The organism is Staphylococcus coagulans, assembly GCF_022557135.1.
In the GTDB taxonomy this organism is placed as follows: domain Bacteria; phylum Bacillota; class Bacilli; order Staphylococcales; family Staphylococcaceae; genus Staphylococcus; species Staphylococcus coagulans.
The window spans coordinates 1178176-1259491 of record NZ_CP092966.1 but is presented as its reverse complement, the minus strand read 5'-3'; the positions used below and the strand labels follow the sequence as shown (position 1 = coordinate 1259491).

The following is an 81316-nucleotide window of genomic DNA, read 5'->3' as shown; positions in this document are numbered from 1 at the left end:
TGAACATAAATATATAAAAAAACAGGGTGACATTTGTCATCCTGTTAACACTTGTTTGCAAAGATTGTATTAAAATCATCGTATCCTAATTTTGAAACATTTTCTTATAACCTCAGATTTTAAATCCAATCTTATTGATTCCATAAAGCTGCTAAACCTTGTAAAGAGAAAAACCCTGTAAAAATGGTAACGACAACTGCTACAATCCCAAATATAAGCATCCAAGTTGGGTGTTTATAGTCACCTACGATTCGTTTATTTTTTGAAGCAATCAAAATTGTTCCCAATACAATTGGAAGAATTAATCCATTAAGTGCACCTGCAATAATCAGTAATTTTACAGGTTTACCAATAAATAAGAATATCAAAGTAGAAATAACTATGAAGGCTACAACAACATAGTTATCATAAGTTTTAATTTTATGATGTAATGTTTTTATGAAAGTTGTACTTGTATATGCAGATCCAATAACAGATGACATCGCAGCAGCAAAGAGAACAACACCGAAAATATTTTTTCCAATCGGTCCTACTGCATGTTCGAAAACTGAAGCTGGTGGATTATCTTGATTCAATGTCACACCAGTAACCACGACACCTAAAACAGCTAAAAACAAGAGCGCTCTCATCACACCTGTTGTGAGGATACCTGTTATTGCCGAACGGTTCACAAAAGGTAAATAATTTTCTCCTTTAATACCAGCATCTAATATTCGATGCGCACCAGCAAATGTAATATATCCCCCAACGGTACCCCCGACCAATGTAATGATAGGTAATACGAGTGACGAAGGATTTTCAGGTAAAATCATATGTTTTGCTGCATCAAGATAAGGCGGATGAGACTGCACCATGACATATGCAACAGTCGCAATCATCACGACACCTAATATCATTGTCACAACGTCCATAATCTTTTGACCATTTTTTGAGATAAACACTAATATCGCGATGGCAGCTGTAACCGCTGAACCTACTCTAACATCGAGTCCAAAAATAGCATTAAGTCCTAATCCAGCACCAGCAATGTTTCCAATATTAAATGCTAATCCCCCTATAGCAATTAATATTGAGATGAAAGTTCCTAATCCTTTAATAACTTCATTCGCAATTTCTTGGCCACGATAACCAGTCACAACAAGGATACGCCAAATATTAATTTGTGCACCGATATCTATAATGATAGAGAGCAATATTGCAAAAGCGAAACTCGCCATAAATTGTTGTGTAAATACAGCAGTTTGCGTTAAAAAGGCAGGCCCAATTGCAGAAGTAGCCATTAAAAATACAGAGCCTAACAACAGTCTCTTATGTGTTTTTGTGAATTGAAAACTTTCATTATTCTCAATTTGATTTGGATCTTTATTCATTTATTAACCCCCTAATGTACTGATATCAACATTTTCATCTGAGAGATGCGATCGAATTTGTTTAACGAAATCCAGTGCATGAGCACCATCCCCGTGGACACAAATAGTATCTGCTTTGATATCTATTATTTCACCTGAAATCGTTTTAACAGTACCTTCTTTAACCATTTGTAAAACTTGTTCAATAGCCTCATGTGAATCTTCGATAACGGCGCCTTCCTTTTTACGACTGACTAATTGGCCGTCATTCTCATATCTACGATCGGCAAAAACTTCAGAAGCCACATTTAATCCTTGCTTTCTTCCCTCCTCAATCAAAATAGAATTTGAGAGCCCCATTAAATATAATTTTGGGTCTATTTGATGGATTGCAGAAGCAATCGCCTTTGCGATGTCTGCATTTCTAGAAGCCATTTGATATAAAGCCCCATGTGGTTTCACATGATTAAGTTTGACACCTTGAATGTCGCAAAAAGTTTTTAAGGCACCAACTTGATAGACCACCATATTAAAAATTTCGTTTAATGACATGTCTAAGTTTCGACGACCAAAACCCTGCAAGTCAGGAAAACCTGGATGTGCACCGATACCTACATGATTTTGTTTGGCAAGTTTAACTGTTTCAGCCATAACATTTTCATCACCCGCATGAAAGCCACATGCAATATTTGCAGATGTAATTAAAGGTATGACAGATTGATCGTTACCAATTTTGTAATTACCAAAGCTTTCACCTAAATCACAGTTTAAATCAATTTTCATTTTCAGTGGCCTCCTTAAATATGTTATGTCGGTCTAAAAATTTAATATCTACTTCTTTTGCATCTCCTTCAAAATATGGCGGATACGAAAGTAATGCATATAAAAAGTCTGCAGTCGTACTAAAACCATCTATAACGAGTTCATCTAAAGTTACTTTTAATTTTTCAATCGCATGTTGTCTAGATTCACCTTTGACTATGACTTTAGCTACAAGTGAATCGTAATATGAAGATACAGTATAACCGCTGTATAAAAGCGAGTCAACTCGTATATTGAAGCCATGAGGGAAATGAAGGCGTTGAACTGTACCCGGTGTCGGACGGAACCCTTTTTCAGGATCTTCAGCGTTAATTCTTGCTTCTATGACATGGCCTTTAAACGAAATATCTTCCTGATTTAAATCGAGTTGACCGTTCTTCATTATTAATAATTGTTGGCGAACTAGATCAATATCCGTACGCATTTCAGTCACTGTATGCTCGACTTGAATACGTGCATTCATTTCAATAAAGTAATAAGCATCCTCCGTAACGAGAAACTCAATCGTTCCTGCACTTCTATATTGAGCAGCTTGAGCTACTTTGACAGCATCATTACAAATCTTTTCTCTTTTTTCATCACTTAAAGCGCTACATGGCGATTCTTCAATCAGTTTTTGGTTTTTTCTTTGTACAGAGCAATCTCTCTCGCCTAAATGGATATATTGTCCTTGTCCATCACCTAAAACTTGAACTTCAACATGTTTTGCTACAGGGATAAATGCCTCAACATAAACACGATCATCGTTAAAATATTTATTACCTTCGCTTTTGGCTTCTTTAAATGCGCGTTCTAATTGAGATTCGTCTTTAACAATGCGAATACCTTTACCGCCTCCACCACTTGCCGCTTTAATAACAAGTGGATAACCAATTTCTTCTGCAAGTTTTTCAATTTCTTCAATATCTTCTACAGACGATTTTGAACCAGGAATGACTGGCACGCCTGCTTGGTCAACGGTTTGTCTCGCAGTAATTTTATCTCCCATTAATTTCATTGTTTCTTTAGTAGGGCCAATAAAATAGAGGCCTTCGCTTTCTACTTTTTCAGCAAAAACTGGGCTTTCAGATAAGAAGCCATAGCCCGGATGAATTGCATTTGCATTTGTAACTTCTGCGGCTGACAAGATTTTACGAATATGCAAATAACTATCAAGTGGATTAGGCTGCCCGATGCAGACGGCGTCATCAGCGAGTTTCACATGCAAACTATCTTCATCACCAACGGCATAAATCGCGACAGACTCCATCCCCATTTCTCTAAGCGCTCTTATAATACGTACCGCTATTTCTCCTCTATTTGCAACTAATACACGATACATGCTTTCACCCCCATTATTTTAAAGTTACAATTGCTTGATTAAATTCGACATTCTCACCGTGGCCAATTAAAATTTCTTGGATTTCTCCATCCTCATCAGCAGTAACTTCATTCATAACTTTCATCGCTTCAATGTAGCCGATAATATCTCCTTTATTGACTTTGTCGCCAACTTTAATAATGGGTTTAGTTAATTCTTTTTCATCTTGCAAATAGAATGTTCCTATCATTTGTGAGCGAATCGCTTTTGATTCATTTTCTTCTTGCTTTTGTACATTCTCATTTGTGTTTTGAGCTACTTGTAATGGAGAAGCGTCAAATTGTTCAATTGATTGACCGTTAGTATTAGTAAACAAGTCCAATTCAAGTTCAATATCATCATCTTTATATTTAAAGTGTTTCGCACCGTAATGATTTAACAAGTTTAATGTTTGTTCGATTTGTTTTAAATCCATGGTAATTGATCTCCTTTAAGAAAAGTTTTAATTTTTTGCTGTGTAGGTCGAATGTTTTTTAAGAAACGTTGCGGTTGTTTACGAATTTTAGCTTTTGCGTCATCAAGCTTACGTCGCTTTCTTGCTAAAATTTCGTTAGCTTCATTAAATGTGATCCATTCAAATTTTATTGTTTCTCCAGGTTGTTTTTGTGCAATATCAACGATGTCACAATCAATGACAGTACCAATTTTTGTGTACCCGCCAACCGTCTGTCTGTCATTTAATAAAATAATTGGATTGCCATCTTTAGGCACTTGAACACTACCTAATGCAACAGGTTCAGAAATAATATCGGCGCTTTGGAAGGGTTGAATCGATTGCCCTTTTAAACGATAGCCCATTCGGTCTGAACTTTCTGAAATTTTGAATTCAAATTGCTCAATCTCCTTAATTGTTCGTCTTGTAAAAGATTCAAGTTGTGGTCCATCCATGATGCCAATCGGTAAGTGTCTTGCTTTATTAAAACTAGAGTAATCACTTGAACGCCCGATTAAACTGAGATCTATACGACCTGGCATGGTTTTCAAAATATCATTTTCCTTTAATTGACGCCCTTTATAGCCACCAATTCGTGTCCGAGTATGTGTAGAATAGCTCCCTTCGACTTTTGGGATATCTAATATTTCAGCAAATCCGATATAGCCTCGCATTCCTTTTTCTACTTTTCCTACATCGAGTACGTCGCCCTTTTCTACCTTAATTACTGTTTGGTGAGGAATAGGTTCGTTATTTAAAGTAGCTGAAAATTGTGCTCCTGTTAATGCCATTAAATTTCTTCTTAAAAACTTGATTTTAGGTCCAATCATTGTCACTTCAAGTGCGGGTTGGTTTTCCGTTTCTAATAAAGTATTTAATATTTCATAACTCGGCCGATCTAATACACCAGCAGGTGAATACCCTTCAAACTGATGACTATAACGTCCCATATCTTGAACTGTGGTAAATAATCCGGGCTTTAATATTTTAATCGACATCTTCAATCATCACCCATTCATCATAATCTAGCTGATTTTTTTGTACATATTTTTGTACATGCAGGAATTTTTCCTCATTAATGGAATAAAATTTTATTTTATCTCCAGGTTTATACAATATTTTAGGATCCCTATGGGGATTAAAAACATCAATAGGTGTTCTTCCTATAATTTGCCACCCACCGGGAGAATCTGAAGGATACAGACCTGTTTGATTATTTGCAATACCGACTGATCCCGCTTTTATTTTAATTCTTGGCTCTTCTTTTCTCGGAGTATGGAGCTTCTTGTTCAATCCTCCTAAAAACGGAAAGCCTGGCATAAAGCCAATCATATAAACGAGATAAAATGCTTCAGTATGATATTGAATTACTTGCTCTATTGACAATTGGTTATGGGCAGCAACGACGTCTATGTCAGGTCCCCATTTCCCTCCATATAGCACAGGTAAATTAATAATTCTACGCTGCCCTTGTGCGTTATGTTCATGATTATAATTCAGTTGATTGAGTTCAAGTTCTTCAATTAATGTTTCAAAAGTAATACGGATACCATCAAAATAAACTAAAATTGCTCGATAAGACGGCACAACTTCTTGTATATATGGATGGTTTTTTGAACGAAGATAATCAACCACAAAATTAACATTTTCAAAGACATCTTCACTTATTTCGGATTTAAAATAAATCATGAACGATTGCTCACTGATTTGACGAAAATTCAATTGTAGCCCCCCTTTATAAAAACCCTTACATATTCCCATTTTATCATTTTGTAAAAGTCCATCGCAATGAAGCGTTGTATTAACAAATAGCTACGAAACGTTGTTATTCAAATTTAATTAAATAAAGTTATTTTTAAAGTTTTTAATTCAAAAAAAGAAACGGTGATTAAACCATACACCGAATCAAAAAAACAAATTTATGTAAATAAATCACTAAGGTGAGATTGAGGACATTGGTTCACTTCAAAATTCTAAAAGAGCAACTTAGATGCCAATGTCCTACTTATTACATTCATCTAAGTTTATTTAATATCTATAATTTTAACGTTCATTTCTCCACCATTTGGAAGAGGAACGCGTACTTCTTCATTTAATTGCTTACCAATTAAAGCTTGCGCCATTGGAGATTCGTTAGAAATTTTACCATTAAATGCATCTGATTCCGCAGATCCTACAATTTGGTAGCTTTCTTCTTCATCCCCAGGAAGTTCAACAAAAGTTACAGTTTTACCAATTTGTACAGCATGGTTATCGCCTGTATCTTCAATAATCAAAGCATGACGAAGCATTGTCTCAATACGTTGAATATCTTGTTCGATAAAACCTTGTTCGTCTTTAGCTGCATCGTACTCAGAGTTCTCAGATAAATCACCAAAACTACGCGCAACTTTGATTTTTTCAACGACTTCAGGACGTTTTACCGTTTTTAATTCTTCGAGTTCTTGTTCTAACTTTTCAAATCCTTCTTGCGTCATTGGATATTGTTTTTGGTTTTCCATTTTACATCTTCCTTTTACATGTATTTAATCTTGTTTACGAACGAGCGCTTGAATTTTCGTTGTCATGATATCAATCGCAACTTTATTAGAACCACCTTCAGGTATAATGATATCAGCAAACTTTTTCGTCGGCTCAATAAACTGATTATGCATTGGTCTCACGACATTGAGATATTGCTCGATTACAGAATTCATCGTACGTCCTCGTTCTTCAGTATCTCTAATTAAGCGACGTAAAATTCTCAAATCCGCATCCGTGTCGACAAAAATTTTCACATCCATCATATCACGTAGTTCTTTGTTTTCAAGCGCAAATATACCTTCTACGATAATAACATCTTTAGGTTGAAATGCAATTGTTTTATCACTACGTGTATGCTTCGTATAGTCATAAGTCGGTACTTCGACACTGTGTCCCGACTGTAAAGCTTTTAAATTTTGAATTAATAAATCATTATCAAATGCAAATGGATGATCATAATTTGTTTGTAATCGCTGGTCAAAAGTGAGATGTGACTGATCTTTATAATAGTAATCTTGTTCCATCAGTGCAACACTGTGGCCCTCTAAATTGTTCATTATTTCGTTTGTCACAGAAGTTTTTCCTGAACCTGATCCTCCAGCAATACCGATTATCGTTGTTGCCATGCTTTAAACTTCCTTTCTCATCATGTTGTTAGGATAAATTGGCTGGTCTACTTTAATTTGTATAATTTGTAATGGATGACGTGCAGCATCAAGTTCATTACCTTCTTCATCATAGATTTTATCTATAATTTGTGAAAAAGTTTGAATTTCCGGACCGAAAAATTCAATTTCTTGACCTGGCTTAAAGTGATTTCTTTGTTGGATTGTAGCAATTTGACTTTTTTCATCATAATCAAGAACTAGCCCAACGAAATCAAAAGGTGCTTTTTTAGAAGATTCATTACCGAACATTTGCTCTTCATAACCCGGTGTTCCTTTAAAGAATGCTGGTGCAGTATCACGGTTAGCACACTTATCTAGTTCAAAAAGCCATTCCGGTTTTATTTTGAAATTCTCTGGATCTTCCGCGTAAGCATCAATAACTTTTCTATATACAGAAACAACAGTCGCTATATAATGAATCGACTTCATTCTACCTTCAATTTTTAATGAATCAATACCTAAGTCCATCATATTGGGGATCGATTCAATCAATTTTAAATCTCTTGGACTCATTGCAAAAGGTGTTGCTTGTCCTTTTTCATCATAATAAACATCTAATTCACCGTCTTGATCGACAGTCAACAAATCGTAATCCCAACGACAACTTTGACAACATCCACCGCGATTGGAATCACGTGCAGTCATGTGATTGCTTAATGTACATCGACCTGAATAAGCGATACACATAGCACCATGAATAAAGGCTTCGATTTCAATATCAACTTTATCCTTAATCTCTTTCATTTCCATTGCACCTGTCTCACGGGCTAATACGACACGATCTAAGCCCTCTTCTTTCCAGTATTCAACAGCTTTATAATTACTTAATGATTGTTGTGTTGAAAGATGGATTTCTAGTTTTGGTGCCACACTTTTACATGTTTCTATAATGAGTGGATCGGCTACAATGATACCTGTTGCACCTGTTGATTCAAGTTGTTGTAAATATTCTTCAAGACCTTCTATATTTTCGTCATGAGCAATAATATTAGTTGTAATATAAACTTTTGCCCCGTATTGATTTGCAAATTCAACACCTTCACGAATTTCATCGATCGTAAAATTATCAGCATTTGAACGCAAACCATATTCTTGGCCACCTATAAAAACAGCATCTGCACCATAGTGAATTGCAATTTTTAATTTTTCTAGATTACCAGCTGGAGCAAGTAATTCAGGTTTTTTTAATTTAGGTTTTGAACCTGATTTAACTTCTTCAAGTACCTTCATCTTTAATCTCTCCCATAAATTAGTAGACTGTTTGCTTGTAATAAAAACCTTCATCAAATGGTCGGTGCTCAGGCTGAATTTCCTCAATTGGCTCTACAAGCATAAATTTTTCATCATCATACGCTTCTGGATCTTCGTTGTATAAATCTATAGCTTCTCGATATTGTTGCGTCACAGTATTGATATAGGCTTCATCATGCAACACACCATCAATTTTAAAACTATCAATGCCTGCTTCAAAAAGTGGTTCTAATTCTTCGATTAAACAAATATCGTTCGGTGACATAATATGTGTACCATTGTAATCCTCAAAAACAGGATACTTATTCTCACGCTCTTCATCGTAAAGTAGAAGTTGCACATCATCTGCGATATTTTGGCGCTCTATTTTCATTTGTCTCTCTTGGAATGTGTAATAATTACCTAAAAGCATACGCTTAGATTGGAACATACATGTCATCCCGTGAACCTGCACTTCTATTTCAACATCACTATTTTCTTTAATATTGATGATTTCTTCAAGACTCAATTCTCTTGCTAATACGGCTCTTTTAGCGCCTCTTTTCCCCCAATAGTTACATTGAAAATGGTTCGTGACCAATGTTTCTGCATTCCAGTTCAAAGGGATTGGTTCGGCTTGCTGTTTGACAATCATCACGACAGCAGGATCACCGAAAATAATACGATCAACTCTAATTTCATGCAAAAATTCAATATAATCTTCAAGTGCAGGAATATGATAATTATGGAAAATGCCATTCACAGCTGCATATGCTTTTTTCCCTGCCGCATGAATGATATTGACTGCTTCACGCATCGCATCACGATTAAATTCACCGGCAAGACGCAAGCCAAATTTTTCTTCTCCAATTACGAATGCGTCTGCCCCTTTTTCAATAAGTGTCTTTATATGTTCGATTGATTTCGGCGTCACTAATAATTCAGTCATTTTTACTCTCCTTTATTGAAATGGCTAAACCATCATCCATGTGAACAAAGTTGGTTGAGTAGTCTTCTCTTTGACTCAACCATGCATTATATTTTTGTACTTTTTTAACCATTTGTTTAACATTTCGACTCTTTACTACATCAATATTGGCAACAAAACCATGATATAAAACATTATCTGTTATAATAACACCTTTTTCACGAAGCAGTGGACTATAAAGCTCAAAAAATCGTTGCGATTGCGCTTTCGCTGCATCTATAAAAATCATGTCATAGATTCGATCATTTACAAGTTCCAATGCGTCTGCGGCATCTGCTTCAATCAATTGAATTTGAGACTGGTACCCTAAATTTTCAATGTTTGCTTTTGCTTCTTGTATCATGGCTTCGTTACGCTCAATTGTTGTAACTTGAATATCTGAATTAACAGAAGCAAATTGCATAGCACTATAGCCAATAGCACTCCCTATTTCTAATATTTGTTTAGAATTGTGAATTCGAATCAATTGCTTAATCAAATCTAATGATAATTGATCGATAATAGGTACTTTGTTCTTTTCAGCAATGCTACGTAATGCGTCTATTGGACTGTCATAATACTGCAAACTTAAAAGATAGTTTTGGTTGTTATCTTCCATTTATGTTAACTTCCTTTTAACATTAATCTAAAATTTATCAAAAAATAAACCAGTCTAACTGGACTGATTTTTTGAACACAGGTGTCATATATAAATGTATAGTAACTACATTTAATGCTTTAGTATAATTGAGCTATTGGTGTGTTTCTTTCACATATTAATCTAGCTTTGATTAACAAATAATATGAAAAACGCATACAAATAATAAAGCCAGACAGCTCAATACATCAAAATCACTTCTACATATTTTATCACAGAATTGAATTGTAGGTAAACAGCAAAATCCTTGCCTGTGGCTCTTATTTCATATTTAATTCATGTACGTTCTGTGCTTGATTCGACTCCAATAACAAAAAAGGGCAAAACCCTTAATTTGATTAATTAAAGGGTTTTGCATTTACTTTTCATATATCAAAATTGAGCTCGTCTTCACTTATATTGGAGACTAAACTTCAGGATCTTCCATATTTGTGTTGACAATTTCTTCAATCATGTCCCACTCTTCATCTGTTTCTACAGGTAAGAAACGTCCACCTTCACCAGAATCATCAGGCTCATTAATCATCGGTACAAGCTCGATTAAGTCATCATCATCCGCTTGTGCGCCTTCTTCAGCTAGAATCACGTATTCTTTTTCAAATCCAGGGTGGTAAAATTCTAACATTTTACGATATAGAACTTCATTACCTTCTTCATCATAGAGTGTTAATAATGTTTCATCATTTTTAATTTCTATTTCTTGATTATGGTTTTCGTTTGTCATATTTTAGCTCTCCTTAATTAATTCTGTCTAAATAGCCTTGTAAAATGAATACAGCCGCCATTTTATCAATAACTTTTTTGCGTTTTTGTCTTGATACATCAGCTTCAAGGAGTGAGCGTTCAGCTGCCATCGTGCTTAATCGCTCATCCCACATCACAATTTCTAACTCTGGCATTTGTTTAGCTAAAGCTTCTTTATATTTTAATGATGCTTCTCCTCGAAATCCGATTGTATTGTTCATATTTTTTGGTAAACCAATGACTACAGTACCCACATTTTCTTTTTTAATAATGTCAATTAAGGTTTCAATTCCGAGCTGATTTTCTTCTTCGTTAATTTGGAGTGTATCTAAACCTTGTGCTGTCCATCCCATTAGATCACTAATTGCGATGCCGACAGTACGACTGCCTACATCTAACCCAATAATTTTATGTTTAAGCATGGTCTTTCTTATTATGGTTTTGTAAATAATAAGAGACGAGCTCTTCCATAATATCATCACGATCGATGTGTCTAATTTGATTTCTCGCTTCATTATGACGTGGTATATATGCAGGATCTCCAGATAATAAGTATCCTACGATTTGATTGACAGCGTTGTAACCACGTTCTTCTAGAGTATGATAGACATTGTTTAAAACCGTTTCGACGTTTTCTTTTGGAATATCTTCATAGTTGAATTTCATTGTTTTATCAAAATTTGCCATAGTTTTAACACTCCTTAAACCATAATAGATTACACTTCCATTTTACATGAAACCTAATTGCATTATAAGGATTTAATATAGTTTTTAATAAATTGTAATGCTTCTGTTATCTTTTCAGGTTGTGTACCGCCGCCTTGAGCCATGTCCGGACGACCGCCACCTTTACCACCTACTTCAGGTGCAAGATGTTTAATCAAGTCGCCAGCTTTAACGCGATTTGTATATTGTTTTGGCACAGTTGCAATCAATGATACTTTACCTCCAACATCACTTGCTAAAATGATAATCGTATCTTGGAGTTTGGATTTAAAATCATCCATTGTTGTTCGAATTGCTTTTGCATTATCAACTTCAACTTCTGTAATCAGTACAGGGAATTCATTGATTTGCTCAACTTGGCTCTTAATATCGCCCATTTTGAGTTGGTTGAGTGCTTTATTTTTTTCTTCAATCGTACGTTGTAAATCTTTTTCATTATGTTGCAATTGCTCAATTTTTTCTGAAACTTGTTCATCTGATTTTGCTTTGACCAAAGTTTTAATTTCATTAAAGCGCGCGAGGTATTGTTCTAAATACAAGAATGCTTTTTGTCCTGTAACGGCTTCAATACGTCTGACACCCGCACCTGTTCCGGACTCACTTGTAATTTTAAAGAGACCAATTTCAGAAGTGTTATTCACATGTGTTCCACCGCAAAGTTCGATTGAGAATGGACTCATATCAACAACACGAACAACATCACCGTATTTTTCTCCAAATAGTGCCATAGCGCCTTTAGCTTTTGCATCTTCAATATTCATTTCTTGAATATCTACATTAATGCTATTCCAAATTTCCTCATTAACGAGTTGTTCCACACGTTCGATTTCTTCTTGTGTCATAGGTGAAATATGTGAAAAATCGAAGCGAAGTCGCTCACTGTCCACGAGCGAACCTGCTTGATTGACATGTTCGCCTAACACAGTTTTTAATGCAGCATGTAGTAAATGCGTTGCACTATGGTTTTTCATAATCGCCTTTCTCGCTTGGCTGTTCACTTTAGCTGTAACATTTGCTGCTTCTTGTACTTCGCCAAATTGAACAATACCTGTGTGTAAGTGTTGACCATTAGGTGCTTTAATCACGTCTGTAACAGCGATTTCGAAATGATCATTTGTAATTACACCTTTATCAGCAACTTGTCCACCACTAACAGCATAAAACGGCGTTTGATTTAGAATAAAATGTATCGTTTCACCGGTATCTGCAGAACTTACACGTGCACCATCTAAAATGATATCGGTAATCACCGCGTCTGTTTCAAATGTTTCATATCCTAAAAATTGACTTGGCGTTTTAATTGCTTTTAAGACTTCACTTTGAACTTGCATTGATTGATTATTTTGTCTCGCTTTTCTTGCACGTTCACGTTGTGCATCCATATGAGATTCAAATGCATCCATATCAATTTGCAAGCCTTCGTTTACGGCAATTTCCTCTGTTAATTCGATTGGGAAACCGTACGTATCATATAATTTGAAAGCATCTTCACCATTGATGATACGATCTGATGCTTTCGCAGTCTCAATGAACTGATTAAGTATAGAAAGACCTTCTTCGAGTGTTTCATGAAAACGCTCTTCTTCAGATTTAATGACACGCGCAATAAAATCTGCCTTTTCTTTAACATTTGGATAATAAGGTTCCATAATTTCTGCCACAATGTCGACAAGTTGATACATAAAAGGTTTATTGATGTCTAATGACTGACTAAAGCGAACAGCACGACGTAATAAACGGCGCAATACATAACCGCGTCCTTCATTCGCTGGAAGTGCACCATCAGAAATAGCGAAAGCAATCGTACGTATATGGTCTGCAATCACTTTGAATGCAACATCGTGTTGCGCATTGACGAGATATTTTTTTCCTGAAACGGCTTCAACTTCTGCAATGATTGGAATAAATAAGTCTGTTTCATAGTTTGTACGTACATTTTGGGAAATCGATGCCATACGCTCTAATCCCATGCCGGTATCAATATTTTTACTTGGTAGTGGTGTATAAGTATGGTCTTTATTGTGATTATACTCACTGAATACTAAATTCCATACTTCTAAATAACGTTCGTTTTCTCCACCAGGGTACATTTCTTCAGCTGGATCATCTTGTCCATATGCCTCTCCACGGTCATAAAATATTTCAGTATTAGGTCCAGATGGCCCTTCCCCAATATCCCAGAAATTCCCTTCAATTCGGATAATGCGATCTTCCGATAAACCTATAAGATTAGACCAAAAATCATATGCTTCCGTATCTTCAGGATGAATTGTCACATAAAGTTTTTCAGGTTCCATTGCCATCCATTTCGGACTCGTTAAAAACTCCCAAGCAAACGCAATCGCTTCTTTTTTAAAATAATCCCCAATTGAAAAGTTTCCAAGCATTTCAAAAAATGTATGGTGACGGGCTGTAAAACCTACATTTTCGATATCGTTTGTACGAATAGATTTTTGTGCATTAACGATACGTGGCTTTTTGGGTATTTCACGGCCATCAAAATATTTTTTCAAAGTGGCTACCCCTGAATTAATCCATAACAGAGAATCATCATCAATGGGTACAAGGGGAGCTGATGGTTCAACCATATGCCCTTTTTCCACAAAGAAATCAATATACATTTGTCTAATATCACTAGCTTTTAAGTTTTTCATCTTTACAACTCCTCATTTCATAAATACAAAAAAACATTCGTCGCAGAAAGGGACGAATGTTCGCGGTACCACCCTAGTTACAGTATGAATCCATACTATCACTCTTTGTTTTTATTATTAATGATACATAGTAGCGTTCGATGTAACGACTCGTACTTTTCCAGCAACAGTACGTCTCTTTAAAAATCAATTAACACCTACTCGGCTATGCATGTGAACTTAATATGATTATATAAAAAAGAATTAAGCTTTGTCAATTTCAAGAAAATCGTATGGTGTGACTTCGCCCATATTAATCATAGGATTGATTTTAAACATGGTTGCTTCGGTTAATTCTATTGGTAAGTCATCTTGATCGCCTTGATTATTTTCATCGGTTTCATTGTTAAAATATTGTGTTAAAAACGAATATAATTGTGTTAAACGTGCCTTACCCTCTGTAGCTAGCCCCATATTGAAGGCTTCTGAATCGCCTAAAAACACAAGAGATTGTTTAGCGCGTGTCAGCCCCGTATAAAGAATCGGCTTTTGAAGCATTCGATAATACTGCTTGACAATCGGCATAAGCACAATTGGAAATTCTGAACCTTGTGCTTTATGAATAGAGGTACAATAAGCATGTGTGAGTTCCGTTAAATCAGATTTCATATATGTGATTTCATTACCATCATAATCTACTACAACGACATCTTTGTTAAGGGCATTTTCTTTCGCCCAAAATATGCCGACAATAATACCAATATCACCATTAAAAATATTGTCATTCGGTCTATTGATAAGTTGTAATACTTTATCGCCTTTACGATAAATCACATCACCAAATTCAATTTCTCTTTTAGACTTATCTTGAACTGGATTAAGAATAGATTGTAATATTTGATTTAATCTTTTAATACCAGCATTCCCTCTATACATAGGTGCTAAAACTTGAATATCAGCCATCGTATATCCTTTTTGGACTGCATTATTTACAACCTTTTCAACGACATCAGGTATCTGTTCGGTGCTACAGGGTATAAAAGAACGGTCATGGAAACGCTGTGTAATATCAACAGGCTCACCTAGTTTCATTTTGTGGGCAAGTTCTATAATACTCGATCCCTCTTGTTGTCGGTATACTTCAGTTAAGTTAATTCTAGGTAGCACATTTGAATCGATGAGGTCTTTAAAAATTTGCCCCGGACCAACGGATGGTAACTGGTCTTCATCACCAACAAAAATGATTTGTGCGTCTAACGGCACGGCAGCCATAAATTGATGGAATAACCAAGTATCCACCATAGACATCTCATCTATAATAATCAGTTTGGCATTAATTTCATTATCCAAAATATCATCAGGCTTCGTTTCTTGATTCCATCCTATTAAACGATGTATCGTCATGGCTTCTAAGCCCGTTGATTCATGTAATCGTTTCGACGCACGACCTGTTGGCGCTGCTAAAACAATAGGATAGTCGTTATTATGGTAATCATCATAATCAAGGGACACACCATGAATCTCTGAATAAAGTTGAACAATACCTTTAATAACCGTTGTTTTTCCTGTTCCTGGACCGCCTGTTAATAACATAACTTTATGATTGATTGCGCATTCTAACGCTTCTTTTTGAGAGGCAGCGTAATGGACTTCATTCATCTCTTCTATTTCACCAATATGCAGTTGAATATCCGAACGTTCAAATTGCGTCAGTGCTTCATTATGACTATAAACTCTGAATAAATTTTGTGTACTTTTAATTTCAGAATAATACAGACTTGGTATGGCAATCATGTGATCAACTTCTATTAACTTTTTTTCTTCGGTCAATTGCGCCATGATGTCTTCAATGGCTTCATAACGAACGTCTTCACCCTCATTTTTAGAAAGAAGTTGTATGGTCTCATTGATAAGTGCCTCTTGTGGTAAGTACGTATGGCCTTGTTTAATACAAGTTTCTTCAACCAAGAATAATAGTCCTGCTTTTAGACGATCAGGATGATTCGGATGAATACCTAATTGTTGTGCAAGTTGGTCCGCTTTTTGAAAACCAACCCCCTTAATATCGTAAACCAATTGATAGGGATTTTGATCTAGTACATTGAGCGTTTCATGTTGATAAAATTTATAAATATCCATCGCTAATTTTGAACCAAATCCTAATTCATTGAGGCGTATCATCACTTGTTCACTTTCTTGATTGGAGATAATTTGCTGCACAATTTGTTCTTGCTTCTTTTTAGAAAGTTTTGGCACCTTTTCAATGACTTGATTATCTTTCAATATTTCATTAATCGCATTTTCTCCAATTGTTTCGACAATCAGTTCTGCTGTTTTTTTACCAATACCTTTGAATAAGTCGCTTGATAAATATGCAATTACTGCATCTTTAGTTTGGGGAATTTCTTTCTGGAAAGTTTCGGCTTTTAACTGTTTACCATACTTTGGATGTTGGACAACGCTTCCTTTAAACAGATACGTTTCATCTTCGACCATATTAGGAAAATATCCAACGACTGTGACCATGTCATCGAAGTCGCCATTTGATTCTTGTACATCGACTTTCAGCACTGTATAGTAGTTTTCGTTATTTTGGAACAATATCATTTCAACTGTTCCTTTTACATAGGTTTGATCAAACAGTGTTGGATTATCCATCATTAGTCCTCCTTATCTTGTATAGAACGAAACGTTTTAATTGCATGATGACTTAACAAATGATTTTCATCCATTGTAATTGCACGTTCAAAACCTTGAATTGCCGCTTCAACATTACCATTTAGCATAAATAATGCTAACGTAAGATTATATTGCGCATCTGCATGACGATTGTCTTTTTCTAAAATTTGATTCAGAACTGGCACAGCTTGCTCAAACATTTCTAACTCACACATTAATAATGCAAATTGAAATTGTACCTCTATATCTTCAAATTCAGTATCTAATTCAGCAGCACGCATTAAATATGGTAATGCTTGTTTTTTCGCATCTAATCCAATAAAAGAACGACCAAGCATATAATTGGTGTCTTTATTATTTAATTCATTCGACATGGCTTGTTGATATAATTTAATGGCTTCTTGATATCGCGCTTCATTAAAATATACATTAGCTAGATTATAATAAATCACACCATGATTCGGATTAATCGTAATGGCCTTCTGGAAAAACCGTTCTGCTTTTTCGACTTCACCCGCTTCAGCAAGTAGTATCCCTGAATTGATATAGTTTTCTACTTCTTCTGGATGCGCTTCAATATTATCAAAGCTCGCTTGTAACGCGTCTTCATATTTGCCTTCTTTTATTAATTGATGAATTTTTTCTTGATCCATAATTTCACCTTTTCTTATACAACGTAATCAAGCTGTCTTTCATTTTTGTATACATCGTCAATCGTTGCACCACCTAAGCAAACTTCCCCATCATAGAGAACAACGGCTTGGCCAGGTGTGATGGCACGAACAGGAGTGTCAAATGTGACTTTGATAGCATCTTCTGAGTGCGCTGTAACGGTCACGCCAATGTCTTGTTGTCGGTATCTAAATTTTGCTGTACACTTAAGTGGAACTGACAGATCAACTTGATTTACAAAGGATACATCTGAAGCAATTAAATAATCGCTATATAAAGCATCATGGTGGAATCCTTGTTCAACATATAAAATATTTTGTTCTAAGTTTTTACCTACTACAAACCAAGGCTCACCGTCTCCGCCAATACCAAGTCCGTGTCTTTGACCAATTGTATAGTACATTAAACCCGTGTGTTGCCCTTTTTTCTCGCCTGTTAAAGTTTGCATTTCACCAGGTTGTGCCGGTAAATATTGAGATAAGAACGTTTTAAAATTACGTTCACCAATGAAGCAAATGCCTGTAGAGTCTTTTTTCTTAGCAGTTGCCAAATCTTGTTCTAAAGCAATTTCTCTCACTTTTTTCTTATCGATATCACCAATTGGGAACATGACTTTTTCTAATTGGTGATTTGTCAATTGATTTAAGAAATAAGTTTGGTCTTTATTATTATCTACACCTCTAAGCATTTCTACTGAACCGTCATCATTTCTTCTAACGCGCGCATAGTGTCCTGTTGCCACATAATCAGCACCTAGCTTTAATGCATGCTCTAAAAATGCTTTGAATTTGATTTCTTTATTACACATGACATCAGGATTAGGTGTGCGACCTTTTTTATATTCATCTAAGAAATAAGTGAACACCTTGTCCCAATATTCTTTTTCAAAATTGACAGCATAATAAGGAATACCAATTTGATTACATACAGCAATCACATCATTATAATCTTCAGTGGCAGTACATACGCCATTCTCATCAGTATCATCCCAGTTTTTCATAAAAATACCGATTACATCGTAACCTTGCTCTTTGAGTAAATGGGCTGTCACAGAACTATCTACGCCGCCTGACATCCCCACTACTACACGTGTATTTTGATTTGTCACGTATTTTCCTCCTTAAATTTTAAATAGATTTTTTGAATTTCAGTTGCAATCAATTGCATATCTTTAGCAGTCAATTGTTCGTTGATACTAATGCGAACGGATTGATTCACTCTTGGACTATTTTCCCCAAACATTGCTAACAGCACATGTGAGGGTATAGTAGATCCTGCGGTACATGCCGAACCAGATGATACATAAACGCCAGCAAGATCTAGCAAAGTAAGCAACGTTTCTACATCTATAAACGGAAAGTATAAGTTAATAATATGATTTGTACTGTCAATCATAGAGCCATTGTATTCAAAAGGGATAGCACGATCTTGAAGCGCAACAAGTAAATGCTCACGTAATTGTGCTAGATGTACATTGTTATCATCACGTGATGATTCCGCAATTTTGAGCGCTTCTGCTAACCCAACGATTTGTGCTAAGTTTTCAGTTCCAGCTCTCCTTTTTGTTTCTTGCTCTCCGCCTAATTGAGAAAAAGTAACACGTGTCCCATTTTTAATATAAAGTACACCGACGCCTTTGGGTCCCCCAAATTTATGTGCAGTCATACTGAGCGCGTCTACCTTTAAATCTTCTACATCAATCGGCAAATGCCCTACAGCTTGTACAGCATCCATATGAAAATACGCTTGATAAGGCGCCAGCACTTGCTGAATATCATATACGTGTTGAACTGTGCCAACTTCATTATTAACAAACATAATCGACACAAGCGTCGTGTCCTCTCGCAAACTTTTATGCAATTGCTCGATATCAACTAGGCCCTCAGGCGTTACATCTAAATAAGTAACTTCAAATCCTTGTTGTTCTAAGTACTCAAAAACGTTCAACACAGAATGATGCTCGATTTTTGTTGTAATCAGATGTTTACCCTTATATTGATTTGCGTATGCGATTCCTTTGATGATTGTGTTATTGGATTCAGTTGCACCACTCGTAAATACAACTTCATTGGGTTGTGCATTCAAATAGTTTGCTACTGTACGTCGAGATACATCAAGCAAGCTTCTCGCATCACGTCCTTTTGAATGAATAGATGAAGGGTTACCAAAATGCGTTTGGTAGACGGTCATCATTTTATCAACAACTTCTGGTTTAACAGGTGTTGTTGCAGCATAATCTGCATATACGCCCATAATCACGTCAATCCTTTCTCATAATCAATGTTCCTATTTTAGCATTTGCGATATAAAAATTCTAGTACGTCGTTTTACTGATTTCACGTTGTTTTATCTTCATTGTAATCTTTAAAACAAGAGAGTTCAACGATAGCATTAAGCAGTTTTCATGAGTTCACTATTTAGAAAATGTTATACTCTATTCTGAAAAGGAGTGTTTTGGATATGACAAAACAAATGAAATACTCTGCCTTAAATCTTGTTCCTATACGTGAAGGCAGATCTGATATAGATGCAATTGAGCAAATGGTCGATCTTGCTAAGCATCTTGAGCAACAAGAATATGAACGTTTGTGGATTGCAGAACATCACAATGCTCCAAATTTAGTCAGTTCAGCAACCGCGATACTTATTCAGCATGCATTAAGCCAAACAACGCACATGAGAATCGGTTCAGGTGGTATTATGTTGCCTAATCATGCACCATTAATTGTTGCCGAACAATTTGGAACACTAAAAACGATATATGGAGACCGTGTCGATCTTGGTTTAGGACGAGCACCAGGAACGGATATGGCAACAGCTAGTGCCTTAAGAAGAGATCAACATGATGGTGTGTATAAATTTCCTGAAGAAGTTCAACAATTATTGAAATATTTTGGACCCGATTCCAATCAAGGATACGTTAAAGCGATTCCCGCTGTTAATAAAAATGTGCCGCTGTATATTTTAGGATCATCTACCGATTCAGCACATGTAGCTGCTCGAGAAGGGTTACCTTATGTTTTCGCTGGGCATTTTGCACCACAACAAATGAAAGAAGCTCTTGCAATATACAAAGAACTCTTCCAACCTTCAGCCTATTTAAAAGAACCTTACATTATTGTTGCTTTAAATGTCATAGTTGCCGATACTTTTGAAGAATCACAATATTTAGCTACAACACAAGCACAAGTTTTTGCAAGCATTTTAAATGGACGTATGCGTAAAATGCAACCACCAATAGATGATTTGGGTGATGTTTTATCACCTCGTGAAGTCGCTCTTGCAAAAGCACGTTTACAAGATTCCATTATTGGAGATAAAGCTTCAGTTAATCAGCAATTAGATGCCTTTATTGAACAGTATGGAGAAATTGATGAGATTATGGCAGTTAGTTATATTTATGATACAAAACTACAACACCGTTCATATCAGTATTTTAAAGAAGTAATGGATGAAAGAAATCAACAATAAGATTCAACTGCAATTTGTATCATTTTTCTAGATATTGAATAGAAACGTCTATCTAATATTTCACAAAAAATAAGCTTCCGAGGTTTCCCTTGGAAGCTTATTTATATGAAAATGTTTAATTAGATTCTTATTTATCGTCGCCAGTAAACTTGTTTAAAGCGTCTTTAGCTTTTTCTTTAACGTTATCTATGGCTTCTTTAGCTTTACCTGAAGCTTTGTCACCTTTACCTTCATTTTCAAGCGACTTATTATCTGTTACATTTCCTACTGTTTCTTTAACGTTACCTTTTGCTTGTTCAAATTTATTTTCACTATTTGACATTTAAAGGCCTCCTTTATTAATAACTACTCTATTTATTCCACAAATCATGGAATTTAAACATCGTCATTAAAATTCTTCGTAAACAGCTGGATGTTGTCCTTTTCGTCTTCCATCTTTTTTAGTTAATTGATTAATTAATTGGATGTCTTCATCTGTAATATAGAAATTAAACACATTTAAGTTTTCTTTCTGACGTTGAGATGATGTCGCTTTTGGTATTGGCATTACACCATTTTGAATATGCCATTTTAAAATAATTTGCGCTGGTGTTTTATCATATTTTTCGGCTAGTTGTCGTAAAATCGTTTCTTCCATAACGCCGTTATCCCGGCCTAAAGGACTCCAAGCTTGAGTCAAAATCCCTTTTTGCTGATGAAATTGAATCATCTCTTTTTGGTTAAAGTAAGGATGTAACTCAATTTGGTTGACGACAGGCATTACACCTGTTTCTTTTTCAAGCTGTTCTATATGCTCCGGCAAGAAATTACACACACCAATTTGACGTATTAAACCTGCTTTTTGTGCTGCAATCATTGCATTCCAAGCCTCAACGAATAAGCCTTGCTTTGGGTTTGGCCAATGAATTAAATACAAATCAATGTAATCTAAATGAAGACGATAAAGTGACTCTTGAATGGTTTCATAAACATCTGCCTCTTTTTGATAACGGCCTGGTAATTTCGAAGTCACATAAATTTGATCTCTACCTACTTGACTATTTTGTATTGCTTTACCAACGGCACCCTCATTTTCATAGTTATATGCTGTGTCTAATACACGATATCCTAACTTGAGTGCTTCAGTTATCGCATGTGCACCTTGAGTGCCATTCAATTTATATGTCCCAAAGCCCAATTGATCAATATAATTACCGTCTCTTAATTGAAACTGTTCCATAATTTGTAGCCTCCTTAGAATAACGTCGATTAAATCGTATTTTAAATATAGAACATATAGCCTTCGAGTTCGTCTCTATCTTTATCATCTGCTAATGATTGTAACGTTGTTTGATCAAGGACCTCTTTAACAGCATTTCTCATTCGTAACCACAGTTGTTGCTGGGCAGGTGGTTCTGATTCCATTCGTTCAACAATAGTCAGTGGCCCTTCTAATAAACGAATGATATCCCCCGCTGTAATTTCATTTGCGGGCATTTTTAACTCATAGCCCCCTTTTGCACCTCTAACGCTTCTAATTAAGCCTGCATTACGCAAAGGGCCTACAAGTTGTTCTAAATATAAATCACTCAAATGATTTTCTTCAGCAATTGTTTTAAGCGACACACACCCAGTCCCTTGTCGTTTTGCTAAGGCAATCATTAATGTTAAACCATATCTTCCTTTAGTCGATATTTTCATATTTTTACCTCACCTTATATAATCCGATTTAGTTTGATTTTATCATTATTTATATTATTATAATACCAATGCAATCAGAGTACAAAACAAATCTTAACGGAGGGATAAAGATGTTAACCGAACCGTTAGCTTCGAGAATGAGACCTAGAAATATAGATGAAGTGATAGGACAAAAGCATCTCGTTGGCGATAAAGGGATTATTCGACGCATGGTGAATGCAAAAAGACTGTCTTCTATGATTTTTTATGGTCCTCCTGGCATAGGAAAAACGAGTATTGCTCAAGCTATTGCGGGAAGTACCGCATTTAAATTTAGACAACTGAATGCTGTGACTAATACTAAAAAAGATATGCAAATGATCGTTGAAGAAGCAAAAATGTCCGGACAAGTCATTTTGTTATTGGATGAAATCCATAGATTGGATAAAGCGAAGCAAGATTTTTTATTACCGCACTTAGAAAATGGAAAAATTGTATTAATAGGCGCAACAACTTCTAATCCCTACCACGCAATTAATCCTGCGATTCGCTCACGTGCACAAATTTTTGAATTATATCCTCTTGATAAAGACGATATCAAAGTAGCGTTGACACATGCGCTAGAAGATGAGGAGAGAGGATTACTTAGCTATAAGCCTGAGGTGGATGACGATGCTTTTGAATATTTTGCTACTCAGAGCCAAGGTGATGTACGTAGCGCTTTAAATGCTTTAGAGCTTGCCGTACTAAGTTCTAGTGAGAAACCTCCACATATCACAATTCAAGATGCTGAAGATTGTCTCCAACGTGGGGCTTTTCTGAGTGATAAGGATGGTGATATGCATTATGACGTGATGAGTGCCTTTCAAAAGTCGATACGTGGAAGTGATGTCAATGCGGCATTACATTATTTAGCACGTTTAATTCAAGCTGGAGATTTACCAACGATTGCTAGACGTTTACTAGTGATTAGTTATGAAGATATAGGTTTAGCATCTCCTGGTGCAGGACAACGCACACTCGCAGCCATCGAAGCAGCTGAACGACTTGGCTTTCCCGAAGCAAGAATTCCATTGAGTCAAGCGGTTATCGAACTTTGCCTATCACCAAAATCTAATTCTGCTATTAAATCTATTGATGCTGCACTTAGTGATATCCGTAAAGGTCATGTTGGACAAATTCCTGATTATTTAAGAGACGGTCACTATGAAGGCGCGAAATCTCTTGGGCGCGCGATAGGTTATCAATATCCTCATGATTTCTCTAATGGTTTTGTCGCCCAACAATACTTGCCTGATTCATTAGCAAAACGGGAATACTACGAGCCAAAAGACACTTCTAAAACAGAACACCATTTCAAACAAATTTATGACAATATTAAAAAGCAACAGAATCAACTTCATCAAAAGTAAAATGCTCACGTGTTATTAGTCACTATTAATTCATAAACTATATTTGTAAAGCACCTAGGATATTAATCCCTAAATAAATAGCGCTAAGATGATTTTCTATTAATAATTCATCTTAGCGCTTCTTTATTATGATAAAACTTTGTATAGTCTGACTTCTATTTCCGAGAAGATAGCCTCAGCCAGTAAACTTCGATTCGTCCTATTCCCTCAGTCGTCTCGTCATCAATCACTATCTATGACACTTAAAAAATTGATATAATTAACTTCTTCAGTGTGCAATTTCTATACTTAACGATCTTTAATACGTTGTAATGGAATAGATTTAAGTATATCGTTACAAACATAACTTGCACATATTAAACCGACGACACTTGGTACATATGCATTAGAAGATGGTGGCATTTGTGCTTTTCTATTTTTGCCTTGAGCATCGCCTACCACTGCTTTGACATCTTCACGAATCACGATAGGACTTTCACCTGAGAAAACTACTGGGATGCCCTGTTTAATGCCTTTTTGTTTTAATTTATTTCTTATTACTCGAGCGATTGGATCTGTATGTGTTTTTGAAATATCAGCAATTTCAAATTGTGTAGGATCTGTTTTATTGGCAGCACCCATGCTTGAGATAATTTTAATACCTCTCTTAAGACATTGTTCCATAAGATGAACTTTATAAATAATCGTATCACTTGCATCAACAATATAATCAATATCATAGTCATTAAATAATTGTTCATACGTTTCTTCAGTATAGAACATATGTAGTGGTGTGACTTTACAGTCAGGATTGATCAGTTTAATGCGCTCTTCCATCAAAGCAACTTTACTTTTTCCAATTGTTGTTGTCAGTGCATGTATTTGACGATTCACATTTGTAATATCAACATCATCTTTATCAATTAAAATAATGTGACCAATGTTCGTACGTGCCAATGCCTCTGCTGCAAAAGAGCCTACACCACCAACACCTAATACAGCTACTGTCGATTGTTTCAACTTGTCCAATCCTTCTTGGCCGATTGCAAGTTCATTACGAGAAAATTGATGTTTCATATTAATCTCCTTCATAGCTAAGTTATACATTTATATGTGAAAGCATAAAAAATACGCAAGACAAAGTGTCTTGCGTACCGATAGAATCCGTCATGCCGTAGTTGAAAATGCTTGATCATTTTGGCCTGCTATATACAGGTGGGTGCCCTGTTTCTTGTTTTGCAAGTCCTCCTTGAGAGGCGTGTGCGCTGCAAGAAAACCCATTGGGCTCCCTGATCAAAGAGTGTTAGGTCAAAATACAAAAAGCGAACTTACGAACATTGCAGACGACTATCTTATGAATTCATCATATCACAAATCAGTGATTTAGCAAATAATAAGTTTATCACCCTGTGAAATGATATTTTAAATGTTTTTAATACGCAAAGACAGGTCATCTAATTGTCGGTTAGAAACAGGACTCGGCGCATCTGTTAATAAATCTGTAGCCGATGCAGTTTTAGGGAAGGCGATCGTATCACGTAAATTTGTACGACCTGTCAATAGCATCACAAAACGGTCCAATCCTAATGCGATGCCCCCATGTGGAGGTGCGCCATATTTAAATGCATCTAATAAAAATCCGAATTGCTCTTGCGCAGCTTCATCAGAAAAGCCAAGCGCTTTAAACATTTTTTGTTGTAATTCTCCATTATGAATACGTATAGAACCGCCACCTAATTCATAACCATTTAAAACGAGGTCATAAGCTTGCGCTTGCGCTTTTTCAGGTGCTGATTCTAACAATTCGATATCTTCTACTTTTGGTGAAGTAAATGGATGGTGCGCCGCTACATAACGACGTGCTTCTTCATCATATTCAAGTAATGGCCAGTCAGTAACCCATAAGAAATTCAATTTTTCAGGATCACTCAGACCTCTTTCCTTTCCTAACTTATTTCGTAAAGCGCCTAAACTTTGTGCAACGACCTCTTTTGTATCAGCAACAAATAACACAAGGTCTCCATCTTTAGCATTTGTGAGCGATTGTAATTTCTCAACATGCTCAGCTGCGAAAAATCGTGCAATAGGTCCACTCAAGCCATCTTCTACAACTTTAACCCATGCTAATCCTTTAGCGCCATAAATATTGACAAATTCAGTTAAACCATCGATGTCTTTTCTTGTGTAATCTTTAGCACCATTTTCAACGATGATGGCTTTCACTTGACCCCCACTTTCAACAGCACCTTTAAACACTTTAAAGTCCATGACTTCACCTAACTCTGAAACGTCAATCAATTCCATACCGAATCGTGTATCTGGTTTATCTGTACCGTATCTTTCCATTGCTTCAGCATAAGTCATACGCGGAAATGCATCTGTCAAAGTAACCTGTTTAACATCAGATACAACTTTTTTAGCCATTGCTTCGCCTAATTGAATGACATCTTCTTGTTCAACGAAACTCATTTCAATATCTATTTGTGTAAATTCAGGCTGACGGTCAGCACGTAAGTCTTCATCTCGGAAACATTTAACAATTTGATAATATTTATCGAATCCACTAATCATAAGCAATTGTTTAAACAACTGTGGTGATTGAGGAAGTGCATAAAATTCACCCTCGTGTACACGGGATGGGACGAGGTAGTCACGTGCCCCTTCAGGTGTAGACTTTGTTAAAACAGGCGTTTCCACATCATAAAAACCTTGATCATCTAGAAATGTACGAATTGATTTTGTAATTTGATGACGCATTTTAAATGTTTGAGCTAACTTTTCACGTCGTAAATCTAAGTAGCGATATTTAAGTCGAATATTTTCATCTACATTGATGTTATCTTCATTGATAGAAAATGGCGGTGTCTCGGATTGATTAATAATTTCAATGGATTTTGCTTGTACTTCTATTTGCCCCGTTTTAAGTTTAGGGTTAACCGTTTCTGGATTTCTTTTCGTTACTGTACCCGTTATTTCAACAACATATTCTGAGCGAATACGTTCAGCAACTTTTAATGCTTCTTCAGAGAAATCAGGATTAAATACGACTTGTACATAGCCTTCTCTATCGCGAACATCTACAAAGATAAGCCCCCCTAAATCTCTACGGTTGTGGACCCAACCTTTTAATGTAATCTCTTGTCCTAAATATGCTTCTGTGACTAAACCACAGTACGTCGTTCGTTTGTTCATTACTTTCTGCCTCCATTAATATAGCTTTCAATTTCTTCAAATTTCATTGTTTTTGACTCCCCGGTTGCCATATATTTCACTGCAACTTCGCCATTTTCTAGTTCTTGATCCCCTATTACGATCGTATAGGTTGCGTTAAGACGGTCAGCTTGTTTCATTTGTCCTTTTAATTTACGTGACAAATAATCTTTATCAGCTGAAATACCATCATATCTCAAACGATTAAGTAATGTTACAGCATATCGATCAGCTTTTTCTCCCATAGTTGCAATAAATAAGTCAATTTGGTTCTCTTCTGGAAGTTCGATTCCTTCTTCTTCTAAAGCTAATAGTAAACGTTCAATACTTAATGCAAACCCAATACCTGTTTCTTTAGGTCCATCCAATAACTCTAACAAGCCATTGTAACGGCCACCACCACAAAGCGTAGTAATTGCGCCATCATACGCTTCGTTATCCATCATCAATTCAAACGCTGTGTGCGTATAATAATCTAATCCACGAACAAGCGTTGGATCCACTTCATACGGGATACCTAAACGATCCAAGTGTGCTTTCACTTCTTCAAAATACGATTTTGAATAATCATTTAAATAATCAATGATCGAAGGTGCTGTTTTCATCTCTGGTTGATTGCGATCGACTTTACAATCTAAAATACGCATTGGATTGGTCTCAATTCTATTTTGGCAATCTTGACAATAATTATGGATGACAGGTCTAAAGTGTTCGCGAAGTGCTTCTTGATATTCTTTACGTGATTCTGCATCACCAACACTATTAATGACAAGTTTAAGTTTTTTCAAACCAAATGATTGGTAAATATGCATGACTAATGCTAAAACTTCAGCATCAATACTTGGATTTTCAGCACCAATCACTTCAACGCCAAATTGGTTAAATTGGCGATAGCGTCCTTTTTGTTTTCTTTCATAACGAAACATCGGCCCATTATAATACAATTTAACAGGTTGATTAGGGTTGCCTTGCATTTTGTTTTCGATATAACTTCTTACTACAGCAGCTGTTCCCTCTGGTCGTAATGTAATACTACGATCCCCTTTATCTTTAAATGTGTACATTTCTTTTTGCACAACGTCAGTTGAATCACCAACGCCACGTGCAAATAAATCTGTACTTTCAAAAATAGGTGTTCTAATTTCTTGATAATTATACAGTTTCATTAATTCATCTAATTTTGATTCAATATACTGCCATTTTGAAGTATCTTGAGGTAATATATCTTGCGTTCCACGCGGAATGTGAATCATCTTCATCTCTCCTTTATCATTGATTGCACCAGTCATCAAATTTTGAATAAAAAAAGCCCCTTGTATGACTTTTGCATACAAGGGACGTACTTTAAGCCGTGTTGCCACCCTAATTAAGCACAATCAACTGTCACGATTGTACTTCACTCTATAGCCAGTAACGTTGGCTGTACGACTTTATTTTCATAAAGTACCTCTTCTTGTGTTCAAAAACTTAACTTGAAGGTTTATCTTTCAGCCTAGGATAAACTCTCTGGATTTCTTCAGGAATCTAAAAGTCACTTCAAGAATACTAACGGTGATAAATATAAAATTCATTCATTATCATAACTGTTTTTGTGTTGAGTTTCAAGATGTTAACTTAAAAAATAATTTTTTAATCCATCAACGATGGCAGTTTCAACTATCTTTCTATGATTTACATCTCTAATCAACACTTCGTCAGTTGGATTACTAATATAGCCAAGCTCGAGTAAAACAGCAGGCATTTCTGTTTGACGTAGTACTTGATAGTTTTCTTGCCTTGGACCACGATCAGATAATATCGCTTTCTTTTGAATACTTGCATTTAAGGTTTCCGCAAGTGCTTGTTGCTGTTCGTGGAACCAATAAACAGTTGCGCCATTCGCATTAGGTGAGTCAAGGGCATCATTATGAATACTGATAAATACATCGCCTTTCAAATTTCTATCTTTTAATTTAACGTACTCATCCTTAGTGCGCGTTAATTTGACTTTTGCCCCTTCTTTTTCAAGCAGTTCTTTTAATTCTAAACCTGTTTTTAGAGTCATATTTTTTTCTAAAGTTTTCTTACCCGTTTGACTAGCAGCGCCTTGATCTCCACCTCCGTGCCCTGGATCAAGAACGATAACTTTGTTCTTTAATGGATGAGCATAAGGGTTTTCGTCTTCTTTAATGTCTAGATTAGTATGCCAACCAGCAATCCAACCTTTTTCATTGCCGTCTGGTGAGCGAACTTCAATCCACTTGCCACTTTGTCCTATTTTGACAAAACTGTCGCCTTCTTTAACTTTATATATCACTGGAAATGCAGCATTAGGACCCGTTCTAATTTCTGCATCTTCCACAACATGAATTTGGCTCGTATGACTCTCTCTAATTAAGATAAAAGAAATAACGATTGCAATGAAAACAGCCAAGATGAGTAACGCTAAATAAAATCTATGTGGTTTGATTCTCTTTTTCTTTAACCATTGATCTACTTTTTTCATAGGATTTTGCCATCAATACTTTCATAGATTATCGTCACGGGTCCATCATTTTGAATATCTACAATCATATCTGTTCCAAATTGACCTGTTTCAACTGCTAAATGATAAGTGCGTAATTGCTCATTAAAATATAAATATAATGCATTGGCTTCGTCAGGAGACATTGCTTTACTAAATCCTGGTCGATTACCTTTTCGCACATCAGCATACAAGGTAAATTGTGAGATTGACAAAATATGCCCTTCGATTTGTTGGACATTTAAGTTTAATTTGCCATTTTCATCCTCAAAAATGCGAGAATTAGCAATCTTCTTAGCGAGTGCATCTGCATCCGCTTTTGTATCATTTTCACCAATGCCTACGAGTAAGCATAATCCTCGATCTATAGAACGCGCTATTTGGCTGTTTTTCACACTAGCAGATTGCACACGTTGTACAACGATTCTCATAATTAAGCACTCCTAATTCCAAACTCGTGTTACTGTATAGATATCGCCGAGTTGTTTGATTTTATCAGCAACTTTATACACTTCATGTACATTTTTTACCATAATACTCAAATTAATGACAGCATTTTTATCAATATCAGATTTACCTGCAACTTTAATTAATTGACTAGAGGTGCTATTCACTGCTTGTAAAACCTCATTTAATAAGCCATTTCTGTCGTAAGCAGTGACTTCTAAATCCACTTGGTATTTCTGAGCTGCATTTTTAGATTTGACCCATTCCACATCAATTAAACGCTCTTTTTCGTTTTGAATATTTGGACAATCCGTCCGGTGCACCTTAATACCGTGACCTTTTGTAATATAGCCTAATATTTTATCACCCGGTATCGGATTGCAACATTTTGATAACTTTATTAAAACATTATCTAAACCTTCAACATATACACCTGAATCTGTCGTAATATGATCTTTAATAGGTGCTGATTTCGTCACTTGTTGTGCTTGATTCAACGCTTTTTGCTTGTTTTCAATGCGAATTCTTTCAGTAAGTTTGTTGACGATTTGAGCTGATGTTACACCACCAAAGCCAACTGCGGCATATAAATCATCTTCATTCGCAAAATTATACTTATCATTTACAATTTTTAAATTGCGTTCAGTTAACAGTTCGTCAGGTTTAAAGCCTTGCTCTTTAAGTTCAGCTTCAACCATAAACTTACCTTTTTCAATATTTGAAGAGCGATCTTGTTTTTTAAAGAAACTTTTAATTTTACTCTTAGCACTTGATGAACGTACAATTTTTAACCAATCACGACTTGGGCCATATGAATGCTTACTCGTTCTAATTTCAACGATATCACCGGTTTGTAAAACGTAGTCAATCGGAACAATTTTACCGTTTACTTTTGCACCTATCATTTTATTACCGACTTCACTGTGAATTGCATATGCAAAATCAATCGGTACCGCGCCGTACGGTAACTCAATCACATCACTCGCCGGTGTAAAAGCGTAAACTTTATCGCTTTGCAAATCAAATTTAAGTGACTCAATAAATTCTTGTGCATCAGAAGAAGTATGGTCAGTTTCTGCAATATCTTTTAGCCAATTTAGCTTTTTATTATACGTTTCACTATCTTTATCAACTTGTTTTCCTTCTTTATAAGCCCAATGCGCTGCAACCCCATGCTCTGCAATTTCATGCATTTCAAAAGTACGAATTTGGATTTCTAATGGGTCACCATTCGGACCAACGACAGTAGTATGCAATGACTGATACATATTTTGTTTTGGCATCGCAATATAATCTTTAAAACGACCTGGCATCGGTTTCCAAAGGGTGTGGACGAGTCCTAAAACAGCGTAACAGTCTTTTATAGAGTTAACGATAACACGTACAGCAAGCAAATCAAAAATCTGATCGAACTGTTTCTTTTGCTTCATCATTTTACGATAAATACTGTAGATATGTTTGGGTCGACCATTGATTTCACCACTAATTTCCATAATATCCATTTCTTTACGTATATTTTGAATTGCGTTTTCAATATAAGCTTCACGTTCACTTCGTTTCTTTTTCATGAGATTAACAATTCTGAAATATTGAACATTATCAATATATCTTAATGCAATATCCTCTAATTCCCACTTAATTGTATTGATCCCTAAACGATGGGCAAGCGGTGCATAAATTTCCAATGTTTCTTTTGAAATTCGAATTTGTTTCTCACGAGGCATCGCGCGCAAAGTCCTCATATTATGTAATCGGTCAGCTAATTTTACTAAAATGACACGTACATCCTTAGCAATTGCAATAAATAATTTACGATGATTTTCAGCTTGTTGCTCTTCTTTCGAACGATATTTTACCTTTTTTAATTTCGTAACCCCATCGACAATTGTCGCAATTTCCACATTGAACATTTCTTCAACATCATCAAAAGTATACGGCGTATCTTCAATCACATCATGTAAAAAACCTGCAACTATCGTTGGTCCATCGAGATGCATTTCAGTTAATATACCTGCCACTTGAATAGGGTGCATTATATATGGTAAACCGTTTTTACGAAATTGTCCTTCGTGTGCTTGGTAAGCAATGTGATAACTTTTTAATACATATTCATATTGTTCATTGTCTAAATATGTTTTTGCTTTATGCAACACCTCATCTACACTATATGGATATTCGTTATTCATTTTGGTCACCCCCACGTTATAAATAATAATTCTATCATACTACATGATTAAAAATAATTGAACCGTATCACAACGCATAATTTTATTACAAAATAATAATAAAAGTGTCAATAATTTTAGTTTTTCAATACTTGATTACATTTTAAAATGTTTATTCAGTTTATTTAAAATATTGAAGCAACAAAAATGGTATCATCAACTTTAAAGTAACATTTAAAATAATAAAAAAAGTGAGACTGAAATCTATAGTAAACGAAGATTTCTTAATCTCACTTGGTTCCAACATACAATCAATTGCATGCGAGAAACTTTTGATGCTATTAACTATTCATTATACGTGATTAAACGCATCACGTCGTAATCTTTAATTTTTTCTATACCATTTAAATAAGCAAGTTCAATAATAAATGCAATACCTGCAACAATACCACCTTGTTTCTCAACAAGATGAATAGCCGCTTCGATTGTCCCACCTGTAGCAAGCAAATCATCAGTAATTAATACTCTTTGTCCTGGTTTAATTGCATCCGCGTGCATTGTCAGTACATTGCTTCCGTATTCTAGGTCGTATTCATAACGGATGACTTCACGTGGAAGCTTACCTTCTTTACGTACAGGTGCAAAACCGATTCCCATTGCATATGCAACAGGACATCCAATGATAAAACCACGTGCTTCTGGTCCTACGACAATATCGACATTTTTCTCTTTTGCATATTTAACGATTTGATCTGTCGCATAGCCATATGCTTCACCGTTGTCCATGATTGTTGTAATATCTTTAAAATTAACGCCTTCTTTAGGCCAATCTTTGACTTCAGATACATATTTTTTTAAATCCACTTAAATCCTCTCCTCATTCAATCCCTGCTAATTCATTAACAAACCAAGACTTAATGGCATCAAATTCTTCATATAAGAGCTGTTTTTCAACTTCAATTCGCTGTACCCTTGCTTGATAAATGCGACTAGCTGAAATAGACTGCTTTTCACGAGAATGCGCAATCTCAATTATACCATCTTTTTGTGAAATAATTTGTAAGTCTAAGAAAACTTTTAAAATAAATTTCAGCATAGTGGGTTTAATTTGCAAATATTGACTCAGCGCCATTCCTTCAGTTTCTAGATTTGTTTTACCCTTTTGAAAAAGTGCTTTGTAACATTTTTTAAACGTATCGTCTTTCGGTAAACCTTCAAAATAAATAGAATGCCGATGATCAAAGACAAGATATATTTGAGATGCTTTAATGTAACGACATGAAAGCTTAATGTCTTCCATAGTGAGTGGTAAGTCTCTCATTACACATTTATCATAACCTTCTGGAATGACCTCACCATAATAGAATTCATGATGACTAGATTTATCTTTATTGGGATGTATGAGAAAACACACTTGATCTTTACCCTCAAATTGGGGTAACCGCTTATTTTTGCTGCGATAATCTAAAATTTGTCGATCATTACTTCTTATATCAGTCATTACAAATTGAGGCGTACGATTCCCATTCCATTCATTAATTTGAAGTTCACCAATGATATCTATTTCTTGGTCTTCCATTAATTCTTGGTTTAATTCACCATGATTCCAAAACAGGCCTTGTAAATTCTGTTCGTTAAAAGTAACTTTAAGATGATTCTGATTTTGACCAATCGCTTTCGCTTGTTGGATGGTCAAGCCATCAATTTGAAATACGGGTCTGTTAAAATCCATGCCAAAAGGGCGTAACCGTTCTAAAGAGCGGATTTGTTCAATCGTAACATGTTCGATATCTAAAACAACATCAGCCATTTTGACTGGTTGAAGATCATCGTCATTAAAACGCTCCGTCATCCATGCATTTAACGCGTTTCTCAGCGGATCTACATTTTCTATGGGCATTGTTAATCCTGCAGCCATATGATGACCACCAAATTTTGTAATTAATGTAGATTCCGAAGATAGAGCTTCAAACATAGAGACTTGCGAAATACTTCGAGATGAACCTTTTGCATGTTGCTGGGCTTCATCAATATTCAAAATCATAGTAGGCAGATGAAATGTTTCAACAATTCTTGAAGCAACAATTCCTAATACGCCTTCGTGCCAATTTTCTTTAGCTAAAACTAAAAATTTTTGACCCTCATTAACGGCTTCTTGAGCCATCTCCATCGCTTCCTCAACGATTTGCTGGACAATCTCTTTGCGTTCTACATTGAAATGCTCCACTTGCTCTGCTAGAAATAGCGACTCTTCTAGATCATCTGACATTAATAATTCAGCAGCTAAACCCGCGTCGTCTAAACGGCCTACCGCATTTAATCGTGGCGCAATGATAAAACCAATTGTTTCTTCATTAATATCATCTCGGTATTGTGCCTGATCTAATAAAGCACGAATCGCCACAGGTGTCTCTTCGTTGATATAAGTCAATCCTTTTTGAACAATCATCCGATTTTCATCAGTCAAAGAAACTAAATCAGCAATCGTTCCAATCATTGCTAAAACCCAAAATGAATGTGGCAATTCTTCTAAAAGCATATCTGCTAACTTAAACGCCACACCTGCACCACATAAATATTTAAATGGATAATTGAAATCAGGGTGCATCGGATGGATAATTGCAAAAGCGGGAGGCAGCGTTTCCCCCATTTCATGATGGTCTGTAACAATCACATCCACGCCTAAATTTTGAACAAGCTCAATTTCATGATGACCTTGTATACCATTATCAACTGTAATAATTAACGTAACCCCTTCATCATAGGCATTTCTAAAGGCCATTTCACTCGGACCATATCCTTCTGTAAATCGGTTAGGGATATACCACCCTACTGTGGCGCCAAGTTGTTGCAAAGTTTTAACCATAATGGTCGTCGAAGTTACACCGTCCGCATCATAGTCTCCATAAACAAGTATCTTTTCACCATTTTGAATTGCTTTATGTATTCGTGATATGGCTTTATCCATATCACTTAACGCTTGAGGGTCATGAATCATATGACTCGGTGCTAATACGCGATCAAGTTCTAATCCATCGGTGTACCCTTTGCTTTCTAGTATTAATTTCATCATCGGTGTTAATTTATATTTATCGACTAAAGCGTCATCAATCAAGCTATCGACTTGACGCGTTTGCCATTGAAAATTCGATTGTATCATAATCATTACCGCCTCTTTCTCAAAACGTATTATAACGAAAATTAGAGAAAATAAAAAGAACTTGGACATCATTGATGTTAATCAATAAGACGTCCAAGTTTATTTCTATTATACTAATACTTTTTCTTCGTTAGTACGTTTACGTTTATAAACAACAAGTTTGTGATGGCTTGATTTACGTAATTCACGTTTTTTCAACATGCCCCAAAGCGGTACCGCAATAACAATAGATGAGTATACACCTGATACTAAACCAATCAATAATGCTAATGAGAAGTTAAATATGCTTGATGCACCTAATATCAACATTGCAACAACGACGATAACTACAGTTAAAACGGTGTTGATTGAACGTGTTAACGTTTGACGTATAGAACTATTCACAATATAATCTATTTGCTCTTCTTTCGTGATTACTTTTACTTTTTTCAACATTTCACGAACACGGTCAAATGTTACAATCGTATCGTTTATAGAATAACCGATGATTGTCAGTACTGCTGCGATAAACGTTATATCAACCTCGAGTCTAAACAAGCTAAAGACAGCGATAATCATAAAAGCATCATGTAATAAGGAAATAATCGATGCGATCCCCATACGCCATTCAAAACGTAAAGAAATGTAAATAATCATACCGATGGATGCAATAATCACTGCTAGCATTGCATTTTTAGCCAATTCTTGACCTATTACAGGTGATACGGTATTCACAGATGGCTCTTTGCCATAGGCATCTTTTAATGTTTTAGATACTTTAGCAATTTCATCTTTTGACAAGTCATGTTTATACTGCATCGAAGCATTTTCATTTTTATTTCCACCAATTGATAATTGGTTTGGTTTCAAATCAATCGCTTCTAATTTTTTCTCTACTTGATTTTGATTGAGTGGTTGATCACTTTGAAGATCAACACGTGTGCCAGAAGTAAAATCAATACCTAAGTTCAATTTGAAAATAGATAAAATGATAATACCTGCTAAAATGACCACACCACTAAATGCAAATAGTGGTTTTGCAATTTTCATAAAATCAATCTTATCGTAAGGTGTACTTAAATCCGATACATCATATCCGTCATTAATATTATGGATTTGATTGTTTTTAACACCAAACCACCAAAGTTTTTTCTTGAATACATTGGATTGTACGACTAAAGATAAAAGAATACGTGTTAAGAAGACCGCAGTCACAAAGCTCATTAAAATTGCCAATAATAACATCGTAGCGAAACCTTTAACTGAACTTTCCCCAAAGAAGAAGAGAACAGCAGCTGCAAGTACAGTTGTCAAGTTGGCATCTAAAATAGTGATAAATGAACTTTTATTTGCTTTTTTATAAGCTTGTTTTAACGTGCGACCAATTCGCAGCTCGTCTTTAATCCTTTCGTACATGATGATATTCGCATCAACAGCCATACCTACACCAAGTACCAACGCAGCTAAACCAGGTAATGTGAGGACACCTGAGATAAAATTAAATGCTAGCATTGTTAAATAAATATAAGTTGTTAATGTAATGACAGCAATTAAACCCGGCAAACGGTAGAACAATAGCATGAATAAGAAAATGATGCTAATCCCAATAATTGATGCAAACATCGTCTTATCTAATGCATCTTGACCAAATTGCGCACCAACTGAAGTTGAATAGATTTCTTTTAAATCAACCGGTAATGAACCAGAATTTAAAAGATCAGCAATTTGTTTAGCTTCAGTTATCCCTTTTTCACCTTGGAAACCACCTGAAATTTCAACGTTAGGTGAGTTAATCGGTTGGTCAACAGAAGCTGCTGAAATATATTTTGGATCTTCTTTAGTTTTTTCTTTCGCATAGCTGTCGCCTTTTTTAAAGTCGAGCCATACGACCATTACGTTTTCTTGTTTTTTAGAAATTTTTTCTGTTACTTTTTTAAATTTATCACTGTCTTTTAATTTAAAAGTAACTGCGGGTTGGTTCGTATTTTGTTTAAACTCTTGTTTAGCTGAACCTTGAACTAAATCTTTACCAGTTAATAAAACTTTATCATCAGCATCACGTATTGTTAAATTAGCTTGTGATGATAAAATTTTACGGGCTTGGTTTTGGTCCTTAACCCCAGCAAGTTGAACACGTATACGATTTTGATCTTCAACTTGTATTTTCGGTTCAGACACTCCAAGTACGTTAACCCGACGTTCTAAAGTTTTAGCTGTGGATTGTACAGCGGTATTATCAATTTTATCGCCTTTATCAAGTGGGTTGACTTGATATAAAACTTCGAATCCACCTTGTAAATCAAGCCCTAAGTTGACATCTTTGATCACATTTTTATATGTAGTGGCCATTCCCGCGAATAATAGCACAACAAGAATAACAAAGGTGATCAATCTACTTGTTTTTTTCACATAAACACCTCATTTTATCTTATGTTTCAAGCATACTTCACTTTACAAAATTAGTGCAAGTGATTTCTAACACGAACTAAAAAAGACATGGGTATAAGCCATGTCTTTAATTGTATTTAAGCTGGTCAATGCAATCCGTTATGAAGGATCAACTTGTTTAATGGCTTGTTTTTCAAAAGTCAGTTCAGTACCTTTACCATTAACTGTAATGACAGCTGTTGTTTCATCAACTGCACGAACTGTTCCTTTAATACCACCAATTGTAGTTACACGTTGTCCCGCTTCTAATTGGTCAACCATTTGGCGATGCTCTTTAGCACGCTTTTGTTGCGGACGAATCATGAAGAACCACATGACAACAAATAGTAATATTAAAGGTAATAAACTAATAAGTGAAGACATAAATCATAGCTCCTATCTAGAAATTTTTCGGATTATCAACATTGAGGCCATATTGTTCGAAAAATTCCTCTTTAAAATCTAAAAGACGATCCTCTCGAATGGCTTGTCTAATGTTCTCCATTAATTTTAACAGAAAATGCAAATTATGATAAGTGGTAAGACGAATCCCAAAAGTTTCATCCGCTTTGATGAGGTGTCTTAGGTATGCGCGTGAATAATTTTTACACGTATAACAATCACAATTTTCATCTAACGGTCTAAAATCATCTTTATATTGCGCATTTTTTACAACAACACGTCCATGTGAAGTCATACATGTTCCATTACGTGCAATACGTGTCGGTAATACGCAATCAAACATATCCATACCACGGATACTACATTCAATCAATGCATCAGGAGAACCTACGCCCATTAAATAACGTGGCTTATCTTTAGGCATAAATTGCTTAGTAAATTCGACCATCTCATACATGACAGGTTTTGGCTCGCCAACAGATAAACCACCTATCGCATATCCTGGAAAATCCAGTTTAACGAGTTCTTCCGCTGATTGTTGACGTAAATCTTTGTATTCTCCTCCTTGTATAATTCCAAATAAGGCTTGATCATTCGGACGTTGGTGTGCTTGTAAGCATCGTTCTGCCCATCTAGTTGTTCTTTCAATAGAATTTTTCACATAATCATACTCAGCTGGCATAGGTGGACACTCATCGAAAGCCATAATAATGTCCGAACCTAAATCATTTTGTATTTTTATAGAATCTTCTGGAGATAAAAAGAGTTTTGAACCATTCGTATGATGTCTAAATTCTACACCTTCTTCGGTTATTTTTCTCAAATTACTCAAACTGAAAACTTGGAAGCCACCCGAATCCGTTAAAATAGGACCATCCCAATTCATAAATTGGTGTAAGCCCCCTGCTTTTTTAACAATATCATTTCCAGGTTGTAACCATAAATGATAGGTATTTCCTAATAAAATTTTCGTATTCATTTGTTTTAATTCTTCTGGGCTCATCGTTTTAACTGTAGCTTTTGTACCCACCGGCATAAACATAGGTGTTTCAAACGACCCGTGCGGTGTGTGTACAATACCTAATCTTGCACCAGATTGTTTACAAGTTTTAATATGCTCATAAGTTACTGCAGGCATAGTATTCTCCTCTCAAACTAAATAATAATCATCGCATCGCCAAAACTGAAAAATCGATATTTTTCAGCGACTGCATGACGATATGCCGAAAGCACAAATTGTCGCGAACTAAAAGCAGATACCAACATCACTAAAGTGGATTTTGGTAAATGAAAATTCGTAATCAAGCCATCTATCGCTTTAAATTCAAAACCCGGATAAATAAATATATCCGTCCATCCACTAGAAGCAACAAATTGCGTATGATTTTGACGGATAGTTTCTAGTGTTCTTGTAGAGGTTGTACCTACAGATATGATGCGATGTCCCTTAGCTTTAGTCTTATTCAGTAAATCTGCTGTTTCTTGAGACATTTGATAATATTCACTATGCATTTCATGGTCATCGATATTTTCGACACTCACAGGTCTAAATGTACCTAATCCTACGTGAAGTGTGATAAATGCAATATTAACCCCATTTTCACGAATTTGTTGTAACAACTGATCTGTAAAATGTAAACCTGCAGTCGGCGCTGCAGCTGAACCAGATGCTTTTGCATAAACGGTTTGATAACGATCTTTTTCGTCTAATCGTTCTTTAATATATGGAGGAAGTGGCATTTCGCCTAATTCATCAAGCCGCTCTTGTAAAATACCGTCATAATGCAAGCGCATAATCCGGCCACCTTGATCGAGTTCTTTCATACAAGTAGCAATGATCTTTCCATCTCCAAAGCTCAAAGTTTGCCCTACTTTTATCCGTTTCGCTGGTTTAAGTAACACTTCCCAGTCGTCACCTTCAATTTGAGTCAACATTAACATTTCAACTTTTGCTCGTGTTTCTTCTTTAACACCAAATAAACGCGCCGGCATCACTTTTGTATCATTTAATACAAGAGTATCACCTTGTTCAAAAAAACGTGTAATATCTTTAAAATGTAAGTCTTCAGTCTCGCCAGTTCGTCGATTCAAATATAACAGACGACTTTGATCGCGCTGTTTTAAAGGTGTTTGTGCGATGAGCGACTCTGGCAATTCATAATCAAATTCTTCAATATTCAAAGTAGTAACTCCTCTATTTAATGACTCGTATATTTAAAATGTTCATAGGCTTGGGGTGTCGCTTTACGCCCTCTTGGTGTACGCTCTAAAAAGCCTCTTTGAATGAGAAAAGGTTCATATACGTCTTCAATCGTAATACGCTCTTCTCCGATTGAAACAGCAATCGTATCTAATCCTACTGGTCCACCATGATATTGCTCAATAATACAAGCCATCATTTTATGATCAATATAATCTAGACCTTCTTCATCTACCTGTAATAGGTGCAATGCACGTTTTGTCGTCTCAATGTAGATCATGTCATCTTCATTTACTTGTTGGAAATCCCGTATTCGTTTTAATAAACGATTAGCGATACGAGGTGTCCCACGACTTCTTTTTGCAATTTCTATAGCACTTTCTTCATCAATAGCTGTGCCTAATACATCAACAGTCCGAATAATAATTTGTGCCAGTTCTTGTTCAGAATAATATTCTAAGCGCAAATGGACGCCAAATCGGTCACGTAAAGGACTCGTCAAGCTCCCTGCACGTGTTGTTGCACCGACTAATGTAAACGGAGGTAAATCGATACGTATACTACGCGCTTCCTCGCCTTTTCCAACGATAATATCAATAAAAAAATCTTCCATAGCCGGATATAATACTTCTTCCACAACGCTACTTAGACGATGTATTTCGTCAATAAATAAAACATCACCAGGTTGTAAACCAGTTAGAATAGCAGCTAAATCGCCGGGTCTCTCTATGGACGGCCCAGAAACTGTACGTAAATTAACGCCCATTTCATTCGCGATAATATGTGAAAGTGTCGTTTTACCCAAACCAGGAGGGCCAAAGAGAAGGACATGATCAAGTGGTTCTTCACGAATTTTAGCCGCTTGAATAAAAACTTCAAGATTTGATTTGATTGTACTTTGACCTATGTATTGTCTTAGCCGATCTGGCCGTAATGACAATTCAAAAGCTTGCTCATCAGATTGCTCATGGCCATCCATCATTCGATCTTGTTCCATTTGACTCACTCCTTTTTTATGAAACTAATTGTTTTAATCCAAATTTAACTGCTATATCAACACTTTCAAAAGTTTCACTTTGCATCGCCTTTTCAACTTTTTTCAACTCACGCTTAGAATAGCCTAATGCTTCTAACGCCAATAGCGCTTCTTTTGCATAGTGAGATGTTTCGATAGTACCCGTTGCATTCGAAAGTAAGTCTTCATCGTTCGTTTCGGTAATGACCACTTTACCTTTTAAATCTAGTACAATTTGGCGTGCTGTCTTTTTACCGATTCCCGGAAATTTTGTTAAATACGCATCATTTTCATTTTCAATTGCGCGTTTAACTTCATTAGGCGTGCTCGCTGCTAAAATAGCTAATGCAGATTTAGGACCAATTCCAGTCACCTTTATTAAACTTAAAAACATATCTTTTTCTTCTTCATCAATAAAGCCGTATAACAATTGAGCGTCTTCTCGTACAATTAACGACGTATAAACTTTAATAGATTGATTAAGATGCTTTTGAAAACGATATGAGTTTGGGGTCTGAATTTCATATCCCACACCCGATGTTGTCTCAATGATGATGTGAGTTGGATAAAGTGCCGTTAAATTCCCAAAGATATATGCATACATCGTAACTACTCCTTATAAATTCATTCCGATAATATCTACATTATAAATATTTTCCATTTGTCTTAATGTGTTAATTAATTCATAGGGATTAATTTTCGCTTTACTCCCATCTAATGTCAGTGTAATGGATGCTTTATTATTAATAGGGACGCTTTGATGAATTGTGAGCACAGAAAGTTGAAGCTCTGACAATTTTTCAAGGATACTTGCCAGAATTCCAACCTTATCAATAACAAATAAAATAATGGTATAAGCTTCTGTACGTTTACGAACTTCATCTAATGGAAAGATAGTGTCTCTATATTTGTAGAATGCACTGCGTGAACAATCATGCATATCAACTGCTTCTTGGATTGTCAGTGATGGGTCATTTTTTAATGAGGATTTTACTTGTAGTACACGCTTCACGACGTAAGGTAAAACATCCTCACGAATAACATAAAATTGATGTTTCATACGCGCATTAGGCGCCTCCTGTTCATTATTCGACAAATTCAAACTCTCCTCCAAGAATACGTACAATATCACCATTCTCTGCACCACGCTCACGTAAAGCGTCATCGATACCCATTGAACGCATTTGTCTAGCGAAACGTCGCACTGCTGGGTCACTATTAAAGTCGGTCATTTTAAACATACGTTCTATCGCATTACCACTTACGACATAAGCACCATCATCATCTCTCGTAATTTTAAATTGATCTTGTGAAGGTGTGTGTTTATAAACAACACGATTGACACCGATATCCTCTTCTGTCGCAGAAAAATCAACATCTTTGACCTTATCAAGTGTATTCGCTATTTCATAAAGTAATTGATCAATATTTTCACGTGTATATGATGAAATTGGAATGATTTTAACCGGTTGATTAAGTTTCTTTTTAAATTGTTCCAACTGGTCATACGCTTCTGGTATATCCATTTTATTGGCAACAATGATTTGTGGACGTTCTTCTAATCGCTGGGCATAAGCTTTAAGCTCTTGATTGATAATCGTATAATCCTCATAAGGATCACGGCCTTCTAAACCGCTCATATCAATCACATGCACAATTACCTTTGTTCTTTCAACATGCCTTAAAAATTGATGTCCTAAACCGACACCTTCAGATGCTCCTTCAATCAAACCTGGTAAATCAGCCATAACAAAACTACGTTGGTCAGGCGTAACAACAACACCTAAATTAGGTTGAATGGTTGTAAAGTGATAAGCGCCAATTTTCGGTTTCGCTTTTGAAACGATTGAAAGCAGTGTTGATTTCCCAACACTTGGAAACCCGACAAGACCCACATCAGCAAGAAGCTTAAGTTCCAACGTCACTTCTATTTCTTCGCCAGGTTCACCATTCTCACTAAAATCTGGTGCCGGGTTTTTAGGCGTCGCAAAGCGTGAGTTACCACGACCTCCACGGCCTCCTTTTGCGATAACTGCACTTTGCCCATGTTCCACTAAATCAGCTAATGTTTGTTCTGTTTCAACATCTTTGACAATCGTTCCAGGCGGCACTTTTAAAACAAGATCCTCTGCATTTTTACCATGCATATTACTACTTTGACCATTTTCGCCTTTTTTAGCCTTAAAGTGTCGTTGATATCTAAAGTCCATGAGCGTGCGCAATCCTTCATCTACTTGGAAAACAACTGACGCACCACGCCCGCCATCACCACCGGCTGGCCCTCCAAAAGGAACATACTTTTCCCGGCGATATGCCGTAATACCATTCCCGCCATCACCCGCTTTTAATGATATTTTAACTTGATCTACAAACATATTTTCACCTCTTTTTCGATTTTTTGTTTTATTTTAAACGTAAGTCTCTTACTTTACGTTTGACTCTCATTTTGAAGCTATCATTATCTTTAGTTTAATCAATATAAAAAATAAACACCAGAAGTTACCTTCTGGTGTCAAAATTTGACAAATTATTCAGCAACTGCATATACAGAAACTTGTTTTTTGTCTCGACCTTTACGTTCGAATTTAACAACGCCATCGATTTTAGCGAATAATGTATCATCGCCACCACGACCTACGTTTTCACCTGGGTAAATCTTAGTTCCACGTTGACGGAATAAGATAGAACCACCAGTAACGAATTGACCGTCTGCACGTTTAGCACCTAAACGTTTAGATTCTGAGTCACGTCCGTTTTTAGTAGAACTTACCCCTTTTTTAGATGCGAAAAATTGTAAGTTTAATTTAAGCATGAGTTACACCTCACTTCAGATTTAATTTAATATACTCATTATATTCTTCTTCAATTGTTTGTAAAGAAACTAACATTGACTGGAGTATCAACTGTGCCTGCTCATTTGATGTATCAACAGATCTCACATGAAAATATCCACCGTCATCACTGTAATCAATATCTGGTCTTTCTGCAGTAAGTCCGATAATAGCATTAACGCTACCGAAAACTACTGCTGAAGCACCAGCGCAAACAATGTCTTGACCATGCTCAGCAAAGTCCGCATGACCGTCCATTATGACATCTGTTATCTGACCTTCGTCATTCAATTTAATGTCAACATTAATCATAATTAAGCGTTAATCTTATCGATTGTTAACTTAGTATATGGTTGACGATGGCCTTTTTTGCGTTTTGAATCTTTACGACGACGGTAAGTAAATACAGTGATTTTTTTACCGCGACCTTGTTTGTTTACAGTTGCAGTGACAGTTGCGCCTTCAACTGTAGGAGCGCCAACTTTAACGTTGTCTCCACCGACGAATAAAACTTTATCAAAAGTGAAAGTGTCACCTTCGTTTACGTTTAATTTTTCAACGTAAATTTCTTGACCTTCTTCAACTTTTACTTGTTTTCCACCTGTTTCAATAATAGCAAACATACTTTGCACCTCCTAATTATAAGTCACGCCATATATAGGTGACATTTTGTACTTAAAACCTATATTTGAGCGGTTGTATGTAGCTATGAACTACTCAACTACTGAATCATACCATTCGTATTACTTCGTGTCAATAGTACTTAATTGATTTATGAAGCGATTAAAAATGAAATACATAAAGATTAATAAAAGACTGTTCAGTATCAATGTAGGTAAGATACGGAAAACTAAAAATCCAAACATATTTAAATCAATTAATCCTAATAGACTATAGATGACCATGACAAAAATTTCTAAGAATATCACGCCGAGTAGAATCATGCCATAAAGCATTGTATGATCTCTGAAAAAAACTTTTAAGAATTTATCGGCAATGAGTATGGACACAATGTAACCGAATAAATAAACACCATAAACTTGACCGAAATATAAATCTTGCATAATACCTAATAAGACACCTAAAATTAATGCGGTACTTGTATTTTTATAAATCGCAATAATCATTAAAAATAAAAAGCTCAAATGTGGCACTAATATAAATGAAAAGTGACCTATTGTAATCGGTGATAAAAAGGTAAGCAACGTATCTAGATAAAACATCAATAAGCCTATAAGTACATAATAAATCGATTTCATTATGAATTGTCACCCTTATCGTTAATCACTGTTTTAGGATCTCTTTTAGCTATATAAACATGAGAAAAATGATTCATGTTTGCGCCCGTCTTAATAGAAACTTGCTTTGATAAACCATATTGATCGTTTTGAACCTTTTCGACTTCACCTACGTAAAGTCCTTTAGGCAATTGATCCCCTAAACCACTCGTTACAACTTTATCGCCCTCTTTAATATCTTCATTATTATCTATATCACTAACAATAAGTTGATTTGTTTTATCATCATAGCGATCAATTAAGCCAAACACCTCATCTGAACCATGCTGGATATTTACTGACAAACGGTTAGTACGCCCCTTTGTTGTAATTAAATTGATTTGTGACGAAAATTGATTCACTTTCGCAACACGACCGACTAAACCATTGGCTGTCATAACAGCCATATTTTCTTTAATACCAGATTTTTTTCCTTTATCAATAACAACAGTATTTAACCATTGATCCGGTTGGCGTGCAATCACACCTGCTGAAATAGGCTCATACTCTGAAATATCACTCATATCGAGTTCTTTTTTGAGTTTTTTATTTTCTGATTTAAGTCGTTCATTATCAGCTTGTAATTGTTTCTCTTTATTTGTAGGCGCTTCACTTTTATGGAATATGTCTGTAATAGATCCCGCTACAAATTGGACTGGATAAGAGAAAATACGTTGCCCGAAAGAAATGGTATCACTTGCATATTGTTCAGGAACCGATTGGGTATTTGATCTGATAGATAATCCAACTAAAGCGATAAAAAGTATTAGTGCACAAAACAACACAACGAGTTTGTTGTTTTTAAAAAAATTGGACAACCTCAACACCTCATATTATATGTAAATATATTACTGCTCCTATTTTATATTACTCTTGTTAGTAAATAAAGTACAAGGGTGTGTTGTAATAACATCATTATGATTTTCGAATATGATAACTTGAATGATACTATGATTTTCAAATTAAAATTGGTCTATTTCAAGCAAAGGTCACGTGTATTTGTACGTTTAAAACAAAAAACGCCGAAAATGTAAGGCATTAAGCTTACCCTTTCGGCGTATCTCTCAATTAGAATGTGATAACTTATCACTGAGTTACAAAATGATAGTTAAAATCTCATGCAGTTAACTGAAGATTGATCTGTAGTTATTCTTACTGACGTTGCCCTTTTGAATGTTGATCCTCTTGATCTTCTTTGTAGAGGATTTCATTTTTACGCCATTCAGAAAATAATCTTTGTGCTTTTCGCTGCTCGTTTTGTTGTTTTGCATGATTAGTTTTCATTTTTACCACTCCTCTATGAGATTTCACAATCACAGCCTAACGTAAATAGACTCTGTTTTCAAACTTGCTACCATCGAGAACTTTTAATCAGCTTCATCTTGCTGATAAGCTTCTAAGGGTTGCAAAGATATCGGATGCCCAAGCTGATTTAAATCGTCATACAAATCGTGCTCCGTTGTGTAAATTCGCATATTCTTCTCACCGAAACGGTACAAAATAAATTGGGAATCTCTTTCAGCTATTAAATATTCTTGATCATAACCAAGACGAGACATATCATTGACTTGCATAAATTCGTATTTATCTACCCAATTAAAAACATTTCTCATCTGACTCTTGGGAACATTTCTAAACATGTCATTTTCTTGTTGAACATATTTTCGACCATTCACTGGGATTTCATATCCTTCATTATCAACCGTTTGATAAACTTCTTTATCTTTCATTGGATTCCACGGTTCATTTTTAATCTGAGGAAAATACTTTAATGCAGTAAAAACGAGGGCTAAAAATAAAAAGACAACCATGAGTAGTTTGAATAAGCTTTTAAAAATCCGCATGCATGCCCTCCACTATATTTTCATTATATTCATCTTACTTCATTCATTGTATTATCATTATAATGGCTTTATTTGATTTTAGCATCCATCTTAAGCATGAAATAAATATAACTTTAGAATGATGCTATTTTCATACAAAACGATTATTATAGAGATATAGGGAGTGACATTGATGAGTATTCTCACATTATTTTTAATTATATTATTGATCGTTTTGCTATTCAGAGTCAGTATTACAATAATAAGATTTATAATAAAAGTAGGATTAGTTGTATTAGCCTTATATTTATGTTATAAATTTGGTACGTGGCTTATTGGAAATTTTCAACTTTAGTAACAAAAGGCTCATGCAATGTTGCATGAGCCTTTTGTCTTTATAAGTCAATCTCGCTTAAAATAGATACATAGTTGCTATCCCCTACAATAATGTGATCAAGCACATCAATCCCCATCGCTTCTCCACATCCAATCAGTCTTTTAGTCGTTTCAATATCTGCTTTAGATGGCGTAACATCTCCAGAAGGATGATTATGTAGTACAATAATGGCATGCGCCGACCATTTTAAAGCTGTTTTAAAAATTTCTCTTGGATGAATGACTGCACTATTCAATGTACCGATAAACAAAGTTTGCTCGTGAATAATTTGATGCTTTGTGTTTAATATAATAAGAACAAAATGCTCTTGATGACATCCATTAAACTTGGGATAAAAACGTTCCGCTATTTGTTGTGGTGTACGTATTGGTTCTGATAGTGTACGTGTTTTTTCTTGTGCTAACCGCTGGCATATTTCAAATACAGATAAAAGTGTGACAGCTTTATTTCTCCCAATCCCTTCAAATGATTCCAATTCTGCTAAAGATAAATTCTTGATTTGTGACAGTGACTGGCATTGAGACAATATATTAGAAGCAATATCTATACTAGATTGCCCTCTGCTCCCTGTATTTATTAAAATTGCTAGTAGTTCAGTGTTGGATAATGCTTGACTACCAAATTGTATTAAACGTTCTTTAGGTTTTTCATCAATTGATAAATCACGTATTCTTGTCATAGAATACCTCCGTAAAAATTAATTAAGTGAGGATAAAACGAGGTGATCAATATAAATGATACAAATATAGAAGGAACTAATGGTATACAATGTGTCATTTTTGATTTTAATAAAAGTGTGAGCAGGTAAAAGAAACATCCGACTGGAAAAATCAACTCTAAAAATAAATATAAAAAAGGCATTGGGAAAAAGAAAATCATCACAAGGCATAATTTTATATCACCAAAACCGATTAAATGGTTTTGAATGAGGCCTATAAAAAAGAGTGATAAAAATAAAATAACATGTTGTAAATCAACATAGAGGTGATGCGATAAATAAAGCAGAAGAACAAAAAGTAAAACTAAAAAGCGATGTTGGACAATCATACTATGTAAATCAATCACTCCAATTGTTAAAAGCATCAGTCCAACTGCATAAAATATTTCAGTTGATACATAAATGGGAAAGATTGTAGGATAGACGAGCAATATCCCTCCCAGTAATTCTCCAATTAAAAGCGATCTAGGAATTGGCTGGCTACAATAGCGGCAACGTCCACTGAAAAGTACGAAGCTAACTATCGGTATGAGATCCGTCATTTTAAGTTGATGAAAGCAATGGATACATCGTGACCTTTTAATTAAATGCTTTATTTTCAGGTTAGGATGTTCGGCAAATTGAAGTAAAAAACTCATAGAAATACAGCCAACAAGAAATAGCGTAAAATACTGCAATTAAGCACCTCGTATCTAAGAATTTACGAAACGTGTCAACTCTAGGCGTCAACATTTGAGTGTCATCATTATAGCGTGTCGTTATTTCAAGGGTCAAATTTGCAAAAATGAAATATAGCGTACCTAAACTAAGCAAATTGAAAAAACCATTTCATAAACAGGCAATACACATTAACCTGCTATGAAATGGCTTATTTTTATGCGTTAAATGCAATTTTAGATTTAATTTCACTAATGAAATAAAGGCTACCCGTAATAAGTAATGCCTCACCTTTATATTCGCGAATAAATGCGACAAAGTCATCCACGATCGATTTGTTTCCGAACTCAACTTCATCATATAATGTTTGTTTCGGTAAAGCTTTTGGAAAATCAAACCCTGTGACATAAATATGCTTAGCAATATTTTGAAAAGCATCAAGCATATGATGGATGGGTTTGCCTTCAATGGCAGCAAATAATACATCTACTTTTTCTAAATCATAATATTTTTCGATTGTGTCGACCAATGCATCCACACTTTCTTTATTGTGTGCACCATCAATAATGATGAGTGGCTCTTCTGAAACTTGCTCAATACGACCTGTCCAATAAGCTTGCTCAATGCCATCAATCATTTTGTTGAAATCCAAATTGATGACATTTTGCTCATATAATTCTATCAAAGCTGTTATGACGAGTGAGGCATTTTCTTTTTGATGCTCTCCAAGCATATGAAGCGCTAGATTTTCTAATTCATAGTCTTTATAGCGATAAGTAAATTCATCCCCTTCAGACTTAATTAAAATATCACGATCAAATTCTAATGCTTTTGCGTTCAGTCTCTCTGCTGTATCGCGAAAAAGTTTTAAAGCCTCTTCGTTTTTGATCGCGTAAACAATTGGGGTGTTGGCTTTTATGATTGCAGATTTGTCTTTAGCAATGTCAAGATACGTTTGTCCAAGAATATCGGTATGGTCTAAACCAATACTCGTTAAGATGCTAATCAGCGGTTGGATAACATTTGTAGAATCATTTTTAACACCTAAGCCTGCTTCCACAATAACAAAGTCGACAGGATGTACTGCTCCGAAATATAAATACATCATCGTTGTAATAATTTCGAATTCAGTTGCTACACCCAATTCAGTTTCTTTGTCCATTGCTTCACTTACAGGTTTAACACGTTCAACTAATGCTACAATTTCATCGTTCGTAATGGGTATACCATTTAAACTAATTCGTTCATTGAAAGTCTCTATATAAGGCGACGTAAATGTACCCACTTGGTAATCGTTTTTCATTAATGCTTCACGCATGTATGCTACAGTAGAGCCTTTACCATTAGTCCCACCAATATGAATAGCGTTAATACGGTGTTGAGGGTTTCCCAGTCTTTCGAGCATCCATTCCATACGTTTTACGCCAGGCTTAATACCGAATTTAGTTCTTTCATGTATCCAATATAAACTGTCTAGATAATTCATAACTAAGACTCCTACGCTTTTAATTGTTCAATTCTTGCTTTAACACCATCATATTTTTCTTGGTATTTGACTTGTTTCTCTTTCTCTTCATTAATAATTTTTTCCGGCGCTTTATTAACAAAGTTTTCATTTGCTAGTTTTTTATTGACACGATCTAATTCTTTTTGCCATTTTTCTAGGTCTTTTTCTAAACGCTCTAATTCTTTATCCATATCAATTAAACCTTCAATTGGTAAAATGACTTCACCTGCTGCAACGATAGATGTCATTGCTTTATCAGGAATTTCGATTTGAGTGGCAATCTCGAGTTCACTCGGATTACAGAAGCGTTGTAAATAGTGTTGGTTTGCTAACAATAACTGTTGAATTTTTTCATTTTTCGCTTTAATTTTAATCGGAATTTCTTTTGATAATGGTGTGTTTACTTCTAAACGAGACTGACGTACAGATTTAATAATTTCAACTAATTGTTCCATAACGTCTTTACTCTCTTCGAAATTAAACGCATCATTAACTGTTGGCCACGCACTTGTCACTATAGACTCACCTTCATGTGGCAAGTTTTGCCAAATATGTTCTGTTACGAATGGCATGAATGGATGTAACAGGCGCATCATGCGATCTAAAGTATAACTTAACACTGAGCGTGTTACGTTTTTCTGTACTTCGTCGTCACCATTCATTGGTATTTTACTCATTTCAATATACCAGTCACAAAACTCATCCCAAATAAAATTATACAATACACGGCCAACTTCGCCAAACTCGTATTTATCACTTAATTGAGTCACTGTTTCGATTGTTTCATTTAAACGAGTCAAAATCCACTGATCTGCTACTGATAGATTTTGAGATAAATCGATATCTTCAAAACGGAATGTTTCACCAATATTCATTAAACTAAATCGAGCAGCATTCCATATCTTGTTAATAAAGTTCCAAACTGACTCTACTTTTTCAGTTGAATAGCGTAAATCATGCCCCGGTGAAGATCCTGTGGCTAAGAAATAACGAAGACTGTCTGCACCATATTGATCAATGACATCCATTGGGTCAACACCATTACCTAAAGATTTACTCATTTTACGCCCATCTTCTGCGCGTACTAGTCCATGTAATAATACATCACTAAATGGCTTTTCACCTGTAAACTCTAAACCTTGGAAGATCATACGTGCTACCCAGAAGAAAATAATATCATATCCTGTTACTAGTACTTGTGTTGGATAAAATCTTTGATAATCTTCAGCTGTTTCGTCAGGCCACCCAAGTGTAGAAAAAGGCCATAACGCACTAGAAAACCAAGTATCTAATACATCCTCATCTTGTGTCCAATTTTCAATGTCTTCAGGCGCATTTTCACCAACATAAATCTCACCTGTTTCATTGTGATACCAAGCAGGTATTTGATGTCCCCACCAAAGTTGACGAGAAATAGTCCAATCTCTTATTTCTTCCATCCAACGGTTAAAAGTTTTTTCAAAACGTGCAGGAACGAATTCGATTCGTCCATCTGTTTTTTGATTATTCAAAGCTTGTTCTGCTAATGGTGCCATTTTAACGAACCATTGTGTCGATAAATAAGGTTCAACAACAGCACCCGAACGTTCAGAATGTCCAACTGAATGTACGTGATCATCGATTTTAATTACAAGTCCTTGATCCAACAAATCTTTAACGAGTTGTTTACGACATTCAAAGCGATCTAGACCAGCGTATTTCCCTGCTTCTTGATTCATACATCCAGATTCATCCATTACGACAATACGTTCTAAGTCATGACGATTCCCAATTTCAAAGTCATTTGGATCATGTGCAGGTGTCACCTTCATTGCCCCGCTTCCAAATTCTTGGTCAACATATTCATCAGCTAAAACAGGAATCTCACGGCCAACAATTGGTAAAATAACATTTTTACCGATAACTTCTTTGTAACGCGCATCATCGGGATGTACAACGATTGCAGTATCGCCTAGCATCGTTTCTGGACGTGTCGTTGCAATTTCAATATACCCTTCACCATCCGCAAACGGATATTTAAAATGATAGAATTTACCATTAACATCTTCGTGAATGACTTCAATGTCAGATAGTGCTGTTTTCGCTACAGGGTCCCAGTTAATGATACGTTCACCACGGTAAATTAATCCTTTCTTATACATATCAACAAATACTTTACGTACCGCTTGACTTAAACCAGAGTCGAGTGTGAATCTCTCTCTCGAATAATCTAAGCCAAGTCCGAGTTTAGCCCATTGTTGACGTATAAAATCGGCATATTCTTCTTTCCAATCCCACGCTTTTTCTAAAAACTTTTCTCTGCCAATATCATGTCTCGAAATGCCTTCTTCTCGCATTTTTGCTTCAACTTTTGCTTGTGTCGCAATTCCAGCATGATCCATACCAGGTAAATAAAGGGTTTCATAACCTTGCATTCGTTTCATACGTGTTAAAATATCTTGCAATGTCGTATCCCAAGCATGTCCTAAATGTAATTTTCCAGTTACATTCGGCGGTGGAATAACAATTGTATATGTGGGTTGTTCTGAATTTTGATTAGGTTTAAATAACTCTTGTTCTACCCATTTTTGATATCGACCCGCCTCAACTTCTTGCGGGTCATATTTTGGTTTCATTTCCATAAGAATCCTCCTTCAAATAAAAAAACATCCTGTCCTAATCATAGGACGGATGTTCCGCGGTACCACCTAAATTCAATAATGCGTACGCACTATTGCACTCTTACGATTAACGCTCATAACACGCTTTAACCTACTTTACTTTCAGCTAAAGTTCAACGTGGGCTACCTTCAATAACGTCTTTTATGTACTCTCAGCAAACGTACACTCTCTAAAAAAAGACAACCATCTACTCTTCCCAAATTCTACTATTAATTTAATTCTTATAGTATACTGAAACGACAATGAAGTCAATACAAGGAGGTATAAAAACGTGAATCCCTGTGCATTCGGTAGTCAAGATCCAGTATATATCGATTATCATGATCACTTTTGGGGAAAGCCATTATATGATTCTCGCGCACTATTTGAACTTCTAGCATTAGAATCCCAACATGCAGGTTTATCTTGGCTAACAATACTCAAAAAGAAAGATGCTTACAAATCAGCATTTTATCAATTTGATCCATATAAAATTGCACAAATGACATCATCAGATATCGATCAATTGATGTCATTCCCTAATATCATACATCATCGTAAAAAGTTAGAAGCAATCGTTTTTCAAGCCAAAGGTTTTATTGAAATTGAAAAAGACTATGAAAGCTTTAGTCATTTTATATGGTCATTTGTTAATGGTGCGCCCATTGATTTTCAATATGAAACCGTTGAAGCGCGTATTACAGTGAACGATACATCCAAGAAATTGTCAAAGTCACTGAAAGAATACGGGTTTCAATTTATCGGTCCTGTAACTGCGTTTTCTTTTATGGAAGCTGCTGGCCTTTATAATAGCCATTTGATTTCTTGTCCGAACCGTTAACACATATATGAATATGAAATCAATAAAATACGAAAAAAGGATAGCAGTCACGTTAAAAAGTGTGATTGCTATCCCTTTTGAATGAATAAAATGAATTAATTTACATTAAGACGTACTTCTTTTATTTTTACGATCTTGATATTTAAATATAAAACTGATTAACGGTGCAATCAGAAAGAGTATGAAGAATATACGGAAAATATGATAGCTTGAAATCATAGCGACATCTCCACCGGTATCTAATGCGACTAATACAATTTGACTCATTCCCCCAGGTGCTGCACTTAAAAACAGATTATTAATCGACGCTGGATTAAATAAATGAATCAAAATGACCATTAAAAGTGTACCAAATATAAGTAAAATATTTTGATACGCAATTGCGACTGCAATTCTGCCTTTAAGTTGCCCAGTTAAATGCGCAATTTGAATACCTACACGAATCATATAGATAATTTGAGCTCCTGCAATAATTGGCGCATCAAGCGTAAAAGTCCGTTCAGTTACCATATTCCAAACTATAAGCACTAAAATAGGTGCAAGTAACATTTTTGTTGGAAAGTGAATCCACTTCATCAGAATATAAACAACACAAATACCTAATCCAATGATTAAAATATCCTTGAATGTTAAAACTTCAGTTAACAGGTGCATTTGTTGCATTTCTTTTTGACTACCGTTTGCATCTTTAAAGAAATATGAGATAAACGGAACTAAAATAACAACAAATATAATACGTGACGTTTGTGTCAGGCTGACAACAAGTATATCTGTGCGCTTGTTTTCTTCGGCCATCACAAGCATCTGGCTTAATGCACCTGGTATGACACTTAATAAAGCTGTTTCTCTATTGACCTTCGCAATTTTTCTAAAGCCTATAGAAACAATAAGAGACAAAACAAGTAACAAGACGCTCACTAATATAATTGAAAACCAATCATTTTTAATATCATCGATTACAGTTTTTGTAAAAGATGTCCCAATTTGAACGCCCAACATGATAAGTCCAAATTCGCTTAGCCATTGTGGCCAATTCACTTCTAACTTCAAAACTTTAATCACAAATAAACTGGCAAGTATCGGTCCAAACATCCATGGCAACATTAAATGGAGTCGTAATAATATAAGGCCAAAAATGATTGAGAGTCCAAGTACAATGAAATTATTAATGTGGTGTTTTCGTATCATGGTCCCTCCTATCATTTAAAGCACTTTTGTTTTTAATGATCATAAACAATAAAACTGGCATTTTATTGTTTATAGTACTTATAGTTATAAAAATTAATCCCATATTTATTCAGTTACTTTTGTAATTCGCTCTAAAGCTGTATCAAATGCTTTTAAAGTGTGTTGAATATCATCTTTTGTATGCGCTGTTGATAAAAACATACCTTCAAATTGTGATGGAGGTAAAAAGATACCTTGTTCTGCAAGCTCACGATAAAGAACGCGGAATAATTCAAGGTCTGAAGCATTTGCTTCCTTAAAATTCGTAACAGGGCCTTCATTTAAGAAAAATCCTATCATTGAACCTGCTCTGTTAACAGTTAATGGAATACTATAGCGATTAAAGATTTCTTTAAGTCCCTCTTCTAACATATCACCTAATTGATTAAAGTAGTCATAACTTTCTGGTGTCAATTGACTTAATGTCATGTAACCACTTGTCATTGCTAGAGGGTTTCCTGAGAGTGTCCCTGCTTGGTAAATATCACCACTTGGCGCGATATGATCCATAATCTCTTTACGACCACCAAATGCACCAACAGGTAAGCCGCCACCAATAACCTTACCTAAACATGTTAAATCAGGTATTACATCAAAATAACCTTGTGCACAATTGTATCCTACTCGAAAGCCTGTCATGACTTCATCAAAAATAAGTAATGCATCATTTTCTTGTGTGATGTCACGTAAACCTTGTAAGAAATCATTAATAGGCGGCACTACGCCCATATTACCTGATACAGGTTCTACGATAACTGCTGCAATATCATCACCATATTGTTCAAAAGCATAACGAACCGCATCTAGATCATTATAAGGAACGGTAATTGTATTTTTAGCTGTCCCTTCAGGCACCCCAGGAGAATCGGGCAAGCCTAGTGTTGCTACACCAGATCCTGCTTTGATTAACAGAGAATCACTATGACCATGATAATTACCCTCAAACTTGATAATTTTATTTTTACCTGTATATCCGCGGGCAAGTCGCAATGTATCTAACGTTGCTTCGGTACCAGAAGAAACCATGCGAACCTTTTCAATTGATGGTACACGTTCAATCACAAGTTCAGCAAGACGATTTTCTTCCAATGTCGAAGCGCCGAAACTTGTTCCACGGTCAACGACTTTGTGAATTTCTTCAATAACTTTCGGGTCGCGATGTCCTAAAATTAATGGGCCCCAACTTAAAACGTAATCAATATATTCGTTTCCGTCTATATCATAGATACGGCTTCCTTCGCCGTGATCCATAAAAATAGCGGGTGTATCTACAGATTTAAAAGCACGAACTGGACTATTCACACCGCCTGGCATGAGTTTTTCTGCTTTTTCAAAAGCTTTAATTGATTCACTATAACGCATGACGTGACCTCCTTTTATTCCTTATCTAAATATTGACAGATATCTTTAGCGAAATAAGTAATAATCATATCAGCACCTGCACGCTTCATAGAAATCATTTGTTCCATAACGACTTTTTCTTCATCAATCCAACCATTTAAAGCTGCTGCTTTTGTCATACTATACTCACCACTTACATTGTACGCCACAATTGGAACATTACTATGATTTCTAACATCTCGAATAATATCTAAATAGCTGAGTGCAGGTTTAACAATCATCATATCGGCACCTTCTTTAAGGTCAGATTCCAATTCTCGAAGTGCTTCTAGGCGGTTTGCAGGATCCATTTGATATGTCTTTCTATCTCCAAAAGAAGGTGCTGATTCTGCAGCATCTCTAAATGGACCGAAAAAGCTAGATGCGTATTTAATGCCATAACTCATAATTGGTATATTTTGGTATCCGGCTTTATCGAGCCCTTCACGTATAGCAATAACAAAGCCATCCATCATATTGCTTGGTGCAATTATATCAGCACCCGCTTCCACTTGAGAAATCGCAGTTTTCACTAATAAAGGTAAAGTTTTATCATTATCTACATCGTGTGTATGAGGGTCAATTAAACCGCAGTGGCCATGATCCGTATACTCACATAGACAAGTATCTGCGAGTATTAATAAGTCTTTATACATTGATTTAGCAATTCGTGTCGCTTTTTGTATCACACCATCTTCAACGTAAGCCCCTGTACCACAGCTATCTTTTTCATTAGGAATACCGAAAAACATGATTGCACGAATTCCAAAATCATATGCAGCTTGAATTTCTTCATGTAATAAATTCAAACTAATTTGATAAACGCCGGGTAAAGATTTAATTTCTGTTTTAACATCATCTTTTTCGACAACAAAAATAGGATAAATTAAATCTTCTTTTCTTAGATGTGTTTCTCTTACCATATCACGCATTGTACGTGATGATCTTAAACGTCTATGTCTATCAAATTCCATTATAAAACCCTCATTTCTATTATTTTATCCACAATTGATTCTAAAGTTTGAATTTGAGCAGTGCAACAATTGTTGCCATAGCTTTTGATTGCATTAGCGGTTTGTTTGCCTATAGCAAAGTAGTGACCAAAATGACGAGGTTGGTACTGCTGAAAAAAAGCATTTGCAGCTGAAGCGCTTGCAAACGTCACTGCATCAACAGCATTTTGATGAATACGATTATAAGCTTCATCAATATTTTGTTGTACTGGATGTGGTTGATAAAGATCAATTTTATGAACTTGACAACCTCTCATTTCAAGCGTTTGTTGTAACAACGGTCGTGCTAACTTGCTGGACGGCAAAAGGATTTGTAGTCCACTGACTACTGGGAATTCTTTTAAAAAGCCCTCTTGAGAATAGTCAGATGGATAAAAGTGGACATCTAAATGATTAGATTCACAAAATGCCTTCGTTTTTTGCCCAATGACTGCAAGATGGCGATAATTTAGTTGCTCCATATAAGGTAAAAAGTATCGAACAGCATTTTGAGAAGTCAAAATGAGCCAGTCGTAGTGCGTATCTAACAAGTGCGTATCAAAAGATAAAGTTTGCATCTCTACAAATGGCAAATGTTGAATTTCAACTCGCTCATCTACATACGGCTTTGTTTGTGTCATCACTACGACTGGCTTCATTTTATACACCTTCTTTATTCTTCGTTTAATGCTGCTATAATTTGATCTGCACCTTGGGCTTTTAATGTTTGACTCACTTTATTTCCCAATACAACAGGTTGATCCCCTATTTCAGTGTGCTCAAAGCGTTGTGTACCATCTGGTGACATGATTAAACCTGTAAAATGGATACGTTGTTTGTCATCTTTATACGCATAGCCACCAATTGGGACTTGGCAACTTCCATTCATTTCCTTCAAGAATGTACGTTCTGCAGCAACACAGTCAGCCACATCTTGATTATGTACCTTAGCAAGCAATGCCAATAATTCATAATCGTCTGATCGACACTCAATACCCAGTGCACCTTGACCAATCGCTGGAACAAGTTGTCCGTTATCAAGGTAAGACGTGACGATATCGTCAGACCAACCCATTCGTTTTAAACCTGCTGCAGCTAAAATAATCGCATCATAATCCTCTGAATGGAGCTTCTTTAATCGCGTATCGATATTGCCTCTTATCCATTTAATCTCGAGTTTTGGGTATTTCGCTAAAATTTGTGCACCACGTCGCAGTGAACTAGTACCAATAATACTACCATCAGGCAACTCATTGAGTGGCACATGATTTTTAGCGATATAAGCATCAAAAGGATTCTCTCGATCCGGGATACACCCTAATGTAAGACCTTCAGGTAATTCACTAGGTACATCCTTTAACGAGTGTATCGCAAAGTCGATTTGATGATTAAATAATTCATTTTGAATTTCTTTTACAAATAAGCCTTTGCCACCTACTTTTGATAACTGTCTATCGACTATTTGATCGCCTTTAGTTACAATTTCTTTAATTTCAATATCCAAATCAGGCTCAATTGCTTTTAAACGATCGATAAACTGTTGACTTTGGGTAAGCGCAAGTTGGCTTCTTCTTGAACCGACAATTAGTTTACGCATTGAGTTTTCCTCCAATAAAAATTCGTTACACACCTGTCCATTGATGGAACGTTGATAATTGAGTGACGACAATCAAGTTAAACATACAGCCTAAAAATAACATAATATTCAACTGAATTAAAAAGTATTGCTTAAATCGATGTGTGAGTCGTAAAGCAATAAATATAGAATAAGCCACAAAAATAATTAATGATGAGATAACTTTCAAATCGGCGAAAATATGGAAACCGATTGAATTCATTCCCCATAATATTCCTAATAACAAGCTTATAAACATAATGATTGTGCCAACAAGAGAACTGTAAAATACAATTTTTTCAAGTGTTCCGATACTACTTATTCGAAAATAATTTTGATTAAAACGCTTTTGTTTTAAATTACGATATTGAATCAAATAGATGATTGCATTTACAAATGCAACTGCAAAGATCACATAGCTTAGTAAAGCGAGTGATATATGGAAAACAAGGAGCTCATTCATGACTGTGAGTCGCGTTCCGCCCATTTTAAATTGTTGTGGATGAAACGTATGAATGGTCATAAAGATAAAACCAATTACATTTAAAAATGCAATCATAAAGTCAGATTGTCGCATCACTGACATAATGAAAGTAATTGTCAGTATTAACCACGTTAAAACATAAAAACTCTCTACTAGAGATGTTAACGGCAGTTGTTTTTGCCATGTAATAAACATAGTTAAAGAGACTGTTTGACAAAACCAAACAATCCCTAATGCATAAAAACCAATATTTTGCACACGATAATTTTTTTGGAACACGTCTATAATTAAACAAACCATGCTCACTAAATAAATCAATAATATTATTTCATGAAACCGTATAAAAAAGGTCTCTTCCATAGCATCACCGCTTGTTAAGTTTCAAAATTAAGTAATCTCTCTCTTAAAAGTGTTCTTTTTTTCTCAATGGCTTGAGATTTATAATCCGCTTCAACTTCTAAATCAAAAATTTCTTTAAATAATTGAAGCTTAGCATCTGCGTTTCGATCGTCACTTATTTCTTTGGCTTGCTTGATTGGGTCTTTCAACATTTGATTAATAATACTTTTCGTATGTTTAGAAACAACTTTACGATCACGTTCAGACATATTAGGTAACTTACGGTCTATGCTATCCATCGTCTCTTGTTGAATTAACATTGCTTTTTCTCGTAAAGCACGAATAACAGGAACAACGCCTAACATTCTCACCCATTCATTATGTTTTTCAATTTCAGACGGTATACGCGCTAAGATTTGGTCTGCTGCTTTACGACGTTCACGTAAATTTGCATCAACGAGACCTTTTAAATCATCAACATCGTAAATAAACAACTCTGTATCATTTGCTTCAAATGGTTCGATATCTCTCGGAACTGCAATATCAATGAGTACTTTTTGAGCTGTTTTCGCCACAGCCTGACACATTTCTAACATGTCTTGCGTAATAATAAATTGTTCAGAACTTGTAGAACTGATTACGATATCTGATTTCACGAGAAAATCACCTAACGCATCCCATTCAGCATAATGAACCCCGTATTGATCCGCTAATGATTTTGCGCGTGATAATGTACGATTAATTATCGTAACCTCACTTACACCAGCACCTTTTAAATTGAGCAATGACAATTCTGCCATTTCACCAGCGCCAATCACTAACGCATGCTTTTTATTAAGTTTACCGAACATCTTTTTCGCAAGTTCCACAGCACCGTAAGATACACTAATTGTGTTGTCAGCGATATCTGTTTCATGGTGTGCCTTTTTACTAAAAGTAATCGCTTGCTTAAACAACTCATTAAATATAGTGCCCGTAGTTCCTGCTTTTTGAGCTGTAAAGAAAGCATCTCTCATTTGACCAAGTATCTGAGTTTCTCCTAGGACAATTGAATCTAACCCAGAAGCAACTTTAAATAGATGTTCAATAGCATCATTTTCTGTTTTAACTTCAGAAATGGCTTTTATCTCATCTACCTCAAAATTAAATTGTCTCGCCAAAAATCGTTGAATGTAATAACGGCCCGTATGAATTTGATCGACTACAGCATAGACTTCAGTACGGTTACAAGTTGATAAGATCACGTTCTCTAATATAGACTTTGTTTCAAACAGTGATTCGTGGACGCTAAGCATATTTTCTTCTTTAAATGCTAGCTTCTCACGACATGTAACATCAGCTGTTCGATGATTTACACTTACTGCTATTAAATACATGTTTATGCCCCCATATAATCTACAATAACTACATTATAACACAGATTAGATTCATTCTAATTAAAAAAAGAAACTTTAATTTGATGATTTAAAGATTTATTGAAGCACGAATGACTTAGGGTTAGAAAAGAAAGATAAAATGGCTTCGTTATAAAACCTCATCTTATGCTGTCCTTACGTATATTGACATGCTTTAATAAAATAACATATGTACTTCGAAGTCGTCTTTATGCTTCTAAAAATTCTTGGATTGTAGACCAAATCAAATCTTGCTTCTTTTTCTCAATTGAAGAATAACTAATAATTTGATCCCCTTTTTCCAACTTTAGTTTTTCTTTAATGATTTTAATATGCTTTTGGACTTTCCCTTTTGGAATTTTATCTTCTTTTGTCGCAATGATTAATGTTGGGATGTCATAGTACTTTAAAAAATCATACATGAGCACATCATCTTCAGTCGGCGGATGACGAAGGTCAACAAGTTGTATCACTAGTTTTAACTGTTCTCGTGTTGTGATATAAGTTTCAATCATTTTACCAAATGCTTCACGCTGTTTTTTACTTACTTTGGCATACCCATAACCTGGCACATCAACAAAAATTAATTGTTCATCAATATTGAAAAAGTTGAGTGTTTGTGTTTTACCTGGCTGTTGTGAAGTTCTAGCCATATTTTTGCGTCCAATCATGCTATTGATAAATGTCGATTTACCAACGTTAGAGCGCCCGCTTAGTGCCACTTCGGGCAAACCGAGATCGGGATATTGTTCTGGCTTTACTGCACTTATTAATAAATCGACATGGTTTGGATTAATTTTCACTTTAATTTCACCTCTTTTATTTTTATTATAAAAAAAGCTGAGACATAATCCATTTGATTATGAGACTCAGCTTTGCAACAATAAACAAAAACATGCGCAAACTTAAAAAAGAAATAAATTTCGGAACAACCTTTTATCCCATTATTCTTTTAAATTTACCCTTGGCTTATGCAGAAGTTTTTGTCACGTTAACGAGATTACCTTCAGAATCATAGAGTTCTGGCTCAGTTTCATTAACAATTGTTTCTTTAGTAATAACAACTTTCACGACATCTTCAGTCGAAGGAATATCGTACATGATATCTATCAATGCTTCTTCAATAATAGAGCGTAGACCACGTGCACCTGTTTTACGTTCTATTGCTTTTTCACTTATTGCTGCTAATGCTTCGTCAGTAAACTCTAAAGAGACACCATCTAATTCAAGCATTTTTGTATACTGCTTAACAAGTGCATTTTTAGGTTGCGTTAAAATATTTTTAAGCGCTTCGACATCTAATGTTTCAAGGTTTGCAACAATAGGTACACGACCAATAAACTCAGGAATTAAGCCATACGTTTGTAAATCTTCTGGTCGAATTTGTTCGAGTAAACTCGCTTCATCATAATTTGAAACTTCGTTACTTGCGAAACCGATAACTTTTTCACCTAGGCGGCGTTTAATGACTTCGTTAATACCATCAAATGCACCACCTAAAATAAAGAGAATATTTGTTGTGTCAATTTGAATAAACTCTTGGTTCGGATGCTTACGTCCACCTTGTGGCGGTACACTTGCAGTTGTACCTTCTAAGATTTTGAGCAATGCCTGTTGGACACCTTCGCCAGAAACGTCACGTGTAATAGACGTATTCTCAGATTTACGTGCGATTTTATCAATTTCATCGACATAGATAATACCTTTTTCGGCTTTATCAATATCGAAATCAGCTGCTTGTATTAAACGTAACAGAATATTTTCAACATCTTCACCTACGTATCCAGCTTCTGTCAAACTTGTGGCATCAGCAATAGCAAACGGTACATTTAATGTACGTGCCAATGTTTGTGCCAATAATGTTTTACCACTACCTGTAGGCCCAATTAAAGCGACATTACTTTTTTGTAATTCTACGTCGTCATCTTTAGGTCCTAACTGTTGAACACGTTTATAATGATTATAAACTGCGACTGCTAAAGATTTTTTAGCTTTTTCTTGGCCGATGACATAATTATTCAATTGCTCCATGATTTCTTTTGGTGTGGGTAGTTCTGTTAATTCTTCTGTTTCTTGTTGACTTAATTCTTCTTCAACGATTTCAGAGCAGAGTTCGATACATTCATTACAAATATAGACACCGCTCCCTGCAACTAACTTTTTAACTTGATCCTGATCTTTACCACAGAAAGAACATTTTAAGTTTTCTTCATCTTCATTGAATTTAAACATACTTTATTACACCCCTGTTCTTTAACGACTATACTAGAATGCATTCTATTACGCAAATATAGTTTCTTTCAAGTTATTTGCATTACGTTGCATCATTGGACTAGTCATTAACTTCTTAGCCTTAACTGTAATGTATTTTGTAAATAGCAAGAAACCATTAACAAGTGATGCTTACTACTTTATTATATACAATTCCCTTAGTTCTTTCATATCAATTGAAATTCTAATCGCTGATTCTATATTAACTATGCATCTCATCGAATTTGAAATAGCCAATAAACGAAAATGAGAGTGGGATTATAGAAAACTTTGAGTTCAAGAATTCAATATCCCACCCCCTCAAGGGTCAATTTATTACAGTTGCGCTAGTCAACATTGAGTGAATGTTCGATCTAACCATCGTATCACTCAACATCCTTTAATTAAGCTTCTTCGCTCGCTTCGTTATCTTCATTTTTTGCTTCAACTAATTTCGCTTCATCAACTAATAAATCAATTACTTTTTTCACACGTACATCATTTTTAACGATGTCAGTATTACCTAAAGTGTTTTTGATATCTTCTACTGAAATGTTGAATTGTTCACTCATATTTTGTAACTCTTTATCAACATCTTCTTCAGAAACTTCGATATTTTCAGCTTCAGCGATTGCTGCTAAAGTTAAGTTAGTTTTTACACGTTGTTCTGCGTCGTCTTTCATTTGACCACGTAAGTCTTCTTCAGATTGACCAGAAATTTGGAAATAAGTTTCTAGGTTAAGACCTTGTTGTTGTAAACGTTGCGCAAATTCTTGAACCATACGATCTTCTTCTGTTTTAATCATTGCTTCAGGAATATCAACTGTAGCATTGTCAGTTGCTAATGTAATTGCTTCTTCCTTTTGTAAGTTTTCAGCATCAGTTTGTTTTTGTTCAGTTAATTGCTTACGTAAGTTTTCTTTGTATTGTTCAACGTTATCAGCTTCAGAATCAAGTTCATTTGCTAATTCATCGTCTAACTCAGGAACTTCTTTTGTTTTGATTTCATTAATTTTTGTTTTAAATGTAGCTGGTTTACCCGCTAATTCTTCTGCGTGATATTCTTCAGGGAATGTCACTTCAACTTCTTTTTCTTCTCCAACTTTCAAACCAACAAGTTGTTCTTCGAAACCTGGGATAAACATACCTGAACCGATTTCTAAGTCGTAGCCATCAGCTTGGCCACCTTCGAATTGTTCACCATCTACATAACCATCAAAGTCTAAGTTAACTGTATCGCCTTCTTCAACTTGACCGTCTTCTTTAATAACCATATCAGCCATAGCTTCTAAGCGTTGTTCAATAGTTTGTTCAAGCTCTTCGTCAGTTAATTCAGTTGCTTGTTTTGTGATTTCTAATCCTTTGTAATCACCTAATTGTACTTCAGGTTCTACTGTTACAGTAGCATCAAAAGTAAATGGTTTACCTTTTTCAATTTGTGTTACTTCAATTTCAGGTTGATCAACTGGATTGATATCTGCTTCTACTACAGCCTCACTGTAAGCTTTTGGTAATAAGATATCTACTGCATCTTGATAAAGTGCTTCTACACCAAAACGTTGTTCGAAAATTTGGCGTGGTACTTTACCTTTACGGAAACCAGGTACATTGATTTGCTTAACTACTTTTTTGAACGCTTGATCTAACGCTTTATCTACTTCTTCTGCAGGTACAGTTACTTGTAGTAACCCTTGATTACCTTCTTTTTTTTCCCAAGTTGCTGTCATGTATAAAAACCTCCATGATTTTTCATTTTTAAAATTTTTCAACTTCTTTATTATAGCATAGGTTGTCAGTGTTTGAAATAATGATACCTATGTATTTAATGATTTTATCAAGTTAAATATTCCAGTTATCGCGCCTTCTGTTTCATATTCGAAACCCATTAGCGCTTTAAAATAGTTCATATAGCCCTCAACCCAAGTATCTAAGGATGCCTTTTCCAAAATATCAAACGGATATAACGCGATATTATGCGTATGAAGGTGAACATAGGCCTCATGAACAAAGGATGGCATTTCTGATTCTAAACGATGTATAATGCGTGGTAAAAGTTCGGTTTTGAATGTCGTTTGTTCAATGCCACTGAGTTCACTTGGCTTTATTTCTAAATTGCAAAATGGCTTTTCCACTTGGACGCATTGATTGTAACGAGCAAAACGTAAATATTCAAGCATTAAACTTTGTATATTCATTTGCAAGATTTCATTTTGCAAGAGATAGGCAATCGTTGACCGAAATTGATATGCGCTATCATCGATTAAACTTAAAAGTAGCTGTGTTTGTTCACTTTGATCCAAATAAGTAAAATTTTGTAAACGGTGTGCCATATAATCTTGTCGTTCGTCTAATTTGGATTGTGCTTGATCTTTGATCGGTAGCAAAATTAGTCTTGTCTCATGTTCGCGTACTTCATCAATCACTTGTGTAATCATCTCGACCACTGAATGATAATGTCCTAATGCAAATAAACTTTTAATGTAATAAACCATCAACGTGTCATAAGGCTGAAAACCTTGCACCATTAAAATGTTAGATTCTTCTTTTAGCTCTAAGTAAGACCCTAGATGCCAAAGCACTTCACACTTCATTAAAGCAAGCTCTGGCGTCAACTCAAAATGGCGTTCATATGCATTAAAGGCATCATAGGCACGTTCGTATTGTGCTTGCTTCATTGCCTCATTGATATCCTTCATAAGTTTGTTCTTCATTTTTGGAAAAGGAATAATGTCAGACATTGCATTCACCTATTTCATTTTTTCTAAAATCAGTGCACTCCACGATTCAAATATAGATAAATCTTGAATGTTCTCTAGTGATTGCCATTCTATTTTTAAAGTGTCTGTTTCTTGCACTTCTACTTCTTCTTGCTTTACATTCACTTTAAAAACAACACCTAAATGTACACGGCCAACTTCATTATTATCATCATTAATAAAACCGATAAAGTTAAGCGCCTTACTATCATCAACGGTTAAACCAACTTCTTCTTCAAGCTCACGGCTCGCATTGATTTTAATGACTTCCTCGATATTCTGAGCATTAGGAACATCGTTCATATGTCCACCAACACCAATTGAAGCACTCCCATGTAAACGTGCTTCTCCGCCGCCTTCTAATCTTTCATAAACTAAAATTTCACCGTTTTCATTTTCTAATAAACAATAACTAATTAATTGCTTGAATGAAGGATCTTCTTCCATATCACCGCGTCTTTTTACTTCATAATCGGCTAGCGTTTGATAAATAGACTGACCTTTGTTATCCATACGAGGTAGAAAACCGTTAAAGGCATTTTCTTCATTATTAAATAGTCGCATACGTGGCACAACAGTAATTTGCTCATCAAATTTTGACATGGTTAACTCCTTTATGTTTTTTATATATCGTAACAAAATTTATAAAAAATGGTAAAGCCTTAAATAAAAAGACTCTCTTCAAAGTGGTTACTTAAGCAGTATCTACTTTGAAGAGAGTTTGCGATTTAGACGCTAACGCTTCTAAATATAATTATTTTAAAGCTGCTTTAGCTTGGTTGACTAATTCAGCAAATGCTTTTTCGTCAGAAATTGCGATTTCTGATAACATTTTACGGTTAATATCGATACCCGCTTGTTTTAAACCGTTCATTAAACGAGAGTAACTCATATCATGTTGACGTGCAGCAGCATTGATACGTGTAATCCATAATTTACGGAAATCACGTTTTCTTTGACGACGGTCACGGAATGCATATTGACCTGATTTCATAACTTGTTGTTTTGCAACTTTATATAATGTGCTTTTCGCACCGAAGTAACCTTTAGCTAATTTGATTGTCTTTTTACGACGCGCTCTTGTTACCGTTCCACCTTTAACACGTGGCATAATAAATTCCTCCTTTTGTCTCTAGGGTATGCTCTGTCATACCTCATCTCAATCTTTTATTCTTTATTAAATATTATTTTACGTATGTTAATAATTGTTTAACGCGTTTTGCATCACTTTTTGAAACTAAAGAAGCTTTACGCAATTTACGTTTTTGCTTTGTAGATTTGTTTGCGAATAAGTGAGACGTATAAGCTCTAGAACGTTTAAGTTGACCAGATCCTGTTCTTTTTACACGTTTCGCAGCTCCGCGGTGGGTTTTCATTTTAGGCATGATGTTTTCCTCCTATAATCACTTTTTATTTTTCATTAATTGGGGCTAACATAAGGAACATTTGGCGACCTTCCATTTTAGGCTTTTGCTCTATTGTAGCAAGGTCTTTACACGCTTCAGCATATTTTTCCAAAACGCGTTGGCCAATTTCTTTATGTGTAATTGCACGCCCTCTGAAACGAATTGAAACTTTAACTTTATCACCTTTAGTTAAAAATTTACGTCCGTTTTTAAGCTTCGTATTGAAATCATGATCTTCAATAGTCGGGCTAAGACGTATTTCTTTAACATTGATAACTTTTTGTTTCTTTTTCATTTCTTTTTCTTTTTTTTGTTGCTCAAATTTGTATTTACCGTAATCCATAATACGAGCAACAGGTGGCTTAGCGTTTGGAGCGACAATTACGACATCTAAACCAAGTCGGTCTGCCATCTCCAATGCTTCATTTTTAGATTTTACACCAATTTGGTCACCATTTTGACCGATGACACGTAATTCTTTTGCGCGAATCTTTTCATTAACTTGCGTTTGATCCTTAGCTATGGTTGACACCTCCAAAAAATTTACGAATGGTCCAAGCACGAAAAAAAGCGAGGGTGCGTTACCCCCGCTCTTCACGTTAACATGAACATACTTCACATGTTTAATCGTTAACCTGCCAACAGCTTTTTGCGTCGCCACAGGTGAGAAGCGGGAAGCTTCTACTTGGTCCGTTTCGTATTCAACAAATACAATCATACCAACGTATTAAACTTTAGTCAATGCTTTTTTGGAAGTTTTTTTCAATTGTTTCAACATTTTTATCTAAGTTAACTTCTTTTACTGGAATCAGTTTCGTTTTATATTTCAGTTTATGATAAAAGAAAAAGATTAAAAATACTGGAATACCCATATACGTAATTAAGAAACGATTGAGATCAAAGCCGCCACCTTGGATTAAATCAACGTCCTGTCCAATAATGACAATGGTGCAAAGCACACCAGCAAGAATTGGGCCAAATGGGTATAACTTCGCTTTATATTTTAATTGATCAATATCATAGTTTTGTGCGTGAAAAGCTTTTCTAAACCGATAATGACTGATTGCAATACCGACCCATGCAATAAAACCTGTTAAACCACTGGCAGCAACGATATATTCATAAGCGTTACCGCTAAGATGTTGAACTGTAAAGATTAAAATAACGATAGCAGCAGTAGAAAGCATAGAAATTATTGGCGTCCCATTCTTGTTCGTTTTACTAAACACTTTTGAAGCTAAACCATCTTTCCCCATTGAATAGAGCATACGCGTACTTGCATACATACCGGAATTTCCTGCAGATAATACTGATGTTAAAATGACAGCATTCATAAATGAAGCAGCGAAGGCTAAACCAGCATTTTTGAACACAAGCGTAAACGGTGAAGTTGCAATATCATCTCCACCACCCATAAGTGCTGGAGAGTTATAAGGGATTAACATACCGATAATGAAAATGGCAAAAATGTAAAATAATAATATTCTCCAAAAAACTTGTTTAACCGCTTTTGGTACTGCACGTTCTGGATTTTCAGATTCACCTGCTGTAATCCCAATTAATTCTGTCCCTTGGAAAGAGAAACCTGCAATTAAAAATACACCAAAAATAGCGAGCAAGCTTCCGCCTACACCATTACCTAATAATGGCGCATCACCTTGAGTAAATGTGTCAAACCCAACGGCTTTACCGCCCATAATACCAAAGATAGTCAGTACACCTACGATAATGAAAACAATGACAGTTGCGACTTTAATAAATGCAAACCAATACTCACTTTCGCCATAAACTCGCACAGACAAAGCATTAAGTCCAAATATAATGACCATAAAAATGCAGCTCCATGTCCACGCAGGTAAAAATTGTAAAGGCGCCCAGTACTGAATGACTTGTGCAGCAATAGTGACATCAGCAGCAACAGTGATAACCCAGTTGAACCAATAGTTCCATCCTAAAGCAAAGCCTAAAGAAGGATCAACAAATCGTGTTGCATAGGTACTAAATGATCCTGAAACTGGTAAATACGTCGCCATTTCTCCAAGTGAAGTCATCAAGAAAAACACCATAATCCCAATAATGGAATAACCGAGCAAAGCCCCTAAAGGACCTGCATCATGAATGGCGCCACCAGATGTCATAAACAAACCCGTCCCAATCGCTCCACCTATAGCAATCATAGAAATATGTCGATCTTTCAAATGACGCTGAACTGTATTTTGATTTTCAATTTTTTCGTTACTCATTTTCCTAATCCTTTCCCAATTGCTTAGAGGTTTAGACAAATCTTATGTCGCTAGATGAATTACGCAAATTAAAACGACCTTAATAGAAACGAAAACAGAGATTGCATCAAAAACTGGACGCAACCTCTGTTAATTTTATATTAATAGGTAGCGCATCACTGTTGTGACAGTCTAGTTCCTTTCGAATACTAGCCCAACAAGAAGTGTTGATGACCACTTCTCATTTCGGCGACTTTCCCTTTCATCTTATGGTGTCAGTATCATCAATACAAACCAAGGATTACTCTTTAAAATCGCGCCTCTAACTCAATCAAATAATATTTATATTTAGATTATACTATACATCAGTCTTCATGTAGTAGCAATAATTATCTCTGTTTTTTTAATCGAATTTCGTCAATCAATTCCCACACAAATGTATCTTTTTCAACTGTTTTTTGATCTTTAGATCCATATTGACGAACATTAACTTCATTGTTTTCGATTTCCTTATCTCCAACTACTAATTGATAAGGAATTTTTTTCATTTGCGCCTCTCTTATTTTATAGCCCATTTTCTCATTACGATCGTCGATATGCACACGCACACCTTGAGATTTTAACTCATCATGAACTTGACGGGCGTAATCATAATGTAAATCGTTATTAACAGGAATAATCTCAACTTGTTGTGGTGCTAACCAAGTCGGGAATGCTCCTTTTGTTTCTTCAGTTAAAAAGGCAACAAAACGTTCCATTGTTGAAACGACACCACGATGAATAACTACAGGTTGATGCTGTTCTCCATCTTGCCCAATGTAAGTTAATTCAAATCGTTTTGGCAATAAGAAGTCAAGTTGTGCTGTTGATAATGTTTCCTCTTTACCCATTGCTGTTTTAACTTGAACATCAAGTTTTGGACCATAAAATGCCGCTTCACCTAACGCTTCTTCATATGGCAATCCTAGTTCATCGACAGCTTCTTTCAACATTTTTTCCGCTCTGTTCCACATATCGTCATCATCGAAATATTTTTCTTTGTCTTCTGGATCACGATAACTCAAACGGAATTTATAATCCTCAAAGCCAAAATCTTCATAAACATCTAAAATCATTTTTACAACACGTTTGAATTCATCTTTAATTTGATCAGGTCTTACAAAGATATGTGCGTCGTTTAAAGTCATGCCTCGAACACGTTGGAGTCCTGACACGGCACCACTTGCTTCATAACGATGCATTGTACCTAACTCAGCGATACGAATAGGCAATTCACGATACGAGTGCGGTTTGTTAGCGTAAATCATCATATGATGAGGACAGTTCATAGGTCTTAATACCATCGCTTCGTCTGCATCAAGTTGCATTGTTGGGAACATATCTTCTTGATAATGATCCCAATGGCCTGAAGTTTTATAAAGATCAACATTCGCCATCACAGGTGTGTAAACGTGGTCATACCCAAGACTTACTTCTTTATCAACAATATAACGTTCGATTTCACGACGAATTGTTGCGCCATTCGGTAACCATAGCGGTAAACCTGCACCTACAAGCGGACTATTAGTAAACAATTCCATTTCTTTACCAATACGTCTGTGATCACGTTCTTTTCGTTCTTCTAGCATTTTCAAGTGTGCTTTCAAGTCTTTTTTATCAAAAAATGCTGTACCGTAAATACGTTGTAACATTTTATTATTACTATCACCACGCCAATAAGCGCCAGCAGTTGATAAAAGTTTGAAAGCTTTAATTTTTGATGTTGAAGGAACATGGACACCTCGACAAAGGTCAGTGAACTCACCTTGACTGTAAAGTGTTACGGACTCATCTTCTGGAATGGCTTCTATTAATTCCAATTTGTACGGGTCGTTCGCAAAAAATGCTTTAGCTTCATCTCGTGAAACAACACGGCGTTCGATTTTTTGATTTTCATTAATGATTTGATTCATTGTTTTTTCAATTTTTTCAAAGTCATCACTCGAAACTTTTTCTTCCATATCAAAGTCATAATAAAAGCCTTCATTGATTACAGGACCAACACCAAATTTAACGTCGCCGTATAAACGTTTTAAAGCTTGTGCCATCAAATGCGCTGTAGAATGTCTCAGCACTTCCAAAGCTTCCTCACTACCTGGTGTAATGATTTCAAGTGTTCCATCCTCTTCTAATGGACGAGTCAAATCCACCATCTGTTGATTATATTTACCAGCAACCGCTTTTTTTCTTAACCCTGGGCTAATGGATTGTGCAATCTCTTCTGTAGTTGTACCATGTTCGAAAGCTTTCTCACTTCCATCTGGAAAACGTACTTTAATTTCTGACATAATGTTCCTCCTATCATTGATTGTCGTTAAAGTTTTGAAAATAAAAAAGACCCCATCCCAACAAAGGGACGAGGTCTTCGTGTTACCACCCTAATTTGCCATACATATCTCTGCAATGACATCTCTACATAAGATAACGGTCTTGATCCGGGTATTCATTACAAATACCAATCTATAGAGGGAGTAACACAAAGGGTTATGCACTACATTCTCATCGCCAGTAGCTCTCTGTACCATAACTTCCGTTCGTATCGAATCCTCAAACTTTAAAATCAATATTTATTTATCCTTATTATAACGCTAAAATTTATTTTTTCAATGCTTTCTATAATTTTCTCCTTCTAATAAATACGCTTCACTTAAAGTTTTGACACGTTCCATAATACGTTTCGCTTTCATCACATCTGTCCCATTTTTTGTGGTCGCCAAATGATCTTCTAATTCTTGTAAACTCATATTCGAACTGAAAAATGTTGGGAGTTCTTGAATCATTCGATAATGTAAAATAGGACCTAAAACTTCATCACGTACCCAAGGCGTCATATCTTCTGCACCTAAGTCATCTAAAAAAAGAACTCGTGCTTCACGCACTTGTTGAATACGTTTGGAAGTAGAACCGTCTTTAAAACCATTTTTTAATGTACGTATAAATTCAGGGACATAAATAATCATTGAAGGTACACGGTTATCCTTCAATTCGTTCGCAATTGCACCCAAAATAAAGGATTTCCCTGTGCCGAACTCTCCGTATAGGTATAGTCCTTTCACAGGTCGTTTATCAATCATCGCATCAATCATATCATCCAGCCTCATAGCTAAATCCAAGCGATTACGTCTCGTCATATAAATGTCCTTAATTTTAGCATTGAGTGTATCTGGATGCATATGGAAAGATGTAATCATACTTTTAGCATGTTGCTCTTCGTCATGTCTTATTTTGCATGGACAAGGTTTATAACGAATTTTAATATGTTGGTTTTCTATATAAAGTTCAGGTATATGACCTTTAACAAAGTTTGGGCAGTTCTCGTACGTGTGCGAACCATCATAATGCTTTTGTTGATCTTTATATTCTTGAAGAATATTTAAATCTTCATCAATCATTCTGTTCGTTACTTCTGATTGATGCGCATTCAAAAAAGCTTTTACATCTGGATCATTTAATACTTGTCGTTTAATCTCTTGTATTTTTTGATCAAGGTTTTGATGGTTTCCCATAATACTATTGAAACTTTTCATTAATCTTCACCTGCCCGTCTTTTATTTTTTAGTTTATTAAGAAACGCCTCTCTATCCTTTGCTAACGCTTCTTGATCTTCTTCTTTTTGTTGATATTCTTCTGGATGTGTAATCCAACGTGGCTGTTTTTCTGATGGTGCATGACGGTAGCCACGCTTTTGATTTTGAGCAGTGGATTCATAGCGTTTTTGATTTGCATTATCTTGATTTTTTTGAACTTCCATTGCTTTATCATACGCTGTTCGTGCATCGGTTACACCACTTTTTTTCCAAGTCGATGCAACAGAATAAACATATTTTTCTGGTAAATTATTATCCGTCTTTTGCATCACAAACTGTAATAAAATATTAATAACACCAAAACTAAATCCTTCTCGCCGCATCAATTCCTCTATCATCTCTTTTTGATAGCGTGGCGGTTCAGATCCTCCATAAGATGTTAGCATAACAATCGGACTTGTATGATCCATTAAATCAAACCATTCATCCCAGTTTGACACTTCAACGGCTTCAGTTGACTGTTTTGATTCATCACTTGCAAGTTCAAGATTCTGTGCTTGTAACGCTGGCAATTCTTGCTGATGTTCCATAAGGTAATAGCTTTGTGCCTGTTTTCTTAAGTTTGTAACTGACAATGATTGATCGGCATTGAGTGATTTTAAAATAATTGCTTTCATCACATCCGGTGATAAACGATATAATGTTGCCAATTGGATAATTAAAGATTTCGTTGGCTCTGAAAGAATATTCTTACTTACATAATGAGATTGTAACATGTCAGCTAACAACTCAAAATCAAAGGAAACGTCTGTTAAGTCCAAACCTTCATATTGCCGTTCTTTAAGATTTTCATCTTGTGACACCAATTGATATTTTGGCACTTTAAATACATCTGTAAATTTTTTAGTTACTTCTGTATAACCTGATAGCTCTTTAGATGTAGGTATAAACGTTTTTTTAATTTGATGATAGCGTTGTTGACCAACAACCTCGTAAAAGTATATAGATAACATTGGATCGTTAAAAAAACGCTGTGCTGAAGGAGGTGGCAATAATTCATAAACGAACTGAGTTGTATTCTCAGATTGCTGAACAAAGGTTTTTAATAGTCCTATTCCTTCAAGTAAATCTAAAAACTCTCTAAACTGTCTTAAGCCCATTTTTAATTCTGACATCATTGTATAATGGGTATAACCTTCTTCAAAAGATACACCTTCAAATTGATTTAAAAATTGATATACGCCAATTGCTTCAGCACCAATTAAAGGTGTGAACAAACGACTTAACACATCGTAATGAACCGCATGAAAATAGAAACGGCGCATGACGACAAATCCGTCGTGTGGACTTAATTGGCTTTGATAAATGAATTGACTCATTATTTATTCACTCCGCTTGTTTTCTTTCAAAATCCCCTGCATTGATTTCAATAACTGATCAACATCTTTAAATTCTCGATAAACGGATGCAAAGCGCACATAAGAAACTTGGTCAACATGCATCAATAAATCCATCACGTGCTCCCCTATTTCCCGCGATGAAATTTCAGCAATACCGGATTCGCGTAATTTCCATTCAACTTGATTCGTAATTTCTTCGAGTTGTTGGAATCGGACGGGACGTTTTTCACATGAACGTACAAGTCCGTTTAAGATTTTCTCTCTGTTAAATTGTTCTCTTGTACCATCTTTTTTCACAACAATGAGCGGACTCATCTCTATATGTTCAAAAGTAGTGAAACGTGTCCCACAATGTTCACATTCACGTCTTCTTCTAATGGCATTCATATCATCTGCATGTCTCGAATCTACAACTCGAGATTGCGTATGATTACATTTTGGACATTTCACGACTTTGTCACCTCTTCATCTTAATTTTGTTTAATTATACTACAAACCTATTTATTTCAAAAGTTACGCCTATTTTAACGCAATTGAATTCGCAATTTTCCTTATTTGCACAAAAAAGCTGAGACAATTTCAAAATCGTCTCAACCTTTATATTGATTTTAGTTAATATTAATAATTTGTTTTAAGGTGTTCTCAGTCTCATGCCAACTTATTGACACATCGTATTATTATGCGACTTTGACTTTGAGTTGTGATGCGATTTGCTGTAATACATCGACAACTCTTGTGGAATAGCCCCATTCATTATCATACCATGCGAGTACCTTAACTTTCTTATCCCCCATTACAATCGTAGACTCAGCATCAATAATTGCAGAATGCGCATCAGTCGTAAAATCATCTGAAACCAACGGCTCATCAGAAATTGCAATAACTTGATCTAAATCATTCTCTCTAAAAACACGATTAATATCTTCTTTTGTAACTGTTTGTTTTAAATCAACAACTAAGTCAACTAAAGATACATTTTTAGTTGGTACACGTAATGCCATACCATGTAATTTGCCCTCTAACTCTGGTAAAACGAGTGATAATGCTTTTGCTGCACCAGTCGAAGTCGGAATAATACTTTCAAAGGCAGCACGTGCGCGTCTTAAATCTTTATGCGGATTGTCCAAGTTATTTTGGTCATTTGTCACAGCATGAACCGTTGTCATTAAACCATTTTCAATCCCAAAATGATCATTCAAAATTTTTGCGACAGGTGCTAAACAATTTGTTGTACAAGAAGCATTACTGAACACATCATATTGCATGACGTCTAATTCATGATCATTTACACCTTTCACAATTGTTTGCACTTCGCCTCCTTTTGACGGTCCCGTTAAAATTACTTTTTTTGCCCCTGCTTTAATATGAGCATTTGCTTTATCACCATGATTAAATTTACCTGTTGCTTCAACTACAATATCAATATCAAGCTCACCCCATGGCAAATTTTCAGGATTACGATCTGAAACGAGTTTAATTTCTTTTCCATCTACTTTAATACCATTTTCAGTTGCTTCAACAGTCTGATTAAAGCGACCGTGTGTTGTATCATATTTAAGAAGATGGGCTATCGTTTCAGGTGGATAACTTGCATTTAAAGCTACTACTTCTACATCTTCTCTATTCAATGCTACTCTTAAAACCATACGGCCAATTCGCCCTAAACCATTAATCGCAATCTTTGTCGTCATGATAAAAGCACTCCTTAATAATGTGTTATACTTATAGAAATTAGTATATCATATTAAAGTCGATTTGAAACCGTTTTCTTTGATAATTTTTTCTTATTGTTTTCAATAAATAACATTTGATGTTTGTGTTTTTCATATATATCATTCAAATCGTTTGATGAATTAAAGATGCTCTATAGTGAAGGCCCTATCTCTGAAACATTTTTGTCCATAATTAAATAGCTCCATCTTCAAGAAAGTGAGTCACAATTTTATAATAAAAAAGCAACGCACCGTTGTAACACATCGCGCATGCCAAAAATGCTAAATAATGTTTTGACATGCGCTACAACGTGGCGTTGCTGAAAAATCATATTAAGTTGTTATATCGTTTCATTAGAATCATCATCAGCATTTAAATAGCCTTTTTCCGCTAATAGTTGTTCTAAATTTTGTTTTAATTCAAGCTTAGAGCCTAAATTGTCAATAACGACATCGGCCATTCTGCTCTTTTTATCAATGGAAATCTGACTGTATATACGTGCTTTAGCATCATCAATTGATAACTGATTTCTTTCCATTAACCGATCTATTTGAATCGGCTCTGATGCATAGACAAGCCATACTTCGTCAACTGTATCTTCAAGTCCATTTTCATACAATAATGGGATATCCATGACGACATCATGGCCTTCAGCTAGATAATGATCTCGCTCTTTTTGCATCAATTCACGCACAATCGGATGAACGATTTGATTCAGTTGTTTTCTTTTTTCATCATCATAAAAAACTTGTTGTGCAATATAAGCGCGGTCCATTTCGCCATCTTCATTAATGGCTTCTTCGCCGAACTGTTTCTGTATTTGTCGTAAACCTATAGAACCTTTTTCGACAGCTTTTCGAGATGCAAGATCTGCATCAACAATTTTAAATCCATGAACTTCCAATAACGCTGCAACCGTGGATTTGCCTGTTGCAATCCCACCTGTTAATCCAATTACTTTTGGCATAATCTCCCTCTTCCCTATCTTTGGCAAACCGGACAAAAATGTGTATTACGTCCTGCTATAATCGCCGTTTCTATTGCCGAGTCACAAGACGTACAGTTTTTCTTCTTATAAACATTTAAATAATCTTGCATTGTTCCTTTTTGTCCATCTGCATGAACATAATCTGAGACGCTTGTCCCACCATTCAAAATACCCATATTAAGCACTTTCACAACACTATCGAATACTTCAGTTTTTTGTGCATCTGATAGCTGATTCACTGTCGTGTTAGGATTCAACTTCGCATCAAATAAAGCTTCACACGCATAAATATTGCCACATCCGGCAATCACACGATGGTCTAAAATAAATGCCTTTATTGCCATCCTTGAATATTTTTTTTCATTACTTTTAGACAGAAAATGTGCTAAAGCCTCATCTTCAAATGGCTCTGGTGCTATTTCTAATAAAGATGGATAATCCATTAATGCTTCAACATTTCTAATTTCACCAAAACGACGAATATCACTATACACTAGTTTCATACCATTTTCTAAGTGAAAGACCACTTGCCAATGTTTTCGATAGTTTAATATCGGTATATCATCGATTTCATTTACGATAAAAAATCCACCAGCCATGCCTAGATGAGAAATTAACATACGTTCTAATTGTTCATGTTGAATCTCAAATAAAATATATTTACTTCGGCGCTGAATATTTGTAATCGTATAGTTCACTGTATATCGTTTAAAGTCGTCAAGACTTATACCTTTTATAATCGTTGCCTTTCCATTTTCTTTTCCTAAAATAACAGGTTGAGAAAAAGACACATCAATAATCTTTTGGTTTAAAGCAAATGGTTTGATTCCTCTTGTGACGTGTTCAACTTCTGGTAATTCTGGCATTTTCGAACTGACCTACTTTCTATTTAGCATCATACCATGTACGCCCATAATCTGATTCTACACTTAACGGAACATCCAATTCTAACGCATTTGCCATAATATCTTCAACAAATTTGCTAAATGCTTGCACTTCATCTTTCGGAACTTCAAAAATAAGCTCATCATGCACTTGTAATAATAGTTTGGCATTAAAATCGGTCTCACGAACTTTTTTATCAAAATTAACCATGGCCAATTTAATAATATCTGCTGCACTACCTTGAATTGGAGAGTTCATCGCAGTTCGTTCTGCGAAACCTCTCTTATTAAAGTTTCGACTCGTAATATCTGGAATATATCTTCTACGCTTTAGAAGCGTTTCTACATAACCATGTTGTTTCGCATCTTGAACAATATTATCCATATAGTCTTTCACGCCAGGAAAATGGTCCAAATAATCATCGATAAAACGTTGCGCTTCTTTTCGACTGATACCCAAATTTTGACTCAAGCCGTAATCACTAATACCATAAACGATTCCAAAATTAACAGCTTTCGCTTGTCTTCTCATCATTGACGTTACTTGATCTGCATCAACATTAAACACTTTCATCGCTGTCGTCATGTGAACATCTTCTTCGTCGATAAATGCTTTTTGTAAAGTCGGATCTCCTGTAATATGCGCTAAAACGCGTAATTCAATTTGAGAATAATCCGCAGCTAAAATAACGTAATCATCGTGGCTTGATTTAAACGCTTTACGTATTTTGCGACCTTCTTCCAAGCGAATTGGAATATTTTGCAAGTTTGGATCGACGGAAGACAGTCGACCTGTCTGTGCAAGTGTTTGATTAAAGCGCGTATGAATTCGTTGATCATCCCAAATTACTTTTTGTAAACCTTCGACGTATGTCGACTGTAATTTAGAAAGTGTGCGGTAAGTTAAAATATATTCAATAATCGGATGTTCACCCTGAAGCTTTTCAAGAACATCCACCGCTGTGGAATAACCTGTCTTCGTTTTTTTAATAATCGGTAACTTTAATTTTTCAAATAAAATGACACCTAACTGTTTTGGTGAATTAATATTAAAGGGCTCTCCCGCTAGGTCGTGAATCGCTTGAATCAAATCATCCAGTTGTGCTTGTAAATCTTGTTCCATATTTTTTAAAGTCTCGACATCTGTATAAATCCCTACTGCTTCCATTTCACTTAATATTGAAGCGAGTGGTAGTTCAATTTCAGATAACAGCACTGTTTGTTGATGAGCCTCTAAAATTTCCATCATTTGAGGTTGTACTTCATGAATTGCATCTAAAATAGAAGCAATATGTACGTACAAAATTTCATCTTTTGGTACGTGATAAGATTTTCCTTTACCATAAATGGCAATATCGTCTTTTACATAAGTACGTTTAAAATGAGATACAACTGAAGCAATGTCATCTATCGTTCTAGAAGGATCAATGATATAGCTTGCAAGCATCACATCAAAGCGAATATTTTGAATTGCAATCTCATTTCGTTTCATTGCGATATATGTTTTTTTCGCATCATAGACCCATTTCTCGGTCTCTTTATCTTCTAACCATTGGACTAAATCTGAATGCGCTTTTAACTGATTAAATGGGATGACGAAATAATTTTGTCCATCGAACAAACCAAATGTGAGTAAATCATCTTTTAAGTAATTAGGTCCTGCAACCTCAACATGGATAGCTGCTTCTTTTAATTGAGTCAAATCTAATTTTGAAATATCTTGTGTGACTTTAAATTCTTTTGCCGGTGCCTCTTGAATTGTTTCAATATCGATTTCTTCTAATAGTTGTCGAAATTCTAGTGTTTTAAATAGTGACACTTTTTCTGATTCATCGATTTCTTGTGGTCGTTTAACATCGTTTAATGTCACTGTAATCGGGCTTTCACAATTGATAATTGCTAATTGCTTACTCATTAATGCATCTTCACGACTGTTTTCAAGTTTTTCTTTTAACTTTTTACCAGTCACGTCATCAAGATGCGCATAAACACCTTCAACGGTTTCAAATTGATTTAAAAGCTTGATTGCTGTTTTTTCACCTACACCAGCAACACCAGGAATATTATCTGATGTATCTCCCATCAATCCTTTTAAATCTATAATTTGCTTAGGTGTTAATCCATTATATTTTTCTGAGATAAAGTCCGGTGTATAGTGATCGACGTCCGTAACCCCTTTTTTTGTATAGTAAATTGTGACATTATCTGTCGCTAATTGAGTCAAATCGCGATCACCTGTAATAATAATGGTTTGCATACCTGCTTCATCAGCAGCTTGACTCAAGGTACCGATAATATCATCAGCCTCATAATTTTCTAACTCGTATCGCTTGATTTGATAAGCATCTAGCAGTTGACGAATATAAGGTAACTGTTCACTAAGCTCAGGCGGTGTTTTTTGACGGCCTCCTTTATATTCTTTATACGTTTCATGTCTAAATGTCGTTTTTCCAGCATCAAACGCAACTAAAAAGTGAGTCGGTTGTTCTTCTTTTAAAATCTTTTCTAGTAATCGT

77 protein-coding genes, 1 other RNA gene, 1 riboswitch and 3 other annotated features (1 of these 82 cut by a window edge) are annotated in these 81316 nt (G+C 35.5%); of the genes, 4 read left to right on the top strand and 74 right to left on the bottom strand.

The annotated features are described in order from the left end of the window. Nucleotides 1–131: 131 nt before the first annotated feature. The 19 genes from KM149_RS05925 to KM149_RS05835 all read right to left on the bottom strand — a co-directional run bounded on the left by KM149_RS05925 (nt 132) and on the right by KM149_RS05835 (nt 19717). A complete protein-coding gene (locus KM149_RS05925) occupies nt 132–1370 on the bottom strand; it encodes an NRAMP family divalent metal transporter (protein ID WP_165545533.1) in 1239 nt (412 codons plus the stop codon). 3 nt (nt 1371–1373) lie between these two features. After that, on the bottom strand, nt 1374–2132 hold the full coding sequence (pxpA, locus tag KM149_RS05920) for a 5-oxoprolinase subunit PxpA (RefSeq protein ID WP_214969952.1): 759 nt from the start codon (nt 2130–2132) through the stop codon (nt 1374–1376). Continuing rightward, the gene (locus tag KM149_RS05915) at nt 2122–3492 is read right to left on the bottom strand and encodes an acetyl-CoA carboxylase biotin carboxylase subunit (protein ID WP_165545535.1); all 1371 of its coding nucleotides are present in this window, start codon (nt 3490–3492) and stop codon (nt 2122–2124) included. Before KM149_RS05915 ends, pxpA begins: the two co-directional genes overlap by 11 nt. Nucleotides 3493–3505: 13 nt before the next feature. Then, nucleotides 3506–3946 (bottom strand): biotin/lipoyl-containing protein, encoded by a 441-nt coding sequence (locus tag KM149_RS05910; RefSeq protein WP_241415182.1) that lies wholly within the window; start codon nt 3944–3946, stop codon nt 3506–3508. Further along, nucleotides 3937–4962 (bottom strand): 5-oxoprolinase subunit C family protein, encoded by a 1026-nt coding sequence (locus KM149_RS05905; RefSeq protein ID WP_214969973.1) that lies wholly within the window; start codon nt 4960–4962, stop codon nt 3937–3939. The genes KM149_RS05910 and KM149_RS05905 overlap by 10 nt, the downstream gene beginning before the upstream one ends. Continuing rightward, entirely contained in the window at nt 4952–5686 is a 735-nt protein-coding gene (gene pxpB, locus KM149_RS05900; RefSeq protein ID WP_214969976.1) for a 5-oxoprolinase subunit PxpB, read from the bottom strand. Before pxpB ends, KM149_RS05905 begins: the two co-directional genes overlap by 11 nt. A 302-nt stretch (nt 5687–5988) precedes the next feature. Continuing rightward, nucleotides 5989–6465 (bottom strand): transcription elongation factor GreA, encoded by a 477-nt coding sequence (greA, locus tag KM149_RS05895; RefSeq protein WP_016425242.1) that lies wholly within the window; start codon nt 6463–6465, stop codon nt 5989–5991. A gap of 24 nt (nt 6466–6489) precedes the next feature. Next, a complete protein-coding gene (gene udk, locus KM149_RS05890) occupies nt 6490–7113 on the bottom strand; it encodes a uridine kinase (protein ID WP_060829818.1) in 624 nt (207 codons plus the stop codon). Nucleotides 7114–7116: 3 nt separating this feature from the next. Further along, nucleotides 7117–8385: a peptidase U32 family protein gene (locus KM149_RS05885; protein WP_060829817.1), complete on the bottom strand. Its 1269-nt coding sequence runs from the start codon at nt 8383–8385 to the stop codon at nt 7117–7119. Nucleotides 8386–8404: 19 nt separating this feature from the next. Further along, on the bottom strand, nt 8405–9334 hold the full coding sequence (locus KM149_RS05880; RefSeq protein WP_182280283.1) for a peptidase U32 family protein: 930 nt from the start codon (nt 9332–9334) through the stop codon (nt 8405–8407). Continuing rightward, nucleotides 9327–9971 carry an O-methyltransferase gene (locus tag KM149_RS05875; protein WP_050345550.1) on the bottom strand — a complete coding sequence of 215 codons (645 nt, stop codon included), beginning with the start codon at nt 9969–9971 and terminating at the stop codon, nt 9327–9329. Before KM149_RS05875 ends, KM149_RS05880 begins: the two co-directional genes overlap by 8 nt. Before the next feature lie 445 nt (nt 9972–10416). Next, the gene (locus tag KM149_RS05870; protein ID WP_050330752.1) at nt 10417–10734 is read right to left on the bottom strand and encodes a DUF1292 domain-containing protein; all 318 of its coding nucleotides are present in this window, start codon (nt 10732–10734) and stop codon (nt 10417–10419) included. Nucleotides 10735–10747: 13 nt separating this feature from the next. After that, nucleotides 10748–11176, bottom strand: a complete 429-nt coding sequence (gene ruvX, locus KM149_RS05865) for a Holliday junction resolvase RuvX (RefSeq protein WP_214969978.1) — start codon at nt 11174–11176, stop codon at nt 10748–10750. Continuing rightward, a complete protein-coding gene (locus KM149_RS05860; protein ID WP_016425249.1) occupies nt 11169–11441 on the bottom strand; it encodes an IreB family regulatory phosphoprotein in 273 nt (90 codons plus the stop codon). Before KM149_RS05860 ends, ruvX begins: the two co-directional genes overlap by 8 nt. A gap of 62 nt (nt 11442–11503) precedes the next feature. After that, complete coding sequence (alaS, locus tag KM149_RS05855) at nt 11504–14134, bottom strand: alanine--tRNA ligase (protein WP_214969981.1); 2631 nt, start codon at nt 14132–14134, stop codon at nt 11504–11506. Nucleotides 14135–14377: 243 nt separating this feature from the next. Beyond that, entirely contained in the window at nt 14378–16771 is a 2394-nt protein-coding gene (gene recD2, locus KM149_RS05850; RefSeq protein WP_103356381.1) for an SF1B family DNA helicase RecD2, read from the bottom strand. Between the two features lie 2 nt (nt 16772–16773). Continuing rightward, nucleotides 16774–17445, bottom strand: a complete 672-nt coding sequence (locus KM149_RS05845; RefSeq protein ID WP_214969984.1) for a tetratricopeptide repeat protein — start codon at nt 17443–17445, stop codon at nt 16774–16776. Nucleotides 17446–17459: 14 nt separating this feature from the next. Next, nucleotides 17460–18572, bottom strand: a complete 1113-nt coding sequence (gene mnmA / locus KM149_RS05840) for a tRNA 2-thiouridine(34) synthase MnmA (RefSeq protein WP_165545546.1) — start codon at nt 18570–18572, stop codon at nt 17460–17462. Next, the gene (locus KM149_RS05835; protein ID WP_214969988.1) at nt 18569–19717 is read right to left on the bottom strand and encodes a cysteine desulfurase family protein; all 1149 of its coding nucleotides are present in this window, start codon (nt 19715–19717) and stop codon (nt 18569–18571) included. Before KM149_RS05835 ends, mnmA begins: the two co-directional genes overlap by 4 nt. A gap of 207 nt (nt 19718–19924) precedes the next feature. Here KM149_RS05835 and KM149_RS05830 point away from each other — a divergent pair, with 207 nt between their 5' ends. After that, complete coding sequence (locus KM149_RS05830) at nt 19925–20935, top strand: LLM class flavin-dependent oxidoreductase (protein ID WP_241415568.1); 1011 nt, start codon at nt 19925–19927, stop codon at nt 20933–20935. Between the two features lie 127 nt (nt 20936–21062). Here KM149_RS05830 and KM149_RS05825 read toward each other — a convergent pair whose 3' ends face one another. From KM149_RS05825 to cymR, 3 genes are all read right to left on the bottom strand, one after another. Next, nucleotides 21063–21257, bottom strand: a complete 195-nt coding sequence (locus KM149_RS05825; protein WP_016425257.1) for a CsbD family protein — start codon at nt 21255–21257, stop codon at nt 21063–21065. A gap of 66 nt (nt 21258–21323) precedes the next feature. Continuing rightward, entirely contained in the window at nt 21324–22154 is an 831-nt protein-coding gene (locus KM149_RS05820) for an aldo/keto reductase (RefSeq protein WP_060829811.1), read from the bottom strand. A 41-nt stretch (nt 22155–22195) separates the two neighbouring features. Continuing rightward, entirely contained in the window at nt 22196–22615 is a 420-nt protein-coding gene (gene cymR / locus KM149_RS05815) for a cysteine metabolism transcriptional regulator CymR (protein WP_050330743.1), read from the bottom strand. Between the two features lie 110 nt (nt 22616–22725). Here cymR and KM149_RS05810 point away from each other — a divergent pair, with 110 nt between their 5' ends. Next, nucleotides 22726–24006, top strand: coding sequence for a replication-associated recombination protein A (locus KM149_RS05810; protein ID WP_214969994.1), 1281 nt, complete (start codon nt 22726–22728; stop codon nt 24004–24006). Between the two features lie 288 nt (nt 24007–24294). Here KM149_RS05810 and KM149_RS05805 read toward each other — a convergent pair whose 3' ends face one another. The 24 genes from KM149_RS05805 to KM149_RS05695 all read right to left on the bottom strand — a co-directional run bounded on the left by KM149_RS05805 (nt 24295) and on the right by KM149_RS05695 (nt 47445). Then, nucleotides 24295–25062, bottom strand: a complete 768-nt coding sequence (locus KM149_RS05805) for a tRNA threonylcarbamoyladenosine dehydratase (protein WP_165545550.1) — start codon at nt 25060–25062, stop codon at nt 24295–24297. Between the two features lie 80 nt (nt 25063–25142). Then, nucleotides 25143–25334, bottom strand: a non-coding RNA gene (gene ssrS, locus KM149_RS05800) — 6S RNA. Between the two features lie 73 nt (nt 25335–25407). Continuing rightward, nucleotides 25408–27177 carry an aspartate--tRNA ligase gene (gene aspS, locus KM149_RS05795; protein ID WP_214969997.1) on the bottom strand — a complete coding sequence of 590 codons (1770 nt, stop codon included), beginning with the start codon at nt 27175–27177 and terminating at the stop codon, nt 25408–25410. Then, complete coding sequence (gene hisS / locus KM149_RS05790) at nt 27177–28448, bottom strand: histidine--tRNA ligase (RefSeq protein ID WP_214970000.1); 1272 nt, start codon at nt 28446–28448, stop codon at nt 27177–27179. Before hisS ends, aspS begins: the two co-directional genes overlap by 1 nt. 356 nt (nt 28449–28804) lie before the next feature. Then, nucleotides 28805–29680, bottom strand: a complete 876-nt coding sequence (locus tag KM149_RS05785) for an N-acetylmuramoyl-L-alanine amidase family protein (protein ID WP_165545552.1) — start codon at nt 29678–29680, stop codon at nt 28805–28807. Continuing rightward, nucleotides 29677–30129 (bottom strand): D-aminoacyl-tRNA deacylase, encoded by a 453-nt coding sequence (gene dtd / locus KM149_RS05780; RefSeq protein ID WP_050330739.1) that lies wholly within the window; start codon nt 30127–30129, stop codon nt 29677–29679. Before dtd ends, KM149_RS05785 begins: the two co-directional genes overlap by 4 nt. Before the next feature lie 12 nt (nt 30130–30141). Then, on the bottom strand, nt 30142–32331 hold the full coding sequence (locus KM149_RS05775) for a RelA/SpoT family protein (protein ID WP_050330738.1): 2190 nt from the start codon (nt 32329–32331) through the stop codon (nt 30142–30144). A gap of 324 nt (nt 32332–32655) precedes the next feature. After that, entirely contained in the window at nt 32656–33174 is a 519-nt protein-coding gene (locus KM149_RS05770; protein WP_050330737.1) for an adenine phosphoribosyltransferase, read from the bottom strand. Between the two features lie 13 nt (nt 33175–33187). Next, nucleotides 33188–35470: a single-stranded-DNA-specific exonuclease RecJ gene (gene recJ, locus KM149_RS05765; protein WP_214970003.1), complete on the bottom strand. Its 2283-nt coding sequence runs from the start codon at nt 35468–35470 to the stop codon at nt 33188–33190. Between the two features lie 108 nt (nt 35471–35578). Beyond that, complete coding sequence (gene secDF, locus KM149_RS05760) at nt 35579–37858, bottom strand: protein translocase subunit SecDF (RefSeq protein WP_050330736.1); 2280 nt, start codon at nt 37856–37858, stop codon at nt 35579–35581. Between the two features lie 138 nt (nt 37859–37996). Beyond that, nucleotides 37997–38260 carry a preprotein translocase subunit YajC gene (gene yajC, locus KM149_RS05755; RefSeq protein ID WP_016425270.1) on the bottom strand — a complete coding sequence of 88 codons (264 nt, stop codon included), beginning with the start codon at nt 38258–38260 and terminating at the stop codon, nt 37997–37999. A gap of 16 nt (nt 38261–38276) precedes the next feature. Further along, nucleotides 38277–39416 carry a tRNA guanosine(34) transglycosylase Tgt gene (gene tgt, locus KM149_RS05750; protein ID WP_214970006.1) on the bottom strand — a complete coding sequence of 380 codons (1140 nt, stop codon included), beginning with the start codon at nt 39414–39416 and terminating at the stop codon, nt 38277–38279. 17 nt (nt 39417–39433) lie between these two features. Next, on the bottom strand, nt 39434–40459 hold the full coding sequence (queA, locus tag KM149_RS05745; protein WP_050345539.1) for a tRNA preQ1(34) S-adenosylmethionine ribosyltransferase-isomerase QueA: 1026 nt from the start codon (nt 40457–40459) through the stop codon (nt 39434–39436). A gap of 17 nt (nt 40460–40476) precedes the next feature. Then, the gene (gene ruvB / locus KM149_RS05740) at nt 40477–41475 is read right to left on the bottom strand and encodes a Holliday junction branch migration DNA helicase RuvB (protein ID WP_016425273.1); all 999 of its coding nucleotides are present in this window, start codon (nt 41473–41475) and stop codon (nt 40477–40479) included. A 16-nt stretch (nt 41476–41491) separates the two neighbouring features. Next, nucleotides 41492–42097 carry a Holliday junction branch migration protein RuvA gene (gene ruvA, locus KM149_RS05735; RefSeq protein WP_050330733.1) on the bottom strand — a complete coding sequence of 202 codons (606 nt, stop codon included), beginning with the start codon at nt 42095–42097 and terminating at the stop codon, nt 41492–41494. Between the two features lie 12 nt (nt 42098–42109). Continuing rightward, nucleotides 42110–42553: an ACT domain-containing protein gene (locus KM149_RS05730; protein WP_165545638.1), complete on the bottom strand. Its 444-nt coding sequence runs from the start codon at nt 42551–42553 to the stop codon at nt 42110–42112. 25 nt (nt 42554–42578) lie between these two features. After that, nucleotides 42579–43868, bottom strand: a complete 1290-nt coding sequence (gene obgE / locus KM149_RS05725) for a GTPase ObgE (protein ID WP_214970009.1) — start codon at nt 43866–43868, stop codon at nt 42579–42581. Nucleotides 43869–44020: 152 nt separating this feature from the next. Then, nucleotides 44021–44305 carry a 50S ribosomal protein L27 gene (gene rpmA / locus KM149_RS05720; protein WP_014613716.1) on the bottom strand — a complete coding sequence of 95 codons (285 nt, stop codon included), beginning with the start codon at nt 44303–44305 and terminating at the stop codon, nt 44021–44023. 10 nt (nt 44306–44315) lie between these two features. Continuing rightward, the gene (locus tag KM149_RS05715; protein ID WP_050330730.1) at nt 44316–44636 is read right to left on the bottom strand and encodes a ribosomal-processing cysteine protease Prp; all 321 of its coding nucleotides are present in this window, start codon (nt 44634–44636) and stop codon (nt 44316–44318) included. A 2-nt stretch (nt 44637–44638) separates the two neighbouring features. Then, nucleotides 44639–44947 (bottom strand): 50S ribosomal protein L21, encoded by a 309-nt coding sequence (gene rplU, locus KM149_RS05710; RefSeq protein ID WP_016425278.1) that lies wholly within the window; start codon nt 44945–44947, stop codon nt 44639–44641. Nucleotides 44948–44958: 11 nt separating this feature from the next. Then, nucleotides 44959–45032: a sequence feature (ribosomal protein L21 leader region), on the bottom strand. 35 nt (nt 45033–45067) lie between these two features. Further along, on the bottom strand, nt 45068–45583 hold the full coding sequence (gene mreD, locus KM149_RS05705) for a rod shape-determining protein MreD (protein ID WP_050330729.1): 516 nt from the start codon (nt 45581–45583) through the stop codon (nt 45068–45070). Continuing rightward, nucleotides 45583–46419: a rod shape-determining protein MreC gene (gene mreC, locus KM149_RS05700; RefSeq protein ID WP_050330728.1), complete on the bottom strand. Its 837-nt coding sequence runs from the start codon at nt 46417–46419 to the stop codon at nt 45583–45585. The genes mreD and mreC overlap by 1 nt, the downstream gene beginning before the upstream one ends. A 334-nt stretch (nt 46420–46753) precedes the next feature. Further along, nucleotides 46754–46885, bottom strand: coding sequence for a hypothetical protein (locus tag KM149_RS11955; RefSeq protein WP_268768020.1), 132 nt, complete (start codon nt 46883–46885; stop codon nt 46754–46756). A gap of 83 nt (nt 46886–46968) precedes the next feature. Continuing rightward, nucleotides 46969–47445: a DUF4930 family protein gene (locus tag KM149_RS05695; RefSeq protein ID WP_050330727.1), complete on the bottom strand. Its 477-nt coding sequence runs from the start codon at nt 47443–47445 to the stop codon at nt 46969–46971. A gap of 172 nt (nt 47446–47617) precedes the next feature. Between KM149_RS05695 and KM149_RS05690 the strand changes: the two genes are divergently transcribed. Continuing rightward, nucleotides 47618–47779 carry a hypothetical protein gene (locus KM149_RS05690; RefSeq protein WP_241415567.1) on the top strand — a complete coding sequence of 54 codons (162 nt, stop codon included), beginning with the start codon at nt 47618–47620 and terminating at the stop codon, nt 47777–47779. Nucleotides 47780–47819: 40 nt separating this feature from the next. Here KM149_RS05690 and radC read toward each other — a convergent pair whose 3' ends face one another. The 4 genes from radC to KM149_RS05670 all read right to left on the bottom strand — a co-directional run bounded on the left by radC (nt 47820) and on the right by KM149_RS05670 (nt 53324). Further along, on the bottom strand, nt 47820–48500 hold the full coding sequence (gene radC / locus KM149_RS05685; protein ID WP_050330726.1) for a RadC family protein: 681 nt from the start codon (nt 48498–48500) through the stop codon (nt 47820–47822). Beyond that, nucleotides 48497–49216 (bottom strand): prepilin peptidase, encoded by a 720-nt coding sequence (locus KM149_RS05680; RefSeq protein ID WP_182280290.1) that lies wholly within the window; start codon nt 49214–49216, stop codon nt 48497–48499. Before KM149_RS05680 ends, radC begins: the two co-directional genes overlap by 4 nt. Before the next feature lie 197 nt (nt 49217–49413). Continuing rightward, entirely contained in the window at nt 49414–50682 is a 1269-nt protein-coding gene (locus KM149_RS05675) for a bifunctional folylpolyglutamate synthase/dihydrofolate synthase (protein ID WP_165545558.1), read from the bottom strand. Nucleotides 50683–50693: 11 nt separating this feature from the next. After that, on the bottom strand, nt 50694–53324 hold the full coding sequence (locus KM149_RS05670; RefSeq protein ID WP_241415566.1) for a valine--tRNA ligase: 2631 nt from the start codon (nt 53322–53324) through the stop codon (nt 50694–50696). 38 nt (nt 53325–53362) lie between these two features. Next, nucleotides 53363–53577, bottom strand: a binding site (T-box leader). A 58-nt stretch (nt 53578–53635) separates the two neighbouring features. On the opposite strand from KM149_RS05670, the gene KM149_RS05665 reads away from it, so the two are divergent. Beyond that, entirely contained in the window at nt 53636–54184 is a 549-nt protein-coding gene (locus tag KM149_RS05665) for a DNA-3-methyladenine glycosylase I (RefSeq protein ID WP_165545560.1), read from the top strand. Nucleotides 54185–54289: 105 nt separating this feature from the next. On the opposite strand, the gene KM149_RS05660 is transcribed toward KM149_RS05665, so the two are convergent. The 24 genes from KM149_RS05660 to polA form a co-directional block, all read right to left on the bottom strand. After that, the gene (locus tag KM149_RS05660) at nt 54290–55372 is read right to left on the bottom strand and encodes an AbrB family transcriptional regulator (protein WP_165545561.1); all 1083 of its coding nucleotides are present in this window, start codon (nt 55370–55372) and stop codon (nt 54290–54292) included. Between the two features lie 105 nt (nt 55373–55477). Further along, nucleotides 55478–56773: a glutamate-1-semialdehyde 2,1-aminomutase gene (gene hemL, locus KM149_RS05655; RefSeq protein ID WP_241415565.1), complete on the bottom strand. Its 1296-nt coding sequence runs from the start codon at nt 56771–56773 to the stop codon at nt 55478–55480. Between the two features lie 14 nt (nt 56774–56787). Next, nucleotides 56788–57765, bottom strand: coding sequence for a porphobilinogen synthase (gene hemB, locus KM149_RS05650; protein ID WP_165545563.1), 978 nt, complete (start codon nt 57763–57765; stop codon nt 56788–56790). Further along, nucleotides 57765–58442, bottom strand: a complete 678-nt coding sequence (locus KM149_RS05645) for a uroporphyrinogen-III synthase (RefSeq protein ID WP_060829793.1) — start codon at nt 58440–58442, stop codon at nt 57765–57767. The genes hemB and KM149_RS05645 overlap by 1 nt, the downstream gene beginning before the upstream one ends. 14 nt (nt 58443–58456) lie before the next feature. Next, nucleotides 58457–59380, bottom strand: coding sequence for a hydroxymethylbilane synthase (hemC, locus tag KM149_RS05640; protein ID WP_214970026.1), 924 nt, complete (start codon nt 59378–59380; stop codon nt 58457–58459). A 25-nt stretch (nt 59381–59405) separates the two neighbouring features. Continuing rightward, nucleotides 59406–60242: a cytochrome C assembly family protein gene (locus tag KM149_RS05635; RefSeq protein WP_050330715.1), complete on the bottom strand. Its 837-nt coding sequence runs from the start codon at nt 60240–60242 to the stop codon at nt 59406–59408. A 14-nt stretch (nt 60243–60256) separates the two neighbouring features. Beyond that, complete coding sequence (gene hemA, locus KM149_RS05630) at nt 60257–61597, bottom strand: glutamyl-tRNA reductase (RefSeq protein WP_241415564.1); 1341 nt, start codon at nt 61595–61597, stop codon at nt 60257–60259. Nucleotides 61598–61824: 227 nt separating this feature from the next. Next, a complete protein-coding gene (yihA, locus tag KM149_RS05625; protein WP_165545567.1) occupies nt 61825–62418 on the bottom strand; it encodes a ribosome biogenesis GTP-binding protein YihA/YsxC in 594 nt (197 codons plus the stop codon). A 166-nt stretch (nt 62419–62584) separates the two neighbouring features. Beyond that, complete coding sequence (gene clpX, locus KM149_RS05620) at nt 62585–63847, bottom strand: ATP-dependent Clp protease ATP-binding subunit ClpX (RefSeq protein WP_050345531.1); 1263 nt, start codon at nt 63845–63847, stop codon at nt 62585–62587. A gap of 422 nt (nt 63848–64269) precedes the next feature. Beyond that, entirely contained in the window at nt 64270–65592 is a 1323-nt protein-coding gene (tig, locus tag KM149_RS05615; RefSeq protein ID WP_050330711.1) for a trigger factor, read from the bottom strand. Between the two features lie 87 nt (nt 65593–65679). Continuing rightward, nucleotides 65680–66603: a hypothetical protein gene (locus KM149_RS05610; RefSeq protein ID WP_165545569.1), complete on the bottom strand. Its 924-nt coding sequence runs from the start codon at nt 66601–66603 to the stop codon at nt 65680–65682. A 9-nt stretch (nt 66604–66612) separates the two neighbouring features. Continuing rightward, entirely contained in the window at nt 66613–67224 is a 612-nt protein-coding gene (locus tag KM149_RS05605; RefSeq protein WP_165545570.1) for an NUDIX domain-containing protein, read from the bottom strand. A gap of 151 nt (nt 67225–67375) precedes the next feature. Beyond that, nucleotides 67376–67732 carry a 50S ribosomal protein L20 gene (gene rplT / locus KM149_RS05600; RefSeq protein WP_016425302.1) on the bottom strand — a complete coding sequence of 119 codons (357 nt, stop codon included), beginning with the start codon at nt 67730–67732 and terminating at the stop codon, nt 67376–67378. Nucleotides 67733–67805: 73 nt separating this feature from the next. After that, complete coding sequence (gene rpmI, locus KM149_RS05595; protein WP_016425303.1) at nt 67806–68006, bottom strand: 50S ribosomal protein L35; 201 nt, start codon at nt 68004–68006, stop codon at nt 67806–67808. A 25-nt stretch (nt 68007–68031) separates the two neighbouring features. Continuing rightward, on the bottom strand, nt 68032–68559 hold the full coding sequence (gene infC, locus KM149_RS05590; protein ID WP_081635164.1) for a translation initiation factor IF-3: 528 nt from the start codon (nt 68557–68559) through the stop codon (nt 68032–68034). A 24-nt stretch (nt 68560–68583) separates the two neighbouring features. Further along, nucleotides 68584–68720: a sequence feature (ribosomal protein L20 leader region), on the bottom strand. A gap of 41 nt (nt 68721–68761) precedes the next feature. Then, nucleotides 68762–70270 (bottom strand): amino acid permease, encoded by a 1509-nt coding sequence (locus KM149_RS05585; RefSeq protein WP_165545571.1) that lies wholly within the window; start codon nt 70268–70270, stop codon nt 68762–68764. A gap of 140 nt (nt 70271–70410) precedes the next feature. After that, a riboswitch (Lysine riboswitch) is annotated at nt 70411–70582 on the bottom strand. 56 nt (nt 70583–70638) lie between these two features. Continuing rightward, a complete protein-coding gene (thrS, locus tag KM149_RS05580; protein WP_050330707.1) occupies nt 70639–72576 on the bottom strand; it encodes a threonine--tRNA ligase in 1938 nt (645 codons plus the stop codon). Between the two features lie 315 nt (nt 72577–72891). Further along, nucleotides 72892–73815 (bottom strand): primosomal protein DnaI, encoded by a 924-nt coding sequence (gene dnaI, locus KM149_RS05575; protein ID WP_050330706.1) that lies wholly within the window; start codon nt 73813–73815, stop codon nt 72892–72894. After that, the gene (dnaB, locus tag KM149_RS05570) at nt 73815–75194 is read right to left on the bottom strand and encodes a replicative helicase loading/DNA remodeling protein DnaB (RefSeq protein ID WP_241415563.1); all 1380 of its coding nucleotides are present in this window, start codon (nt 75192–75194) and stop codon (nt 73815–73817) included. The genes dnaI and dnaB overlap by 1 nt, the downstream gene beginning before the upstream one ends. A 3-nt stretch (nt 75195–75197) precedes the next feature. Beyond that, a complete protein-coding gene (gene nrdR, locus KM149_RS05565; protein WP_050330704.1) occupies nt 75198–75665 on the bottom strand; it encodes a transcriptional regulator NrdR in 468 nt (155 codons plus the stop codon). A 227-nt stretch (nt 75666–75892) separates the two neighbouring features. Continuing rightward, on the bottom strand, nt 75893–76906 hold the full coding sequence (locus KM149_RS05560; RefSeq protein WP_165545573.1) for a glyceraldehyde-3-phosphate dehydrogenase: 1014 nt from the start codon (nt 76904–76906) through the stop codon (nt 75893–75895). Between the two features lie 362 nt (nt 76907–77268). After that, nucleotides 77269–77895 carry a dephospho-CoA kinase gene (gene coaE / locus KM149_RS05555; RefSeq protein ID WP_214970035.1) on the bottom strand — a complete coding sequence of 209 codons (627 nt, stop codon included), beginning with the start codon at nt 77893–77895 and terminating at the stop codon, nt 77269–77271. 14 nt (nt 77896–77909) lie between these two features. Then, a complete protein-coding gene (mutM, locus tag KM149_RS05550; protein WP_165545575.1) occupies nt 77910–78782 on the bottom strand; it encodes a bifunctional DNA-formamidopyrimidine glycosylase/DNA-(apurinic or apyrimidinic site) lyase in 873 nt (290 codons plus the stop codon). Between the two features lie 19 nt (nt 78783–78801). Then, nucleotides 78802–81316 carry the 3' portion of a DNA polymerase I gene (gene polA, locus KM149_RS05545; protein ID WP_214970037.1) on the bottom strand. The gene runs 113 nt beyond the window's last position, so 2515 of the gene's 2628 nt are visible here — the last part of the coding sequence; the start codon falls outside the window, past its right edge; it ends in the stop codon at nt 78802–78804.

Coding starts and splice junctions, on each gene's coding strand:
- KM149_RS05925 (WP_165545533.1), bottom strand. CDS start 1,370: ATGAATAAAGATCCAAATCAAATTGAGAATAATGAAAGTTTTCAATTC.
- pxpA (WP_214969952.1), bottom strand. CDS start 2,132: ATGAAAATTGATTTAAACTGTGATTTAGGTGAAAGCTTTGGTAATTAC.
- KM149_RS05915 (WP_165545535.1), bottom strand. CDS start 3,492: ATGTATCGTGTATTAGTTGCAAATAGAGGAGAAATAGCGGTACGTATT.
- KM149_RS05910 (WP_241415182.1), bottom strand. CDS start 3,946: ATGGATTTAAAACAAATCGAACAAACATTAAACTTGTTAAATCATTAC.
- KM149_RS05905 (WP_214969973.1), bottom strand. CDS start 4,962: ATGTCGATTAAAATATTAAAGCCCGGATTATTTACCACAGTTCAAGAT.
- greA (WP_016425242.1), bottom strand. CDS start 6,465: ATGGAAAACCAAAAACAATATCCAATGACGCAAGAAGGATTTGAAAAG.
- udk (WP_060829818.1), bottom strand. CDS start 7,113: ATGGCAACAACGATAATCGGTATTGCTGGAGGATCAGGTTCAGGAAAA.
- KM149_RS05885 (WP_060829817.1), bottom strand. CDS start 8,385: ATGAAGGTACTTGAAGAAGTTAAATCAGGTTCAAAACCTAAATTAAAA.
- KM149_RS05880 (WP_182280283.1), bottom strand. CDS start 9,334: ATGACTGAATTATTAGTGACGCCGAAATCAATCGAACATATAAAGACA.
- KM149_RS05875 (WP_050345550.1), bottom strand. CDS start 9,971: ATGGAAGATAACAACCAAAACTATCTTTTAAGTTTGCAGTATTATGAC.
- KM149_RS05870 (WP_050330752.1), bottom strand. CDS start 10,734: ATGACAAACGAAAACCATAATCAAGAAATAGAAATTAAAAATGATGAA.
- ruvX (WP_214969978.1), bottom strand. CDS start 11,176: ATGCTTAAACATAAAATTATTGGGTTAGATGTAGGCAGTCGTACTGTC.
- KM149_RS05860 (WP_016425249.1), bottom strand. CDS start 11,441: ATGGCAAATTTTGATAAAACAATGAAATTCAACTATGAAGATATTCCA.
- alaS (WP_214969981.1), bottom strand. CDS start 14,134: ATGAAAAACTTAAAAGCTAGTGATATTAGACAAATGTATATTGATTTC.
- recD2 (WP_103356381.1), bottom strand. CDS start 16,771: ATGGATAATCCAACACTGTTTGATCAAACCTATGTAAAAGGAACAGTT.
- KM149_RS05845 (WP_214969984.1), bottom strand. CDS start 17,445: ATGGATCAAGAAAAAATTCATCAATTAATAAAAGAAGGCAAATATGAA.
- KM149_RS05835 (WP_214969988.1), bottom strand. CDS start 19,717: ATGGGCGTATATGCAGATTATGCTGCAACAACACCTGTTAAACCAGAA.
- KM149_RS05830 (WP_241415568.1), top strand. CDS start 19,925: ATGACAAAACAAATGAAATACTCTGCCTTAAATCTTGTTCCTATACGT.
- KM149_RS05825 (WP_016425257.1), bottom strand. CDS start 21,257: ATGTCAAATAGTGAAAATAAATTTGAACAAGCAAAAGGTAACGTTAAA.
- KM149_RS05820 (WP_060829811.1), bottom strand. CDS start 22,154: ATGGAACAGTTTCAATTAAGAGACGGTAATTATATTGATCAATTGGGC.
- cymR (WP_050330743.1), bottom strand. CDS start 22,615: ATGAAAATATCGACTAAAGGAAGATATGGTTTAACATTAATGATTGCC.
- KM149_RS05810 (WP_214969994.1), top strand. CDS start 22,726: ATGTTAACCGAACCGTTAGCTTCGAGAATGAGACCTAGAAATATAGAT.
- KM149_RS05805 (WP_165545550.1), bottom strand. CDS start 25,062: ATGAAACATCAATTTTCTCGTAATGAACTTGCAATCGGCCAAGAAGGA.
- aspS (WP_214969997.1), bottom strand. CDS start 27,177: ATGAACAAACGAACGACGTACTGTGGTTTAGTCACAGAAGCATATTTA.
- hisS (WP_214970000.1), bottom strand. CDS start 28,448: ATGATTCACATTCCGCGTGGAACGCAAGATATATTACCTCAAGATACT.
- KM149_RS05785 (WP_165545552.1), bottom strand. CDS start 29,680: ATGAAAAAAGTAGATCAATGGTTAAAGAAAAAGAGAATCAAACCACAT.
- dtd (WP_050330739.1), bottom strand. CDS start 30,129: ATGAGAATCGTTGTACAACGTGTGCAATCTGCTAGTGTGAAAAACAGC.
- KM149_RS05775 (WP_050330738.1), bottom strand. CDS start 32,331: ATGAATAACGAATATCCATATAGTGTAGATGAGGTGTTGCATAAAGCA.
- recJ (WP_214970003.1), bottom strand. CDS start 35,470: ATGATACAATCGAATTTTCAATGGCAAACGCGTCAAGTCGATAGCTTG.
- yajC (WP_016425270.1), bottom strand. CDS start 38,260: ATGTCTTCACTTATTAGTTTATTACCTTTAATATTACTATTTGTTGTC.
- tgt (WP_214970006.1), bottom strand. CDS start 39,416: ATGCCTGCAGTAACTTATGAGCATATTAAAACTTGTAAACAATCTGGT.
- ruvB (WP_016425273.1), bottom strand. CDS start 41,475: ATGGAACAAGATCGAATGATGGATGGCCATGAGCAATCTGATGAGCAA.
- ruvA (WP_050330733.1), bottom strand. CDS start 42,097: ATGTATGCATATATCTTTGGGAATTTAACGGCACTTTATCCAACTCAC.
- KM149_RS05730 (WP_165545638.1), bottom strand. CDS start 42,553: ATGAAACATCAATTTTATGTTATTCGTGAGGATGTTTTACCTTACGTC.
- obgE (WP_214970009.1), bottom strand. CDS start 43,868: ATGTTTGTAGATCAAGTTAAAATATCATTAAAAGCGGGTGATGGCGGG.
- rpmA (WP_014613716.1), bottom strand. CDS start 44,305: ATGCTTAAATTAAACTTACAATTTTTCGCATCTAAAAAAGGGGTAAGT.
- KM149_RS05715 (WP_050330730.1), bottom strand. CDS start 44,636: ATGATTAATGTTGACATTAAATTGAATGACGAAGGTCAGATAACAGAT.
- rplU (WP_016425278.1), bottom strand. CDS start 44,947: ATGTTTGCTATTATTGAAACAGGTGGAAAACAAGTAAAAGTTGAAGAA.
- mreD (WP_050330729.1), bottom strand. CDS start 45,583: ATGAAATCGATTTATTATGTACTTATAGGCTTATTGATGTTTTATCTA.
- KM149_RS11955 (WP_268768020.1), bottom strand. CDS start 46,885: ATGAAAACTAATCATGCAAAACAACAAAACGAGCAGCGAAAAGCACAA.
- KM149_RS05695 (WP_050330727.1), bottom strand. CDS start 47,445: ATGCGGATTTTTAAAAGCTTATTCAAACTACTCATGGTTGTCTTTTTA.
- KM149_RS05690 (WP_241415567.1), top strand. CDS start 47,618: ATGAGTATTCTCACATTATTTTTAATTATATTATTGATCGTTTTGCTA.
- radC (WP_050330726.1), bottom strand. CDS start 48,500: ATGACAAGAATACGTGATTTATCAATTGATGAAAAACCTAAAGAACGT.
- KM149_RS05675 (WP_165545558.1), bottom strand. CDS start 50,682: ATGAATTATCTAGACAGTTTATATTGGATACATGAAAGAACTAAATTC.
- KM149_RS05670 (WP_241415566.1), bottom strand. CDS start 53,324: ATGGAAATGAAACCAAAATATGACCCGCAAGAAGTTGAGGCGGGTCGA.
- KM149_RS05660 (WP_165545561.1), bottom strand. CDS start 55,372: ATGATACGAAAACACCACATTAATAATTTCATTGTACTTGGACTCTCA.
- hemL (WP_241415565.1), bottom strand. CDS start 56,773: ATGCGTTATAGTGAATCAATTAAAGCTTTTGAAAAAGCAGAAAAACTC.
- hemB (WP_165545563.1), bottom strand. CDS start 57,765: ATGGAATTTGATAGACATAGACGTTTAAGATCATCACGTACAATGCGT.
- KM149_RS05645 (WP_060829793.1), bottom strand. CDS start 58,442: ATGAAGCCAGTCGTAGTGATGACACAAACAAAGCCGTATGTAGATGAG.
- hemC (WP_214970026.1), bottom strand. CDS start 59,380: ATGCGTAAACTAATTGTCGGTTCAAGAAGAAGCCAACTTGCGCTTACC.
- KM149_RS05635 (WP_050330715.1), bottom strand. CDS start 60,242: ATGGAAGAGACCTTTTTTATACGGTTTCATGAAATAATATTATTGATT.
- hemA (WP_241415564.1), bottom strand. CDS start 61,597: ATGTATTTAATAGCAGTAAGTGTAAATCATCGAACAGCTGATGTTACA.
- clpX (WP_050345531.1), bottom strand. CDS start 63,847: ATGTTTAAATTCAATGAAGATGAAGAAAACTTAAAATGTTCTTTCTGT.
- tig (WP_050330711.1), bottom strand. CDS start 65,592: ATGACAGCAACTTGGGAAAAAAAAGAAGGTAATCAAGGGTTACTACAA.
- KM149_RS05610 (WP_165545569.1), bottom strand. CDS start 66,603: ATGTCTGACATTATTCCTTTTCCAAAAATGAAGAACAAACTTATGAAG.
- KM149_RS05605 (WP_165545570.1), bottom strand. CDS start 67,224: ATGTCAAAATTTGATGAGCAAATTACTGTTGTGCCACGTATGCGACTA.
- rplT (WP_016425302.1), bottom strand. CDS start 67,732: ATGCCACGTGTTAAAGGTGGAACGGTAACAAGAGCGCGTCGTAAAAAG.
- rpmI (WP_016425303.1), bottom strand. CDS start 68,006: ATGCCTAAAATGAAAACCCACCGCGGAGCTGCGAAACGTGTAAAAAGA.
- KM149_RS05585 (WP_165545571.1), bottom strand. CDS start 70,270: ATGAGTAACGAAAAAATTGAAAATCAAAATACAGTTCAGCGTCATTTG.
- thrS (WP_050330707.1), bottom strand. CDS start 72,576: ATGTCAGAAATTAAAGTACGTTTTCCAGATGGAAGTGAGAAAGCTTTC.
- dnaI (WP_050330706.1), bottom strand. CDS start 73,815: ATGAAAAGTTTCAATAGTATTATGGGAAACCATCAAAACCTTGATCAA.
- dnaB (WP_241415563.1), bottom strand. CDS start 75,194: ATGAGTCAATTCATTTATCAAAGCCAATTAAGTCCACACGACGGATTT.
- KM149_RS05560 (WP_165545573.1), bottom strand. CDS start 76,906: ATGACGACAAAGATTGCGATTAATGGTTTAGGGCGAATTGGCCGTATG.
- coaE (WP_214970035.1), bottom strand. CDS start 77,895: ATGCCAAAAGTAATTGGATTAACAGGTGGGATTGCAACAGGCAAATCC.
- mutM (WP_165545575.1), bottom strand. CDS start 78,782: ATGCCAGAATTACCAGAAGTTGAACACGTCACAAGAGGAATCAAACCA.